94 protein-coding genes, 1 pseudogene and 2 riboswitches (1 of these 97 running past the window's edge) are annotated in these 115343 nt (G+C 50.9%); of the genes and pseudogenes, 71 read left to right on the top strand and 24 right to left on the bottom strand.

Translation table 11 applies throughout. From position 1 onward, the window contains the following. The 5 genes from HMPREF9469_RS22895 to HMPREF9469_RS22875 form a co-directional block, all read left to right on the top strand. On the top strand, positions 1-1461 hold the 3' portion of the coding sequence (locus tag HMPREF9469_RS22895; protein WP_007867495.1) for a histidine kinase N-terminal 7TM domain-containing protein. 222 nt of this gene lie to the left of the window's left edge; only the last 1461 of its 1683 coding nucleotides appear in the window; its start codon lies beyond the left edge, outside the window; its stop codon occupies positions 1459-1461. A gap of 26 nt (positions 1462-1487) precedes the next feature. After that, positions 1488-2120, top strand: coding sequence for a response regulator (locus HMPREF9469_RS22890; RefSeq protein ID WP_007867493.1), 633 nt, complete (start codon positions 1488-1490; stop codon positions 2118-2120). A 142-nt stretch (positions 2121-2262) separates the two neighbouring features. After that, positions 2263-3165, top strand: coding sequence for a DMT family transporter (locus HMPREF9469_RS22885; RefSeq protein WP_007867491.1), 903 nt, complete (start codon positions 2263-2265; stop codon positions 3163-3165). 120 nt (positions 3166-3285) lie between these two features. Next, positions 3286-4044, top strand: a complete 759-nt coding sequence (locus HMPREF9469_RS22880) for an SIR2 family NAD-dependent protein deacylase (protein WP_007867490.1) — start codon at positions 3286-3288, stop codon at positions 4042-4044. A gap of 90 nt (positions 4045-4134) precedes the next feature. After that, complete coding sequence (locus HMPREF9469_RS22875) at positions 4135-4713, top strand: L,D-transpeptidase family protein (RefSeq protein WP_007867487.1); 579 nt, start codon at positions 4135-4137, stop codon at positions 4711-4713. 61 nt (positions 4714-4774) lie between these two features. Here HMPREF9469_RS22875 and HMPREF9469_RS22870 read toward each other — a convergent pair whose 3' ends face one another. After that, complete coding sequence (locus HMPREF9469_RS22870; RefSeq protein ID WP_007867483.1) at positions 4775-7171, bottom strand: PAS domain-containing hybrid sensor histidine kinase/response regulator; 2397 nt, start codon at positions 7169-7171, stop codon at positions 4775-4777. Between the two features lie 141 nt (positions 7172-7312). Here HMPREF9469_RS22870 and HMPREF9469_RS22865 point away from each other — a divergent pair, with 141 nt between their 5' ends. Continuing rightward, a complete protein-coding gene (locus tag HMPREF9469_RS22865; protein WP_007867481.1) occupies positions 7313-8704 on the top strand; it encodes a GntR family transcriptional regulator in 1392 nt (463 codons plus the stop codon). A 156-nt stretch (positions 8705-8860) separates the two neighbouring features. On the opposite strand, the gene HMPREF9469_RS22860 is transcribed toward HMPREF9469_RS22865, so the two are convergent. Continuing rightward, the gene (locus HMPREF9469_RS22860) at positions 8861-10318 is read right to left on the bottom strand and encodes a sodium:solute symporter family protein (RefSeq protein WP_007867479.1); all 1458 of its coding nucleotides are present in this window, start codon (positions 10316-10318) and stop codon (positions 8861-8863) included. A gap of 377 nt (positions 10319-10695) precedes the next feature. Between HMPREF9469_RS22860 and HMPREF9469_RS22855 the strand changes: the two genes are divergently transcribed. From HMPREF9469_RS22855 to HMPREF9469_RS22820, 7 genes are all read left to right on the top strand, one after another. After that, on the top strand, positions 10696-11397 hold the full coding sequence (locus HMPREF9469_RS22855) for a LytR/AlgR family response regulator transcription factor (RefSeq protein WP_007867477.1): 702 nt from the start codon (positions 10696-10698) through the stop codon (positions 11395-11397). A 7-nt stretch (positions 11398-11404) separates the two neighbouring features. Continuing rightward, a complete protein-coding gene (locus HMPREF9469_RS22850; protein ID WP_007867475.1) occupies positions 11405-12712 on the top strand; it encodes an ATP-binding protein in 1308 nt (435 codons plus the stop codon). A gap of 70 nt (positions 12713-12782) precedes the next feature. Beyond that, a riboswitch (TPP riboswitch) is annotated at positions 12783-12891 on the top strand. A gap of 206 nt (positions 12892-13097) precedes the next feature. Beyond that, a complete protein-coding gene (gene thiD / locus HMPREF9469_RS22840) occupies positions 13098-13889 on the top strand; it encodes a bifunctional hydroxymethylpyrimidine kinase/phosphomethylpyrimidine kinase (RefSeq protein ID WP_007867473.1) in 792 nt (263 codons plus the stop codon). Continuing rightward, complete coding sequence (gene cytX, locus HMPREF9469_RS22835; RefSeq protein WP_082082566.1) at positions 13885-15102, top strand: putative hydroxymethylpyrimidine transporter CytX; 1218 nt, start codon at positions 13885-13887, stop codon at positions 15100-15102. The genes thiD and cytX overlap by 5 nt, the downstream gene beginning before the upstream one ends. A 174-nt stretch (positions 15103-15276) precedes the next feature. Next, the gene (locus HMPREF9469_RS22830) at positions 15277-16029 is read left to right on the top strand and encodes a peptidylprolyl isomerase (protein ID WP_007867467.1); all 753 of its coding nucleotides are present in this window, start codon (positions 15277-15279) and stop codon (positions 16027-16029) included. Between the two features lie 362 nt (positions 16030-16391). Then, positions 16392-17792, top strand: coding sequence for a L,D-transpeptidase family protein (locus HMPREF9469_RS22825; protein ID WP_007867464.1), 1401 nt, complete (start codon positions 16392-16394; stop codon positions 17790-17792). Between the two features lie 266 nt (positions 17793-18058). Then, positions 18059-19423 (top strand): MATE family efflux transporter, encoded by a 1365-nt coding sequence (locus tag HMPREF9469_RS22820; RefSeq protein WP_007867462.1) that lies wholly within the window; start codon positions 18059-18061, stop codon positions 19421-19423. 127 nt (positions 19424-19550) lie between these two features. Here HMPREF9469_RS22820 and HMPREF9469_RS22815 read toward each other — a convergent pair whose 3' ends face one another. Further along, positions 19551-20786: a BTAD domain-containing putative transcriptional regulator gene (locus HMPREF9469_RS22815; protein WP_007867459.1), complete on the bottom strand. Its 1236-nt coding sequence runs from the start codon at positions 20784-20786 to the stop codon at positions 19551-19553. Positions 20787-20978: 192 nt separating this feature from the next. Here HMPREF9469_RS22815 and HMPREF9469_RS22810 point away from each other — a divergent pair, with 192 nt between their 5' ends. The 5 genes from HMPREF9469_RS22810 (at position 20979) to HMPREF9469_RS22790 (ending at position 25636) form a co-directional block, all read left to right on the top strand. Continuing rightward, positions 20979-21845, top strand: coding sequence for a hypothetical protein (locus HMPREF9469_RS22810; RefSeq protein WP_007867456.1), 867 nt, complete (start codon positions 20979-20981; stop codon positions 21843-21845). 54 nt (positions 21846-21899) lie between these two features. Then, positions 21900-22775, top strand: coding sequence for a class B sortase (gene srtB / locus HMPREF9469_RS22805; RefSeq protein ID WP_007867454.1), 876 nt, complete (start codon positions 21900-21902; stop codon positions 22773-22775). A 314-nt stretch (positions 22776-23089) separates the two neighbouring features. After that, positions 23090-24013: a transporter substrate-binding domain-containing protein gene (locus HMPREF9469_RS22800; protein WP_007867452.1), complete on the top strand. Its 924-nt coding sequence runs from the start codon at positions 23090-23092 to the stop codon at positions 24011-24013. A gap of 79 nt (positions 24014-24092) precedes the next feature. Then, positions 24093-24893: an amino acid ABC transporter permease gene (locus HMPREF9469_RS22795; RefSeq protein WP_007867449.1), complete on the top strand. Its 801-nt coding sequence runs from the start codon at positions 24093-24095 to the stop codon at positions 24891-24893. After that, positions 24893-25636 (top strand): amino acid ABC transporter ATP-binding protein, encoded by a 744-nt coding sequence (locus tag HMPREF9469_RS22790; RefSeq protein WP_007867445.1) that lies wholly within the window; start codon positions 24893-24895, stop codon positions 25634-25636. Before HMPREF9469_RS22795 ends, HMPREF9469_RS22790 begins: the two co-directional genes overlap by 1 nt. Before the next feature lie 161 nt (positions 25637-25797). Here the strand turns inward: HMPREF9469_RS22790 and HMPREF9469_RS22785 are convergent, their stop codons facing one another. Next, on the bottom strand, positions 25798-25980 hold the full coding sequence (locus tag HMPREF9469_RS22785; protein WP_007867442.1) for a hypothetical protein: 183 nt from the start codon (positions 25978-25980) through the stop codon (positions 25798-25800). 151 nt (positions 25981-26131) lie between these two features. Continuing rightward, positions 26132-27049, bottom strand: a complete 918-nt coding sequence (locus HMPREF9469_RS22780) for a LysR family transcriptional regulator (RefSeq protein WP_007867433.1) — start codon at positions 27047-27049, stop codon at positions 26132-26134. 208 nt (positions 27050-27257) lie between these two features. Between HMPREF9469_RS22780 and HMPREF9469_RS22775 the strand changes: the two genes are divergently transcribed. The 5 genes from HMPREF9469_RS22775 (at position 27258) to HMPREF9469_RS22750 (ending at position 33270) form a co-directional block, all read left to right on the top strand. Next, positions 27258-28706 (top strand): NAD(P)/FAD-dependent oxidoreductase, encoded by a 1449-nt coding sequence (locus HMPREF9469_RS22775; protein ID WP_007867430.1) that lies wholly within the window; start codon positions 27258-27260, stop codon positions 28704-28706. Further along, positions 28703-29944 (top strand): NAD(P)/FAD-dependent oxidoreductase, encoded by a 1242-nt coding sequence (locus HMPREF9469_RS22770; RefSeq protein ID WP_007867429.1) that lies wholly within the window; start codon positions 28703-28705, stop codon positions 29942-29944. Before HMPREF9469_RS22775 ends, HMPREF9469_RS22770 begins: the two co-directional genes overlap by 4 nt. Continuing rightward, positions 29941-30303 (top strand): DUF1667 domain-containing protein, encoded by a 363-nt coding sequence (locus HMPREF9469_RS22765; RefSeq protein WP_007867428.1) that lies wholly within the window; start codon positions 29941-29943, stop codon positions 30301-30303. Before HMPREF9469_RS22770 ends, HMPREF9469_RS22765 begins: the two co-directional genes overlap by 4 nt. 283 nt (positions 30304-30586) lie before the next feature. Further along, positions 30587-31927: a GntP family permease gene (locus tag HMPREF9469_RS22755; protein ID WP_007867426.1), complete on the top strand. Its 1341-nt coding sequence runs from the start codon at positions 30587-30589 to the stop codon at positions 31925-31927. 20 nt (positions 31928-31947) lie between these two features. Next, positions 31948-33270 (top strand): nickel pincer cofactor-dependent isomerase, group 22, encoded by a 1323-nt coding sequence (locus tag HMPREF9469_RS22750; protein WP_007867417.1) that lies wholly within the window; start codon positions 31948-31950, stop codon positions 33268-33270. Between the two features lie 79 nt (positions 33271-33349). Here HMPREF9469_RS22750 and HMPREF9469_RS22745 read toward each other — a convergent pair whose 3' ends face one another. After that, the gene (locus HMPREF9469_RS22745) at positions 33350-34951 is read right to left on the bottom strand and encodes a CTP synthase (protein WP_007867415.1); all 1602 of its coding nucleotides are present in this window, start codon (positions 34949-34951) and stop codon (positions 33350-33352) included. A gap of 239 nt (positions 34952-35190) precedes the next feature. Here HMPREF9469_RS22745 and ftsH point away from each other — a divergent pair, with 239 nt between their 5' ends. The 7 genes from ftsH (at position 35191) to HMPREF9469_RS22710 (ending at position 45043) form a co-directional block, all read left to right on the top strand. Beyond that, on the top strand, positions 35191-37338 hold the full coding sequence (gene ftsH / locus HMPREF9469_RS22740; RefSeq protein ID WP_007867413.1) for an ATP-dependent zinc metalloprotease FtsH: 2148 nt from the start codon (positions 35191-35193) through the stop codon (positions 37336-37338). Positions 37339-37529: 191 nt separating this feature from the next. Further along, positions 37530-39323 (top strand): cache domain-containing sensor histidine kinase, encoded by a 1794-nt coding sequence (locus HMPREF9469_RS22735; protein WP_007867411.1) that lies wholly within the window; start codon positions 37530-37532, stop codon positions 39321-39323. Further along, the gene (locus tag HMPREF9469_RS22730; RefSeq protein WP_007867409.1) at positions 39320-40084 is read left to right on the top strand and encodes a response regulator transcription factor; all 765 of its coding nucleotides are present in this window, start codon (positions 39320-39322) and stop codon (positions 40082-40084) included. The genes HMPREF9469_RS22735 and HMPREF9469_RS22730 overlap by 4 nt, the downstream gene beginning before the upstream one ends. Positions 40085-40344: 260 nt before the next feature. Further along, positions 40345-41469, top strand: coding sequence for a BMP family protein (locus tag HMPREF9469_RS22725; RefSeq protein WP_007867405.1), 1125 nt, complete (start codon positions 40345-40347; stop codon positions 41467-41469). 61 nt (positions 41470-41530) lie between these two features. Next, positions 41531-43051, top strand: coding sequence for an ABC transporter ATP-binding protein (locus HMPREF9469_RS22720; protein WP_007867403.1), 1521 nt, complete (start codon positions 41531-41533; stop codon positions 43049-43051). A gap of 3 nt (positions 43052-43054) precedes the next feature. Then, the gene (locus HMPREF9469_RS22715) at positions 43055-44119 is read left to right on the top strand and encodes an ABC transporter permease (protein ID WP_007867395.1); all 1065 of its coding nucleotides are present in this window, start codon (positions 43055-43057) and stop codon (positions 44117-44119) included. A 6-nt stretch (positions 44120-44125) separates the two neighbouring features. Further along, the gene (locus HMPREF9469_RS22710) at positions 44126-45043 is read left to right on the top strand and encodes an ABC transporter permease (RefSeq protein ID WP_007867390.1); all 918 of its coding nucleotides are present in this window, start codon (positions 44126-44128) and stop codon (positions 45041-45043) included. 55 nt (positions 45044-45098) lie between these two features. Here HMPREF9469_RS22710 and HMPREF9469_RS22705 read toward each other — a convergent pair whose 3' ends face one another. Beyond that, a complete protein-coding gene (locus tag HMPREF9469_RS22705; protein WP_007867385.1) occupies positions 45099-47657 on the bottom strand; it encodes a hybrid sensor histidine kinase/response regulator in 2559 nt (852 codons plus the stop codon). Between the two features lie 174 nt (positions 47658-47831). Between HMPREF9469_RS22705 and HMPREF9469_RS22700 the strand changes: the two genes are divergently transcribed. The 7 genes from HMPREF9469_RS22700 to HMPREF9469_RS22670 all read left to right on the top strand — a co-directional run bounded on the left by HMPREF9469_RS22700 (position 47832) and on the right by HMPREF9469_RS22670 (position 56266). Next, positions 47832-49319: a GntR family transcriptional regulator gene (locus tag HMPREF9469_RS22700; protein WP_007867383.1), complete on the top strand. Its 1488-nt coding sequence runs from the start codon at positions 47832-47834 to the stop codon at positions 49317-49319. Positions 49320-49525: 206 nt separating this feature from the next. Next, positions 49526-50458 carry a sugar-binding transcriptional regulator gene (locus tag HMPREF9469_RS22695; RefSeq protein WP_007867381.1) on the top strand — a complete coding sequence of 311 codons (933 nt, stop codon included), beginning with the start codon at positions 49526-49528 and terminating at the stop codon, positions 50456-50458. A 14-nt stretch (positions 50459-50472) separates the two neighbouring features. Beyond that, positions 50473-51492, top strand: coding sequence for a sugar ABC transporter substrate-binding protein (locus tag HMPREF9469_RS22690; protein WP_007867375.1), 1020 nt, complete (start codon positions 50473-50475; stop codon positions 51490-51492). Positions 51493-51520: 28 nt separating this feature from the next. After that, positions 51521-52999 carry a sugar ABC transporter ATP-binding protein gene (locus tag HMPREF9469_RS22685; RefSeq protein ID WP_007867374.1) on the top strand — a complete coding sequence of 493 codons (1479 nt, stop codon included), beginning with the start codon at positions 51521-51523 and terminating at the stop codon, positions 52997-52999. Positions 53000-53014: 15 nt separating this feature from the next. Continuing rightward, positions 53015-53965: an ABC transporter permease gene (locus tag HMPREF9469_RS22680; protein ID WP_007867371.1), complete on the top strand. Its 951-nt coding sequence runs from the start codon at positions 53015-53017 to the stop codon at positions 53963-53965. After that, positions 53965-54741, top strand: coding sequence for a tryptophan synthase subunit alpha (locus HMPREF9469_RS22675; RefSeq protein WP_007867368.1), 777 nt, complete (start codon positions 53965-53967; stop codon positions 54739-54741). The genes HMPREF9469_RS22680 and HMPREF9469_RS22675 overlap by 1 nt, the downstream gene beginning before the upstream one ends. 28 nt (positions 54742-54769) lie before the next feature. Continuing rightward, entirely contained in the window at positions 54770-56266 is a 1497-nt protein-coding gene (locus HMPREF9469_RS22670; RefSeq protein WP_007867365.1) for a xylulokinase, read from the top strand. 82 nt (positions 56267-56348) lie between these two features. Here HMPREF9469_RS22670 and HMPREF9469_RS22665 read toward each other — a convergent pair whose 3' ends face one another. Both HMPREF9469_RS22665 and HMPREF9469_RS22660 read right to left on the bottom strand, forming a co-directional pair. Beyond that, positions 56349-57104 (bottom strand): GntR family transcriptional regulator, encoded by a 756-nt coding sequence (locus tag HMPREF9469_RS22665; RefSeq protein ID WP_007867362.1) that lies wholly within the window; start codon positions 57102-57104, stop codon positions 56349-56351. Positions 57105-57143: 39 nt separating this feature from the next. After that, positions 57144-58004, bottom strand: a complete 861-nt coding sequence (locus tag HMPREF9469_RS22660) for a sugar phosphate isomerase/epimerase family protein (RefSeq protein ID WP_007867358.1) — start codon at positions 58002-58004, stop codon at positions 57144-57146. 219 nt (positions 58005-58223) lie between these two features. Between HMPREF9469_RS22660 and dctP the strand changes: the two genes are divergently transcribed. The 16 genes from dctP to HMPREF9469_RS22575 all read left to right on the top strand — a co-directional run bounded on the left by dctP (position 58224) and on the right by HMPREF9469_RS22575 (position 77511). After that, complete coding sequence (gene dctP / locus HMPREF9469_RS22655) at positions 58224-59327, top strand: TRAP transporter substrate-binding protein DctP (protein ID WP_007867355.1); 1104 nt, start codon at positions 58224-58226, stop codon at positions 59325-59327. A gap of 39 nt (positions 59328-59366) precedes the next feature. Beyond that, positions 59367-59855: a TRAP transporter small permease gene (locus tag HMPREF9469_RS22650; protein ID WP_007867353.1), complete on the top strand. Its 489-nt coding sequence runs from the start codon at positions 59367-59369 to the stop codon at positions 59853-59855. Positions 59856-59868: 13 nt separating this feature from the next. Beyond that, entirely contained in the window at positions 59869-61146 is a 1278-nt protein-coding gene (locus tag HMPREF9469_RS22645; RefSeq protein ID WP_007867351.1) for a TRAP transporter large permease, read from the top strand. Positions 61147-61285: 139 nt separating this feature from the next. Continuing rightward, positions 61286-61528 (top strand): aldo/keto reductase, encoded by a 243-nt coding sequence (locus HMPREF9469_RS22640; RefSeq protein ID WP_007867346.1) that lies wholly within the window; start codon positions 61286-61288, stop codon positions 61526-61528. 324 nt (positions 61529-61852) lie between these two features. Beyond that, positions 61853-62491 carry an orotate phosphoribosyltransferase gene (locus HMPREF9469_RS22635; protein WP_007867344.1) on the top strand — a complete coding sequence of 213 codons (639 nt, stop codon included), beginning with the start codon at positions 61853-61855 and terminating at the stop codon, positions 62489-62491. A 350-nt stretch (positions 62492-62841) separates the two neighbouring features. After that, complete coding sequence (locus tag HMPREF9469_RS22625; protein WP_007867341.1) at positions 62842-63714, top strand: tyrosine-type recombinase/integrase; 873 nt, start codon at positions 62842-62844, stop codon at positions 63712-63714. A 278-nt stretch (positions 63715-63992) separates the two neighbouring features. Further along, positions 63993-64499, top strand: coding sequence for a hypothetical protein (locus HMPREF9469_RS22620; RefSeq protein WP_007867340.1), 507 nt, complete (start codon positions 63993-63995; stop codon positions 64497-64499). Between the two features lie 64 nt (positions 64500-64563). After that, positions 64564-65811, top strand: a complete 1248-nt coding sequence (locus HMPREF9469_RS22615; protein ID WP_007867337.1) for a bacterial transcriptional activator domain-containing protein — start codon at positions 64564-64566, stop codon at positions 65809-65811. A gap of 180 nt (positions 65812-65991) precedes the next feature. Next, positions 65992-71106: a Cna B-type domain-containing protein gene (locus HMPREF9469_RS22610; RefSeq protein ID WP_007867335.1), complete on the top strand. Its 5115-nt coding sequence runs from the start codon at positions 65992-65994 to the stop codon at positions 71104-71106. Continuing rightward, positions 71099-71758: a hypothetical protein gene (locus tag HMPREF9469_RS22605; protein WP_007867333.1), complete on the top strand. Its 660-nt coding sequence runs from the start codon at positions 71099-71101 to the stop codon at positions 71756-71758. The genes HMPREF9469_RS22610 and HMPREF9469_RS22605 overlap by 8 nt, the downstream gene beginning before the upstream one ends. 12 nt (positions 71759-71770) lie before the next feature. Next, positions 71771-72514 (top strand): BsaA family SipW-dependent biofilm matrix protein, encoded by a 744-nt coding sequence (locus HMPREF9469_RS22600; protein ID WP_007867328.1) that lies wholly within the window; start codon positions 71771-71773, stop codon positions 72512-72514. Positions 72515-72531: 17 nt separating this feature from the next. Beyond that, positions 72532-73497 carry a BsaA family SipW-dependent biofilm matrix protein gene (locus HMPREF9469_RS22595; protein WP_007867325.1) on the top strand — a complete coding sequence of 322 codons (966 nt, stop codon included), beginning with the start codon at positions 72532-72534 and terminating at the stop codon, positions 73495-73497. 116 nt (positions 73498-73613) lie between these two features. Next, a complete protein-coding gene (locus HMPREF9469_RS22590) occupies positions 73614-74549 on the top strand; it encodes a BsaA family SipW-dependent biofilm matrix protein (RefSeq protein ID WP_007867322.1) in 936 nt (311 codons plus the stop codon). Between the two features lie 15 nt (positions 74550-74564). Next, on the top strand, positions 74565-75062 hold the full coding sequence (locus HMPREF9469_RS22585) for a signal peptidase I (RefSeq protein WP_007867320.1): 498 nt from the start codon (positions 74565-74567) through the stop codon (positions 75060-75062). Between the two features lie 50 nt (positions 75063-75112). After that, positions 75113-76747 (top strand): BsaA family SipW-dependent biofilm matrix protein, encoded by a 1635-nt coding sequence (locus HMPREF9469_RS22580; RefSeq protein ID WP_007867317.1) that lies wholly within the window; start codon positions 75113-75115, stop codon positions 76745-76747. After that, on the top strand, positions 76747-77511 hold the full coding sequence (locus HMPREF9469_RS22575) for a class B sortase (protein WP_007867315.1): 765 nt from the start codon (positions 76747-76749) through the stop codon (positions 77509-77511). Before HMPREF9469_RS22580 ends, HMPREF9469_RS22575 begins: the two co-directional genes overlap by 1 nt. Before the next feature lie 44 nt (positions 77512-77555). Here HMPREF9469_RS22575 and HMPREF9469_RS22570 read toward each other — a convergent pair whose 3' ends face one another. From HMPREF9469_RS22570 to HMPREF9469_RS22545, 6 genes are all read right to left on the bottom strand, one after another. After that, positions 77556-78278, bottom strand: a complete 723-nt coding sequence (locus HMPREF9469_RS22570) for an ABC transporter ATP-binding protein (protein WP_007867312.1) — start codon at positions 78276-78278, stop codon at positions 77556-77558. Continuing rightward, positions 78265-79119: an ABC transporter ATP-binding protein gene (locus HMPREF9469_RS22565; RefSeq protein WP_007867309.1), complete on the bottom strand. Its 855-nt coding sequence runs from the start codon at positions 79117-79119 to the stop codon at positions 78265-78267. Before HMPREF9469_RS22565 ends, HMPREF9469_RS22570 begins: the two co-directional genes overlap by 14 nt. Beyond that, on the bottom strand, positions 79119-80234 hold the full coding sequence (locus HMPREF9469_RS22560) for a branched-chain amino acid ABC transporter permease (RefSeq protein ID WP_007867306.1): 1116 nt from the start codon (positions 80232-80234) through the stop codon (positions 79119-79121). Before HMPREF9469_RS22560 ends, HMPREF9469_RS22565 begins: the two co-directional genes overlap by 1 nt. Before the next feature lie 10 nt (positions 80235-80244). Then, positions 80245-81126, bottom strand: a complete 882-nt coding sequence (locus tag HMPREF9469_RS22555; protein ID WP_007867304.1) for a branched-chain amino acid ABC transporter permease — start codon at positions 81124-81126, stop codon at positions 80245-80247. 122 nt (positions 81127-81248) lie between these two features. Continuing rightward, a complete protein-coding gene (locus tag HMPREF9469_RS22550; RefSeq protein WP_007867301.1) occupies positions 81249-82409 on the bottom strand; it encodes an ABC transporter substrate-binding protein in 1161 nt (386 codons plus the stop codon). Between the two features lie 161 nt (positions 82410-82570). After that, positions 82571-83443, bottom strand: a complete 873-nt coding sequence (locus HMPREF9469_RS22545; RefSeq protein WP_007867298.1) for an AraC family transcriptional regulator — start codon at positions 83441-83443, stop codon at positions 82571-82573. A gap of 172 nt (positions 83444-83615) precedes the next feature. Here HMPREF9469_RS22545 and dapF (HMPREF9469_RS22540) point away from each other — a divergent pair, with 172 nt between their 5' ends. The 7 genes from dapF (HMPREF9469_RS22540) (at position 83616) to HMPREF9469_RS22510 (ending at position 90195) form a co-directional block, all read left to right on the top strand. Beyond that, a complete protein-coding gene (gene dapF / locus HMPREF9469_RS22540; RefSeq protein ID WP_007867296.1) occupies positions 83616-84476 on the top strand; it encodes a diaminopimelate epimerase in 861 nt (286 codons plus the stop codon). A gap of 149 nt (positions 84477-84625) precedes the next feature. Further along, positions 84626-85963 (top strand): type I glutamate--ammonia ligase, encoded by a 1338-nt coding sequence (glnA, locus tag HMPREF9469_RS22535; protein ID WP_007867293.1) that lies wholly within the window; start codon positions 84626-84628, stop codon positions 85961-85963. Positions 85964-86004: 41 nt separating this feature from the next. Then, positions 86005-86553: an ANTAR domain-containing response regulator gene (locus tag HMPREF9469_RS22530; protein ID WP_007867290.1), complete on the top strand. Its 549-nt coding sequence runs from the start codon at positions 86005-86007 to the stop codon at positions 86551-86553. 19 nt (positions 86554-86572) lie between these two features. Then, a complete protein-coding gene (gene dapF / locus HMPREF9469_RS22525) occupies positions 86573-87403 on the top strand; it encodes a diaminopimelate epimerase (protein ID WP_007867287.1) in 831 nt (276 codons plus the stop codon). Between the two features lie 247 nt (positions 87404-87650). Next, a complete protein-coding gene (locus tag HMPREF9469_RS22520) occupies positions 87651-88871 on the top strand; it encodes an LL-diaminopimelate aminotransferase (protein WP_007867284.1) in 1221 nt (406 codons plus the stop codon). Positions 88872-88897: 26 nt separating this feature from the next. Further along, complete coding sequence (locus HMPREF9469_RS22515; RefSeq protein WP_007867282.1) at positions 88898-89338, top strand: Lrp/AsnC family transcriptional regulator; 441 nt, start codon at positions 88898-88900, stop codon at positions 89336-89338. Positions 89339-89412: 74 nt separating this feature from the next. Then, a complete protein-coding gene (locus HMPREF9469_RS22510) occupies positions 89413-90195 on the top strand; it encodes an N-acetylmuramoyl-L-alanine amidase (RefSeq protein ID WP_007867280.1) in 783 nt (260 codons plus the stop codon). Between the two features lie 154 nt (positions 90196-90349). On the opposite strand, the gene malQ is transcribed toward HMPREF9469_RS22510, so the two are convergent. The 3 genes from malQ to HMPREF9469_RS22495 are packed head-to-tail and all read right to left on the bottom strand — an operon-like array spanning position 90350 to position 94960. Beyond that, positions 90350-91849, bottom strand: coding sequence for a 4-alpha-glucanotransferase (gene malQ, locus HMPREF9469_RS22505; protein WP_007867278.1), 1500 nt, complete (start codon positions 91847-91849; stop codon positions 90350-90352). A 59-nt stretch (positions 91850-91908) separates the two neighbouring features. Beyond that, positions 91909-92751 carry an endonuclease/exonuclease/phosphatase family protein gene (locus HMPREF9469_RS22500; protein ID WP_007867276.1) on the bottom strand — a complete coding sequence of 281 codons (843 nt, stop codon included), beginning with the start codon at positions 92749-92751 and terminating at the stop codon, positions 91909-91911. Between the two features lie 10 nt (positions 92752-92761). Next, positions 92762-94960, bottom strand: a complete 2199-nt coding sequence (locus tag HMPREF9469_RS22495; protein WP_007867274.1) for a PTS transporter subunit IIBC — start codon at positions 94958-94960, stop codon at positions 92762-92764. A 404-nt stretch (positions 94961-95364) separates the two neighbouring features. Here HMPREF9469_RS22495 and HMPREF9469_RS22490 point away from each other — a divergent pair, with 404 nt between their 5' ends. From HMPREF9469_RS22490 to HMPREF9469_RS22465, 6 genes and pseudogenes are all read left to right on the top strand, one after another. Beyond that, the gene (locus HMPREF9469_RS22490) at positions 95365-96393 is read left to right on the top strand and encodes a LacI family DNA-binding transcriptional regulator (RefSeq protein WP_007867269.1); all 1029 of its coding nucleotides are present in this window, start codon (positions 95365-95367) and stop codon (positions 96391-96393) included. A gap of 290 nt (positions 96394-96683) precedes the next feature. Beyond that, positions 96684-96923 carry a hypothetical protein gene (locus tag HMPREF9469_RS22485; protein ID WP_007867266.1) on the top strand — a complete coding sequence of 80 codons (240 nt, stop codon included), beginning with the start codon at positions 96684-96686 and terminating at the stop codon, positions 96921-96923. Positions 96924-97282: 359 nt separating this feature from the next. Next, the gene (gene nrdD, locus HMPREF9469_RS22480; RefSeq protein ID WP_007867263.1) at positions 97283-99442 is read left to right on the top strand and encodes an anaerobic ribonucleoside-triphosphate reductase; all 2160 of its coding nucleotides are present in this window, start codon (positions 97283-97285) and stop codon (positions 99440-99442) included. Position 99443: 1 nt separating this feature from the next. Next, positions 99444-99962 (top strand): anaerobic ribonucleoside-triphosphate reductase activating protein, encoded by a 519-nt coding sequence (gene nrdG, locus HMPREF9469_RS22475; protein WP_007867260.1) that lies wholly within the window; start codon positions 99444-99446, stop codon positions 99960-99962. 163 nt (positions 99963-100125) lie between these two features. Beyond that, positions 100126-103007, top strand: a pseudogene (locus HMPREF9469_RS22470) (response regulator). Between the two features lie 44 nt (positions 103008-103051). Beyond that, complete coding sequence (locus tag HMPREF9469_RS22465; protein WP_007867252.1) at positions 103052-103864, top strand: hypothetical protein; 813 nt, start codon at positions 103052-103054, stop codon at positions 103862-103864. 207 nt (positions 103865-104071) lie between these two features. On the opposite strand, the gene HMPREF9469_RS22460 is transcribed toward HMPREF9469_RS22465, so the two are convergent. Then, on the bottom strand, positions 104072-104977 hold the full coding sequence (locus HMPREF9469_RS22460) for an AraC family transcriptional regulator (protein ID WP_007867250.1): 906 nt from the start codon (positions 104975-104977) through the stop codon (positions 104072-104074). A 295-nt stretch (positions 104978-105272) separates the two neighbouring features. On the opposite strand from HMPREF9469_RS22460, the gene HMPREF9469_RS22455 reads away from it, so the two are divergent. The 3 genes from HMPREF9469_RS22455 to HMPREF9469_RS22445 are packed head-to-tail and all read left to right on the top strand — an operon-like array spanning position 105273 to position 108411. Then, the gene (locus HMPREF9469_RS22455) at positions 105273-106349 is read left to right on the top strand and encodes an NAD(P)-dependent oxidoreductase (RefSeq protein ID WP_007867248.1); all 1077 of its coding nucleotides are present in this window, start codon (positions 105273-105275) and stop codon (positions 106347-106349) included. Position 106350: 1 nt separating this feature from the next. After that, positions 106351-107691, top strand: coding sequence for a mandelate racemase/muconate lactonizing enzyme family protein (locus HMPREF9469_RS22450; protein ID WP_007867246.1), 1341 nt, complete (start codon positions 106351-106353; stop codon positions 107689-107691). A gap of 57 nt (positions 107692-107748) precedes the next feature. Beyond that, positions 107749-108411, top strand: coding sequence for an RraA family protein (locus HMPREF9469_RS22445; RefSeq protein WP_085952484.1), 663 nt, complete (start codon positions 107749-107751; stop codon positions 108409-108411). On the opposite strand, the gene HMPREF9469_RS22440 is transcribed toward HMPREF9469_RS22445, so the two are convergent. Beyond that, complete coding sequence (locus HMPREF9469_RS22440; RefSeq protein ID WP_007867239.1) at positions 108406-109128, bottom strand: phosphatase; 723 nt, start codon at positions 109126-109128, stop codon at positions 108406-108408. The two genes, HMPREF9469_RS22445 and HMPREF9469_RS22440, sit on opposite strands and share 6 nt — an antisense overlap. Positions 109129-109511: 383 nt before the next feature. On the opposite strand from HMPREF9469_RS22440, the gene HMPREF9469_RS22435 reads away from it, so the two are divergent. After that, positions 109512-110858, top strand: coding sequence for an MATE family efflux transporter (locus HMPREF9469_RS22435; RefSeq protein WP_007867237.1), 1347 nt, complete (start codon positions 109512-109514; stop codon positions 110856-110858). On the opposite strand, the gene ribH is transcribed toward HMPREF9469_RS22435, so the two are convergent. From ribH to ribD, 4 genes are all read right to left on the bottom strand, one after another. Then, positions 110830-111297, bottom strand: a complete 468-nt coding sequence (ribH, locus tag HMPREF9469_RS22430) for a 6,7-dimethyl-8-ribityllumazine synthase (RefSeq protein ID WP_007867216.1) — start codon at positions 111295-111297, stop codon at positions 110830-110832. The genes HMPREF9469_RS22435 and ribH overlap by 29 nt on opposite strands. Positions 111298-111375: 78 nt before the next feature. Beyond that, entirely contained in the window at positions 111376-112578 is a 1203-nt protein-coding gene (locus tag HMPREF9469_RS22425) for a bifunctional 3,4-dihydroxy-2-butanone-4-phosphate synthase/GTP cyclohydrolase II (protein WP_007867214.1), read from the bottom strand. Positions 112579-112599: 21 nt separating this feature from the next. Beyond that, entirely contained in the window at positions 112600-113328 is a 729-nt protein-coding gene (locus tag HMPREF9469_RS22420; protein WP_007867211.1) for a riboflavin synthase, read from the bottom strand. Then, on the bottom strand, positions 113313-114413 hold the full coding sequence (ribD, locus tag HMPREF9469_RS22415; RefSeq protein WP_040417150.1) for a bifunctional diaminohydroxyphosphoribosylaminopyrimidine deaminase/5-amino-6-(5-phosphoribosylamino)uracil reductase RibD: 1101 nt from the start codon (positions 114411-114413) through the stop codon (positions 113313-113315). Before ribD ends, HMPREF9469_RS22420 begins: the two co-directional genes overlap by 16 nt. Before the next feature lie 299 nt (positions 114414-114712). Then, positions 114713-114827, bottom strand: a riboswitch (FMN riboswitch). Between the two features lie 328 nt (positions 114828-115155). On the opposite strand from ribD, the gene HMPREF9469_RS32665 reads away from it, so the two are divergent. After that, positions 115156-115343 (top strand): hypothetical protein (locus HMPREF9469_RS32665; protein ID WP_207636601.1); only part of this gene is annotated, 188 nt, incomplete at its 3' end.

Genomic DNA, 115343 nt, shown 5'->3' with positions numbered 1-115343 from the left:
AGTTTTATTGGCCCTGCCTGGCTGGAATTTGCTTTTTTGTACAGTAAAAGGAAATTAAACCATTGGGCGGAGAGTCTTCTGTTTGGCATTTCCGCCGTGAATTATTCCATTCTTCTCACCAATGAATATCACCACCTGTTCTATATCATGTTTGAAGTGGAACAGGTGGTCTATGGCCCTGTGTTCTATATTCATATGGCATACACATACCTTTGCGTACTGGCTGGCATGGCGGTGGTACTAATGACGTTTAAAAAGAACCGGGTGGCATTGTCCCACATGGCAGTGATCCTTTTGTCGGCCGCAGTACCGCTTGGGTTTAACCTGCTCTACATGACTGGACTGGTCAGGAGCGGTTTTGACCTGACGCCCCCGGCATTTGCCCTGTCCAGCATCCTGATGCTGCTGGCCGTTTTCCGCTATGATTTTCTGGATGTGAATACCATGGCCTATGAACAGATCTTTGATACGATTTCAGAAGGGGTGGTGGTGTACAACCAAAGGGGGAAGATTACATACTGCAATGAAGCCGTGAAAACGTGGTTTGGATTGAGGAACGGCGATGAAGCAAAGGAGATGTGGAACATGCTAAAGGACAGGGGGATCCGGGTGGATGGAGAGCCGGGGACGGGCCTCCGTCACCCCGGCATATCGGACACCCAAGATCCCGTGGCAGGCAGCACGGTCCTTACCCTGGATGACGGGCATGAGAAACGGAAACTGGAAGTCAAACATTACAACTGCTGTGATAAAAAGGGGAAGATCGTGGCAGGAACTGTGATGTTCTCGGATGTGGGACGATATTATCAGCTTTTGGAGCAGGGAAGAGAGCTGGCAGTATCCAACCAGAAACTGGCTATTGAACAGGAACGCAACCGCATTGCACAGGAGGTACACGACACAGCCGGTCATACCCTGACCATGATCAATTCCCTGTTAAAGCTGATCCGTATCGATTACGAAAGCGGGGGCACGGGCGCTGGTACGGGAGAATATCTGTCTCAGGCCCAGGAATTGGCAGGAAGTGGTATCCGCCAGCTGCGCTGTTCCATTAACAATCTCAGGCAGGGAGAATCCTATGGACTGATCACACAGGGCGTCTACCAGCTGGCCGCAAGCGTAAAGGAGATCGAGGTGGAGGTGGAAATACAGGGCGAGGACAAACAGGAGTATTCTTATCTGTCGCCTGTTGTGTATGAAAGCCTCCGGGAAGCGATCACCAATTGTCTCAAGTATGCAGAAGCCACCCATATGGATGTGATCCTCAAATTCAGCAGCAGTCTTAACTTCTATATATTTGACAACGGCCAGGGATGCAGCAGCATAGAGGAGGGCAATGGATTGAGCGGTATCCGCCGGAGGGTGGAACGGGCTGGGGGCAAGGTTAGAACCATATCCGGAATAGGGGAAGGTTTTCAGATTTATATCAATCTGCCCCTGCGGGATAGGGAGTCCGCGTAGCGGCAGATAAAAGAGAGGGGGATTTTATGATAAAGGTAGTGATCGCTGATGATATCCAGATACTGAGACAAGGGCTTAAGGCAATCCTAGAGCAGGACAGTGACATTCAGGTGGCCGGATTGGCAGCGGACGGCAGGGAGGCATGGCAGCTATGCAGGAAGGTGAAGCCGGATGTGGTTCTGATGGATATGCGCATGCCCCAGTATGATGGAAGCTACGGAATTGCAAAGATCAAGGAGGAGTTTCCGGATATCAAGGTCCTGGTGCTCACCACTTTTGATGACAGGGAGACGGTGGACGCGGCTGTGTGCAGCGGGGCGGATGGGTACATCCTAAAGGAGATGGAGGACGATAAGGTTATCCAGTCCGTAAAAACAGTATGCGCCGGTATCCGGGTGTTTGGAGGAAGCGTATTTGAAGGCATGCGCCGACAGATGGCGCCCTCGGGTTTTAGGCCGGATCAGGCCATGGACCTTACGCCCAGGGAGCGGGATATCATGCGGCTTGTGGCCCAGGGCATGGACAACCGGGAGATCGCGGCAGAGCTTTTCCTGGCGGAGGGCACTGTGCGCAATAATATCTCCCGTCTCTTAGAAAAGCTGAAACTGAAGGACCGTACCCAGCTGGCTGTTTTTGCAGTGAAGAACAATCTGGATTAGACTGCGCTTCTATATACCATGAGCAGCGGTCAAAGCTATGGGCGGGATGATCCGTGATCTTAAAATCACTTTCATCTGGACTGTGTAAGGGGATTGTGGTAGAATAACGGCAATGACCAAGAATAAAGGCAGGGTACCCCAGATGAAATTTTTAGAAAAACATCCGTTGATAATGATCGTGATCGGAATAGCCGGTATCTCCTTATCGGCTATTTTTGTTAAATATTCCCAGGCGCCATCTGTTGTCACAGCCTTTTACAGGCTTGCGTGGACCGTTGTGCTTATGACTCCGGTGGTTTTGGGAAAAAAGGAATGCAGGCAGGAACTGATGGGGGCCAACAGAAGGACCGTACTGCTGTGCGCTGCCAGCGGTCTGTTCCTGGCCCTGCATTTCACCTCATGGTTTGAATCCCTGACCATGACCTCGGTGGCCAGCTCCACTGCAATTTCATGTACAGAGGTCATATGGGTGGCCATGGGATACGCACTCTTTTTAAAAGGAAAGGTTTCCCTGGCAGCGGTGGGAACGATTTTTGTGACCGTTGGCGGGAGCATGCTCGTTGCGTTTTCCGATTATTCATCAGGAGGAGACCACCTGTTTGGGGATATCCTGGCCCTGGCAGCTGCCATATTCTGTTCCGTGTATACCCTGATCGGGCGTCAGGTCAGAGGCTATATGTCCACCACGATTTACACCTATATTGTATATGTGTTCTGCGCCCTGGCCCTGGGACTTGCCACTGCTGCCAGCGGGTTGGCGTTTACAGGGTACGGTATGCGTTCCGTGATGGTGGGATTCCTTCTCAGCGTATGCTCCACCCTGTTAGGGCACAGCATTTTCAGCTGGTGCCTTAAATTCCTCTCCCCCTCCTTTGTATCTGCTTCCAAGCTGTGTGAGCCTGCCGTGGCCGCTTTGTTTGCCCTTTTCCTTTTTAACGAAGTGCCAAAACCGCTTCAAATCATGGGGGGAGCGGTTACAATCGGGGGTGTTCTTCTTTATTCGCGGGTTGAGAAGAAAGAAAATGTTAAAAAAAATTGTCAATAGTATGATAAATGCGCCGAAAACTGTGGTAATTATCTGGAAAAAATTATATAATAGTGATAATAAGATACAATGGTAATCTTCCCGGAAGATGATTTCGGGCAGCCGGAAGGAGGTATCACTATGAATGAGAAAAAAACTCATGAGAAAATATCTCATTTGAGGAGAATTCTGGATGACAGTACCTATACAGTGGCGCTCTGTGGCTCCGGTATGATGGAAGAGGGCGGTTTTATAGGCATTAAGAAGCAGGATAAAGCCTATGACATTGAGAACCGGTACGGTTATGGTGTGGAGGAGATGTATTCCAGCGCATTCTACAATACCCGTCCGGAACAGTTTTTTGAGTTTTACAAAAATGAAATGCTGCACAACGCACCCAGGGACACTCCCACCGGCCCGGCTTTGGCGGCCATGGAGCGGGACGGGAAACTTCAGTGCGTGATCGACAGCAACATTTACGACAGCCCCCGCAGGGGAGGCTGCCGCCAAGTGGTCAATCTCCACGGGAGCATTTATCAGAACCAGTGTCCCAGGTGTAAGAAAAAGTATCCTTTGTCCTATATCATGAACGCCAGGCGGGTCCCTATCTGTGAAACCTGTAATATCCCTGTAAGGCCCATGATATCCCTGGTGGGAGAGATGGTGGACAGCCAGAACATGACAAAGACCACGGAGGAGATCACTAAGGCAGATGTGTTGCTGCTCCTTGGAACAACCATGGCCTCCGAGGTATTCAGGCAGTATATCAAGTATTTTACAGGAAGCCATATCGTGATCATACATAAGCAGGAGCACTATCTGGATAAAGAGGCGTCCCTTGTGATCCTGGATTATCCTATGAATGTGCTTCCAAAACTTGGATATGGGGAAAAAGCTTAGGATTTCCTTTCAATTTTATTACGTCAATTCCATTTTCTGGTTCATGTGGTATAATTGCCCCAGGCATAAAACCGTATAAGGAGAGCGTATATGAGGAATATCCGTAAACGTCTGGGGCTGGGGATACTGTCCCTGGCATTGTGGGCAGCAGCCCCTGTAAGCGCCATGGCCGGACAGGCAGGGCCGGGGGCGGTTTATCAACCGTCTGTGAACGGTATCAATATCTATGTAAGCAAAAAAGAAAACACAGTGACCCTGAACCGTTACAGTGCTGTGATCGGTACATGGCCGGCTAAACTGGGCAGGGAATCGGCCACAGGGGACAAAGTGCAGCAGGGGGATGAGATCACCCCTTCAGGCAAGTTCTATGTGTGCACCATGAATGACAAAAGTCAGTATTATCTGGCATTGGGGTTGTCTTATCCAAATATTGAGGATGCTGAGAGAGGCCTTGCGGACGGTCTGATCAATCAGGAACAGTACCAGGCCATTGTGGACGCAAACAAGGCGGGAGAAAAGCCGCCCTGGGATACGCCTTTGGGCGGAGCCATTGAAATACATGGAGAACAGGGAGGCGGCACTGCGGGATGTATTGCCGTGACCAATGATGTTATGGATACGCTGTGGCAGTACTGTAACGTGGGAGTGCCGGTTACCATCGGTCCTTAATGGAGACAACAAACTAAAAGCTCCCGGATGTGACATGCCGGGGGCTTTTAATAGTATTGCGCTATAGGAAGCGGCTGATCGTTTGCTTTAGTTCCGCTATGTCCAGCGGCTTTGCGATATGGCTGTCCATTCCGGCTTCCCTGGCAGCCTGGATGTCCTCGGCAAAGGCATCGGCGGTCATGGCCAGGATCGGTACGGTGGCCGCGTCCTCCCGGGGAAGTTCCCGTATCAGCCGGGTTGCGGTATATCCGTCCATGACAGGCATCTGGATATCCATGAGGATGAGATCACAGGAATGAAGAGGAGAGTGGGAAAATGCTTCCACGCCCTGGGCGCCGTCACATGCCGCCTCTACCCTGGCGCCCACAGCGGTCAGCAGTTCCACTGCGATTTCACGGTTCAACTCGTTATCCTCCACCACCAGGATGGTGCTTCCCGTAAAATCATACCGGCGCTCCCTGTCTCTTTGGCCGGAAGCAGGATCACGCCCAAGGACATACCTGTTCAGTCCTCTCATGAGGGTGGAGGGAAACAGGGGCTTTGGCAGGAAGCCATTTACGCCTGCGGCAATTGCGGGCTCCTCAATTTCAGCCCAATCATAGGCGGAGACGATCAGGACCGGCACATCGCGGCTGACCTGTTCCCGGATCTTTTTCATGGTTTCCAGGCCATCCATTCCGGGCATTTTCCAATCCGCGATCACGGCGTCAAAGTCCCGGTTATGCCGGTGGGCCGTTATAGCCTGTTCCAGGGCTTCTTCACCGCTGGTGACACAGGTGGCATGGATTCCCAAGCCCTCCAGGAGATGAATCGTATATTCACACATAATGGTGTCATCATCTGCAACCAGGATCCTTAGCGGAGGAAATTCCCACTGCTCCATGGATTGGTCTTCAATGCGGAGAGGGAGGCTTACCGTGAACCTGGTTCCCTTTTCCCACTGGCTTTCAACAGTAATGGTTCCGCCCATTAATTCCACTATCTTTTGTGTGATGGCCATGCCAAGGCCGCTGCCTTCGGTTTTGTCCACCCGTCCGTCCCGTTCCCTTGTGAACGCGTCAAAAATATGATCCAGGAACTCCGGCTTCATACCGATTCCCGTGTCGGTGAAGGTAAATATCATCTGCGTTTCACCGCTGGTTTCCGAGGGGATCTCCTCTATATTTATTGTGATCCGTCCCTGGCTGGGAGTGAATTTGGAGGCATTGGACAGGATGTTAATGAGGATCTGCCGCAGACGGAGGGTGTCACAGGAAAATTGTTCGTGCACTATGTTCTTTAGCTGGATGGAAAAAAGCTGTTTGCGGGATTTTAGCATGGGCTGTACAATGGCGATCACATTTTCCATGACTTCGGGGAGATTCATGGAATCATACCGCAGGGCCATTTTTCCGCTTTCAATCTTGGACATGTCCAGAACATCGTTGATCAGGCCCAGCAGGTGCTGGCTGGACAGGGAGATCTTTTTCAAACAGCTGCCCACCTTTTCAGGGTCATTCAGGTGGGCAAAGGCGATCTCCGTCATCCCCACAATGGCGTTCATAGGAGTCCGTATGTCATGGGACATACTGGAAAGAAAGTCAGACTTGGCCCGGTTGGCCCGCTCGGCTTCCTTGAGGGCATTTTTTAACATCTCAGAGCGCTCTTCCAGCTGCTTTTGAAGTTCCTTCTGCTCGGTGATGTCTGTAATATCAATGTAGATGATAAGGTAAAACGGGCGGCCGTTCACCCAGTCGATACAGTCACCGTTGACCTGGAGCCACACACTGTTCCCCTCCTTATTACGGGCTTCCAGCGTAAAATGGACGGATCTGCCCGCTTGCATCAGGGGCAGGTTCTGTTCAAAGGTGAGTTTGTTTTTTTCCGTCATACAGTTGGACAGACCGCAGGAAAGGCTGTCACAGCCAAAAAATCCGCGGAATCGGTCATTGGCCTCCAGAAGCTGCAGGTCCCTGCCCTCCACCATGAATTTGGCCGCGAAGCCGGGAAGATTATTATAGGTAACCGACTGCTCCTTTTGAATACGCACCAGGTCGTCAATATTGGTAATACTGGTGTAGGCAACCTGACAGCCGTTTACATACTCATCCGCAAATGCTGTGGAAAATTTCACCCATATATACTGGCCGTCTTTCCGGCGAATACGTGATATCAGACTGTAGCCGCTTTGGTTGGTGTTCCTTGCCTCCACCACCGTGGCTGTCAGCCGCGCCCATTCTTCCGGATCTTCCCTGTAATAAAGGTCACACTGGTTATGGAAAATATCTTCATACTCGTCTTTTGACCAGCCGATCAGCTGATAATAAAAATCATTGGCCCAGATAACGGTGTAGTGTTCATCCAGCAGATGCTTGCTCACGCTGACACCTAACAGCCGCATCAGGGTGTTATATTCGTAATATGTGGATAAGGGTCCGCCGGGAGACCCTGCATAAGTGTCGTTTGCATGTTCATTCATAGTCTCATACTCCCACAACCTTGTTCATAAGTATACATTTGAAGTATTATATCAAAAATTCCATGAAATAACAAGAGACCGTGGCAGAATCAAAGAATAAATGCTATAATATCTCAAAATACGTTTGAAGGAGGGTCTGCATTGGATTACAGCCAATCCCGTTTAATATATGAATATTACGCATCACGTATCCGATTCGGATATTACAGAAAGGGGGATGTCCTGCCTTCTGCCGGTGAGCTGTGCGAGAAGTTCGGGATATCCAGGCAGACCATTCGCAGGGCGTTTGTGCAGCTGAACAAAGAGGGATATGTGGATGTCTCCCCGGGCAGGAAGAGCGCGGTGGCCTATGATGTCTCTGACCAGGAAATACAGCAGTCACTCAGGGAATACTTTCTTGCCAGAAAAGATATGATGCCCGGTGTCAACCAGTCCCTTCTGCTGGTGCTGAGGCCTTTGCTGGAGGAGGGATGCAGGCGTCTTAAGGCGGAAGAGATGGAGGCTTTGGGAAGGAGTATTTCCCAACCGGGTATGGAGGCTTCCGAAATCTCCCTCAGATGCTGTTACGTCATGATGAAGAGTCTGGATAATCCTTTGGCTATGAACCTGTATAATGAAGCGCTTCTGTATTACAGATTTCCGTGTTTTCAGAAAAATATGGGTGAATTTGCCTATGGTGGGGAACATGCCAAAGCCATTGGGGCACAGATGATATCCTCCTGCCGGAATCTGGATAAGACAGGATTCTTACATGGCTTTTTTCAGCTGCAGAAGGAGTTTTATAATGCCATTATGGAGTATTTGGCATCTGTGGAGGACCAGAAGGACGTGCCTGAACCGGCCCTGTTCCAATGGACGGTCTACCGGGACCGGCCCCAATGCTGTTATACTCTGGTATCCAACCTGATCCGCCACGTGCTGGAAGGAGGCTATGCTGAGGGGGATTATCTCCCCTCCTATGGAGCGATCGCGGAAGCATACAGTGTATCCTTCAGTACTGTCCGCAGGTCGGTTGAACTGCTGAGCGCCCTGGGGGTGGTCCATACTGTCAATGGAGTGGGGATCAGGGTCATGTTTTCTGCCCCGGATGTGGATAAGCTTTGTATGCCTGCGGTCAGCAAGAATTTTCAGATGTTTTTTAACAGTATCCAGATCGTATATTATACCTGCGACAGCGTGATCGGGGCAGTGTTTTCACTTCTGAAGCAGGAGGAAAAGCGAGCCCTGAAGTCCTGTATGGAAGAACAGACGCGGTTTGGCGGATTGTTTTATCTGGTCTTTGATTCCGTGATCCGTTTGCTGAGGATCCATTCCCTAATGGGATTCGGGGAGGTATGTGATAAATTGTATGAATTTTTATTGTGGGGATATCCTTTTATCCACTTGGCTGAATTGGACGAAACCGCTGGTGGCGCGTCCCGCATGCTGGCGGAAGGGCTGGAACGTGATGATGGGGGACTGTACAGCCGGGGGGTAAAGGCTTTGGTGGGAAAGATGTACAGGACCGTAATGAAAGCGCTGAATCAAGAGTGAGGACCGGAACGTTAAGCCGGAACGTTAAACCGGAGAGATAAATTTGTAAACCAGAAGGATACATCAGAAAAGGTGGAGCCGAAACACAAGTATGTGTCCGGCATCCACCTTTATTTTTTAAACAGCAGATCCTGATGAATCTGATCCCATCCGGTGTCAATCGTCCTCTTCCGGGGCCAGTTCCGTTGTCGCCACCTTTGGCGGCATGGCATAGGAAAAAATGATAAAGCAGATAAAGGCTGCCACAAGGCCCGGTATGATGGGCTGGCTGAATTTAATTCCGAAGAGCATGCCTTTGGATACGTGCTCCAGATACACGACCACAACGGTCCCTGCAATCAGGGAGGCGATGGTTCCGGCCGTGGAGGCTTTTTTCCAGTAGTGCCCCATCACATAGGGGAAGAAGGAACCGGCGGCCCTCAGGGTGAAGCAGAACATCAGGATGGATACAATGCTCTGGGTATTAAAGAGTGCGATAAGCATGGAGGCAACGCCTACCAGGCACATTACCACTTTTGTCACGGTCATAACAGACTGGCTGGAGGCATCCGGTTTTAGGACTGCCTTATAGATGTCGTTGGCAAATATAGAGCCGGCGCCCAGAAGGTCGGAGTCGGAACTGGACATGGTAGCGGAGATGATCCCGGCAAACAGCAGGCCGCAGATCAGGGCGGGCATGGTATTGATGGCCAGAACCGGCAGGGCGTAGCGGGCGCCAACGGATTCAAACTGGGTGGAACTGAACTTGCCCATGTTGATCAGGGCCAGGGTGATGATGCCCAGGATGGTGGGGATAAATGCATAGATAAAGTTCACCAGTGCAGCCAGCCATGCGCCTCTCTTGGCAGCCTTTTCATCCCTGGCGGCATAGAAACGTGATACTGCCTCCTGGCCTACGGAGAAGGTGGCCGTGTACATGATGACCAGGGAAATGATCCCAAACAGGTCATAGCCCTGGAACATGTTCAGGGTTCCCTCCGGAATATTGGCAGTGACCTGGCTCCATCCTCCCGCATAGTTCATGGCAAAGGGGACTGCAATGATCATGCCGATCACGATCAGGAATACCTGGACAAAGTCGGTGAGAGTGACACTCCAAAGGCCGCCCATGATGGAGTAAACGGTTACCACCACTGCCACAATGATTACCGCAACCTGGTAATCGATGTTCAGCATGGTGGAAAGGATAACGGCTGAGGCAATGAACTGTCCGGCGGTAAGACCCACCAGGGGAAGCAGCATGATGACGGCTGTGATGATGCCGCAGGATTTGCCGTAGCGTCTGCGGAAATACTCAGGAACCGTCTTAACGGTCGCGGCCCGGAATTTGGGGGCAATAAAGCTCAGGATGATAAAGGCGATTCCCATGGTGGTAATATACCAGGAAGCGCTGAGGCCGTATCCGGACATACCGTTTTGCACAACGCCCAGGGAACTGCCGCCGCCGATCTCCGTGGCTGCCAGGGTTCCGGCCATGAGAAGCGGGCCGAGACGGCGTCCGGCCACCATGAAGTCGGTGTTGGTGGATATTTTGGTGGAAGAATACCAGCCAATCCACAGCATAAAAAGCAGGTAGACGATTACGATGATTGTTACAATGATATTTGTACCCATAAAATCCCTCCTGTATAAAATTTTTGTAACTGTTCAGAACGGCTCATATTCTTGACCGGAAGAGCCGGTCAAGAAGCATCGGATGTCCATCCGATGTGAAAATGGGCGCCAAAACGGACTTATAAGCAAGCGTAACGCCCGCTTTTGCACCCGTTTTTCCGCCGTCCTGAACTGTTACATATTTTCATACAATAAGTGTATCATACCCCTGCTGTTGGAATAAATAACCACTTCTGCAGAATTGATACCGAATATGACATTTAAATCCCAAACTTGACTTATGGAAGGAATGCCCATAAAATAGAGAAAAACGCTGTAGAGAAAACTGCGGATCTTATGGATACAGACCAGGGAGTCTGCCGGAGGGGGATGAAAACGTGCTAAGGATTGCTGTCTGTGACGACACAAGGGAAGAGTGTGATTTCATAGTGGAATACGCGTCCGTATTTTTTGAAGGGCGTCAAATGGCAGTGCATATTGATACATATGAAAAAGGGAGCGAACTCATAGAAGCCGGACAGGAGTATGACCTGTATCTGCTGGATGTGCTGATGCCTGGGCTGACCGGCATTGAGACAGCGGCCAGGCTGGGAAAGGGGAATCACGCGGTGGTCTTCATCACCTCATCCCTGGAGGCCGCGGTGGATGGGTACAGCGTCAATGCGGCAGGATTTATCCTAAAGCCGGTGGAAAGGAATCATTTTGAGGCCACCATGGAACGTGTGGTAAACCAGTACCTGGGAGAGCGGGAAGCGTGTATATCCGTTATCCACAACCGTGTTCCCGTACACCTTAAGCTGGAGCGGATCGCCTGGTTTGAGAACCGCCTGCACCGGGTATTTGTGACCCTGACAAGCGGGGAGACGCTGGCAATCGGGCAGAAGCTGTCGGAACTCCAGGAGGAGCTGAAGGAGCATCCGCAGTTTTTGCGCTGCCACCAGAGCTACGTGGTGAATCTGGAACAGGTGGAGCGGTTGGAGGATTCCTGCTTTCACATGAGGGAGGGACAGCTGATCCCCATTTCCAGGAATTTTTACAAGCAGAGCAAGAATGCATATTACCATCACCGCCTGAAATGAGGTTTTCATGAACGATAACGCATGTACGATTTTTCTGAATCTGATTAACCTGGCAGTGCGTATGATGCCTATTTTCGTATGTTTGGAGCCAAAGCACAGGAACCGGGAGAATATAGCGGCAGTGTCAGCCTATCTGTGGGTCATCATGGTATCCATGCAGTCCTTGTTTCATATTCCCCAAGAGATCTTTTTTGTTTTCCAGGGCATCTTTTCATGCCTGTTTTTCCTTGTGCTCCTCATCTTTTTTCAGGGCAGTCTGCTGAAAAAGGCATTTCTTTATGTTTCAGCATGGCTGTTCGCCGTGCTTTCCACATCCCTGAACGAATTTGCAGCCTGGGTGCTGGGCAGCCGTGTTCCCTTGTCCTACGGCCAGATCTGTGTTCTGGTATCCCTTGTTTCCGCGGCCGGCTTCTGCCTGTTTGTGCGGTTCTGGCTGAGAGATGCGGTGGACCGCCTTTTTTCACAGCTTTCCACCCGTTCCTGTTCCCTGCTTCTCACCTATCCCTGCGTTTCCCTTGTGGTGCTTGCCATTGGGACAAACAGCATTTTCTCCCCTCGTTCCCTGGCATCCCGGGGGATCCAGGATATCCTGTTCTTTATGGCCCTCTGTGCCATGATCCTGATCCTCTATGTGATGATCCTGGGAAATACCCTGGAGATCACATGCCGAAGGAAAACGGAGGAGGAACTGCAGTTTGCAAGGCAGCTGATCGGAAAGCAGAGGGAGCACTATAACCAGACCCTTGATTATATTGAGCAGGTGCGTATCATTAAGCATGATTTCCGGCACCATATCCATGCCCTGCAGAACATGGAAAAGGAGGAGCAGGACAGGTACCTTAAAAACCTCAAGGAGGAACTGGACCGGACGGCCCAGATGGTATTCTGCCAGAATCAGGCAGTTAACGGACTGCTTCAGGAATATGCAGCCAGAGCACGCCAGGAGGATATCACCTTTGAGGCCAGGGCCGACCTGTCGGCGCACGTGCCCGTGGATGACCTGACGCTGTGCATTGTTATCGGAAACCTGCTGGAAAATGCCTTTGAAGCCTGCAGGCGCATCAGCGGAGCACGTTTTATACGGGTCCAGGCCCGGTGGATGGATGACCATCTGATGATGATGGTGGAAAATTCCTATAACGGACAGATCACACAGAGAGGGGGAAAGATCCTTTCCAGCAAAAAGGACGGAGGTCTGGGCATGCTCAGTATCCGGAGGATCCTGAACCATCCCGGGGATGAGTTTGATGTGGATTATGACGGCACAACCTTTACAGCCATGGTGAAGATCGTGGACCGGGCCATGGCGGAGTAAGGCGTGCCCAGGGGAAGAATGGAAAAATGGATTGCATTTTTCCCAAAAAGAGTTATAATGAGTATTGTTAATACAGACAACGGGGAGCTCACTTAAGTGGGCTGAGAGTAAGCTGTTCATGCTTAGACCCATTACCTGATTTGGATAATGCCAACGTAGGGACCATAGGAGATCATATGCCGGCGGTGCACCTGTTTTGGTGCACCGCCGTTTTTGTGCGGAATGGGCCAGGTGTGGAATGGGCCATACGCGGAACCGGCAATATGTGTCATCGGTGGATATTATCACTCGGTAAAAGGGAATCAGCCCAATGGGCACCCAGGCGGCAGGCTGGGGGCACCACCTTCTGTCGCCTAAGAAAATTAATGCGAAAAGGAGAATAACTATGTACACAGCATTAACAATCGCAGGAAGTGATTCCAGCGGAGGCGCCGGCATCCAGGCGGATTTAAAGACAATGACCGCTCATGGGGTATATGGAATGAGCGCGATCACTGCTCTGACTGCACAGAATACCACCGGCGTAACAGGGATTATGGAAGTGACACCTGAATTTTTGGGTGAGCAGCTGGATGATATCTTTACAGATATCTTTCCGGACGCAGTCAAGATCGGGATGGTTTCCTCATCGCGGCTGATCGAGGTGATCGCAGATAAGCTGTCCGCCTATCATGGGGTAAATATCGTGGTGGATCCGGTCATGGTGGCCACCAGCGGTTCCAGGCTTATAGATGAAGCAGCGGTCCAGGTACTGAAAGAACGGCTGATTCCCATGGCAGACCTTTTGACACCGAATGTCCCGGAGGCGGAAATCCTGTCAGGGATCAGGATCAATTCCCAGGAGGATATGGAAGAGGCGGCCCGGATCATTGGGGAGAACTGCGGATGTGCCGTGCTGTGCAAAGGCGGACACCAGCACAATGATGCCAATGACCTTTTATACAGAAACGGGGAGCTGCGCTGGTTTATGGGAAAACGGATCCAGAACCCTAATACCCACGGCACGGGCTGTACCCTTTCCAGCGCCATTGCCTCCAACCTGGCCAAGGGCATGGAGATGGATATGGCAGTGGAAAAGGCTAAGGCGTACCTCTCCGGGGCGCTTGGAGCCATGCTGGACCTTGGCAGGGGCAGCGGTCCCATGAACCATGCGTTTGCCATTAAAGGCGAATATTAGGGAGGGCGGGAATATGAGTGAAAAAAGAACTTCTGTGTTCAGCAACGGGCTGATCTGGTTTGGGGCAGGCGTGTCCATTGCAGAGATACTGACAGGCACTTACCTGGCTCCACTGGGATTTGAAAAAGGCATAGCCGCCATTCTTCTGGGTCATGTGATCGGCTGCGTGCTGCTGTTTTTGGCCGGACTCATTGGGGGTTATACCAGGAAAAGTTCCATGGAAACCGTTAAAATGAGTTTCGGTGAGCGGGGAAGCCTGCTGTTTTGCGCCCTGAATGTGCTGCAGCTGGTGGGCTGGACCTCCATTATGATCTATGATGGGGCGCTGGCAGCGGGAGGCATTTTCCCGGCAGGGAAGTGGATCTGGTGCCTGGTGATCGGAGGATTGATCCTGGTGTGGATCCTGATCGGCATCCAGAATCTGGGGAAGATCAATACCCTGGCTATGGGAGCCCTCTTTATCCTTACCCTGATCCTGTGCCGCGTGATCTTCACAGGCTACGGGGCAGCGGAAGCAGTTTCAGGGGAGGCCATGAGCTTTGGAGCAGCAGTGGAGCTGTCCGTGGCAATGCCTCTTTCCTGGTTCCCGCTGATCAGCGATTATACCAGGGAGGCAGAGCGTCCGTTTGCAGCAACAGCGGCAAGCGCAGCGGTGTACGGCGTTGTGAGCATTTTTATGTATGTCATAGGAATGGGGGCTGCCATTTATACAGGCGAGTACGACATTTCCATCATTATGGTAAAGGCCGGCCTGGGACTGACGGGCCTGCTCATCATTGTACTTTCCACGGTGACAACCACCTTCCTGGACGCGTATTCCGCGGGGGTATCCAGTGTGTCCATTTCCCAAAAGATCAAGGAAAAGTGGGCGGCTGTGGCTGTTACGGTCATAGGTACCGCGGCGGCCATGATGTTTCCCATGGATAATATCACCAATTTTCTGTATCTGATCGGTTCCGTGTTCGCTCCCATGATCGCCATCCAGATCATGGATTACTTTTTCATAAAACAGGATCACAAAAGGGAATCCTTTTGCATTTCCAATCTGGTCATATGGTTTGCGGGGTTTGTGATCTACCGAATCCTTATGCATGTGGATACGCCTGTGGGCAGCACGCTCCCCGACATGGCGGCTACCATGGGCCTGTGCCTGGTATATTACCGTGTGACGGCAGGCCATAAAACCAACACCCAAAATGTGATAAAAGTGTGATAATTTTATAAAATACTTTACTGGACTGTTCATGGATGTTACAATATGCTCTGGCAGTTTAAAACCAGGGCGTATGGGCTGCGGCACAGTGCATGCAGTTTACATATGCGCCCAATTAACCGGGGGCCCGGGAACAAAGGGCGGAAGATCCCGGATGAATGAGGAGTGTTTATTATGAAAAAATGGATATGTGCAGGTGCGGCAGCCCTGCTGGCAGTTTCCATGCTGTCCGGCTGCAGCGGCAGATCAGGCAGTTCATCTGCCCAGGCTCAGACCACCCAGGCCCAGACTGAAAGCCAGACAGAATCCGCAAAGGCGGAGGAGACAAGCGGCAATGCAGAAACAGGCAGCGCAGCAAATGGCAGTGAAGCAGGGGTAAAGGAAAGCGAAGCAACCGGCGGTCCGTCCGCTGAGGAATTGGAGGCAGCGGCCGGAACCCATCATGTGAAGATCACTGTAAAAGATTACGGCACCATTGACGTGGCGCTGGACGGGGACAATGCCCCCATAACGGTTGCCAATTTCCTGAAGCTGGCAAAGGATGGATTTTATGACGGGCTCACCTTTCACAGGATCATGAGCGGTTTCATGATCCAGGGCGGAGACCCCTTGGGCACAGGTATGGGCGGTTCCGATGAGGAGATCAAGGGCGAGTTTGCAAGCAATGGTGTGGAAAATCCGCTGTCCCACACAAGGGGAGCCATCTCCATGGCCCGTTCCCAGATCAAGGACAGCGCCAGCTCACAGTTTTTTATCGTGCATGAGGACAGCACATTCCTGGATGGGGAATATGCATGTTTCGGATATGTGACAGAGGGCATGGAGGTTGTGGACGCCATCTGCAAAGATATCCAGCCAGTGGACAACAACGGCACGGTCCCTAAAGAAAACCAGCCAGTGATCCAGAGCATCGAAGTAATAGATTAAGAAGTTTCGTAAACATTCAGCCAGCCGGAATAAAAACGCAGCCGCCGGGGACCCCATCGATTGAATCAATGGAGTTTCCCGGGGCCTGGGGCTTAATTTCGGCTGGCTTTTTATTCAAACCGCCGCCGTATCCGCCGCACCATTCCCATTCTTCTAATCAATGGATGCACCCCGCCCGCCCCTTCGCGTAATTCCCAATTTATGAAGAATTCTTACATTTTTATTTTAACGGTTGAAATTCTCCCAAAAGGTTGTTATGTTAAGTAGGCAGCCTGACCTTTTTATGGCAGGGCTGGAAAAGAAGTGAAGATTGGGGCTAATTATTTATGCGCATTGTAAAAAAAGGAAGAACAATTGGGAAAATGCTTTTGACGGTCATGACAGCCGCGGCTTTTACGGCCTCATTAGCAGTGACATCATTGGCTGACCAGAACGCGGATACCACCAGGTTCGTACCCGGCACAAAGGTAAACGGTGTGGGGATCGGCGGACTTACAACAGATGAGGCAAAAACCAGGATAGAAGGTTTTTATGACGGTGAATATACCCTGACCATAAAGGAACGGGGGGACAAAGAGGAACGTATTAAGGGAACGGACATAGGATATAAGGTGACGGTGCCGGAAGGTCTCCAGGCTATTCTGGATGCCCAGAACGCCTCGGGGCGCAACTCGGGACCGTCCACGGACAACTCCCATACCATGACCATGACCGCGGCCTACAGCGAGGAGGCTTTGACAGCCAAGATCAGATCCCTGGCCCTTATAAGCGGTTCTAATATCACAGTCACCGCGGATGCACGTGTGTCATCCTATGAAGAGGGACAGCCATTTACCATTATACCGGCAGTACAGGGGAATAATGTGGACGAGGCTAAAACAGAAGCCCTGATCAAAGAAGCGGTAAAGGCAGGGCGGACATCCGTGGATATAGACGGGGCCGGCTGTTATTACCAGGTGAATGTGCGGGAGGACAGCGAGGAACTGAAGGCCCTGTGTGATACCATGAACAGGTATAGGACAGCAACTGTCAATTATGTGTTCGGCGATGTTAAGGAACCCCTGACCGGGGAGATGATATGCAGCTGGATTACAGGCAGCCAGGGCACCACAGCGGTGCTGGACCAGGAAAAGGTGGTTGCGTTTGTGGCCGGACTGGCTGCAAAGTATGATACGGCCGGAACTGCCAGGACCTTCCACACTGCGGGGGGAAAGGATGTAGAGATCACCGGCCCCTATGGATGGAAGCTGGATGTGGCGGGGGAGAGCGCAGCCCTTACCCAGCTCATACAGGCAGGACTGGCCGAGGGAGAACAGGACCGGGAGCCGGTGTATGCAGCCACAGCTGCCAGCCGCACTGCGCCGGACTGGGGGAGTACCTATGTGGAGATTGACCTCACCGGACAGCATGTGTACATGTTCCAGGAGGGCAGCCTTGTATGGGAAGCTCCCTGTGTAACTGGAAATATCGCTAAGAACTACGACACGCCTGCGGGCATTTACAGTCTGACTTACAAAGAAAAGGACCGGATCCTGCGTGGAGCAAAAAAGGCGGATGGAAGCTACGAATATGAGAGCCATGTGGATTACTGGATGCCGTTTAACGGAGGGATCGGCCTGCACGATGCGACCTGGAGAAGCAAGTTCGGGGGATCCATCTATCAGACCAGCGGCAGCCACGGCTGCATCAACCTGCCGCCGGACAAGGCAGCGGTTCTCTATGATCTGGTTTACAAAGGGATGCCGGTGCTCTGCTATGAGTGAGCATAGGCCGCGCCGGTGACCAAAAAGTATGGGAGACTGGGAAATGGGTGAGATCATCCGTTTCCCAGCCTCCCTTTTTTGTCCTTTTTCCGTAATAAGGACAGTCTGCTCCCCGCGGCTGACTGGAAGTGAAATCCAATTGTCTAAAATGTATGTCCTGGAGTGAGAATTTTGGTTTATTTTCTACTTGCAAAATAGATGCAAACAGAGTAAATTTATTCAGATGATAATCAGATGATGATTTAGAAGCAGAGAGGATACATAGTATGGCCAAGAGTGCGACAAAGGATATGACAGAAGGCTCGCCCGTAAAACTGATACTGGGGTTTTTCATCCCTATGCTGTGCGGGCTTTTGTTCCAGCAGCTTTACAACATGGCTGACACCATTATCGTGGGAAAGTTTCTTGGGGTAAAGGCATTGGCGGCAGTGGGCTCCACAGGCTCCATCAATTTTATGATCATCGGCTTCTGCCTGGGGGTGTGCAGCGGATTTGCCATTCCTGTGGCCCAGAAGTTTGGTGAAAAGAATATGAAGGCCCTGCGGCGTTTTGTGGCAAACGGCGGCTGGCTGGCCGCGGCATTCGCAGTGGTAATGACAACAACGGTCTGTCTCTTCTGCCGGGATATCCTGGAACTGATGCAGACGCCTGAGGATATTATCGAAGGGGCCTACAGCTATATTTTTGTGATCTTTCTGGGAATACCGGCCACCTACCTGTACAACCTCCTGTCCTGTACCCTGCGTTCCCTGGGGGACAGCACCACGCCCCTCTTGTTCCTGGTGTTTTCTTCCGTGGTCAATGTGGCGCTGGATCTGTTCACCATTCTGGTGTTGGACATGGGAGTGGCGGGAGCAGGGTGGGCCACCATAACTGCCCAGGCTGTGTCAGGACTCCTCTGCCTGTTTTATATGAAGAAGAAATACACCATCCTGAAGATGAATGAGGATGAATGGAAGCCGGACCGCCACTACATGAAGATCCTGTGCAACATGGGGATACCTATGGGACTCCAGTATTCCATTACAGCCATTGGAAGCGTGGTTTTGCAGACCGCGGTGAATTCCCTTGGCTCCATGGCAGTGGCTGCGGTAACTGCGGGAAGTAAGATCAGTATGTTCTTCTGCTGCCCCTTTGATGCGCTGGGTTCCACTATGGCAACTTACGGAGGCCAGAATGTGGGGGCACGCAAACTGGACCGGATCGATCAGGGGTTAAAGGCAGGATCCATGATAGGCTGTGTTTATGCCGTGATCGCTTTTGGGGTTTTGTTTTTCTTCGGCGACTTGATCGCACTGATGTTTGTTGATCCGGGAGAGACGGAGATACTGAGAAATACCAAATGGTTTTTAATTGCCAACAGCGTATTTTACATACCTCTTCTGTATGTGAACACGGTCCGGTTTATGATACAGGGACTGGGATTTTCCAGACTGGCCATTCTGGCCGGGGTGTGCGAGATGGCGGCCAGGACTTTTGTGGGCTTCTGCCTTGTACCGGTATTTGGGTACATGGCCGTGTGCATCGCCAATCCCGTGGCATGGATCGCTGCCGACCTGTTTCTGCTCCCTGCGTACCGGTATGTGATGAGGAATCTGAAGCACCTGTTTTATGGGAATGGGGAAAGTTAAATATAGCAGTTCAGGAAGAAGAGCCGTCCTGAATTGTTTCATGAAAACAATAAAAAGCTGCGGTGCATCCGCAGCTTTTTGAATTGGCACATGATTGACATATTATTACTGCATTATTACCGCATCATCACCCCATCAAAGCTCCAACAGCGCGTTCCCAGGGAAGTACGGGCTGGAGTTTATATTCTATGGTCAGATCCTTGCGGTTATATTGCTTGTGGAAATTAGAGATGATCCGTTTTAATACCATCTCTCCTTTTTCAGCGGTTACGGTTGGGAGCAGGATAATGTACTGGCTGATGCTGTAGCGGGTGTACACATCACTGCACCGCAGGGAGTTGCGGACCGCATTATTAAGGTGTTCCATGGACTTGTTCAGGACAGCCAGCTTTGGCACATGCCCGTCCAGGTCGCTGACTGTCAGCAGGCACAGATAGATGGAGTCGCCTGTTCTCTCAATGGCCCTGCGCTCCAGCTGGAACAAGTCATGAAAGACAGGGTATTCACAGTAAAATGCACCGCCGGAAGCCTCCTCGCGGAGGGTTTCCTGAATGGAATCCAGGTTGGTGTTGATGCCCTGCTCCTTGCTGCGGATCGTCTTGTACAGATCCTTAAAATGGTCGGAAGGCGATATGGAGAATTCGTTATAGAACAGGTCCATGGTATGGTTGTATTCTTCGATTGCCTGGCTGGTGTGGCCGTCCCTGTACAGGGAGTATACCAGGTAGTAATGGAATTCTTCATCAAAGGGCTCGATCCCCACAGCTGTCTGGCAGATGGAGGTGATCAGTGAAAAGTTTTCCTTTTTCAAAAGCAGATCCACTGTCTTATAAACCAGCTTCTGGTAAAGGGAGTGGTAGTAGGTGCTGATGGGGATGACCCAGGATTCATATTCGGATTTGGGAAGAAAATCGCCTTTATAGATGGCAAGCCCTTCCAGGCACAGTTTAAGCGCTGCGTCCTCATCCTGAATGTGGTTGATCACCTGGGTGCAGATGGCCTCAAAACGGTCAATGTCCAGCTGGGTAGGGTACTCCTGAGTCCATGCATAGGAACCTCTCTGCTGGACTAAAAGTTTCTGTGGAGGCAGTTCCAGGGGTTCCAAAAGCTTTCTGGAACGGAACATCAGGGTCTTTAAGGCGCCTTGGGGATTCACTCCGGGGTCATCTGCCCATATGACATTGATCAGTTCGTTGGGGCTTATATCTTTTTTTTGAAACACAACAAGGTACTCTAAAAGGCACCAGGGCTTTTTAGACTGGTTGCTGTTGTCGGTTATCTCTTTATCACCAACCTTGATTGAGAAGCCGCCCAGTGTATTCACATAAATAGTAGGCTTTTCTTCGGAAGCTGATGTTTTCATGGTCTTTCTCCTTTGCAATACAGAGTTACTACATTTTAGTATACTAACGTATAGGGGAAATGTCCAGAATAAAACTTAAAAAAAATTTTAGCAAAGGGAAGTTTTGTAACCGGAATGTAACCGTGGGCTGTTATACTGATAACAGGATAAATGGGACATTTTACAACAATTCAAAGTAAAGCAGGTGAATATATGTCTGTTGCGAGAACAGGAGCACTGCCGGATTCATACAAATATTATACCATAACCATAGACAGCTTTGATAACAGGCTGTTAAGTGGACAGGTTTTTCACGACAGCCTGGATCAGGGGATGGCCTTTAAAAGTCTGTCAGAGATGACATTGCTATTGGAAGGCTTATTTGACAAGCTGCATTATCCCATGAAGAGTGTGGACCAGAGGAATTTTAATAAAAAGCCTGCGGATATCAGGATAGAGGAACCACAGCATGGAACCAGAGCTTCTGAGGGAATCAAAGGAAAACTTGGAGAGTTCAGGCTTCATGTTAAGTACCGGTTTCATGCGACCTGGCAGGGGGATATCAGAAATTTAAGGAATGGGGAGACACATTCCTTTTTAAGCTTTCTGGAATTGATGGAGTATTTCAGCAGGGAGCTGGGTCCAGGGCCGGAGGATAACCCTTATGGTCTGGGCAAGAAGATGTGCGAGGTGGTGGTCCGCAATTATGATAATTTTATCATGAAGGGCGATATTTCCCATCCTGCCGTGGAACAGAGGGAATTATTCTGTAATGAATTTGATATTAAGGAAGCCATTGAACACATGCTGAACCCCTTACCTGAGGGGACGGACCAGGGAAATATAATCATACCAAGGACCGTGACCGTGTGCGCGGGCAACTTCGGACCGGCCACATTTGTGGTAAGGGTGCTTTTCAGGAGAAATTCCACCTGGCAGGGAATTATATGCTGGAAAGAGAGGCGCCGCCAGATTAATTTCAGGAGCTTCATGGAGATGATTCTTCTGATGCAGGACGCTGTGCTTCGCAGTGACAGCTGGAAGGAAGAGGACAGCACGGAGGCGGCGAACCTGGCCTAAAGCCAGGTATTATCTTCACATACGTTTTCAGACAGAAAGGACAGACAGACATAGATGGAGCAGAGGAACGGCAAAAGCGGGATACGTAGGATCATCATCATTATACTGGCTGCAGTCATGCTTGTCAGCGGGGGGATGACCATTCATCGTTACATGGAGGACCAGAGGGCCAAGGCCGAGTATGACCGCCTGGCGGAACTTGCCAGGGAAACCACAGCGCCGCCTGAGACCGAGGCGCCCACAGAGGAACCTGAGACAGAGCCTGAGGCAGAACCCTATGTTTCACCCATTAATTTTGATGAACTAAAAGAAGAAAATCCGGATACCATCGGATGGATCAGGGTGCCGGATACCAATATCGATTACCCCATTGTCCAGGGAACGGACAATGATTTTTATCTGAACCATGACTTTTACGGAAAGGAAAGCATAGGCGGAGCCATTTACCTGGACTTTGAAAGCCAGGGGGATTTTGTGGGGCGCAACAATATTTTGTACGGCCACAACATGAAGAATGGAAGCATGTTCAAGGACGTGGTGCGCTATAAAGAGGAAGACTACTTTAAGGAGCACCAGTATTTCAGCATCTATACCCCGGACAGGGAGATCAGGCTGAAGGCAGTGGCATGTTATTATGGAGAGGCCCAGCCCATTGTGCGAAAGACCCGTTTTAAATCCCAGGAATCCTTTGACGCCTTTGTCCATGAGATGATAAAACCCTGCAGCTACGCGGTGGATGTTACTTATCCGGCCAAGACCCTGTATACCCTGGTAACCTGCAGCTATGAGATCAATGATGCCAGGACGTTCCTCTTTGCCGTGGAGGTGGATGAGGACGGCAGGGAGATCGGGCCTGATGAAGAGTTCCTGCAGAAGATGGATGACTTGATGAAAGCCAAACAGCAGGAGGCAGCCCAGGCAAAAGAGTAAGTGATGTATAAGGTATCAGCCACAAATTCCCAATTGGCAGATTTGTGGCTGATTTTACATTTATTTATACCTGTTTAATGCATAAAAAAACGTAAATAGGTATTGGAAATCAAGAAGAGATATGCTATACTTAGCACGTTAGGCACATTTTATTTAATAAAATAAAGAGTGCCGGAGGATAATAGGGCAAGGTTAAACTGTTTAGGGGATTGCCGGTCATCAGATGACAATGGAGTCATACCTGTGTGGATGGGTGTGGCTTTTTTCTTAGACAGTAAGACCGCATAGATTCCATTAAAAGAGGAGAGATTATTATGAAATTGAGTACAAAGAAAGTATTAGGCATGGTTCTGGCCGGTGTATTGGCCGCAGGTTCCCTGACAGCATGCGGCGGTTCCGGCACCGCATCTACAACAGCAGCGGATGCCGCCACAGCAGCTTCCGGCGACAGCCAGGCGGCAGCAGATACAACAGCGGCGGCAGGAGAGAAAAAGACGCTGAGAGTTGCCATGGAATGTGCATATGCGCCATATAACTGGACCCAGCCCGATGATTCCAACGGTGCGGTTCCCATTGCTGACAGCAATGAATTTGCATACGGATATGATGTAATGATGGCAAAGAAGATCTGTGACGAACTGGGATATGATCTGGAGATCGTGCGTCTGGACTGGGATTCCCTGATCCCGGCCGTAACCACCGGAAAGGTTGACTGTGTCATCGCCGGACAGTCCATTACATCCGAGCGCCTTCAGGCAGTGGATTTTACTGAGCCGTATTATTATGCGACTATCGTTACCCTGGTTAAGGAGGGAGGCAAGTATGCGGATGCAAAGAGCGTAGCCGACCTGGCAGGAGCAACCTGTACATCCCAGCAGAGCACCATCTGGTATAACACATGCTTGCCGCAGATCGAGGGAGCCAATGTACTGGCGGCTACCGCAAGCGCACCGGACATGCTGATGTCCCTGAATGCGGACAAGTGTGACCTGGTTGTGACAGACCAGCCAACGGGCAAGGGCGCACTGGTTGCTTACCCCAACTTTAAGATGATCGAGTTCGGCGGCGGGGAGAATGATTTCCAGGTAACGGATGAGGACATTAATATTGGTATTTCATTAAAGAAGGGAAATACCGAATTACAGGATGCCATCAACAGTGTTCTCACCAAGATGACAAAGGATGACTTCTCTAAGATGATGGATGAAGCCATCTCTGTACAGCCGCTGGCTAATTAATTGATACACCCTTCTGCGCAGTCACTGACCGTGGCTGCGGGGAGGAATAAAGTACGTTCAGACAGTAAGGAGAAAGGATATGCCTACAGACTTTTTCGGCCGCGTAATGGTCGTATTCAACCGATATGGTATGTCAATGCTGCAGGGTGCAGGCGTCAGTATGAGGATTGCACTGGTAGGTACATTGGTGGGCTGTATCATCGGCTTTGCCGTTGGTATTGTCCAGACCATACCAAGCGGAAAGGGAGATAACCCAGTAAAGAGAGCCGTGCTCTGGGTGGTAAAACTGATATTAAACGCCTATGTGGAGTTCTTCCGCGGAACCCCCATGATGGCCCAGGCCATGTTTATTTACTTTGGACTTCTGCCCCTTCTTGGCATTGATATGTCCATGTGGGGAGCTGCTAATTTTATTCTCTCCATCAATACGGGCGCCTACATGGCGGAGACGGTCAGGGGCGGAATCCTTTCGATTGACCCGGGTCAGACAGAGGGGGCTAAATCCATCGGTATGACCCATGTACAGACTATGGTCTATGTTATCCTGCCCCAGGCACTGCGCAATATCATGCCTCAGATCGGCAACAACCTGATCATCAATATCAAGGACAGCTGCGTGCTCTCCGTGATCGGTGTGACGGAGCTGCTGTACAAGACCAAGGCGGCCGCAGGAGCGCTTTATATGAATTTCGAGACATATACCATTACCATGATCATGTACTTCATCATGACATTCACATGCTCCAGGATCCTTCGCTGGTGGGAGAACCGGATGGATGGGGCCGATAACTTTGACCTGGCCACCACGGACACCTTGGCCCATACCAGCGGTATGTACCGTTTTCCGGATGATAAGGGCAAGAATAAGGAGGATGCGTGATGAAGGGAGATAATATTTTAGAGATCCGCCACCTGAGCAAAACCTTTGGCACCAATCTGGTTCTCAAGGACATTGACTTTTCAGTCAGCAGCGGGGATGTCACCTGTATCATCGGGGCATCGGGTTCCGGAAAATCCACGCTTTTGCGCTGCCTGAACCTGCTTGAGACACCTACCACAGGGGAGATCGTCTACCATGGCACCAACATAGCTGACAAGAAGGTAAATGCGCCTCAGTACCGCTCCAGGGTAGGAATGGTGTTCCAGAGTTTTAACCTGTTTAATAACATGACAGTGCTTGATAACTGTATCATCGGTCAGACCAAGGTCCTGAAAAAGAACAGGGCTGAGGCGCAGAAAAATGCCATGTACTATCTGGAAAAGGTGGGAATGGCACCATATATCAACGCAAAACCAAGGCAGCTGTCAGGCGGGCAGAAGCAGAGGGTAGCCATTGCAAGAGCTCTTGCAATGGAGCCGGAGGTACTGCTGTTTGATGAGCCCACTTCCGCCCTTGATCCCCAGATGGTGGGAGAGGTTTTGGAGGTTATGCGCAAGCTGGCCGGAGAGGGTCTTACCATGATTATTGTCACCCATGAGATGGCATTTGCCAGGGATGTATCCAGCCATGTGGTATTCATGGCCGGCGGCGTGATCGTGGAGGAGGGAGCTCCGGAGCAGATATTTGGGGCGCCCAAAGACAGGCAGACACAGGAATTCCTGAGCCGTTTCATGCATGGATGATATCAGGCTGTCATGGGGCTTATGAGGGATATGATTACGGAATGATTTACGGTAAAATAGGGCGGCACGATGGAATAAGGCTGCAGGGCTTAGATGATCTTGGCCCATGCAGATCCATTCCATTGTGCCGCCTTTTCCGTGGTTTTGCGGGGCGTCAGGATTTATCCTTTTGCGTCCTCATCCACCTTTTGGGCCTTTGTAATATAGGGATAAAGGTCCTCGTATGATTCACGTTCCGCATCGTCCTGAGGCAGAGAGGGAATCAGCCCGGTACAATCCATGGTGGAACAGGCCTGAATGTCGATGTCAAACGGGTCTTTTTCCGTGTCCTTGCTGGTATCCATTTGGAAATCACCTCCCCTTACATGTTTTTGTCTGTATGAAATGAATGATGTGTGTGAAGTATTACAGAGTTAGTTTGTATGGAAAAGCGGGAATTATACTGGCAATTGCAGCGGAAAAAGTCATTTTTTTTTCAAACATATAATTTAGCGGTCACTGGTCCTGGTAATAAGATTTCCAATAATCCTTTGAAAGTTCGATAAAGGTCTTCAGCGGCTGGCTTACATAGCTTTGCCTGGCATAACAGAAATCCAGATCCCAGTAGGGATGTGAGGGGAGGGAAAAAAGGGATATCCCATCCATGTTTTTTGTGTAACATTTGGGTATAATGGCGCAGCAGATCCCGGATGAGACAAAGGAGGGAATGCCGGCAGCGCTGGAGGTTTCAAATAAAATGTTGGGAGAAAACCCCGCTTCCTGGAAAATGGAATCTGTTACGGCGCGGCAGCTGGACTTCTGGTACATAAGCACAAAGGATTCGTCTTTCAGAAGCCGCAGATCCAGCTGAGGGTATTCCTTTTCCCTGCTTTTTATGGACCGCGCAATGGGGTGGGAGGAGGGCAGGGCGGCATAAAATTCCTCGGAACAGATATGGATGTAGTTGATATTGGTCTTTTCACGGGGACCGATGGTGATAAAGCCCAGGTTCAGGTTTCCGTTGGCGATCATGTTCTGCATGTCATAGCTTCCAATCTCCAGAGGGGAGATGGAGACATTGGGATGCATCTGCAGAAAGCGGGGATATATGGAAGTGAACATGGCAATACCCCGCCCGCCCGGCATTCCCAGGGAAAATGAGCGCTGGGACCGGTCCAGTACATCTGCGATTCTGTGATAAGTGTTTTTCTTGGTGAGCATGATCTCACGGGCGCCCTGTACATAGAGCTCCCCGATTTCTGTGAGTTCCCAGTTATGACGGGTCCGGTAAAACAGGGGCGCGCCCAGTTCCTTTTCCAGCTTCAAAAGCTGCTGGTTTAAGGCGGACTGGGAGATAAAAAGCTTCATGGCGGCCCGGCTGACATTTTTTTCTTCTGCAATCTTAAGGATATATTCTATCTGTTTTAAATCCATGGGTATCTGTCTCTCCTCTGCCAATTATATTGCGGGTAGTTCAAACATGTTTTAGGAAAATTATAGCAGGTATGCGGGATTTTATAAATGGATTTATTAAGACATATAGTGAAATTAAGAATTTTACTTATAGAAGGCCGGAGGATATAATCGTGTTATGGATCGGCTGTCTTAAAAAGGGGCGGCTGGAGATGACAAGGAGGAACCTATGGGAGCATATGATGTAATCATTATTGGAGCAGGGGTGGTGGGCAGCGCTGTTGCCAGGGAATTGTCCCGTTTCTGTCTCGACATTGCGGTTCTGGAAAAAGAACCGGATGTGGCCTGCGGCAATTCCGGCAGGAATACGGGAATGCTTCATGCCGGATTTACCTATACGCCGGGATCGCTGAAAGCAGAGTGCGCAGTGGAGGGAAACAGGGAATTTGACCAGGTGGCAGAGGAACTGGATGTCCCATTTCGCAGGACCGGCAAGCTGGTTGTGGGATTTGATGAGGAGGACAGGAGGAATATTCTTAAATTCAAGGAAATCGGGGAACGAAACGGTGTAAGAGGAATGGAAATGATCGACAAGGCCCGTCTCAATCAGCTGGACCCCAATGCGGGCGGGGAGTTTGCCATGTACGTCCCGTCCTCCGGCATCCTGGACCCCATGCAGTACACCATAGCCCTGGCGGAAAATGCATGTGCAAACGGCGTGCGTTTTCTGTTCGGCCGCAGGGTGGAAGGAATCCGGCGGGAAGAGGATGGATATCTGATACATACCTGCAAAGGGGATGTGAGGACAAAGTGGGTGATCAACTGCGCAGGCATGTATGCGTCCCAAATTTCCGCCATGCTGGGATATCCCGATTATCCGGTCAGGGGATTTAAGGGGGAGTATTATGTGCTGGATAAAAAGGCAGGGAAAAATATGGGGATACCCATCTACCCGGCGCCCAATGAAAAGGGAGGGTTCGCAACCCATGCAACCCCCACCATTGATGGAAACGTACTGGTGGGGCCCGACTCCTATATAACGGAGGGATACGAGGATTACAAGGTGACCAGAGAGCATATGGACGGACTTTACAGGGATGGCCGCAGGATGTTTAAGGAAATGAAGCCCGAGTATTTTATCAGGAATTTTGCGGGAATACGCTGGAAGATCTATGATCCGAAAACAGGGGAAAATAAGGACTTTGTGCTGGAATCAGACGATTCCCATCCCTGTACCGTAAACCTGGCGGGAATCGAGTCTCCGGGCGTCACCTGCGCCCTTCCCCTGGCCAGGAGAGCGGCAGCGATCCTAAGGGAGAAGGAAAATCCGCGGATCGATCCGTCATTTTCACCGTACCGTAAAGGGATCAGGCGTTTTTCGGATATGGATCAAAAGGAAAAGAAAGAAGCCATTGCCGGCAATCCTGATTATGGGGAGGTTATATGCCGCTGTGAGACGGTTACCAGGGCGGAAATCCTCCAGGCCATCCATAATCCCCTGGGAGTCCATACTGTAACCGGGATCAAGAACAGGACAAGGGCTACCATGGGACGATGTCAGGGAGGCTACTGTGAAACGCGTATCACAGCCATGATCCAGGAGGAACTTGGGATTGACGAGAGACAGGTGCGCTACTCCAAAGAAAATTCATATATGTTTACAGGAAAGGTAAGGTGACGGGGGTGAAACAGGTATCAGCAGCGATCATTGGCGGGGGGCCGGCTGGCCTGGCTGCAGCAGTACAGCTATACCGCAGAGGGATAACCGACATTGTGATCCTTGAGAGGGAGAAAAAGCCGGGAGGGATCCTGCGGCAGTGCATCCACGATGGATTTGGTCTCACGCGGTTTAAGGAGACACTAAGCGGTCCGGAATACGCGCAGCGTTTTATGGACATGGTGGATGATATGGGAATCCCGTATATTACGGATACCACAGTATTGGAGATTACACCTGATAAAAGGATTTACGCTTCCTCCAGGGAAGGGATGATCGAACTGCAGGCCAAGGCGGTCATTCTCACCATGGGCTGCAGGGAGAGAACCAGAGGCGCTGTGAGTATCCCCGGGGAACGGCCGGCAGGAGTCTACACTGCAGGCGTGGCCCAGGCATATATCAATCTCCAGAATAAGATGGTGGGAAGGGAAGCGGTGATTCTGGGTTCAGGGGATATAGGCATGATCATGGCCAGACGTCTGACACTGGAAGGAGCCCATGTACAGGCCGTGTTTGAAATACAGCCCTATTCCAGCGGACTTCCCAGAAATATAGAACAGTGTCTTCGGGATTACGATATACCCTTGCATCTAAGCCATACGGTGACCGATATTCTTGGAAAGGAGCGTCTGGAAGGCGTGGTGGTTTCCCAGGTGGATGATCACATGCAGCCTGTTCCGGGAAGTGAGAAGACATATGCGTGCGATACCCTGATCCTCTCGGTGGGACTGATACCTGAAAATGAACTGTCCCTTGGGGCGGGTGTCATACTGGATGGCAGGAGCAAAGGCGCTGTGGTGGATGAAAATTACCAGACAAGTGTAGACGGAATCTTTGCGGCAGGCAATGTGCTCCATGTCCATGACCTGGTGGATTTTGTGTCCAGGGAGGCGGAACGGCTGGGGGACGCCGCGGCGGAGTATGTGAGAAAAGGCGGCCTTCCATCATGCGGGCTGGACATAAGGACCGATGAACACATTACTCACACCATACCGCAGAAGATCAGCGGGAACAAGTCCTTCTGTCTGTCCCTCAGGGTAAAAAGGCCCATGAGTGACTGCAGGATCCAGGTGCTCCAAGGCGGTCGTGTGATCAAAGAGCAGACATTTAAAAAAGCGAATCCGGCAGAGATGATCCAGATTACCGTGGACGCGTCTGTCTTAAACTGCCGGGAAGATGTGGAGGTGAAGGTGGTATGAAAACAAGCTTTACCTGTATTGTGTGTCCTGTGGGCTGCAGCCTTCAGGTGGAGGAACAGGATGGGAAGGTGCTTAACATCAGTGGAAACCGATGTCCAAAAGGCCATGGTTATGCACTCCAGGAAATGACCGCTCCGGTGAGGAACATAGCCACTTCCATACGGATCAAGGGCGGTGAACTGCCCCTGGCCAGCGTCCGTCTGTCCGCTCCCATTCCCAAGAAGGATATTTTCAGGGCAATGGAGGAGATCAGGAAGGTGACCATACATGCTCCGGTCCATATCGGGGATGTGGCTGTCAGGCATCTGCTGGGCACGGAGGTGGATGTGGTGGTGACAAAGAACGTTTTGGAGGCCTGATATCCAGATGGACCATCGTTATAATGCTGTTAAAGGAATGCTTGAAAAGAGATGTATTTTTGTTGAATATGCTGTAAACACCAGCTTATCTTTTATGACAATGTTTAGAAAATTCTTTGTTACTAGTTGTTTTCTAACTAAGTATATTAGATTTATGTGTTTTACGGATAGGCAGCAGAATACTATAATCAGATTGTGCAAAATGTAAGCGGAGAGGAGGATACAAAAAATAAATTACACATAATGCACAATAAAACAGCTATTATAACAGGAGGGTATATCAATGGATATAGGTATGATGAGTCTTATAGGGATTTTACTGGCACTGGCTATTTTGGTGATCGGTTCCATGAGAGGTTACCCGATCATGATCATTGGCCCGATATGCGCGGCAATCGTGTTTCTGTTTTCAGGACAGCCGATCATCGAAAATATGAAGGGTGCATATGCGGATGATTTCGGGGGATTTGCAACATCTAATTTTCTGCTTTTTTTGCCGGCCTGTATCCTGGGCTCCATGCTGGCTGACTGCGGCGCTGCCCAGGATATCGCAGTTAAAGTCGGAAATCTTTCTCAGAAGATTGGAGGAAGAAATGCCCGTTTCTGGGTATTGATGGGTTTATCTGCCATTACTGCGATCCTGTCATTTGGAGGAGTCAGCGGATTTGTGGTAATCTTTACCATTGCTCCCATCTGCCGTTCTTTATTTAAGAAACTGGATATTCCGTGGCATTTTATCATTGCAGTAGCAGTATATGGGGGAAGCATGTGGACAGCCATTCTTCCCGGTTCCCCTGCCATTCAGAACCTGATTCCCATTGAGTATCTGGGCACCAACCCCAAATCAGCGCCGATGATCGGAATATTCAGCGCCCTATCCTGCATTATATTCGGCGCATGGTACATATGGTTTCAGCTGCGCAGGAATGAAAAAAGAGGGGAAGGGTATGATGTGACCGGAACTTTGATGGATAAGGAAGCCGGCACTCTGAACAATGCTATTCTGGATGCAGATTGTTCTAATGTACAGTTTATAAGAGCGCTGGCACCATCCGTTGTATTGCTGGTGTCCATGAATCTACTTAACATTGAACCTTTTGTGTCCCTGATCTTGGGCTGCATCACATGCTATATCTTGTATTATAACAAATTTGAAAATATTGGAAAAACATTTGGAAGCGGCTGTACATCAACAATGAAATCCATTATGAACGTGTCGGCAGTGGTTGGCTTTGGCGCTGCAGTGGAACTGGCTCCCGGTTTTGAGTATCTGGCAGCCAATCTGGACAAAATACCGGGGCCGCCATTGCTGCAGCTTTGTCTGGCCACTAATGTGGTTGCAGGTATCACAGGATCTGCTTCAGGGGGCGAGGCCATTGCGCTGAATGTATTTGCGGATAAATTCCTGGCCATGGGGATTTCACCGGATGTCCTTCACCGGCTGGTTAACATCTCTTGTTATGGGCTGGATTCCATGCCTTACAACGGATCCGCGATCAACCGCCTGAATTATACAAGGCTGACCCACAGGCAGGGGTATTACCACGAGTTTTTTTTGGGAGCGCTGTACCCTTTCCTGAATTCATTTCTGGCCGTTTTTTTGGCCAGTATAGGAATTGTGTAAAAGGAGGATAAATAAAAAGTATGAAGGTGACAGAGGGAGGAATGGTATCGGGATTGCTGCGGGATGTTAAAATCCCCAGGATGTTCCATGCAAGGCAGACATTTCCCAGGGAGGTAATTCCTCGGGAGGAGATTGCGGGGGTGGTGGATCAGCAGCTGAGTCAGGAGCGGTTCGCGTCCCTGATCAAGCCGGGGATGAGGATCGCCGTCACGGCAGGAAGCAGGGGCATACGAAACGTGGATATTATTACAAAGGCCATTGTGGATTTTGTCAAGGGCAGAGGGGCAGTACCTTTTATCGTCCCGGCCATGGGAAGCCATGGGGGCGCTACGGCAGAAGGACAGCTGGAGGTGCTGGCAAGCTATGATATTACCCCGGAAACCATGGGATGCCCGATCCGGTCCTCCATGGAGGTGGTGGAGCTTGGGGTTTCTGAGAGAGGCAGGCGGGTGTTTATTGACAGGAATGCATATGAAGCGGACGGCATTATCATATCCTGCAGGCTTAAGCCCCACAATGCGTTTCGCGGAGCTTATGAGAGCGGGCCATGCAAAATGATGACAGTGGGCCTTGGCAAGCAGGAAGGCGCCAGCATTGTGCACAGCGATGGAATGGATGTGATTGCTGAAAACATTCCCACCATGGCCAGGGTGGTGCTGGAAAAGGCAAAGATATTGCTTGCGATCCCATGCATGGAAAATGCATATGATGAGACTTGCAGGATTGAGGCGATCCTTGCACAGGATATCATGGAGCGGGAGCCGGAGCTTCTAAAATATGCCTTTTCCAACATGCCCAAGCTTATGGTGGGGGAGACAGACGTGCTGGTGGTGGATGAGATCGGCAAAAATTACAGCGGCACAGGAGTGGACCCCAATATTACCGGAACTTTTTCAACACCCTATGCAACCGGTGGGATCAGGGTGCAGAGAACCTGTTTCCTGAACCTGAGCCAGGCCAGCCACGGCAATGCGCTGGGCTGCGGACTGGCCTCTGCCATTACCAAAAAGATTTTTGATCAAATGGATATCGAAAAGATGTATCCCAACTGTATCACCAGCACGGTGCTGGCTTCGGCACGGATTCCATGTGTGGTGGCCACTGACAGGGAAGCCCTGCAGCTGTGTATTCGTACCTGCAATAAGATAGACAGGGGGCGGGTACGTGTGGTGCGCATTGCCAACAGTCTCCATATCGGGGAGATCATGCTGTCAGAGGCGTACTATGAGGATGTAAAAAAGGGGCTGTATCCGGGGGTAGAAGCACTGGATGAACCCAAGGCGCTGGAGTTTGATGAATCAGGGAATTTGACCACACCTGCGGAATACATGGCTGCGCCATAATTGCCAGATATAAATAAAAATGTACGGTTTCCGGAAGTGTTACCCTTGATCCTGGAAACCGTACATGTTTGTTACTTAATTACTCTGCGTTCAGGGCCGCCTCAATGAATCCCTTAAATAATGGATGGGGCCGGTTGGGCCGGGATTTAAGCTCCGGGTGGGCCTGGGTGGCAATGAACCAGGGGTGGCTGGGGATCTCCACCATTTCCACGATCCGGCCATCGGGGGAAATGCCGGAAAGCTTCATTCCGTTCTGGGTAAGCAGCTGACGGTAGTCATTGTTTACCTCGTAGCGGTGGCGGTGGCGTTCGTGTATGGTCTCCTGGCCGTATACCTGGTATGCCTTGGAGGACTTGTCCAGTACACAGGGATAGGAGCCCAGCCTTAAAGTGCCTCCAATGTCCTCCACCCCGTCCTGTTCAGGCATGAGATGAATGACAGGATGGGTGGTGGCAGGATTTAACTCCACACTGTGGGCATCCCTGCAGCCGATCACATTGCGGGCAAATTCCACTATGGACAGCTGCATTCCAAGACAGAGTCCAAGGAATGGAATGTTGTGTTCCCGGGCATACTGGATGGCGTATATCTTGCCATCAATCCCGCGGTCACCGAATCCGCCGGGCACCAGGATTCCCTTTACACCGCCAAACAGCTGTCCTGCATTTTCCTCAGTGACTGTTTCTGAATCCACCCACTTGATATTTACATGGGCATGGTTTGCAACTCCTCCGTGTTTTAAGGCCTCCACCACGGAAATATAGGCATCATGGAGCTGGATGTATTTTCCTACCAGGGCTACGGTTACTTCCTGCTTGGGATGTTTCCAGGCATCGATCATATTCTGCCAGTCCGTCAGATCAGGTTCGGGACAGGGAAGATTCAGGCATTCGCAGGCTGACTGGGCCAGGTGCTCCTGCTCCATGACAAGGGGTACTTCATATAGCACGTCCACATCCAGATTCTGGAGTACGTGGTGAGGGGGAACATTACAGAAAAGGGCAATTTTGTTTTTGATGCCTTCGTCCAGGGGCTGCTCAGAACGGCAGACAAGGATGTCAGGCTGGATTCCCATTCCCTGAAGGTCTTTGACGCTGGCCTGGGTGGGTTTGGTCTTGAGTTCGCCGGAAGCTTTCAGGTAGGGGATCAGGGTTACGTGGATCATGCAGGTGTTTCCGGGACCTGCCTCGTGCTGGAACTGGCGGATCGCCTCCAGGAACGGCTGGCTTTCAATATCGCCTACCGTACCGCCGACTTCGATAATGGCGATCTCGGTTTCGGTTTCAGAGTAGTTGCGGTGGAAGCGGCTTTTGATCTCATTGGTAATGTGGGGGATTACCTGTACCGTACCTCCGCCAAAGTCTCCGCGGCGCTCCTTGTGCAGCACGGTCCAGTAGACCTTGCCTGTGGTCACGTTGGAATTCCTGGTAAGGCTTTCGTCAATGAAGCGCTCATAATGTCCCAGGTCCAGGTCGGTTTCGGCGCCATCGTCTGTCACGAATACTTCTCCGTGCTGGACCGGGTTCATGGTGCCGGGGTCAATGTTGATGTAGGGGTCGAATTTCTGCATGGTTACTTTGTAACCTCTTGCTTTCAGCAGTCGGCCAAGGGATGCGGCTGTGATTCCTTTGCCAAGGCCGGAGACAACGCCGCCTGTAACAAATACGTACTTGACTGGCATAGTGGGGATACCTCCTTTTGATTGGTGTGACCTGCTTTTGTTAATGTGCTAATAGTATCAAAAAAATAACTGATACATTATACATCCACATGAAAAATAAATCTAGGACTTTTTGTAAAAAATTAAGAAATTTAATTGTTCTTTTCTTGATTTATGGGGAGACTGACACTATAATGGTAGAGAATGGGTTTTTGTTGGGAATTGATAGATGACCTATTCAGAGGGAGAATTAGTACGATATGGATAATAATAACAAACAAGATCCAAATACGAAGAGCAACTGGCAAACTATCACCATGCTCCTGATAGCTGCCCTGCTTACATTTGGCCTGGTGAGCTGGATGAACTCCTACTTAAACTCCAAGCGGCGGCAGGAACTGTCCTACAATGAGTTTGTGACAATGGTGGAGACAGGGGATGTGGAATCCATCAAGATCGGAAACTCGGAGATCACAGTTATTCCAAAGTCAGGCAATACCAAGTATTCCCAGGATCTGGATTACTATGTGGTAAAGGTGCCGGGGGACTATAAGTTTGTGGACCGGTTCCTGGAGTACAATGTGGATACCCACCAGGAGAAGAATGACACCAGCACCCTGCTGCTGGTCCTCCTGAATTATGCGGTGCCCTTCCTGTTCCTGCTGTTCCTCATGAACTTTACCATGAAGCGGATGGGCGGCGGCGGAATCATGGGGGTTGGCAAGAGCAATGCCAAGATGTATGTGCAGAAGGAGACCGGCATCACCTTTAAGGATGTGGCCGGGGAGGATGAGGCCAAGGAATCCCTGACCGAGATCGTGGACTTCCTTCACAATCCCGGTAAATACACCAAGATTGGCGCCAAGCTCCCCAAGGGCGCTCTGCTGGTAGGCCCTCCCGGAACAGGTAAGACCCTTCTTGCAAAAGCGGTGGCAGGTGAGGCCCATGTGCCATTCTATTCCCTGTCCGGTTCCGATTTTGTGGAAATGTTCGTGGGCGTGGGTGCATCCCGTGTCCGCGACCTGTTTAAGAACGCAACAGAAAATGCCCCCTGTATCATTTTCATTGATGAGATCGATGCCATTGGCCGCAGCCGTGACAGCCGTATGGGAGGCAATGACGAGCGTGAGCAGACCCTGAACCAGCTTCTTTCCGAGATGGACGGCTTCGATTCCACCAAGGGACTTCTGGTTCTGGCAGCCACCAACCGCCCGGAGATTCTGGACCCGGCTCTGCTCCGTCCGGGACGTTTTGACCGCCGTGTTATCGTGGATAAGCCTGACCTGAACGGGCGTATCAACATACTTAAGGTCCACTCCAAAGACGTGCTTCTGGATGAGAGCGTGGACTTTAAGGAGATTGCCCTGGCCACCTCCGGCGCAGTGGGCGCCGACCTGGCCAACATGATGAACGAAGCAGCCATCAACGCGGTTAAGCATGGCCGCAGCGCAGTATCCCAGAAGGATCTGTTTGAGGCAGTGGAAGTGGTTCTGGTGGGCAAGGAGAAGAAGGATCGGATCATGAGCAAGGAGGAGCGCCGCATCGTGTCCTACCACGAGGTGGGCCATGCGCTTGTAAGCGCCCTTCAAAAGCATTCCGAGCCGGTACAGAAGATCACCATTGTTCCAAGGACCATGGGCGCTCTGGGGTATGTTATGAATGTTCCGGAGGAAGAGAAGTACCTGAACACCAAGAAGGAGCTTGAGGCCAGACTGGTAGAGCTGATGGCGGGACGCGCGGCGGAGGAGATCGTATTTGAGACGGTTACCACCGGAGCGGCCAACGACATCCAGCAGGCCACCAACGTGGCGAGAGCCATGGTAACCCAGTACGGAATGTCGGATAAGTTTGGCCTTATGGGTCTGGAATCCCAGGAGAACCAGTATCTCACAGGCCGTAACGTATTAAATTGCGGTGATGCCACCGCTGCCGAGATCGACCAGGAAGTGATGAAGATACTGAAGGATTCCTATCAGGAGGCCATCCGCCTGCTCAGTGATAATAAGGATGCCATGGATCAGATCGCCGCTTTCCTGATCGAGAAGGAAACCATCACCGGCAAGGAGTTTATGCAGATCTTCCGCAGGGTAAAGGGAATACCGGAGCCGGAGGAAGAAAAGACGGATGAGGATGCCGGGCAGAAGACGGATGAGGATGCTGCACGGAAGGCAGAAACCCATACATCGGAGCAAAAGGACGGGGACCATGGGCCAGACCAAAGGGATGAGAACCATGGGCCGGATCAAAGGGATGAGCGACAGACGCCGGACAGCGGCGCAGCAAAACCCCAGTCCCAGGTTCAGCCTGACGGATCAGGTTCGGGCAGCCGCGGAGATGGCCAGAGGTTTGGTTCCGGTGAAAACCAGGAGACGATCTGGAACCACCCGGGAGATGAATATAACAAGTAATTAAATATGACCCATATGTGCAGCGGGGTACCAGTTGGTTGGTGCCCCGCTGTTTTTATGCCCGCTTTTGCCCCCATTTTCCCGCCGTCCTGAACTGTTACATATTTTTAATGCTTCCCCTCACGTTCTCTGATATAATATTGTGGACAGACTGTGTGCTGCCCTATAAAAACTATCCGGAGGAACGGGTTATGAAGCATATGTCATTCCGCCTGAAGCTTACGCTGGCATTTATTGTGACAGCCATGATCGAGGGCGCCCTGATCGGCGGTTTATCCTATTGCCACAGCAGGGATATTGTGGTTAAAAATAAAAAGCAGGAGATGTCGGATACCATCAACCGAATCGATATCAACATCAATGTCAAGGTGCGCTATATCATGGAAGTGCTGGACAATGCAGCGGACAGCGAACTGGTCCGCGGAGCCTGCTTGTCGGGGTGGGACAAGGGGGAGAGGAGTATCCGCAGGACCTATCTGGATGATTATTGCTCCAGCCTTATTAAATCCATTGGTGAACAGATGGAGATTTCCATCATCAACCGGTCAGAGATCTTATACACCACCGGTGATACGGAGATGGGAGATCCGCAGGATGTATCGGATGGTACTCTTGACGTCTATTACCAGGCAGTGGGGGAACGGTATAACAAAGCGGTGTGGGCCGGGATCATGCCCGCGCTTTTTGCCCGGCCCCGGGAGGAGCGCCAGGTGGTGACAGTTGCCAGGGCGATTATGGATGACCGGGGGGACAGGGTCCTGGGGATGATGCTTATTGAGCTGGACCCGGACATGTTCAGCAATCTTCTGTTGGGAAACCAGGGCCTGTTCCAGTACCAGTACCTTTTTATCGTGGATCAGAAGGGAGAGGTCATATGCAGCAATCCCAAGGTGAACAAGGGATGGCAGGAGGAGATCGATGATCGGTTTGAACGGGGGATCCGCCGTTTCGACCTGGAATGGAGGGGGAAGGAATACTATGTGTGCGGACAGTACAACGGAGTTACGGGATGGAAATCCTACTCCGCCATCCCATCAGAGGGCCTGTTCCCCCAGGCCAAGGATCTAAACAGCGCCATCTGGCTGGTGGTGATCATGTGTACCATTGGAATCGCAGCAGTGATCGCCGTACTGGTCTATGCCATGGCCAGGCCCATCAAGCGGCTTTCCAGGGCCATGAGCCAGGTGCAGGAGGGGGATTTTACCGTGCGTGTGCCGGAAGGGAGAAAGGATGAGATCGGTGAACTGATGGATTCCTTTAACTACATGGTGGATAAGATCAATACCCTGATCCGTCAGGTTTATCAGGAAAAGATAGCGCAGAAAAACGCGGAGGTACAGGCGCTGCAGGCCCAGATCAACCCTCACTTCCTGTACAATACCCTGGATTCAGTGAACTGGATGCTGATCGACCGGGAGGAGTACGACATCAGCGACATTATCATTTCCCTGGGCAGTCTGATGCGGTACTGCATCGAGGATGAGAACGCCTTTGTACCCCTGGACAGGGAAGTGGAATATGTGTTAAGCTATCTAAAGATACAGAAAAACCGTCTGGAGGACAGGCTGGAGTATCAGGTGGATGTGGACGAATCCGTGCGGGAGGAAAAGGTACCCAAGCTGATTCTCCAGCCCATGGTGGAGAATGCGATCACCCACGGCATTGAGCCCCGCAAGCAGAACGGTATCGTGAGTATCCTGATCATGGATGGGGGAGATGAGATCCGGATTTCGGTAAGGGATAACGGGATCGGAATGACGCAGGAACAGCTGGACCATCTGAAGGAGGAGGTTCCGGACCTGGGAAAAGAGGGACATACGGGAATCGGGATCAGGAACGTGGACAGGCGCATCCGGCTCCATTACGGTGAACAGTACCGCATCAGGATTGAGAGCGTGTATGGTATGGGAACATCCATTTATCTGAGGATACCAAAGGAAACTCCGGAGCCTGAGCCGGAAGAAGGGAGGGAGGATGAAAGGTGAAATTAATGATTGTGGATGATGAGCCGAAGATCAGAAAAGGTCTCCTGAAACTTCTGGGGGCCAGGGAGGGATGGCAGGTGAGCGGGGTCTTTGAGGATGCCCATTCGGCCCTGACCGCCCTCTACGACCAGGAGGCGGATGTGATCGTCACAGACATCAAGATGCCGGAAGTGTCGGGGCTGGAGCTGATCCGGCAGATCCGTGAACGGAACCAGGAGATCCGTATCGTGATCCTCAGCGGCCACAGCAATTTTGCCTATGCCCAGAAAGCCATTGAACTGGGGGTGACCAGGTATCTGTTAAAGCCCACCAATCCAAGGGAACTGATCGCAGTCCTGGAAGGAATTGAAAAGGAATTGGAACCCGCCCGGGAGGAGGGGGAACAGGAAGGACAGATCCAGGGGGACACAGCGGCGGACAACCTGGCGGATGGGGATAGTGTCGGGAATCTTTTGGTGCAGAAGGCGATCCGGTACGTGGAGGTCCACTACGGGGGAAGGATCACCCTTAAGGACATGTCTGAGGAGCTGCACCTGTCCCCCAACTATCTGTGTGAGCTTTTTAAGCGCCATACAGGGAAGAACCTGATGGAGTATGTGACCGAGTACAGGATGATAAAGGCCAGGACCTATCTGAACCATGTGGAGTATAAGGTGTCGGATGTGGCTGAGATGGTGGGGTACAAGGAGGCCAAGTACTTTAGCAGCGCATTTAAAAAAACCTATGGTATCACGCCCCTGGAGTACCGCAATAAAAAATAAAATATTGGAAAATGATGTAAAAGACTGGAAATATGACGAAAAATCATATCCAGTCTTTCTTTTATTAAGCAATACTTACAAAATCCGTAATATTTTGGAGTAAATAGTAATCTGACAGAATTGTGAGTCCAACGGGCTGCTGATATACTATTGGTACAAGAAATTGGTAACCGTCAGTCCATTGGGGAATTAAAGCTGAGATGTCAGATAGCAGATACAGGACCCTGAGGGCGGACACGCAAAAAAGGAGGATTAAAATTATGAAGAAACGATTAGGCGCATTACTGTTGGCAGCATCCATGGCAGTGAGTACAGTTGCCCTGGGAGGCTGCAGTTCCGGCAAAACGGCTGAGACCAAAGCAGCCACTGAGGCGGCGGCACCGGCTGCAGGGGACAGCAAGGAAGCGGATACAAAGACTGCGGATACAAAGGCAGCTGAGGCAGCAGCACCCGCCACAGAGGGAAAGAGCGCAGCTGATTATAAGATCGTACTGATCCTTCCCGGACCCATCAATGACCAGAGCTGGAACGCAACCAACTACGCGGGTCTGGTGGCCTGCAACGAGACATTGGGAACCAATATGGAGTATGTGGAGAATGTGCAGGCATCTGACTATGAGTCCACCTTCCGTGAATATGCAGAGAGAGGCTATGACCTGATCATGGCGGCCGGATCACAGTTTGATGAGGCGGTTGGGGCAGTTGCCCCCAATTATCCTGACACCACCTTCTGCGCTGTCAATGGTTCCAAATGTGACGGCGACAATGTGGCTCCTATTTTCCCAAAGGAATATGAGGCCAGCTATGTGGCATCCATTATCGCAGGTTATGTGACGGAGAACGGCAACTTTGCAACCATCGGCGGTTTCCCCAATGAGCCAATGGAGCACCTGATGGATGTATATGAGAAGAATGCGGTTGCCATTGCAAAGGAGAGAGGCATCTCAGAGGCAAAGGCAACAAGGGCATATGCCAACAGCTGGGATGATGTGGCGCTTGGCAAACAGATGGCAGAGCAGATGATCGACAATGGAGCGGATACATTATTTGTATACGCAAATGAGGTTGGATTGGGCTGCATTGAGGCGGCAAAGGCAAAGGGAGCCAAGTTCATCGGCTTTTCCAGCGACCAGACCACCATTGACCCCAATACCGTGGTTGCATCTGTAAACTTTGATTTTAAGAACTTCTATACATGGGCCATCAGCCAGTACATGGAGGGCAAGCTTTCCGGCAATATGGTCCACGAGGCTGGAATCAGCGAGGACATTTTCGTACCAGTATACACTGATAACATTACCGATGAGGTGAAGGCTGCGGTTGACCAGGGACTGAAGGATTTTAAGGACGGTAAAGTTGATCTGCAGGCAATGTTTGAAAAGTAACAGGAAATAACAGGGAGGGCCTTAACAGCCCTCCCGGATTGATTAAAGGAGGATGACGCTTGTGGATACGCTGTTTTTTGAGTTGAGGAATATATCAAAATATTTTGCCAGGGTAGTGGCCAACAAGGACATTTCCTTTTCCATCCAAAGAGGTGAGGTCCTGGCTCTGCTGGGTGAAAACGGGGCTGGTAAAAGTACGGTCATGAAGATCCTGTACGGACTTTATAAGGCGGACGAGGGACAGATATTCATGGATGGAAAGGAACAGAAGATCAGCTCTCCAAGGGACGCCATGGCCCTGGGTATTTCCATGATACAGCAGCATTTTTCCCTTGTAAACGCGCACACGGTGACGGAGAATATCGTACTTGGCAATGTCCACGGCGTGATCGATTATGACAAATGCAGGCGGGAAGTGGAGGACCTTTCAAAGCAGTATGGGTTCGATATTCCGGTGGATGCAAAAATTGCCGATCTGGCCGTGGGGGTACAGCAGAAAGTGGAGATATTGAAGGCATTGTACCTGAAGACCAGCCTGCTGATCATGGATGAGCCAACGGCTGTCCTCACCCCCCAGGAGTCAGAGACCCTGATGCAGTTTGTAAAGGATTATACGTCCAGGGGGAATTCAGTTATCTTTATTACCCATAAGATGAAGGAGGTAATGGAGGTGGCTGACAGGATCATTGTTATGAGGAACGGACGCCTGACCGGCGACCTGACAGCGGATGAGACCAGTGAGGTGGAGCTGGCAAGGCTTATGATGGGAAAGGAAATGGTGGTTGCAAAAAGGGAAGAGAATGAGGGGGACAGGGACAGGAAGGTGTGCCTTGAACTTCAGAATGTGACGGTCCGGCATAGGGGCGCCCTGCCCGTACTTAATGACCTTTCCTTCCAGATCATGGAGGGCGAGATCTTCGGTGTGGCCGGGGTCAGCGGCAACGGACAGGAGGAACTGTGCGAGGTCATCTGCGGCGCCCTTCCCGTATCATCCGGCCGTGTCTTCCTTAAGGGAAGGGATATCACTTCCACCTCTGTGAGGGAGCGCATCAGCCTTGGAATCGGCTATGTGCCCGTGGACCGGTACCGGGATGCCATGGTAGGGGAAATGACCCTGGCTGAGAATATGATGTTAAAGACCAGCTTTGACAGAAAATGGACGGATCACGGTTTTCTCAATAGGAAAAAGCTGTATGAATATACCCTAAAAGCCATTAAGGACTTTGAGATCAAGGCGCCGGGACCAGATGCCCAGATACGGGGGCTGTCCGGCGGCAATCAGCAGAAGGTGATACTGGCCAGGGAGGTCAACAATGCAGGTGAGATGCTGGTTATGGACCAGCCCACCAGAGGCTTGGACCTGGGTGCGATCAACAACATCCATACCAATATACTGGAAGAGCGCAGGAAGGGAAAGAGCATCCTTTTAGTGTCCACGGAACTGTCTGAGATATTTGAACTGTGCGATAGGATCGCTGTTATCTACAAGGGCGCATTTATGGGAATCTACCGCCATGACGAGCTGACCACAGAGCGGATCGGGCTTTTGATGGCAGGATATAAAGAAGAGAAGGGGGCATAAAGCATGAATGCAAAGATAAGGGATATGATCGTGACCAATGCGGTTGCGATCCTTGCGGGCCTGCTTCTCAGCGGTCTGATGCTTCTCCTGTTACATATTAACCCATGGGAGGTATTTACCTACTCTGTGACCACTATGCTCACGGATAAATATACCACAGGCGAGGTGTTCCTCAAGGCAACGCCCCTGATCTTTACCGCGCTGGCATTTGCATTTACCTTTAAGGCAAACCTGTTTAATATCGGCGCCCAGGGGCAGTTTTACATGGGAGCAGTGGCGGCCATTGCGCTGTCACTCCAATTGGACGGAAAGGTTCCCACCCTGGTCCTGCTGGTGGTCGTATGTCTGGCGACCGCGCTGGCAGGAGGGCTGATCGGAGCATTGATCGGTTTTTTGAAAGCCCATTATAAAGCCAATGAATTCCTGGTAAGCATGATGTCGACCTATGTGGCTTTAAACGTGATGAACTATCTGCTGCGCACCTTTTTAAAGGAATCCAAGGGGGAATATCCCCAGACAGATGCCATTACCAGAGCCGCATGGCTGCCGACCATTGTCAAGGGGACCAGGCTGCATGCCGGTTTTGTGGTGGCTGTTCTGGTGGCTGTGGGCATATGGATCCTTCTGTACAAGACACCTCTCGGCTACCGCATCCGGGCAGTGGGAAGCAACGATTCCGCGGCCAGGATGTCCGGCATCAATTCAAAAAAGATATTTGTGATTGCATTTTTTATCAGCGGAGCCCTGGCGGGTATGGCCGGATTTACGGAGGTAAACGGGGTGCAGCACATGCTGATCCAGGATTTTAACAGCGGCGTGGGTTCGGCCGGTCTGGGCATCGCCATTCTGGCAAATGCAAACCCCATCGGTATTATATTTGCGTCCATCCTGTTTGGTGCCCTGGGAGTGATGGGCAATCTGATGGGCCGCATGCCGGGGGTAAACGTGCCGTCCAGTATTGTGGATCTGATGCAGGGATTTGTCATGTTGTTTGTAATCATCTCCTATTTCTTCAGACATTACCTGGAGAACAGGAGAGAGAAGCTTAAACTGCAGAAAGGAGCGTAAAGCTGTATGATCGTAAGTTTATTAAAACGGGCATTGATGATGAGTACGCCCCTGCTTTTCGGCTCCATTGCAGAGGTGATCGCAGAGCGTTCCGGTATGATGGTAACCGCCATAGAGGGGATTTTCCTCATGGGCGCCTGGGGTGGATTTGTGGGAACTTATATAACGGGAAATGCATTCATCGGCATCCTGTGCGCCATCCTGGCAGGGGTGACCGCTGCGGCTGTGTACGGCGTGGTGTGTATCTATTTAAAGCAGCACCAGGTGGTTACGGGAACTGCCATCAACGTGCTGGCAGCCGGTATCTGCACCTACCTTCAGAGAGTGTTTTTCGGCGTACCTACAGCGCCTCTGAAAATAAGCCCATTGCCGGAGATCGCCGTTCCGGTTCTCAGCAGGATCCCGGTTCTTGGGCCGGTCCTGTTCCAGCAGAATATACTGACATATGTGGTGTATCTGATCATACCTGTGTCCTATTTTATGCTGTTTAAGACATCCATCGGACTGACCATCCGCTCCACGGGAGAGAATCCTGAGGCTGTGGATGTGGCTGGTATCAATGTGAATACGGTGCGTTTCCTGACCGTATTGCTGGCCGGCATGATGGGCGGAGTAGCAGGCGCATTTTACTCCGTAGGGTATCTTGGGATGTTTACCACCAACATGATCGGCGGCCGCGGATGGATTGCATTTGCCATCTGTTTCCTGGGGAACTGGAACCCCAAGGGAGCGGTGATCGGCACGGTTGTGTTCGGTCTGGCAGAGGCTTTGGCTATCTATATGCAGTCCATGGGCGGAGGCGGAAACTTCCCCAACGAGCTGTTTATCGCACTCCCCTATATACTGACAATTGTGCTGACCGTTTCCAGAAAAAGCTTTAATGTGCCGGCCAAGCTGGGGGTTACATACAGTAAGGAGAATTGATTTTCTGGTAAACATAAAAGCGCGTGCCATTTGACACGCGCTTTTATGGCTGGATTTATAGTAAATATCTTTTTAATAAGCGAGTTAATTCCTTCACATCAATGGGCTTTGCTATATGAGCATTCATACCGCACCCCAAGCAACGCTGTATGTCATCAGAAAAAGCATCTGCGCTCATAGCTATGATTGGAACAGTTAAGGCATCCGGATGATTCAGCTCCCGGATTGCTTGCGCAGCCTCATATCCCGTCATGTGCGGCATCCGTATATCCATAAGAATAACATTGTAATATCCCTCTGGTGATTTTTGGAATTTCTCCAAACATATCCGGCCGTCTTCTGCCCAATCCAATTCCACGCCCAGATCGGATAACAGTTCATTTGCAATCTCCCAGTTAAGCTCATTATCCTCAGCAAGCAGGATACGGCGCCCGGACAGATCAACATCCTGGTTCAATGTCCGGTTATTTGGTGTTCCAATCCCCATATATTGGCTCAGCGCATGGAATAGTGTGGATTTAAACAAAGGTTTGGAAATAAAACCGCTGATACCCGCCTCCCGGGCTTCGGCTTCAAATTCACTCCAGTCATATGCAGAAATCAGCAGTATCGGTACTTCATCCCCTAAATTGCGCCGTATCTCTTTTGCAACCTGGATCCCATTCATGCCAGGAAGTTTCCAATCTAACAGAATTATTTGATAATCCTCTCTCTTTTTGCGGTGTTGGTTAACCAGTTCTATGGCCATTTCCCCGCTTAATGTCCATTCAGCCTTTATTCCAATGGATTTTAGCGTGTCCATGGCCGTCCTGCATAATAATTCGTCATCATCCACCACTAGCATATTCCAAGAGGGGAGAACCATATTCGTTTCCAGTGTAACTGCTTTTTCAAAATCAAACATGAGAAGAAACTCCGTACCTTTATCAAGCTCACTTTGTATGTGGATGGTTCCTTCCATCGCGTCCACAATGTACTTTGTAATCGCCATCCCCAAACCGGCACCCTCAGTTTTATGTATTCTGGCTCCATCCGCACGGCTATAGGATTCATAGATTCTTTTCAGAAAATCTGGCGACATACCAATTCCGTTATCCTTGACCTTGATATGAATTCGGACGTAATTTTCTCCTTTGGGAGATGTTTCTTCAGAAAAGGATAACTGAATTGCCCCTCCCTCCGGTGTATACTTAGTTGCATTGGATAAGAGATTCAGCAAAACCTGATTCAAGCGTACGCCATCGCACCACACATTTTCTGTTATGATATTTTCAACATGAATGTCAAAGGTTTGCTTTTTTGCCTTAACCTGTGGCTGCATAATGTTGACAATTCCCTCAACAACTTCCTTTAGTGAAATCTGCTCTGTTGTTAAAGTTAATTTACCGCTTTCAATTTTAGACATATCCAAAACATCATTGATCAGCCCTAATAGATGTTTGCTCGATAATGTGATTTTTCTAAGGCAATTCTGTACCTGTTTCCGGTCATCTATGTGGGCTGTGGCAATCGCAGTCATGCCTACAATTGCATTCATGGGTGTACGGATGTCATGGCTCATATTTGCTAAAAATTCACTTTTGGCTTTGTTCGCTTCAAGAGCCTCCTGCCGGGCCTTCTCCAATTCATGCAGCTGAGAGCGTGTTATGGAGAAGTACCGAAGAAAAATCAATGTTAGAATGATTAAAACGGAAGCACAAGACACCAATGTCATGAACATACGCTGGCTGCTTAGGTTGTTTATGGTATCGTCCAATATACTGTAAGGCATTACCGATACTAAATACCACTCAGAATAAGGTAATGATATACCATAGATCTGCCGTTTTTCGCCGTTTACTTCAAATATTCCAGCATATTCTTTATGATCCTTTAGCGCAGCGCCAAATTTTTGAAGTGAATGTTCTTCAGATGAATCATTTGCCGTGGAATCAAGTTGCTTTTGCAGTTGTTCAAAGAGATACCATAATTCAGTGTTGGGGTTTTGTATTACAAAACTTCCGTCCGGCCTGATTATATGATAATACATCAGCTGCCCTTCATCCTTTAAGGATAGGAATTCGGTAATATATTCCAAAGGAACGGCCGCTATCAGGCCGGCGCTTCCATCCCCATTGCGCATGGGATAAGCGGCGTCAACGCCAAACAATACCACTTCATTTCCAGCAGAATCAATGCCGACAGCAACGCGTTGTTCCCCTTGCAGGAGTGCTTCCACAAAAGGCTTTGGGTTAAGAGGCTGTATTGACTGCCCATAAAGAGGCTGAAAGTCTCCCTGGGCAGAACACAGTGCTAAATAGTCAAATTCCCTGATCTGTGCCCTGTAAATGAGCTCATCATATAGCCTTTCTGTATCGGTATTATCTGTTGGGACAACGGAAACAATGCCTTTGACCTGATTAAAACGCAATTTAATGACAGTTTCAAAGTGTCTGGACATTTGTTCATTCATTCCAGACATATAAATTTTTCCGATTTCGTAAACGGCTTTTTCACTCTTTTGGCTCATATAAAATCCCAGCAGGCTAAAAATGATAATACTAAAAATTAATAGCCCAATGAAACTGCATATTAGAAAACGTGTTGTAGGATTCTTCTTTATATTTTTTTCCACTGTTCTTATTTCTCCTTGGAATGCTTAAGAAAATAATTTTACGGTTTTATTATAAATGTTATCCTCACATACTGGCAATATCATTATTGGTAAGGTGTGCAAATAGGTTTGCCCGATCTTATCCTGACAAAGATGGTTTGCCATGATATAATTCAGACAGATAGGAGGCAGGTTATGAAACCACAAGAAACAAAATTTACGTTTGTATATAACGAAATCAAGCAGTGTATTTTGGAGGGCCAGATACTTCCCGGAAACGCCTTGCCATCTTCAAGGATATTTTGCGACCAATACCATGTAAGCAGATATACGATTAACCGTGTCCTTGATGCGTTGCGGGAGGAAGGTCTGGTTGATATTCAGCCTCGTCTTGCACCAATCGTTGCCTTAAGAAAAGATACGCCTGATTTGTCCAATACTGTTTTCAACATTTTAAAACAAAGAGAAGGTATTTTACAGGTATATAAGACCTTTGCCCTAATACTGCCTTCACTTCTGGTTTTTGCTTTGCAGGGGTGTGATGTGGAGATAATGCCTCATTATAAAAAGGCTATAAAAGTATTGCGTTTGGGAAATTCCTCTGATGGATGGCGTACGACTTGTAAATTAGGATCTGATATATTAAGAATAGGTGGCAATTCCCTGTTCAGCGAGCTCTATTCTTCATTCTGCCTTTCCAATAAGCTTACTTTTTTTACAGAAGAGTGTCCCTATTTCGCTGAACATTTTTTGCAGGGGTCTGTATCTGTAAGCGGCGTTATTATAGATGTCTTAAAGGGCCGTGATCCCTTCATAAAGTACAGCCAGTTATCAAATATGTATCAAAATCTCACGGACTCTATTGAATGCACATTAAAATACTTGTCAGATACGATGCCTAAATATCCGGCTCAAACCGGCATGGCGTTTTCGTGGAATCCCATGCGCGGCCAAGATTACTGCTACTCAAAAATTGTGGATGACCTGAATCTCAAAATCGGCCTTGGGGAATATTCTGTTGGAATGTATCTTCCATATGAAAAGCAACTGGCCAGCCGGTATGATGTCTCTTTATCCACAGTCAGAAAGGCATTGTCAGAACTGGAACAAAGAGGCTTTGTAAAGACATTAAATGGAAAAGGTACCATAGTTATAAAACCGGATGATACGAAACTTCATCGGCTGGCTCTTAATTCCGGATATGTAGAAAAGGCATTACGTTACCTTCATGCCCTGCAGCTGATGGTACTAGTGATTCGCCCAGCGGCCTTAGCCGCGGCCTCGAAGTTTACTAGAGCGGAATTGGATGAGTTAGCAGACAGGTTCACTTCGCCTGGCGGCATTTATTTAGCAGATATGTTTGAATCCATTTTAAAACATACCACGTTAGAACCTTTATATGTTATATTATCTGAAACCAATCGTCTTCTTGAATGGGGACATCATTTTGCTTATTATCCGTCCAAGAGACATACGCTTACACATCTCAACAGGCAAGTCATTTTAGCGCTTCGGCAATTAAGTGAAGGCAATGAGAGCTCCTTTGCAGATGACATAGAAGAGTGTTACCGTTATCTTTTAGTTTGTATGAAGAAGCATATGGTAGAAAAATATAAGTTTCATAATGTTGCGGGTATTCGGGTTCCGCCGCGTTCTGCGGATGCTCATAGACCAAATACATGAGGCTGTCGCATCAATGATCAGGAAATCATTGATGCGGCAGTCTCGTTTTGCCCTTTTTATACAGATAAAAATTGTGTGATATGCCCCATAATTCGAGTGAAATTAATTTCAATTTATGAAATATTGACAATTGGATGTTATTAACTATAATAAGGAGTGTAAGCAATATTGCAAGTATTGAAATTAATTTCAAATGAGGTATCACCATGGGGACAATGAATAATAAACGTTTAATGATCAAGGTATGCGAATTATATTATATCCAAAACAAAAGCCAGAAGGAGATATCAGCCATTCTCGGCATATCCCGGCCCCAGATCTGCCGTTTGATCACAGCGGCTAAGGAGACGGGGATTGTGAACATTTCCATCTCCAATCCTTATGTCAGGGAGACGGAACTGGAGAACCGGCTGATCAAGTGCTTTGGCATCAGGGATGCTCTGGTTGTTGACAGCACCTGCGGAGAAGGGGAAAACAGGATGCAGTCCTTTGCAAAGGAGGCGTCCAGATTAGTGGAGGATTACATTCCCCAGGATGCCAGGGTGGGGGTCATGAGCGGGTATACCTGCAAGGCCATGATCGATGCCATGGAACAGTCGCCCAAGAAGCTGAAGCTGGTGGTCCCCCTTGCCGGTGGGATATCCACCACCAATATGAGTATCCACGCGGATACCCTGGCTCAGAAGCTGGCGGACCTGCATGGAACAAGTGCGTTGAATCTTAACGCACCGGCTGTGGTATCGGATCTTAACCTGGCTGTGTCCTTAAGAAAGGAGGAGTCCATAGCCAAGGTACTGGAGGCCGGGAAAAAGGTTGACATAGCCCTGGTGGGGATCGGTAACCTGAGCGAGGGAGCCACCAATATCCAGCTGGGCAGTCTCAGAAAACAGGATGTGGATGAGCTTAGAAGACAGGGGGCGGTTGCTTCTGTGTGCAGTTCCTACCTAGACAAAGACGGATGCGAGGTGGGGCAGGAGATCCTGGAGCGCTCCATTGGGCAGTCCCTTAAGGATTTAAAGAAAAGCAGGATCATAGCTGCAGCCATTGGAGATTCCAAAGTTGAGGCCATTAAGGCTGCACTGAAAAGCGGTAAGATAGATATTCTGGTAACGGACCTGGAAACAGCAAAGCAGATATGATGGGAGGAAGAATCATGAAAATCAAGAAAATGTTAGCCATACTGGCGGCAGCAATGATGGCAGGGGCAGTGGCAGGGTGCAGCGCTTCCACACAGAGGGGCAGTGATACCGGCAAGGAAGCCGGAAAGGAAACAGAGAAGGAAACAGAGAAGGAGAAGGCCGGTGATGCAGCCGGATTGCAGGGAAAGAGTATATCCCTGATGACCCCTTATCTTGGTTCGGTGACCACCAACCAGATGGTTGAGTACATAGAACAAAAGCTGACAGATGCAGGGGCGGAGGTGTCTGTGATCAACACAAACAACGATTTCTCCCAGCTGGCCAGCAGACTGGAAGATGTGGTCTCAGCGGGGACGGACGGGATCGTGCTGGTAAGCGCGGACCCGGGGCAGCTTTCAAACCAGCTTCAGGACGTATTTGAGTCGGAGATCCCTGTGTTTGGATGTGACAGCGGATTTATTGAGGGAATGCAGGTGAATGCGACCAGTGATAATTACCAGATGGGAGAGCTGATCGTGAAATATCTGTTTGATGACCTGATGGGAGGAAAGGGAACCGTGATCGCCCTCACACACAGGCCTCATCCGGGAGTTGTAAAGCGCTGTGAGGCATTTGATGATCTGATCAAGGAGTACCCGGACATTACACTTATCACAGAGCAGCATGTACCGGCCGAACAGCCGATCAATGACGCCCAGGATATTGTGGAAAACCTTCTGCTTGCCAACCCTGACCCGGATTCCATAACCGCCATATGGGCTGCGTGGGATGAGCCGGCCATCGGAGCCACACAGGCGCTGCAGGAAGCAGGCCGGAGCCAGGTTCTGGTTACGGGTGTGGACGGGAATGAGCAGGCAATTTCCCTGGTAAAAGAGGGAACCAACCTGAAGGCCACGGTAAAGCAGAATTTTGAGGGAATGGCCCAGATTGTATATGAGCAGATGGACCGGTATTTTAAGGGTGAGGAGATTGAAAAAGGGGAAATGTATGCTCCGGCCACACTGATCACCCAGGAAAACGCAGACGCACAGTGACGCCAGCACATTGGCAGGGAGTAAGATCATGCTTTTAAGGACAGAAAATATAAGTAAGCAGTTTAATGGGATCTATGCGTTAAAGGGAATAGACATGGATATCCAGGAGGGAGAGATACATGGACTGGTTGGGGAAAATGGGGCAGGCAAATCCACCCTGATCAAGATCCTTACAGGTGTGTATTCACTGGATGAAGGCACGGTTTACTGGAACGACCAGCCTGTTGCCATCCATACCCCCACTGACAGCCGGAAGATAGGGATCAATGTCATACATCAGGACCACGTGCTGATTCCGGCGTTTAATGCGGTGGAAAACGTGTATCTTGGAATGGAATATCCGAGCAGAGGGGGAACCATTGACTGGAAGCAGATGAAGGAGCGGGTGCAGCACAAGGCGCAGGAACTGGGGATCGAGATTGATCTTACAAAGGCGGCCTCACAGCTTAGCCCGCCCCAAAAGACATGCCTGGAGATCATCCGGGCCATGATGACGGATTGCAGGCTGCTGATCCTGGATGAGCCGACCGCATCATTGACAGATAAGGAATCGGAGATCCTGTTTGGCATCATTGACCGCCTGAAACAAAGAGGCACATCCATCCTTTATGTTACACACAGGATGGATGAGATCTTCCGGCTCACGGACAGGATCACCATCTTCAAAAACGGCATAAAATCAGGTGTTGTGGGCACAAAGGACGTGGATAAAGAGGGACTGATCTCCCTGATGAGCGAACAGTGGAAGGCAGAGACCGTTGATAAAACCGGGGGACTGGGGCCGGTGCAGCTGGAGGTAAGGGAGATGGCATCCAAAGACGGGATCGTCAAACGTGCCAGCCTTCAGGCGCACAGCGGTGAAATCCTTGGAATATTCGGACTGGGCGGTAGTGGAAGGACAGAACTTTTGGAGTGTATTTATGGATACAGGACCGCCAAATGCGGCACCGTGTCCATAGACGGAAAGAAGATGGAGAGACTGTCACCTGGGTGTTCCATTCGCGAAGGAATGGTATTGATCTGTGAGGACAGACGGGGAAAGGCAATGATCGGCAGCATGAGCATAAAGGAAAATGTGACCCTGTCCTGTATTGATGAATATTCCAGCCATGGGGTGCTCAGCGCAAAGAAGGAGGAGCAGGCCGTATCAGAGCGGGTTGGAAGCCTTCAGATCAAGATGGCGGGGATGGACCAGAGGGCCATTGAACTGTCAGGAGGAAATCAGCAAAAGGTAGTGTTTGCAAAGGCGCTTATGACAAACCCCAAGGTATTCCTGTGTGACGAGCCGACCCAGGCAGTGGATGTAAAGACCCGCAACGAAATCCATAAACTTTTGAGGGAACGGGCCGCGGCGGGAAGCGCGGTGGTTTATGTGTCATCTGACTTAAAAGAGATTCTTGAAGTGGCAGATAATATCCTGATCATGTCACGGGGATGCACAAAGGAACTGCTGAAGAATGAAAACCTGACATCAAATGAAGTGCTTTCCTATTGTTATGATAAATAAAGAAAGGTGAAGAGGATGAAAAAGACAGATTTTAAACAGATGGCCCAGGCCTATGGAACCATAATCGCACTTCTTGTGATCATCATGATATTCGGCGTTCTGAAGCCTGCCGCTTTTCTCACCCTAAAGAATTTTATTAATATCAGCCGGCAGATGGCGGCTCTTACCATTATCTCCATTGGAGCCACCATGGTAATGGTGGTGAATGAATTTGATTTATCCGTGGGCAGTATGGCCAGCCTGGGAGGCGTTATGGCGGCCCTGATGGCAGTGGCGGGCATACCGGTAGGAGCCAGCTTCCTGCTAACAGTCCTGGTCTGTATGGTGATCGGATGGGTCAACGGATACATTGTGGCAAAATTCAAGGTACTCTCCTTTATCACCACACTGGGTATCAGTACAGTGCTGGACGGCCTGATCTACAGGCTGACAGGCGGGGCGACTGTTTTTGAAAACATACCAAAGAGCTTTACCTGGCTGGGAACTTCTAAGATAGGGGGAATCCCCTTCCTTTCAGTGCTTATGATCCTGTTTGTCCTGGCCTTTGCATTTTTTATGAAGCATACGCCTTCGGGCAGGAAAATGTATGCCATCGGCGGAGGGGAAGAGGCGTCCAAGATCGCGGGCATCAATGTGAAGACATATAAGATCCTGGCATTTATGCTGTGCGGGGCCCTGGCAGGAGGAACGGGAATCGCCGTTGCGTCAAGGGTGGGCTCGGCCAACACCTCGGCGGGAGCCGGATATTTCCTCCAGTCCTATGCCGCTGCCTATATCGGCTGCACGGTATCCAGGCAGGGAATCCCCAATGTGGCGGGGACATTTGTGGGTGCTGCCATCTTGTCAATCCTGGCAAACGGGCTGACGATCCTGCAGATGCCCTCTTATATGCAGAATATTATTACGGGTATTATTATAGTGGTTGCTGTAATTGCCCAGAAGTTGGGACGAGGTGACGCTAAGTAATGGATCAGATAAAAGTTCACAGCAGACGTATGCAAAAAAGTATAGACGACAACAGGAATCTGTTTGTGGGGTACATAACCGCCGGATATCCGGATGAGGAGCATTTTTTTCATATTATCCATGAGTGCTGCCGCAGGGGGCTGCCGGTACTGGAAATAGGATTTCCTTCCAAGGATCCCTACGAGGATGGGGAGGTAATTAAAAAAGCCCATGAAACCGTGGGGACAGGGCTTTGCCATGCCATGGATTTTTGGAGGCGTCTTAGGGCTGAGGTTTCAGTTCCCATATGGCTTATGGGATACAGGGAGGACCTGATCCATACGGAAATTTACAGGAATCTGGCGGAGGAAGGATTATTTGATGCCCTGGTGATCCCCAATATGGGGGTTGAGGACAGGATCCGGTTAAAGGCTGAGATCAGCGGATATGGTCTGGACGTGGTTGGTTTTATCTCCAGTGACGACAGCTTTAATGAGATAACAAAGACAATCCAGGAATTTCCAATGATCTATCAGCGTTTATACAGCGGTCCTACAGGCATGCAAACCAGTGGAAACGACTATGAAAAACTGCTGGATTACGGTAAAATGTTCCATAGCAATACAATCTTTGCGGGTTTTGGGATCAGCTCAGGCGAACGGGTCAGGGAACTGATACAAAACGGATTCTATGGGGCCATTATTGGAACCGAGATTATGAGAAAACTGAACAAATCCCAGGAAGAGCTTTACGATTTTATAGATGAGCTGGCCGGTATTATGGAGCAGGCACGCTAAGTGCTTGCAGCAAGGAGGGATCCGTCAAATGACAATTGCCACATATGACATAGGCACAACGGCAGTCAAAGGCGTGCTGATCAATGAAAAGGGGGAGGTGCTTTCCTCCGTGTCAAAAACAATCAGTACGATCTTTGATAATGAAAAAAAGGAGCAGAGGCCACAGGATTGGTTTGATGCCTTTTGCGGGATCTCGAAGGGATTCGCGGCAATGGACAAGGGGACGCCTGTGGAGGCAGTCATCATGAGCGGTCAGATGCAGGATGTAATTCCTGTGGACCGTGAAGGATGTCCGGTGGGAAATGCTGTCTTGTATTCAGACGGCCGGGCTGCTGACCAGGCCCGGGAACTCATTGAGCGCATGGGAACGGACTATCTGGAGTCTGTCACAGGAAACCATTATGACGGTTCCCTCCCATTGCCCAAGTTGATGTGGATCAAGGAAAACCAGCCTGATCTGTACGGGAAGATCCATAAGGTCCTTATAAGCGCAAAAGATTATATTATTCTCCGGCTTACTGGCAGGGCTGTGGGTGATATGACGGCCTGCTCCACGGCTGGAGCCATGAATATGGCTTTGGGCGCCTGGGATAGCAGGATCCTGTCAGCTGCCGGAATCGATCCCAGTCTCATGCCTGAACTGTATTATCCCCATCAGGCAGTGGGGACCCTGAGCAAAAAAGGGGCAGAAGCCACGGGATTTGCCGAAGGGGTCAGGATATACGCAGGCGTGGGGGATGCTGGTGCAGCCACCCTTGCCAGCGGGATCCGGCGCCCTGGGGAATATAACATAAACCTGGGGACTTCAGGCTGGGTTTCCACCATATCCAGGGAGGTTTCCAGGGGATCGGAGGGCATATTCAATCTGGCGGCAATGGAGCAGGGGGCCTATATCAACGTGGTTCCCTTTCTCAATGCAGGGAATGTGCATAAATGGATCAGCAGCCTGTTTACAGCACGGGATTCCCGGAAGAACATCGATTACCCATATGTGGAGGAACGGCTGAGGGAGAGCAGACCGGGAAGCGGAGGCGTGGTATTCCTCCCCTATCTCAACGGGGAAAGGTTTCCGGTGATGGATTCCCTGGTAAAGGGAAGCTTTCTGGGAATCACGGCTGCCACGGGGCAGGGAGATATGATAAGGAGTTGTCTGGAAGGAGTGGCCTTTTCCATCAGGCAGGGGATAGAATGCATTGGGGTTCCGCCCAAAAACATATCCGTCATAGGCGGCGGAGGGCGTGTCGGCGTCTGGAATCAGATACTGGCCGATATCCTGAACCAGACCGTGTATGTATACAAAGATGGGGAAATGCTCCCGGCCCTGGCCCTGGGGGCGGCGGTGCTGCTGGCAGAAGGCAGGATACAGGGGTATTCGGAGTTTACAGATTCCCTCCAGAGCAGGGAACGCTCAGTTGCCTATAAGCCGGATCCGGAACGGGCAGCTTTCTATGACGTGCTGTATCAACGTTACCTGGATATTTATCCGGCAGTAAAGCGGTATTACCATGGCGAAAGAATGAAATAAATCACTGAAAAACTCCTTCCTGGGATGGAAACAGGAAGGAGTTTTTTTGCATTGGCTGCAAGAGATTATGGATCAGGTTTGATCAGGGCCCGGTTCCGCCCTCGGTCCCATTGGACGTCCCTTCCTCCGGCTCCTCCTTGGGGGTGCGTGTAAAATACCGGAGCAGACATAGGGAATTGGAGGAAAGCCCGTTGCCGAAGAGGTTGATATAATCCTCCTTGGATGAGCGCACATGGTCAATGACGGCCTGGCGTCCTTTCTCATAGTCCTGGTCCCGGATGGCATCCAGTATGGCCTGGTGCTTGACACAGGCTTTGCTCTGCAGGGAATTTTCAAGAAAGGAGAGAAAACGCATTCTGGTCAGCTGAAGCAGGATCTCGTCATGGGCTTTGACCAACCGCTTGTTATTGGAAAGGGCAACCAGCTCGTTATGAAACTGCTGATCATAGAAAAAATGCTCCTTGGCCTGGCCTGCTTCATTGGTGGATTTCATATTATTGGTTATATCCTGAAGGGCTTTCAGCTGGTCAGGTGTGATCCCTCTCCTCCATGCAAGCATGAATGCCGTGGTTTCGATCCCCTCTCGAAAATCAAAGAGATCCTGTATATCCTCTGTTGTTATGGTTGAAATGCGGTAATTCTTCTTGCCGCTCTGTTCTTCCAGCAGCCCCTCATTCTCCAGCCGCATTAATGCCTGCCTGATGGGAGTACGGCTCATGTTCAGTTCCTTGCTGAGAAGATAATCGGATACGATTTGACCGGGGAACAGATCAAAATCAAAAATCTGCTGCCGTATTGTCTCATAGGCCTTTACAGCCAGACTGCTTTCTTTTTCCATCATATCCTCCTGTAACAGCTTCCAAATGATAGAACCATTTTAATCCATTTTCAGTGAAATGTCAAAGTGATTAGGGGAGGGCAAGGATAAATTGCGGCATGTGTTATGAAGGTAAGCGGCAGAGGCTTCTATGTCAAACAGAAGACTGTTCTGGATGTTTCCTTCCACTGCCAGTGTGCCCTTGTAATCCATTTCTATCAGCTTTTCATAGATAGCGGTAAAGTCCATGCTTCCCAGCCCGGGGAATGCACGGTTGTTATCGGAAATATGAAGGTGAGGATAGTAGGACTGATACGCTTTCAGGGAATCCAGCACAGAGGTTTCCTCTATGTTCATATGATATGTATCAGCCAGAAGGCGTATCAGGGGGCTGTCCAGACAGTCAATGATCCTGGCCCCGTCCTTCAGGGTTTTGATAATGGATGATTCCTTGTGGTTGGTGGCCTCCAGGAGGACCAGGACCTGCTTTTCTTCTATATACGGCTTCAGCTCCATCATGGATGTAAGGAAATGCTGTTCCCCGTCCCTGCTGCCGCTCTCAGGGCCTCCTTTAAAAAATCCCAATATGATCCCGCACCCCATAGCGGCAGCGTAATCAATATTCTGACGGCACCCTTCAACGGCCTTTTGCCGTTCACTGGGAATGGCGCTGCTGAGGGAGAGATGATGTGTTTTGGCATAGGCGCCGGTTGCAAGCATATCCATCTTAAGGCCGTACTCTTTTAATAAACCATGCAGTTCCTCCGGTTTGATCAATCCTAAATCAGGTAAATTTAATTCCACACCATAAAATCCTTCTCTGCGCAAAAGCCGGAACAGCATCCTGATTTCAGAAAACTGTTCTTTTGTCTCCAAGACACATTGAAAACTGGTCTTAAAGGGAAACGATACTTGTTTCATACCCGGTTGTATCCTCCATATAAATTTAATTGTAGTTTACGTTCAGCTTGAATATAGTTTAAAACAGAATACAAAATTTGTATACAAAAATTGTATACGAAAAATGGATTCAAAATTTGTGCACAATTACCATTGCGAAAAATATGGTCATTTATTACAATACCACCATAGAGATGGCTCTAAAAACTAACAAAACGTATAATCAGGGAGGTTCTTCAAATGAGAAAGATGATGAAACGTATGGCAGCAGTGACAATGGGAATGGCAATCGCAATGACGGCAACCGCCTGCTCTTCCAATTCAGGAAGTGCAGCTCCTGCATCCACTCAAAAGGAAGGCACAGACGCTGCCCAGTCCAAAGAGGAGAAAGAAGAAAAAGGAACAGAGGCGGCCGGTGAGAGCTACACATTGATGTTCGGACATGCCCAGACCGAGACCCATCCATACCAGGCATGTTTCCAGGAATGGGCGGATGCGGTTGCAAAAAAGACGAATGGTGGACTTGTCATTGACCTGTACCCCAGCAACACACTTGGCTCAGAGGAGGATATCATTAACTCATTTAAGGATTCAGACACAAACTGGGGCTACAACACGGATTTTGCCCGTCTGGGAACCTATGTACCGGAGCTGGCAATGTTCAATCTTCCATATTTTGTGGAAACCATGGATGATATCAATGCGGTCAAAGAGCTGGATATGGTAAAAGAGTGGATCCAGGAACTGGAGGCTGAGAACGATATTAAGGTAGTGTCCCTGAATCTTGTGCAGGGTTACAGGAACGTGGTGGCAGGCAAGGCGGTGACCAAACCCGAGGACCTGAAGGGACTTACCCTCCGCTGCCCCAATACGGAGATCTGGAGAGCGGCTGTGAGTTCACTTGGATGCAGCGTTCAGGGAATGGGACGCGGGGACATTTATAATAATCTTGTAAACAAGGTGATTGATGGTTACGAAGATGTGTATCCCTGTATTGTTTCCGAAAGCTATTATGAGATCAAGAACGTGAATACGATTTCCGAGACACATAATATTCTGCTGTTAAATCCCGTGGTAGTTGACGCCGGATGGTTCAACAGCCTTCCCGAGGAGTACCAGACCATTCTGATGGAAACCTGCGATGAGGCAAGCAGCGCCTGCTCGGAAAAGATGCTTGGTGAGTTTACGGAAGAAGCAAAACAGAAGTGTATTGACGAGGGTATGACTGTGATTGACCATTCAGAGATAGATGTTGATGCGTTCCGGGAAGCTGCAAAGACATCTTATGAGCAGCTTGGGCTTACAGATACATATAACCAGGTGATGGAAGCACTTGGAAGATAGGGATGAGTGATTCCGGTATAAAGAGAGGTAAAACTGAGGATGAAAAAGTTTTTTGAGATTCTGAACAAGGCAGAGCTTGCAATTACAATGACCTGTGTAGTGGGTTTTACATCCGTATTAATGCTGGGGGCCGCGGTGCGCCTGACAGGCCATCCCTTAAACTGGTGTAACGATGTGGCCCTTTTGATGCTGGCCTGGACTACATTCCTGGGCGGGGATGTGGCGTTCAGGGCAGGAAGAATGGTGAATGTGGATATATTAATAGGTAAGCTTCCGGTTGCACTTCAAAAAGCAGTGGCTCTGATCGTATACGCCGTTTTGCTGGTCATGATGTTTGTGATGGTAAGGCAGGGGCTTCAGCTATGCGCCAATGTGGGCAAACGGACCCTGGAGGGGATTCCCTTTCTAAGCTATGTATGGGTTGCCGCCTCCATACCGGTTGGTTTTTCCCTGATGTTCATAACAGCTGTTAAGCGTCTGTATGACCTTATGAAAACAACAGACAGCACAGTCATATCAAAGATGTAAGGAGAAAAACATTATGATTACTGTCTTTATCGTATTTTTGATCCTTTTGATCATAGGTGTGCCGGTTGCATTTGCAATCGGTGCATCGGGAATGGTGTTCTTTTTGCAGAATACTCATTTTCCTCTTACCCATGTTGCACAGCTTCCCCTTACCCAGGTCCAGAGCATATCCATGCTTGCCATTCCTCTGTTTATCCTGGCCGGAAACCTGATGAATAACGGAGGGGTCACAAAACGCCTTGTAAGTCTTGCAACACTGCTCACCGGACATATGAGAGGCGGCCTTGCCCAGACCAGCGTGGTGCTCAGCACCCTGATGGGAGGCGTGTCCGGCTCAGCTACCGCGGATGCAGCCATGGAGGCGCGTCTTTTGGGCCCGGATATGATCAAGAGCGGTTATTCCAAAGGATTTTCCGCCAATGTGCTGACCTTCACTTCATTGATCACAGCCACGATCCCTCCGGGAGTAGGGCTGATCATCTACGGTACAACAGGAAGCGTTTCCATTGGCAAGCTGTTCTCAGCCGGTATCTTTGTGGGGCTTTATATGATGATCGTCCTGATGGTGTCTGTGGCAGTTATTGCCAGAATGAGGGGATACAAGCCCATACGCCGGGAACGAGCCACTTTAAGGGAGATCGGCATTAACCTGAAGGAGACCATATGGGCGGTTATGTTTCCTGTGATTCTGCTGGTGGGCATCAGGATGGGATTTTTCTCACCTTCCGAGGTGGGAGCATTTGCCTGCTTTTATTCTGTGTTTGTGGGCGCATTTATCTATAAGGAACTGACCGTTCAGTCCTTCCTCAAGGCATTGAAGGACAGCATTGGGGATATCGGCTCCATTATGATGATCGTATCCCTGACCGCGCTGTTTGGTTATGGGATTCCCATTGACAAGATACCTCAGAAGATGACTGCATTTATTACAGGGATCACAACCAATCCGGCGCTGGTGCTTGTACTCATCATAATACTTCTTGTATTTGTGGGAATGTTCATGGAGGGCTCGGTTGTAATTTTGCTTCTGACCCCCATCCTCCTCCCCATGTGCCAGTCCGTGGGGATTGACCCGGTCCATCTGGGGCTTCTCATGTGTGTGATAGTTACCATGGGCGTTAATACGCCGCCGGTTGGAATGAGTATGTACACGGTCAATACCATACTGGACTGTTCGCTGCAGGAATACACAAAGTCCATGATCCCATTTTTAGCCGCGATCCTTCTGGCCATTGGACTCCTGGCGTTTTTCCCGGATGCGGTTTTATTCCTGCCGCGATTGCTTTATTAACTGAAGAATAGGATGAAAGGATCATTCAGATGAATCATTTAAGCGACTGCTTTGTTTTAAAGAATGGGGTAAAGATCCCCTGTCTGGGATATGGCACATGGAGGACACCGGAGGGGAATGAGGCGGTGCAGGCAGCACCGTGTTAGACAACCAGGTGCTCTGTGAGATTGGCAGCAAGTACCATAAATCATCTGCCCAGATTGCCCTGCGGTGGGAACTGCAGCAGGATATTATTCCGATCACCAAGTCCATGAACCCGGGGCGGATGGCTCAAAATGCAGATATATTTGACTTCTGTCTTACAGCCCAGGAGTGTGTCCGCATCACCGGATTGGGTGAGGATGGAAGGACGGGGCCGGATCCGGATCATATCGGCTTTTGATCCGACCGCTGCCAGAATCAGGCTCATCAAGGCGAATTTGAAGGCCTGGCCGAGGGCCCGGCCGAACCGGGAGATGCGTGCTGGAAGGCGCCTGTTTCAGGGACGTGGCCGATCAGGTTTCCGGAAACGCTGTACAGTTCAATGATCTTTAGTTCCAGTTCACTTTCATGGAGGGGATTTTCCATTGGGCACTGTTGCCAATGACCTGGCTGCATGTTCTGGATTCATGCCCTGGATTCACTCAACCCTTGTATCAGACGTGATTCTTTAGTATAATAATAGATAGATACCGATGTTGTGAACCACTGAAAAGGGGGCGTTTTTATGGATAACAAGTATGTGAAGATACATACAACCGGCTGTGAGGCACCGCTTAAGGTTACACCCGGACACTTTGCCACCAATCATGCCCATATCAATTATTACATTGATATGACTACTCTGAAGACAAGGCTCAGTGAGGCGCAGGAGATTGCCAAAAGCCTGATGGGAATGTTCCTCTATGACACGGTTGTGGACACCATTGTGTGCCTGGAGGGAACCCAGGTGATCGGAAGTTTTCTGGCTCAGGAGCTGACCGGAGCCGGAGTTCTCTCCATGAATGCCCACAAAACCATCTACATTGTGACGCCGGAGTACAACAGCAACAGCCAGATGGTATTTAAGGAAAATATCCTGCCCATGATACGGGGCAAGAATGTGATCCTGCTGACCGCATCGGTCACAACCGGGCTTGCCCTGAATAAGGGGATCGAGTCTGTCCTGTATTATGGAGGGGTTCTGAGAGGGATCACGGCCATATTCAGTGCTCTGGATGAGATAAACGGGCATAAGATCACTTCTATATTTAATAAAAGAGATGTTCCGGAATATGCGTTCTATGATTACAGGGACTGCCCGTTCTGCAAACAGGGCAGGAAGCTGGAGGCGCTGGTGAATTCCTACGGGTATACCAGCCTGTAAGGATAAAGCATTATAATATGGAATCATACCCTTGTCCACTGAGGGTATCAATTGTGCCGGACATCTGTCCGGCATGTTCCTTCTGCTGCATTTCCTTTGCAAAGGGGATCCGCTGCTTGATTTTTTTTACAATAAAATGTTATATTTATTTTTGTACGGGAAAAACAGAAATGGGAGTATGATTTGCGAAATAAAAAACCAAGCTAAAAGGAGGCCTTATACGGGCTTCCTTTTCTATATTTACCCGGCAAAATAAGAAACATAAAGTGTACTCTCGGAATCTCAGCCGCAAAGATGGGTGCCGGGGAGACTCCGAGAGTACACTAAACAATCTAGTAGGAGGAACGGACATGTTGAAACGAACAATTGCAGGCGGAACGATCGAAGAATACTGTCTCTGGCTGCAGCATAATGAGATGAGCCAGGGAACCATTTATAAATACAGATATTATCTGAACCAGTTTGAACAGTTTATGGATGGGTCAGCAGTTACCAAAGAAAGGGTTATGGCCTGGAAGGAAACACTTAGGGGAAATCTGTCGCCGGTGACCGTTAACGGCGCCCTGGCTGCTGTCAATGGATTTTTCCGGTACTTGGAATGGAATGACTGTCTGGTTAAGTTTATAAAAGTGAAGCAGCAGGTCTTCTGTTCCGGACAAAAGGAACTGAAACGTGAGGAATACCTGCGGCTGGTGGAGGCTGCGCGTGTAAATGGAAATGAGCGGCTATGCCTTTTGCTTCAGACCCTGTGCTCCACAGGCATACGAATATCGGAACTTTCCTATATTACGGTGGATGCGGTGGAAAATCAGATTGCACAGGTGGACTGCAAAGGAAAGGTCAGGACCATCTTTCTCACACAGCAGCTGTGCAGGCTTCTTAAGGAGTATGCGGGGAAAAGGAAGATACAGTCCGGCGCCATTTTTGTGACACGAAGCGGAAAGCCCATGGACCGCAGCAATATATGGCGTGAGATGAAAAAAATCGGAATAAAGGCAGGGATCGATCCGAAAAAGATATTTCCCCATAATCTGCGCCACCTCTTTGCAAGGGTGTACTACAGCCAGGAAAAGGATCTGCTGCGGCTGTCAGACATACTGGGGCACAGCAGTGTCAACACGACACGTATCTATACAATGGAAAGCGGGGAAAAACATGTCAGACAGTTGGAACGAATGGGGCTGCTCATAGAACATTACAACAGAATTCCTCTTTTGTTGTAAACAAAAGGATATCGTTTGGAGTTATTATACTACATATTTTTTATGTTTGCCATAGAAATGTGATTGCCTCATACATTTTTTTGAATTATCGGCACAATAAATAAGCTGGTCTAAATCAAATTTTTTCCAGCCTGTTTATTGTGCTTATTTTATTGTTCCCTCAGATGATCCGGGGGATTGAATGGATGAGGAGACAGTTACAAAGGAGAAATTTACAACAAAAGAGGAATTCTGTTGTAAATAGAAGCCAAGGTACTTTAAGTAAAGGGGACGAAGAGATGGGCAGTGAGATCATACAGGACGAAGAAGCCATGAAACGCATTGAGGAGCTGGTGGTATCGGACCGGTCCAGCACCATGCTGGTCTGTATTCAGGGAACTGAGGAGGGGGAAGTGTGCGGGGAAATTTACAGCTGCTACCTTAAGGAACCCATATGGTTCAGCGGAGTGGGAGACATGGTGCTGAAGCTGGATGAGATGTGCAACTGGGTTGGTATGCCTCATGCAACAACGGATCCGCGCTTCCTGAATATGGAGACGGAAAGGCGTTACAGGGAAGCCGGTTCCCATCATCCACAGGCGGACAGGAGCAACCTGACGTACACCATGGACCAGATTCCCTTTAAGCAGGCGTTAAAGGCCAGGGAAGTGCTGATCGTCTATGTGAAATACAGACAGTTCTCCAGTTTGCAGGGAAGCATCAGAGGAAAGATCACCAAGGGCAAGGTGGTAAATTTCAGAAGCGCCCTGGAACTGATGCGCATGATCAGCATGATACAGCTGTAAACCAGGAGCAGGGAGCTTTTCAGGGCAATGGCTCCGGCACATGATGATAAAGGAGGCGGACCGTATGGGCGGTAAGATTCTGCGTGTACAGATGCTGGGTAAATTTACAATGCGTTATGGGGAGGACCACATACTGTTCCATAAAACAGGCAACGCTAAATCCGTGCGTCTTTTCCAGATGCTGCTGCTATCAGGAGAGCAGGGGATTGCAAAAAGTGAGATCATGGATTTCCTCTATGGGTGGAGCGAGGGGACTGACGCGGGCAACCGCAATAAAAACCTGAACAATCTGTGCTACCGGCTCAAGGGACAGCTGGCGGCCTCCGGCCTTCCGGAGGAGGAATATGTAGTTATACAGGATGGGATATGCAGGTGGAAGAGCAGCTTTAAGGTTGAATTAGATGCGGCCTATTTTGAAACACTGGTACATAAGGCAGAGGGGAGCCGGGGAGGTGAACGGACCGCGCTGTTCCTTCAGGCCAATCAAAACTATTACGGAGAGCTGCTGCCCATGAACCAGTCCGACATGTGGTTCTATGAGAAGAGTGAATCTTTTAAACGCCTATATGTGCAGACGATCCGGGAGTTGGAGCAGGCGTTTAAATCCAATAATGACTACCAGAACCTGCTGAAGCTTTACACCAGGGCATCTGCCGTCTATCCCTTTGAGAATTGGCAGACAGAGCAGATACGGTGCTGCCTGGAAATGTACCGGTATGAGGAGGCCATTGATATTTATAACAGAACCATGGAACTCTACGCAAGGGAGATGGGGAGTCCGCCGGCGGAGGAGATGCAGAAGTGTTTTGAAGACCTGGAACTGTTTGAACGGAAACATAAACGGAGCATTCAGGCATGGCACATAACGGACCGGTATTTTATGGGCAGGGAAGGAGATATCACCAGGGCCATATTTGAGGAAGGCGTTATCACGGGAGCGTATTACTGTACATATCCAAGCTTTATTGACTACTGCCGCCTGCTGCTTCGGGCCAGGGAGCGCCATGACCTGAACCCGGTGCTGATGTTCCTCACCCTGGGGCAGCAGGAAAAAAGAAGAGGGCAGGACAACCGCATATACCAGATGGAGCTGCTGAAGGACGTGATCGGCAGTTCCCTGAGAAAAGGGGATGCGTATACACGGTACGGAAACCGCCACTATATCCTCCTTCTCACAAGGATCAACAAGGAATCCTGCAGTATCATATTTCAGCGGATCGAATCCGCCTACAATAAGATGCCGGGCAGCCGGGGAGAATTGTGGTACCATGTGACCATGACCCAGGAACTGGAAAAGTCCATGCTGGAATAAAACTTTTATCGCCATTGCAATGCGGGATGGCGATATTTTTGCGCCGCACATAGAAAATTGGGAAAATGCATTGGATGTGGCAGGATGCAGGATACCCCCCTTTGATAAAATTAGCATTAAGGAACAGTGCCCTAGATTAAGAAAAATATAAGAGTTTGCAGAACATACAGGAGGTAAATGATGAATCGGAGATTGGAAGCGGGCTGGAAGAGGATAACGTCTGGTTTTTTGGCGTTTACCATTGTAAGCATACTGATACTGGGCAATTCCGGGATTGCATTTGCCGAAGAATATGGCGACAGGTTCTACCGGGAGGAGACGGATCTGTCGGAGCTTGGCGAATTTTCCAAGGCCATGGTCAGCAATGCCAGTTTCAAAAATTCAAAAAAGGATGATGTGGTAATCAGCATTTTTTCGGAGGAGGGGGACTTCCGCCCAGGGGGGCTGGTCAGCTTGGATGTTCATCTTAAGAATGAGACGGGAACTGTGGTCACAGATGGCACACTGACATATAGCGCAAAGGGGATTCAGGCGGACTCGGCGGAGTTTTTTCTTTTGGAGGAGTCAGAAGAAGATGCATTTGATACCGGCATACCGGATGATAGTATAGCGGATGATGGCACACTGGAAACAGGTATTCCGGAAAATGAGGATGGCACAAAAGGGCTGGAGCGGATCGATGGGATCGAACTGGTTCCCGGGCAGATTTATTCAGTACGTTTTACATTTTCCATTGATGAAGATATCGAGGGGGTACGGAACCAGCAGGTAAAATTCCAGTTTAATGGAAAAGGTGAAGAAAAGAGAATACGCGTCCGTGAGAATTTTTTATATACGGTCAATTATCTGAATATGGATTCCGTTGAGTTCCAAGATGGAAACCGAATAGGAACAGGTGAGATGGTCACTATGGGAATCCGTGCATCCATGTTTGATTTTGACGCAATCCTGGAAGATTCCTTTAAGGATGAGGCAGATATTGCTCCTGCTACACCGTCAGAGGCTGTTCCGGTCGTTCCACCGGCTACGCCATCAGAAGCACTTCCTGCCACGCCGTCACAGGCCCGGCCGGATATACCCACAAAGCCGGTACAAGAGATGACGGAAGAAGGCCCGGGCATACCCCGGGAAACTGAGGCCCAGGCACCCTCTGATTCGGGAGAAAACCAGACAGAGGAAACCACAGAGGCATTGCCGACAGTGTCAGGGGAAAACGAGACACAGGCACCCACGGAGACTGAGGGAACCACTCCTCTGCCCTCCGCTGGGGAAGCGGCCGCCGAGCAAGGGGGAACCGAGACACAGGAATCCACAGAATCTTCACCCACTGATTCAGGGGAAAACCAGACACAGGCATCCATGGAGGCAGGATCAACAGATCCAGAGGAAACCACAGCCCAGGCGTCAGACGAGTCAGGACTAACAGAAGCAGCAGACACAGAAGCGGCAGACACAGAAGCAGCACCAACCATGTCATCAGAACACGCTCAAGGGGATTTGACAGAGACAGGGGTGACAGAGCAGGACCAAAGTGAAAAAATGGGGTCTGAATCCGTGGTTGTAATTGAATCAAAATCGGAAGATCCTTCAAATGAACATAAAGATACCGCTGCAAAAGATGCCGGGGAAACCCGGAAAAATGCAGATGAGGAGGAAAGCGAAGATTATACGGTAGACCTTGGGAAAGTAAATTACAGGATTGAAATGTACAACGCCAAGTTAAACGGCTTTAAGGTGAGAAAGGCAATGGTGGATGATGTAAGGGAGAATATGCTGATCTGTTCGTACCGCGTGTCCGGGAATGTGAGCCCCGGGATCTATTTTGGAAAGATTACCCAGGAGAGCAAGATAAAAGGAAAAACCTGCAAATCCACCCAGGGATTCTCACTGATTGTAACAGGTGACGGGGAGATCTCCCTGGAAGGCCGGATTGGGAATGCTGCCGTTACGGTAAGCGGACCAGTGGATTCCTTTCCTGAGGCGGACCAGATGGCTGTGAGAGTCTCCGAAGTAGGGCAGGAGCATATGGCCCAGGTGGACGAGGCGTTGGAGAAAAAGTCTCAGGAGGAGGGGATCTCTATTCAATCCTACAAAGCCCTGGATATAAAGCTCTACGCGGACGGGGTTGAGGTTGAACCGGTAGGCCCTATCAATGTAGCCTTTAAAAATCTGGAGCTGGAAAAGCGTGATCCTGCGGCTGCATCCAACACGCTGGCGGATGTACCGGGTGCAATCCAGGTGTTGTCCCGGCAGGAGGAACCGGCAGACCCCAGTGAACGGATCCAATCCGGAGGAGATGAGATCAAAGTCTACCATCTGGATGAAACGCAGGTTGTAGCAAATGAGATGAACAGCACGGTGGCATCTGACGGAACTGTAGTGATGGAAACAGATCATTTTTCCATATACATTGTGGTCAACGTGCCGGAGGCAAAAGAAGTGCCTGTGACAGTGGAACACTGGGCACAGCTGGATAAGATGACATTTGACAATAGCGGTAAAATAAAGGAATCTGTCTCCGGGAACAGACTGTATCCGGGAGCCCAAAGCGGAAGCACGTATGCAAAGCAGGAGGTAAAAATATACAGCGATGATAACCTGACCCTGCCCAATGGATCAGGCACAGGGGTGGATTACTCTATTGCAGTCTCCAACTGGAGTAAGGTTGCCCTGGGCGGTAATTATACGGTAAAAAGCGTGACCATAACCAATGCGAATTACCCCAATGGACAGACCTTTACGGAAAATGCCACAGACCAGAAGATCTATCTCACTGCGGCCAACAATAAGATAAAAATCAACTATGTGCCTACCTCGGGCACCATTAAGGGATATACGGGATTCCACGATTATAATGTTACGGTGGAAGGAAAGACCACGGATGGGAACCATGGAACCCTTAACACCAGCAAGGTGGGAATGAACAATACCTCCCTGGGAAACAGCTCCACCCGCATCGGCGTTGGGATCGGAGGAAACGGCCAGGCACAGATACGCCATGGTTATACAGGGGTGCCAAACAATGCAGGTTCCGTGGTGACGGGGATTCCCAAAGAAACCCTGGCCGCAGACAATACGATTAAGTTTAATTATCAGGATCCGGGCCTTTTTGCAACCCAGGATATCACCACCAGTGAAACATATAAGGACGGTAAAAAGGTGACCTATTATGCCAAGAAATACCTGCCGAACTATCAGCTGGGTTTTGAACGCCAGGGGGACACCTATACACTGGAATCCGTATATGACAGTTCGGGAAAAACACTTTTGAAAAACCTGGATCAGATCGTCTATACATGTGACAGCTGGAACGGATCCAAAAAACTTTATTCCAACCTGTTCTGGCCTATGGACAGTGTCAGTTACAACAACGCGGTTAACGGAAAAAACAGGGATCCTCTGTTTGGCTATAACCATTACGGATTCCCTCAAAATGATGAGGACGTGAACAAAAAGGGGATCACCCACAACTGGTTTTTTGGAATGCGCTATGACTTTGAGTTTGTCCTGGGAGATTACACCGGGCCCATGGACTATTACTTCAGGGGAGATGATGATTTCTGGCTGTATGTGGACGGCAATTTGGTAAGTGACGTTGATCTGGGAGGAATCCATTCCGCGGAAGGCGCTTATGTGGACCTGAAGTCATGGATGCAGAACAAGGGCCTTCTAAGCGATAAGAACCAGAAACATACCATGTCGGTCTTCTTTATAGAGAGAGGAGGAACCGGTTCCTGCTGTTACATGAAATTCACACTCCCAAGCGTCACATCAATCCCAACCCCGGAATCCGAGACGGTTTCCCGCACGGTCCGGAAGCTGTGGCTGGATGGAAATAATGAGGATAAGAAACGGCCTGAATATATCTATGTCCAGCTGAAACAAGATGGCGCTTCCTACGGTAGTGCGGTCAGGCTGGAGGCCTCCAATGGCTGGGAGTATACGTGGGATAACCTGCCCAAATATAAGGAAGTAAATTCAAATGAGGAGCATGTTTATACCGTAGAGGAAATAGGAACAATTGTTGGTTATACATCAAGCATCAATGGGATGACCATCACTAATACCCGGCTCACGGATATCAATGTGAGGAAACAGTGGGTCGGTGGTGCCGGAGAGGGTTCTGTTCAGGTGGGATTGTTTAAGGATGGAAGTACAAGGACGGGTGACATTATCACACTGGACAGCTCTAATAACTGGTACGGCACATGGCAGAATCTGCCGGGGTATGATTCTGGAGGGACAAAGATCAACTATGTTCCCTATGAGGTTGACTCTTCCGGTAATAAGGTGGAAGCCGGAAGCACGGTACAGATTGGTGAGGGACAATATATTGTCACTTACAGCAGTGATCACTCTGTGATAACCAATACTTATAATCAGAAAGACCTGGCAGTGAAAAAAGTATGGGTGGATTATGAAAATGCCTACCATACGCGGCCTGAGATATTGGAGGTCCAGCTGTATCAGAATGGGGCGGCCTTTGGCGAACCTGTAAAACTCAGCGATGCCAACAAATGGACAGCAGGTTGGAAAGACCTGCCTGTAAAAGCCGATGGAAGCTCCCCGCCGTATGTTTACACGGTGAGAGAACTGGACCAGGCTGGCCAGCCCATAGAGGATGGCAGTACGGCGGTATTATCCTCCGGATACTCTTATTCAGCATCCTACGATTCCAGCGGTACGGGGACATCCGCCAATCCGTTTCAAATAACCAATACCCTTTTGGCGGCAAAACTGAGGATCAAAAAGACAGTGGAACAGAACGGCCTTGAAAATGAACCCATTGATTCTTCCTACAAGTTTGTGATACAGGTCATGGACAGTAAGGGAGCTGTCTATACACAGACTGCTCTTGGAAATGGAGAGGAAAGCGGGGCAATCCTTGTGATTCCTCCCAAGGAAGGGCAGATCTTTTCCATTGCGGAGATCGTACCAATGGAATACACCATGTCACGTATGGAAAGCGAACCGGCAGACGCGCTCTCAGGAGCTGAGAACGGGGACAAAGTTACAGTGAAACCAGGTGACGATATCCTGGTGATTCTTACAAACACCCCTGACCATGAGAGCTATTTCCATCACACCGCATCAGTCACCAATGTAAAGGGATTTACAAATGGGGAGGGAACGGATTTCAGGCCGGAGAACCCGTTTACAGAATATCATGGAAGTGACAATCCTCAGTATATGGCATCGGCCTTTACCTCGGACTGCATCATGGTGTTTGTTGAAGACAGAGGTGTAGCGCGCGGCCAGAGAAAACTGGAGAAAGGAGATGATCTTTATGGATAAAAGAAAGGTCTTATCCAAGCTGCTGCCAATGATCGTGCTGGTATCCCTATCCATTGCAGCCGGAGTAACAGGCGCCGCGGTCATCCACTCCATGCAACTGGAAAATCCCATAAAGACGCCTGTTGTAGAAGGGGGTATAACAGAAAACCTGGACCAGGGGGCAAAGGAGGTTTCTTTTACAAATAATGGGGAGGCAGATGTGTTTTTAAGAGTTGCATTTGCGCAGTCATGGATTGCACAGGATGGCACGGTTCTCCCTAATCATATAGTGGATGCATCCGGCCAGTCTCTGCCTTTGGCTGTCCCCAGCCTTTCATTGGACGGCAATTGGGAAAGCGGGGAGGATGGATGGTATTACTACAAAAAGGTGCTTCCCGGTTCCGTATCAGGCATCCAGGACCGCAGTACGGAAAAGCTGGTCCGGGGCGTGGATTTTATAGATTTGTCAGGGATAGAGGACCAGAGGTATCAAAATGCGGAGTATAAATTCCATTTCACAATGGAGATCGTGCAGTCCAGCGATGACTGGAATGTCAGCTTGAAGGCAGTGCAGCGGCTTTTTGACAGGGACATTTCAGTGACGCCGGATAACTGGGACAACAATAAATATGGATGCAGTATTAACTGGAATGTTGATTCCGGAAAAAATTAGGAGGTGGTTGTTTTGAAACGATTAGAGATCCATACACGGCTGAAAAACAAAAAGACAGCCGGTCTCCTGATACTGGTTATATTGCTCCTGTCATTTGCAGTCACATTGGCATATTACAGTGATGTGATGACCCTGGCCAATCCCCTGGGAACTTCCCACAGCGGGGCGGCCATGGTGGAAATTTTCGACCCGGAGAGCTCGTTCCTGCCCGGAGAGACAGTGATTAAAAAAGTTTCGTTCCAAAACACAGGTGAAATGGACCTGTTCCTGCGTGTTGAAGTACCGCCACAGGAGAGCTGGTGCCAAAAGGGACAGGGGAGCAGCCCGCCTGTTATCCTTGAAAAGGAGGCTGGCTACGACACGGATCATGTGATCAAACATTGGAATCCGGGAGTCTGGACCGATTCCGGCCAAGCAGAGGGAAATGTAGATTATATGAACATGGAGACTGAGTTCTGGTCAAAGTCATATACGGATGAGAACGGAAAGAGCTACCGGTATTATAAACAGGTCCTCCCGGCAGGGAAAACCACGGACTGTATCCTTGAGAGCATCAGTTTAAGCGATGAAGTGTCAAATGACCGGCATGACGTGGATTACAGTGATAAGATTTATAAACTGACCTTCCATGCAGAGGCGGTTCCTGTTGAGGAACATGATTCGGCACTGGGGGTACAGTCACAGTGGAATATGGTGGTTCAGGAAGACAGCAGCGGCGTACTGACATGGAGTCAGGGCAGCCGGGCCGGTGAATGATACAGGAGGACAGGAGAATGAGAATAAATGGAAAAGTGATAGCAGTGGCCGCAATGCTGGCAGTGGCCGGGATCGGCGGGACATTTGCTTACTTTAACCAGACTTTGACAGCCGCCAACATATTTGATACAGGGAAATATGATACGGAACTGGTTGAAGAGTTTAAGCCTTCGGAGGGTGAGAACTGGGGGCCTGGAACCAGTGTGAATAAAGATGTGACAATCCGTAACACAGGTACCCTACCCGTGGTAGTGCGGGTGAAATTCCAGGAAAAGTGGGTCAGAGGACAAGAGGAATTTTATTTTACAGACACCTCCCAGGAAAAGGAGCGGCCGGTCGCCATTGGAAGCCCATCCAATGCCAACAATGCATTTGAGAATGTTTACCAGGGTGACCCGGAAGACGGAATTGCCGATCCTGACGCGGATGACTCAGTGGTATTTAAAAGCATGATGCCGGACGGCGGCTGGGTTTATAATCCGGCGGATGGATATTATTACTATATGTATGTCCTTCCCGGCGCAGTAGAGAAAGAGGATGGCAGCCATGAAATTGCGGAGACAACCAAGCTCCTTGACGGAGTGACCCTGGCGGAAAATGTGGATATGGGTTCCTACAAGGAGATCCGGTATTATGCCACCACGGGTCAAAGACCTGAAAATGGAAGCAACGACTGGGTGGAATTCGCCACGGCCAGCAATGCGTCCAGCCCTCTTGGATATGATTACATTTCCACCAGGGAAATGAATGAGCGCCTGAAAGCGGATGGAAGCCAGATAACCTTTATGAAATCAGTTACTGATCTCACAGATGCCAGGCTGGCCGGGTACAGTGACGCTGATTATACCCTGGTGGTGGCAGCCCAGACCGTACAGGCAACGGACCAGGCCGTCAACACGGTTTTTGGAGGAGGCGGTGTCTTTGATTTTAAGCAGCTTGGATGTGAGTGGAAGCTGATCAGCGAATCAGAGGTCCAGAAGTAAGTTCAGCTGTCCATAAAAGAATGATCAAACAGGTTATTGCCGCCTATGTTTTTTGATGGACGGACCAATATAACAAAATGAAAGCATAATAATATGAAAAAGCAGGAGGAAAAGACATGAAGAAGTTAAATAAGAAAGCAGCAGCAGGAATCGGGCTTGGAGCATTAGCCCTGGTGGGAGGAACATTTGCGTACTATTCACAGACGGCGTCCCTGGATAACCCGTTGAGCACGGGCAAATATACCACCCAGCTGGTGGAGGATTACACGCCGCCAACGGAAGATTTAAAGCCGGGCGCTAAGTGGGATAAGAATGTAGGGGCGGAGAATACCGGAGATTATCCCGTCCTTGTCAGGGTAAGCATGAAAGAAAACTGGTCCTACAAGGGAGAAACGGATCCCTACAAAACCATATTGAGCGAATCGGAATTGTTTGACAACGGGACCTATGCCGGCGGAATCTTTGACGCAGACCAGGTTAATGACACCGATGGCCTGGCACCCGCAGAAGACGGCACCGTGGTACATAAGAACATCCTGACCAATGACGGCTGGATCGATGGAGGGGACGGATACTGGTACTGGAACGGCGTTCTGGAGAAAAAGGGATCAGATAAGTCCAGCACCACCCACCTGTTGGAAGGGCTGACCATGGCCACGGATATCGACCTTGGCCACTATGAGACAAAAGAGTACTATGCCGTTGCGGCAACACAGCCGGATCTGGATAATACCAGTGCCTGGACATTGATCGACTGGACCCAGGTTAGTGATGAGAATAATGACGGCCTTAAAGATATACGCGACCTGGCAGCTGTCACGTCTATTCCTGAGGGAGAGAGCCTGTTCCGCAAATCCGAATCCAATTTGGACAGCAATAAGAAGGGCTACGGGGATTCCAACTACACACTGACCGTTACCTCTGAGTTTGTCCAGGCCACCGCTGATGCAGTAAACGATTCCTGGAAAGATTTCGATATCACTGCATTGACCAATGTACAGGTTAATGCAGAGGACGGCGTGAATCTTGAGAATAAAACCGTTACACCATAATACAGAGGCTGATGAATGAACGTTCTGAAACAATTGTTTAATATCCTTTCATGGCCCGTGTATCTGTGCATTGTGGGGTACCTTCTGATCGCAGCGCCCATGCTGGCCGGTTACCGGCCGGTGGTGGTGCTCAGCGGAAGTATGGAGCCCGCCTTTCCTGTTGGGAGTGTGATCTACTATAAAGGGGCCGCCTTTGAGCAGATTCAGGAGGGAGACCCCATCACCTTCCATGCAGGTGAGGATGGCTCGCTGGTCACCCACAGGGTGGTGGAAAAACAGGAGCTGAGCCGTGATTTTATCACTAAGGGAGATGCCAATGAGACTGCGGACCCCAACCCGGTTTCATATGACCGAGTGGCAGGCAGGGCGGCTGATGTGAAGATCCCCTATGCCGGATACTTTGTCACCTGCGGCAGGACACCCCAGGCAATTGGGGTCATGGGAGGGATCCTGGTGATTGGGATATTACTTGATTTTATCTGCCCGGGAAAGAAGCGGGAGGAAAAGGCATAAACGCCTGTTGGAAGCAGAGCTGTAATCCGTTTGGACAGGAGATTGATGTTATGAAAAAAGGCAAGATCATGTTATTGGGCCTGGCAGTTCTGGCGGCTGCATCGGTGGGAACTACCTGGGCGGCGTGGTCCCAGGTAATACGGACCGGCAATGAATACAGGGTTCCCAGGTACAAAACCAGCCTTGAGGAGCATTTCCGCCAGCCGGATGACTGGCAGCCAGGTATAACCACACAAAAGCAGGTATGGGTATCCAACAACCTGAAAGCAGAGGACGGCAGCCTGGAGAGCGGTGTGCCCGCCATTGCCAGGGTGGAGATCCACCAGAGCTGGATCAGGCGGGAAAATGTTTACGTCCTGGATCAGAATGGCAATGAGACAGCGGTCCCTCCCCTTGAGGGGGAAGCGCTGCCCCCTGACTTTGTAACAGACCAGGGAGAGCGCCAGTATGCGGCAATTCCTGCATTTAATAAAGAAGCCGTTATGGTGCTCCGGTCCGGAATGGCTCAGGATGCCGGCATACGCCTGAATTTGCCCTATGCAGACAAGGTGGAGGATGCCAGGGGAAAGTGGCTCCTGGTGGATGAGGAGCCGTCTGAGACAGGAAATTATATATTGTATTACATAGGGGTGATACAGCCGGGGGAAGACTCGCCGGTGTTTTTGGAAAGCGTGACCATGAACCCCCTTCTGGAGAACACCATAACGGGAAAAGACACCTATTATGAGAAGACAGAGGATGGTTACAAGCAGATTACCGTGACCCGCACCAATGCCAAATACGGGTATGACAGCAGCAGATATACCATGGATATAAAGGCCACCACGGTGCAGGCCACCAAGGCGGCGGTGGAGCATACGTTCACCGGCGGGTTTAACCAGGAAGTGATCCGCTACCTGGCCGATCAGGTGGCGGATCCCGGCGTCTATGACGCCTCAGGCCTGGAAAAGAAGCTGACCCTGGTCTACAACCGGGGAAGCCAGAGGCTTGAGTATGTACCTTACCGCTCAGGGACCGGGGAGGAGGAAGGGAACTGGTTTATGAGTTTTACGGACATGGTTCCGGGAGGTATTTACAAAGACCGCCTGAAGGTGGAGAATACCACATCCAACCAGACTGCCAGAGTCTATATGCGGATCGATCCAAGAGAGCAGGAGCAGATAAAAGACGAGCTCCTGGAAAAGATCACCATGAAAGTCATATTCCAGGGCAGTGTCCTCTATGAAGGAAAGGTGACCGGCGCCAGATACGGGGAAGGTGAGAATCTCCAGGAACTGATCCCCCTGTGTTATCTGAAAAGTGGTACATCCGAGGAAATCCAGGTGGAGCTGCAGCTGGATCCATCCATTACCTGTGACCCGGTAACGGGAGCGTGCGTCTATGCCGACCAGCTGGCCAAGATCGACTGGGAATTTATGATCCAGACATTCTCAGATAATGGCGGAGGAGGTGGTGGTGGCGGCGGAGGCGGCGGAGGCCGAAGAAGCGTAACCACCATTGATGACACAGAGGTTCCCCAGGCTGTCATGATCCCTGATCCTGAGATCCCGTTGGCAGCACTTCCAAAAACAGGGGACACCACCCCGCTGCTTATGCTGGGAGCCATGACCGCGGTCAGTTTCCTTCTGCTGTCAGCCCTGGGGGTTCTGTGGTTCAGGACTCGCAGGAAAGAGGATCAGGTGTGATGGTCAAAAAGCAGGGGATCAGGCGTACCGTCCTGACATTGTCCATCCTTTCAGTCCTGGCAATCTTTCTGGTGTCCGCGGGACTGCTGTGCCGTTCCCTGTATGAATACAGGAAAGGGGAAAAGGAGTACGGGGAGCTTCGGCAGTATACAGCCAAGGCTTCCGGACAGGAACCTGCTCCCCAGTCTCCGGGCAGCCTGCCCGCCGGGGAGCAGGAGCCCATGCTGGCCGTTGATTTTGAGGCCCTTAAAAAGCTGAATCCCCATATCATTGCATGGATCCACATTCCCGGGACGCCGGTAAGCTATCCTGTGACCCGGGGTGAGGACAATTCCTATTACCTGACCAGGACATTTTCCGGTGCATATAACGGGGCCGGATGCATTTTCATGGATTACAGAAGCAGTCTGCCCTCAGAGGGCGGGAACACGGTCCTCTATGGACATAACATGAAAAACGGTTCCATGTTCGGTTCCCTGAAGCGTTACTGGGATAATGAATATTATAGGGAACACGCCTCCTTTTACCTGTACACGGCAGAGGGGGATAATTTCCTGTGCCATATTACGGACCGCCGCAGGATCCCTGCGCAGACCGACTTTTTTTCCAACATGCGGGATAAAGAGGAGGAAACAGGTGAAAGTGGCAAAGCAGACGAAAGTGGCAAAGCGGACCGAGATGCCGGGGTCACACTGGTGACCTGTGTGGCCGGGAAAAATGAGGAACGGCTGGCAATAGAGGCGGATGCAAAGCGGATAGAATGACAGATAAAAGGGAGAGGCCCAGTCCATGGAGCCTCCCCCTTTTATTAACCCATATTTGAATTGCTTTTCTTTTTTCCCAGATACGCGGCCTTTACCGACTCGTCCGCCAGCAGCTCCCTGCCGGTACCGGTCAGTGAGATCCGCCCTGTCTCCAGCACGTATCCCTGGTCTGCGATGCGCAGTGCCATGTTGGCGTTCTGCTCAATGAGGAGGATGGTCACTCCCTGTTTATTGATCTCCTTGATAATATTAAATATATCCTGGACGATCAGGGGGGCCAGGCCAAGGGACGGCTCATCCATCATCATCAGCTTAGGATGGCTCATCAGAGCTCTTGCAACGGCCAGCATCTGCTGTTCACCGCCGGAAAGAGTGCCGGCCAGCTGCCAGCTTCGCTCCTTTAGGCGGGGAAACAGGTCGTAGACCCAGTTGATGTCGTCTTCCAGGGAATCGCTTCTCAGATAAGCGCCGATCTTAATATTTTCAATCACCGTCATGTCGGGGAAGACCCGCCGCCCCTCAGGCACCAGGGTGATGCCCTTGGCCACGATATCAGGTGTATCCATGCCAAGGAGTTCTGCATTGTCAAACTGGATGGAACCGCCGGAGGCTTTTACCAGGCCGGTGATGGAGCGCAGGGTGGTGCTCTTGCCCGCTCCGTTGGCACCGATCAGGGTGACAATGGATTTTTCAGGAACCTCAAAGCTGATTCCCTTCACCGCCTCGATCCCGCCGTAATTTACTCTCAGGTCTTTAATCTTTAACATCGTCACTCACCCCCAGGTATGCTTCAATTACTTTTGGATTGTTCTGGACCTCATCCGGTGTGCCCTGGGCAATGAGCTTGCCAAAATCCAGCACATAGATACGGTCTGATATCTGCATGACAAGATCCATGTGGTGTTCGATCATGAAAATGGTCAGGTGGTAATCGTCACGGATCTGTTTGATAAAATCAGTGAGGTCCTGGGTTTCCTGGGGATTCATGCCCGCAGCAGGCTCATCAAGGAGCAGCAGGCTGGGGCTGGTTGCCAGTGCCCTGGCGATCTCCAGGCGGCGCTGGAGGCCGTAAGGCAGGGAGGAGGCAGTCTCATCCTTCAGATGCACCAGGCCCTGCATTTCCAAAAGGCTGAGGGATTCATCCCTCATCCGTTTTTCCTCCGCGTGGTTTAGGCGCAGGGCGGCGGAAAATACATTTTGTTTTGCCCGCATGTGCTTGGCAATGAGTACATTTTCAAACACGGTCAGGTTGCCGAACAGACGGATGTTCTGGAAGGTCCTGGCAATCCCCAGCCTGGTAATCTGGTCCGGCGTCTTGCGCACCGGTGTCAGGGCAGTGGGCTCCACATCACCTGCATAGAGACGGCGCATCTTGCCCTGGGGCGTATCCGCCAGTATGACCTGGCTGTTAAAGGATACAGAGCCATAGGTGGGCTGGTAGATACCGGTGACACAGTTGAAGGCGGTTGTCTTTCCAGCGCCGTTGGGACCGATGAGGGCCACGATCTCGTGTTCATTTACATCCAGCGACAGTCCGTTCACAGCAACCACGCCGCCAAACTGCATGGTCACATGATCCATATGAAGTACATTCTTAATGGTGTCCATTACTGTGCGCCCCCCTTCTTTGAGGCTGAGGCCTTTTTCTTTTTCCCCTTTAGCTTATGGGGGATGCCCCTGATCAGGCGGAACAGCCCTTCCCAGGAAAACTCCTTGTTTCCCATGATGCCGCGGCTGTAAAAGAGCACCACTGCCATCAGCAGGATGGAGAAGATGACCATACGGAAGCCGGAACGGAACAATGGGATGTGAATACCGGCAATGGTCAGCGGATCGTCAAAGAAACGCAGTGCCTCGCGGCCGGCAGTGACCACAAAGGATCCCAGCACGCTGCCTGTCACGCTTCCGATGCCGCCCAGGACCACGATCAGCAGGATGTCGTATGTAAGGGCCACCTGAAAGGTCTTGGAATCAATGGAGCGCATGAACATGGCCAGCATTCCTCCGCCCACGCCTGTGAAAAAGGAGGAGATGACAAAGGAAAGCTCCTTGTAGTGGAACAGGTTGATGCCCATGGACTGGGCGGCGATCTCATCCTCACGGATGGATTTAAAGGCCCGGCCATAGGAGGAATTGATCAGCAGCATCATAAGGCCGATGCACAGGGCTGCCAGTCCGAATACCGCAAAGATATTGGGAAATCCCGGAATGCTCTTTAAGCCGTAGGAGCCGTTGGTAATGGTGTCAAACATGGGGGCTGCGATAAAGGCCCGGATGATCTCTGAAAATCCCAGGGTCGCAATGGCCAGATAGTCGCTCTTAAGGCGCAGCACAGGGATTCCGATCAAGGCTGCCAGCCCTGCTGCGGCCAGTCCGCCAAGGAGAAGGGCCACGGGAATGGGAAGCTGTACATTGGCGATCACAGGGGAAATGCCGCTTACATAATACACGCTGGCCCGGGAGCCCACCGGGATGGTGAAAATGGCCACAACATAGGCGCCAATGGCCATAAAACCCGCCTGGCCCAGGGAAAACAGTCCGGTAAAGCCGGTTAAAAGGTTCATGGAAACAGCCACCACCGCATAGATGGCGCTTCGTTCCAGAATGGATATCTGGTAGCTGTACTCCGCTTTGTCAGACTGAAGAAAGGCCAGGATGCCGATCAGCACAGCCAGGGCAATAATGGTATAAACTTTGTTTTTGTTCTTTGTCATATTTTTCATGTTGGCCACCTCACACTTTATCGGTTGTCTTCTCACCAAAGAGGCCGGTAGGACGGATGAGAAGCATAACGATCAACAGGATAAATGTAAATGCATCGCTGAAGGTGGACTGGCCCATGGCAACCAGGGCTGTCTCTCCAAGCCCCAGGATAAAGCCTCCGATCACAGCGCCGGGGATGCTTCCGATCCCGCCGAATACAGCTGCCACAAAGCACTTGAGCCCGGGCAGGGCGCCGGAGAACGGGAATACGGTCATACGGTCCGTGAAATAAAGGATGGAGCCGATGCCGGCCAGCAGGGAGCCGATGGCAAAGGTAAAGGAGATGGTTTTATTGATCTTGATACCCATCAGGGATGCTGTCTCATAATCCTTGGATACGGCCCTCATTGCCATTCCGATCTTGGTGTGGTTGATCAGGGCGATCAGCAGGTACACCAGGATCAGGGTCAGGACAGGGGTCAGAAAGGTCACGAAGGAAGCGGACAGTCCGCCGATCTGATAGATCCTTTTCAGGAAAGGGATCTCCGGATAGCCTTTTGGAAGGGCTGTGAACAGATAGGTGGCAAGGTTCTGCAGCAGGTAGGAAACGCCGATGGCAGAAATCATAACGGACATCCTTGGGGCGGAGCGCAGGGGGCGGTAAGCCACGCGCTCAATGGACACACCCAGTACAACGGTGACAAGCAGCGTCACCGGGATCGCGATGAACCATGGAAGACTTGCCATTGCGAAGATCATAAAATAACCTGCCATCATGAAAATGTCGCCGTGGGCGAAGTTGATCAGACGGAGGATGCCGTAGACCAGCGTATATCCAATGGCAATCAGCGCATAGGCGCCTCCAAGGGAAATACCGGTCAGGCACTGCTGAAGAAATGTTGTTAAACTCATAAGAGTCTGCCTCCTGTTTTTTAATAGTAGTATCCTGAATGGGCATAAATCGGTAAAGCTGGAGAAAGGCCGCAGGGCATTGGCTGCCGCCTGCGGCCTCTGTGTCATATGTAACTATGGTCTTACTCTACCGTTGTGGTTGTAAGGAACTGGAACTTGCCGTCCTTGATCGTCTTGATGAAAGCGATATCCTTGTTGGCATCACCTGTCTCGTTAAAGGTAATGCTTCCTGTGACGCCATCGATCTGGACACCCTGTAACGCGTCACGGATCGCGGATGTGTCAGTGGAGCCTGCTGTCTCAATTGCCTTGATGGCCGCCAGGTAGGAATCATAGCCCAGGGCGGATACGGCCGGAATGATATCCTCCTGCTTATTCTCTACCAGATACTCCTTAAAGCCCTTGATGAAAGAGGAAGCCTCGTCATTGGCCGGCTCGGCCTCGTCAAAGAAGGTGGAGAGCACAACGCCCTCGGAATCCTTGCCTGCATTCTCAATGATGGTTGAGTTCTCCCATGTATCACCGGCAGCAATGGTTGCGGTGATCCCCAGTTCCCTTGCCTGCTTGATAATAAGGGGGGCAGTGGTGATGGAGGAAGGAGCAAAGATGATATCAGGGTTAGCCGCCTTAATATTGGTCAGGATTGCCTTAAAATCAGTCTGGTTGGTCTGGAACTGCTCTTCACTCACGATATCGCCGCCTAATTTGGCAAATGCGTCCTTAAAGAAAGAGCCCAGTCCTGAGGAGTAGTCATCGCCCAGCTGTGTGATCACGGCCGCGCTCTTTGCACCGTTTTGGAATGCGTAGTTGGCCATTACAGTGCCCTGGAAAGGATCGATAAAGCATACACGGAAGTAGTAGTCATTGCCCTCGGTTACCTGTGGGTTGGTGCAGGAACAACCGATGGCCGGAATCTTTGCATCTGCGAAAATCTGTCCCGCGGCAATGGACACACCGGAGCCATAGCTTCCCAGAACAACGCTTACCTTCTCGCTTACCAGCTTCTGGGCAGCATTGACAGCCTCGGTCTTGTCGGACTTGTTGTCAACCTCCACCAGCTCTACCTTGTAGTCTTCGCCGTTTATCTTTACAGTGGGATGGATCTTATTGGCATAGCGGATGCCCAGTACTTCCTGGAAGCCGCCGCCTCCGTTCTCTCCTGTGGTTGGCTCAAATACGCCGATCTTGATGACTTTGTCCTCCGCCTTTTTGCCGCATCCTGCAAGGGCGCCAACAGCCAGACATGCAGCCATGGTAATAGCCATGATTTTCCTGATTCTCATAATACATTCCTCCTGTTTTGCTTGATAGTTCATTGATCACAGCGGATTTGCCAGCGCGTGTTCATGCAGCAAAGACAACTGTCCTCAATGGGAAAACAATGAATATATTATAACAGATATTATAAAAATTTCAATGAATTTTAAAAAATACTTTATTATTTTTAGGTTTTTTTAGCACACATGGAGCGTTTGGGCAGCTCTCCAAAGTGCTGCTTGTAGGCTCTGAGAAAGGTGGAGTAATTGTTAAAGCCCGACAGATAGCAGGCCTGGGTTGCCCCCGTGCCTTCGGCCAGCAGGTTGCGGGCCTTTAAAAGGCGCTTTTCCGTGATATAGTTTCCGATGGTGTATCCTGTTTCCTCCTTAAATATGCGCATCATGTGGTAAGGGCTGACGCAGTTTAAGGCGGAAAGGCTGCGGATGCTCAGGTCCTCGCAGAGGTGTTCATTAATATAGGAGATGAGGCCTGACACACGGTAATTCAGGGCGCCGTTCGGAAGATACTGGGCATTATCGTCCAGAGACACACGGTTTAATTCCACCAGAAACTGAAGGCACAGCAGGCGGCAGTACAGGGGGCCTGCAAACTCCTCCTCCTGCCAGTTCTGGGCGTGTTCCAGTTTCTTTAGCAGGGAGATGGTAAGATGGCGGGCTTCATCCTTTAGCCGCAGCACATTGGAGTGGCGGTAGGCGGCGGTGGAAAAGCAGCTGTCCAGGGAGGAGGCGCCTTCCCGGTACCGGTCCAGAAAATCAGGAGACAGATACAGGATCAGCCGCTCATAGGGGGAGGAGGCATCCACCTGGGGGCAGTGGATCTGTCCGCGGTCCACCAGCACGATGTCGCCGGGACGGAGGGAATAGGATCGTCCCTCTATGATATAGGTCACATTTCCCTCCAAAAGTACCACGATCTTGAGAAAATCGTGGTAGTGGGGCTCATAGGCGCGCTGTACTTTATCTTTTATGTGGAACAGGCGGAATTCTCCCTGAAGGAATCCCTGCTTTGGGGTGGCGGACGGATCGCTGTTTATATACATGTAATTACCTCCTTTTTTATAGTATAAAATAAATACAGCAGGATTTGCAATATAAAATAGCAATATATCTATATAATTGTAAAAAAATGCCTGTTAAAATATAAACAGAATATGCTGATTGGTGACCCGGGAACGGGGCGACTGGTGCAGAAAAAATATGGAGGGCAAGCAATTGAGGATAACAGTTGAAAAATATCATGGACTTGGAAACGACTATCTGATCTATGATCCCAATAAAAATAAAATGGAGCTGAATCCGTCTAATGTACAACTGATGTGCAACCGGAATTTTGGCGTGGGCGCCGATGGGGTGCTGGAGGGGCCGGTGCTTGACAATGACAGGATCTCCATGGTGGTGTGGAATCCGGACGGAAGCGTTGCCGAAAAGAGCGGCAACGGGGTGAGGATCTTTGCCAAGTACTTAAAAGACGCGGGCTATGTGCAGAAAAAGGATTTTACCATCTATTCCCAGGGCGGTGAGGCGGCCATCCACTATCTCAACGAGGAGGGGACCAGGCTTAAGGCTTCCATGGGCAAGGTCTCTTTCTGGAGTGATGACGTGCCTGTGGAGGGACCCCGCAGGGAGATCATCAATGAGACCATGGTCTTTGGAAGGATCCCCTACCCTGTCACCTGCCTGTCCATCGGCAACCCCCACTGCGTCATTCTCATGGATGAGATATCAAAGGACCTGGTGTGCAGGATCGGGAAATATTCCGAGAGCGCAAAGCAGTTTCCGGAAAAGATCAATACCCAGATCATGAAGGTGCTGGACCGTACCCACATACAGACCGAGGTCTATGAGAGAGGGGCGGGCTATACCCTGGCATCGGGAAGCGGGTGCTGCGCAGCGGCGGCCGCAGCCTACCGCCTGGGCCTGACAGATCCCAAGATGGTGGTCCAGATGCCGGGCGGCACACTGGAACTGGAGATCGATGAGCGGGGCATTGTGCACATGACCGGTGATGTGGGGTATGTGGGCACCATTAAATTAGGTAATCATTTTACCGAACAACTTCGCGCATTAAAGTGATATTGGTGAAAACCACGAAATCATTAAATCGCATTGACAAATAAAATATCTGCTGATATATTTTTGTTAGTATTGAGGCGGGAGCGCCACAAAGCGCCCTGCCTTTTGTATTTTATGGTTTCACAGTCTGCAAGAGAGGGAGAGGAAAGATGAGCAAATACAGTAAGGAAGACATTGTCCGCATGGTGGAAGAGGAGGATGTGGAATTTATCCGTCTTCAGTTCACGGATATTTTCGGCATGCTTAAGAACGTGGCCATTACCTCAAGCCAGCTGAACAAGGCACTGGAGAACCGCTGCATGTTTGACGGGTCCGCCATTGAAGGATTTGTCAGGATCGATGAGTCCGACATGTACCTGTATCCGGATCTGGATACCTTTGAGATATTTCCATGGAGGCCCCAGCAGGGCAAGGTGGCAAGGCTGATCTGCGACGTGTATAACCCCGATGGCACGGCCTTTACCGGGGATCCCAGGAATGTGCTGAAACGGGCGGTGGAAAAGGCCAGGGATATGGGGTTTGTGTTTAACGTTGGGCCGGAGTGCGAGTTTTTCCTGTTCCATACGGACGAGGAGGGAAGGCCCACCACCAACACCCATGAGACTGCGGGATATTTTGACGTGTCCCCCATTGACCTTGCGGAAAATGTACGCAGGGATATTGTGCTCAACCTGGAGGAGATGGGCTTTGAGGTGGAGGCCAGCCACCACGAGATTGCTCCGGCGCAGCATGAGATCGATTTCCAGTACACCGATGCCCTTTGCGCGGCAGATAATATCATGACATTTAAGATGGCGGCCAAGACCATTGCAAAGCGCCACGGCCTTCATGCCACCTTCATGCCCAAGCCCAAGGAAGGCGTCAACGGCTCCGGCATGCATATCAACATGTCCCTGTCGGATATGCTGGGAAAGAACCTGTTTGTGGATGACACCGATGCCCTGGGCCTGAGCGCCACTGCATATTACTTTATGGCGGGCATCCTCCACCATATGAAACCCATGACCATCCTCACAAATCCCCTTGTCAATTCCTACAAGCGCCTCATACCGGGATATGATGCGCCCATCTATATTGCGTGGTCGCCCACCTCCAACCGCAGTTCCCTGATCCGCATCCCCTCCCCAAGGGGAGGAAACACGAGGATCGAGCTGCGCTGCCCGGATTCCGCCATGAACCCGTATCTGGCCCTGGCCGCCTGCCTGCGTGCCGGCCTGGATGGGATTGAGAAAAAGATGGCGCTTCCCGCCTGTGTGGAGGGCAATATGTTCACCATGGAGCCAGAGGAGATGAGGTCCAGGAATGTGGAGCGCATCCCGGAGACCCTGGGAGACGCCATTGAGGCATATGAGGGGGATTCATTTATAAAGGGAGTGCTGGGGGAACATATTTACACCAAATACCTGGAGGCAAAGGAAAAGGAATGGCGTGACTTCAGGGCCCAGGTGACGGACTGGGAAGTAAGCGAATATCTGTATAAATACTGATTGCTTACTCTCAGCGGACAAGGGACTTGGAGGTGAGACATGTGACTAATATTATCGTGGCATTCTCCAAACCGGAGGATGGAAAGAATATAAAGGGGATCCTGGTGCGAAACGGTTTTCAGGTGGTTGCTGTCTGCACCTCGGGCGCACAGACCCTCTCGGCGGCGGAAGGCTTAAGCAGCGGTATTGTGGTAAGCGGTTACCGGTTCGAGGATATGCTGTATGACGAGCTGCGCCAATACCTGCCGGGGACATTTGACATGCTCCTTATCTCTTCGCCCAGCAGATGGAGCGGCCAGGCCCCCGGCAATGTCATCTGCCTGCCCATGCCTTTGAAGGTCCATGATCTGCTAAATACATTGGAAATGATGGTCCAGGCCCAGATGCGCTTTCGCAGAAAGATGCGCGGCAAGCCAAAGGAGCGCAGCGAGGAGGAGCAGAACCTGATCGCCCGGGCAAAGCAGCTGTTGATGGAGCGGAACAACATGACAGAGTCGGAGGCTCACAGATATATCCAGAAATGCAGTATGGACAGCGGAACCAATCTGGTGGAGACAGCCCAGATGGTGATCAGTCTGATCCATGTGTGAGTTTTGACGGGAGGGAACGATGAATTTTACAAAGATGCAGGGAATTGGAAATGATTATGTATATGTGGACTGTTTTAAGGAAAAAGTAGAGGAGCCGGGCAAGACTGCAAGGTTTGTCAGCGACCGGCATTTTGGGATCGGTTCAGATGGCCTGATCCTCATCTGCCCCTCGGATGTGGCGGACTGCAGAATGGAGATGTACAATGCGGACGGCTCCCAGGGCATCATGTGCGGGAACGGAGTGCGCTGCGTGGGCAAGTATGCCTACGACCACGGCCTTGTGCCAGCGGACCGCAGACAGATCACCGTGGAGACGCTGGGAGGGATCAAGAACCTGGATCTGGACATACTGGATGGCAGGGCGGTGTCCATTACGGTGGACATGGGTGAGGCTTTCCTCACTTCTGAGCTTCCCGAGGACATCACGGTGGATGGGACGGACTACCGGTTTGTGGGTATTGATGTGGGGAATCCCCATGCCGTCTATTATATGGAAGAAATTGACAGTCTTGATCTGGAGAAGATAGGACCGGCCTTTGAACTGCATGAGAGGTTCCAGCCCCACCGGGTGAACACGGAGTTTATCCAGGTGGTGGACAGGGGACATCTGAGGATGCGCGTATGGGAAAGGGGCAGCGGTGAGACGTGGGCCTGCGGTACCGGAGCCACGGCCAGTGTGATGGCATCTATCCTCATGGGGTATGTGGATGACCAGGTGCAGGTCAGCCTGCGGGGCGGAAGCCTGCAGATCCGGCTGGACAGGGGAACGGGACATCTGTTTATGACAGGTCCTGCGGTGGAAGTATTCAGCGGAAGTATTGACATACCACGGGAAATATATTATGATTGACAAAATGACTTTAGTCATTTAACACTTTAAACTACATGTAATCAAATACACACTCTCAGGGACCAAGGGCACGAAGATGTGCGGTTATGTCTCTGTACAGGTCCTGTGATGGTGAACATTTGCTGTCTTAGCGCCCTGTATGGAGCCAGGCGGGTTTCCTGGGAGCGTTTATGTTTAAGAGCGCATCTGCTCAGTGTTCTCCCGGGGATACTCCGAGAGTACACTTCATAACAAGGAGGAGCAAATTATGTTTAAGATCAATGAAAACTATCTGAAACTGCCTGGCAGCTATCTTTTTTCCACCATTGCCAAAAAGGTGGCGGCATATCAGCAGGCCAATCCGGACAAGACCATCATCCGCCTGGGGATCGGTGATGTGACCCTTCCCATTGTCCCGGCCGTGGTGGAGGCCATCCATAAAGCAGCTGACGAGATGGGACATGCCGAGACATTTCACGGCTATGCGCCGGATCTGGGATATGATTTTTTAAGGGAAGCCATTGTGCAAAAGGATTATATGGCATGGGGATGCCGGATATCCCCGGATGAGATCTTTATTTCCGATGGGGCCAAGAGCGACTGCGGCAATATACAGGAGATATTCAGCCCGGACAGCAGGATCGCGGTGTGTGACCCGGTGTATCCGGTGTATGTGGATTCCAATGTCATGGCCGGCCGCACGGGTGAATATGATGAAGCAAAGGGAATGTGGAGCAATGTGATCTATATGCCCTGCCGGTCAGAGAACCACTTTGTGCCAGAGCTGCCAAAGGAGACTCCGGATCTGATCTATCTGTGTAATCCCAATAACCCCACAGGCACCACGCTCACAAGGGAGCAGCTAAAGGTGTGGGTGGACTATGCCAACCGGATCGGGGCCGTGATCCTTTATGACGCCGCCTATGAGGCATATATAGCCGAGCCTGAGGTACCTCACAGCATTTTTGAGATCCAGGGGGCCAGGACCTGTGCCATCGAGTTCCGCTCATTTTCCAAGAAAGCGGGATTTACCGGCGTCAGGCTGGGATTTACCGTGGTGCCCAAGGACCTGATGTGCGGTGATGTGATGCTTCATTCCCTGTGGGCCCGCAGGCACGGCACCAAGTTTAACGGAGCTCCCTATATTGAGCAGAGGGCGGGGCTGGCCGTGTATTCAGAGGAGGGAAACAGGCAGGTCATGGAACAGGTGGCCTACTATATGAGGAACGCCAGGGTCATTTACAATGGCCTTAAGGAAGCGGGATATATGGTTTACGGAGGCGTAAACTCCCCTTATATCTGGCTTAAGACAGAGCAGGGGATGACCAGCTGGGAATTTTTTGATCATCTGCTGGAACAGGCCAATGTGGTGGGAACTCCGGGAAGCGGTTTCGGCCCCAGCGGGGAAGGATATTTCCGGCTTACCGCATTTGGAACCTATGAAAATACAGTGGAAGCAGTGGAGAGGATAAAAGCCCTCAGAAAATAGAACTGCCAAGGGAGGAACAAGAGAGTATGGATGATATTGACCGCAAGATCCTGAAGCTGTTACAGGCCAATGCAAGAATGTCCCTGAAGACCGTTGCAGAGAACACATTTCTGTCTTCGCCCGCCGTATCCGCCAGGATCGAGAGACTGGAAAAGGAGGGGATCATAACAGGATATCACGCCATGGTGGATCCCATGAAGCTGGGCTACCACATTCTGGCGTTTATCAACCTGGATGTGGTTCCGGAGGACAAGCCGAAATTCTATGCCTACGCAAAGGAAGTGCCCAATGTGCTGGAGTGCAGCTGCGTTACGGGAGAGTATTCCATGCTGATGAAGGTGGCCTTTCAGAGCACCATGGAGCTGGATATGTTCATAGGGCAGCTGCAGAAGTTTGGAAAGACAAGCACGCAGATCGTATTTTCCACGCAGGTAGGTCCCAGAGGGGTGGATGTGGACGAAATTTAATTAAGGTTTTGTCAACATTTGTCTCACCTTCACATATGGTATAATGTAGAGTCATATGTGAAGGAGAGTCTGATATGGCAGACCTTAAGAGAGTGATTATAGATGCCGGACACGGCGGTGTGGAGCCTGGAGCCATGTTTAACGGACGGCGGGAAAAGGATGATACCCTTAGGCTGGCTCTTGCAGTAGGACAGATACTGGAAAATAATGGAGTGGACGTGGTTTATACAAGGACCACCGACACCTTTGATACGCCACTGGAAAAAGCGCAGATTGCCAACCGGTCGGGGGCTGATTATTTTGTCTCCATTCACCGCAACGCCATGCCGGTGCCCGGCACTGGAAGCGGTGTGACTACATTGGTGTATCAGGACGAGGGCGTGCCGGCCATGCTGGCGGAGAATATCCAGCGCAACCTGGTGGAAACCGGATTTAACGACCTGGGGATCCAGGAACGGCCGGGACTCATTGTGCTGCGCCGCACCCAGATGCCGGCCGTGCTGGTGGAGGCAGGATTTATTGACAATCCACAGGATAATCAGTTTTTTGACGAGAATTTTGAAGCCATTGCCCAGGCCATTGCGGACGGCGTGCTCCAGACCATACGGGAACAGGAGCAGCAGCGCCCGGAGTATTACCAGGTGCAGATCGGGGCATTCCGAACAAGGATGCCTGCGCAGAGACTGGTGGATGAACTGCAGTCCAGGGGATTTCCTGCCTTTATGGTCTATGACGATGGCCTGTACAAGGTCAGGGTGGGAGCATTCCTTAACATGGATCATGCGGTCCAGATGGAACGGAATCTGCGCAATATGGGATATCCCACAATGCTTGTCAGGGAGCGGGCCATCTATTGACAGGGCAGCGCGCGTATGCGGTCACGGTGCCGGGTATATGATATTAAATGATATGGAACGATATGGAAAATGCTGCCGCAAAACGGTTGATCAACTGTTTTGCGGCAGCATTTTCATGTGTTTGTTTTTACTGTTAAATGCTGTCCCTGGCGGTTTACCAGTTCCAGCGTCCGTACCGAAGCGTGACAGCCCCTATGGTTTCTAAGAGCGCTTCCGTTACCTGGCCTGGCAGCAGGCGCCATTTCCAGTTTTCTCCAACTGTGGAGGGGGTGTTGATGCGGCATTTATTGTCCAGCCCCATATAGTCCTGAAGGGGGATGATACACAGCCTGGCCTGGCTGCGCATGATCAGGCTGATAAAGGACAGATACAATCTGTTTTCCGGAGTGTAAAAGTCGCACAGATAGTCACGGGCCAGCTTTCTCTCCTCAGGGGTGATGGAGCCGTACCAGCCTGTGATGGTCTCATTGTCATGGGTGCCTGTGTAGGCCACACAGTTTTCCGGGTAATTGTGGGGCAGATAATCGCTGGCACAGCCCGAATCCCTGGAATCAAAGGCAAATTCCAGGACCTTCATGCCCGGGAATCCGCTGTCATATACCAACCGGCGGACGGAATCCGTCACATATCCCAGGTCCTCGGCTATGATCTCCTTTTCGCCCAGTGCCTGTTTGACTGCCTGGAAAAATTCAATCCCCGGCCCCTGCTCCCAATGGCCGTCCACAGCCGTATCAGAGCCGGACGGGATGGAGTAGTATTCATCAAATCCACGGAAGTGGTCGATCCTTACCACGTCATACAGTCTGTAGCAGTAGGACAGGCGGCTGATCCACCATTGGTATCCGGTCTGCCTGTGATATTCCCAGCGGTAAAGGGGATTGCCCCAGAGCTGGCCTGTGGCGGAGAAGCCGTCCGGAGGGCAGCCCGCCACAGCGGTGGGCACATTGTCCTGGTCCAGCTGGAACAGTTCGGGATGAGCCCAGGCGTCCGCGCTGTCCATGGCCACATAGATGGGGATGTCGCCCACAATGCGTATTCCCTTTTTGTTGGCGTAGGATTTTAGTTGGTTCCACTGTTTGGAGAACAGATACTGAAGGTACTGGTGGAACTCGATCTCGTAGTACAGCTCCCTGCGGTAGTAATCCAGCGCATTCTGCCAGCGAAGCCGGATATCCTCAGCCCATTGGGTCCATGCCCTGCCTCCAAACCTGGATTTAACTGCCACGAAAAGGGCATAGTCCTCAAGCCACCATCTGTTTTCTTCCAGGAAGTTTTGAAACTCCGTGTTCCGGCTGATGTTGCTGCGTTCATAGGCCTTTTGCAGCAGGGGAAAACGCGCCTCATATATTTTAGCATAGTCCACGGCGTCCGGTGTTTCCCCAAAGTCCGCTTCCTCACACTCCTGCCGGGTAAGGACTCCTTCTTCTATCAGGTCCTCCAGGCTGATAAAGTATGGGTTTCCTGCAAAGGTGGAAAAGGACTGGTAAGGGGAGTCACCGTAACTGGTGGGTCCCAGGGGGAGTATCTGCCAGTAGGACTGGCCAGCTTCCTTTAGCTGGTCCACGAACTCATAGGCCTCCTTTGAAAAACAGCCGATCCCGAACCTGGAAGGCAGGCTGGCAATGGACAGTAAGATTCCGCTTTCTCGTTTCATTTATTCCGCACTCCTTTTTGTGGGCAATGCCCTGGTTGATTTTATGGGCAATGCCCAGGTCAATATTCGATCATGGTCCCAAAATGGTCAGACACAACAGGATAAAAGGTTCCGTTAAAGATGGTCCGGCTGGTCCTGACACGGAGAGGCCGGTCAGTCCAGATATAGTCGATGCGCATTCCCGGAATATCACCCCGTTCCTTCCAGCCGTCAATGGCATGGCTGACCGTGATCCCGCTGTCTTTGTCATCCGCCATATCATAGCTGTCATGCCAGCCTGACCGTAACAGAAGATCCCGCCCTTCTCCTTTTATATGGGAAGGGGAGTTAAAGTCGCCCATGAGCCAGGTCCTTGAGCCGGCAGAGCGGGGGAGGTTTTGGCTGATCCTTGCCCACTGATCCTGGAATGGCTCTTCACCGTCATCCCACCATCCCATGTGTACACTGTAGAAATATTCCCTGCCCCAGGGAAGGTCAAGAGAGATCCCCAGGATCTTTCTTGTCTTCCAGTTGGAATAGTCATGGATACCCGTAATGTAAAACTGATGTGTGTCTGAGACAGGAAAGCGGCTGAAAACAGCCAGGCCTTCGTCATATTTGCCGTAACCTGTTTTTGCCCCGCACCAGGTCCACTGGTAAGGGATGCCGCGGCTGGCGAACATGCAGGCCAGTCGGAATCCATGGTTATCCTGCCTTATACCGTTTTCACAAGGCATACAGGGAACATATCCGCACTGTTTCAGGGTCTGCAGGTCAACCGGGGAGGAGGTCTGGGTCTGATTGACTTCCTGAAGGGCGATTATATCAGGCTGTTCTTTCCATATACCCCCGGCAAATGCCAGGAGTTTGGATTCATAGTCTGTCTCTTCCAGACTGTGTGTGTTTAGAGTCAGGAGTTTCATATGGAATACCTCACAGTATATCGTTGATGTCGGATTTCAGCACATCTGCCTTGGGGCCGTATACGGCCTGGATGCCTTCGTCCTTTTTGATCAGTCCCATGGCTCCCTCAGCTTTCCAGGCGGGCAGTTCGGCTACCTTACCCACATCTTTGACAGTGACCCGAAGGCGGGTCATGCATGCATCCACCAGCACAATATTATCCCTTCCGCCCAACAGGGAAATGATGCGTTCTGCCTGGCTGTTTCCGGAAACCGCGGCGCCTGCAGATGGACTGCCTGTTTCATCCGCGGCGCTGTCGTCCGTATAATTACCCAGGCGCCCGGGGGTGGCGAAGCGGAATTTTCCGATCATAAAATAGGCAATGGCATATCCCGCGGCAAAGAAGACAGCAATGCAGATGACAAAATGGATGACATCGCCTCCCAGCCCGGCCCGGATGGACATGGGAATACGGGTGAGAAATTCCAGGTTTCCAAAGGAGTGGAGCCTCAGGTGGATGATGCCTGCCATGGCAAATGCACATCCCTGAAGCACTGCGTATACCAGATACAGGGGAAGCGCACAGAACATGAACATAAATTCCAGGGGCTCGGTAACACCTGTGAGGAATACTGCCAGCACGGTGGACAGGAACATGGACCTGTAATTTTTGCGCTTATCCGGGTCCACATGGCGGTACATGGCCAGGGCAATACCCAGCAGAAGGCCGGTGGCGCCGATCATCTGTCCCACTTTGAAACGTGCCGGTGTCACGGTGGCCAGCAGGTTCTGATACCCGGCGGCGTCTCCTGCATTCTGGAGGTTGATCAGGTCGGTGGCCCATGCCAGCCACAGAGGATCCTGGCCAAACACCTGTGAACCTGCGTTGACGCCTGTGAGGATGGTATAGGTGCCGCCAAAGGAGGTATAGTTCATGGGTATGGTCAGCATGTGGTGCAGGCCAAAGGGAAGCAGGAGGCGCTCCAGGGTTCCGTAGATAAAGGGGGCCAGCACCGGGGAGGTGGAGGAGGAATTGGCTATCCATACTCCAAAGGAGTTGATGCCTGTCTGTACCACCGGCCATACAAGAGCCAGTACCAGGGAAATGATCACGGACCATGCAATGACGACCATGGGAACAAAGCGTTTGCCGTTAAAGAAGGCCAGGGCATCGGGAAGTTTTCTGTAGTTGTAATACTTGTTGTAGATGACACCCCCTGTAAAACCTGCGATGATGCCCACGAACACGCCCATGTTCAGGGCGGGGGCTCCCAGGACAGAGGTAAAGTAACCGTTTACCAGGATCTCCTGTCCAAGGAGGGTACGGGTGACGGCCGCCGGATCATTCAGGTCCGCGCTGCTGACCCCGAACAGGGCGCCGGTGATCACATTGATAAGGATAAATGCAATGACTGCCGCGAATGCGCCTCCGGCCCGCTCCTTTGCCCAGGAGCCGCCGATGGCAACTGCAAAAAGGATGTGCAGGTTGTTGATAATGGCCCAGCCTATGGTTTCCATGGTGCTTCCCAGTGTGATGACCAGGTTCATATCCCCGCCAGCCATCTGGATCAGCTTTCCCACGCTGATCATGAGACCTGCGGCAGGCATGACAGCGATCACGGTCATCAATACTTTTCCTAGTTTCTGGAGAAAGTCAAAATTGATCAGGGATTTTGACTTCTTTTTAGCAGGTTTTGATACAGGGCTGTCATCGGGGGCTGTTTGGGAAGATTCCGCCTCAGGCGGGCACTGGTCCAGCAGGGTGATGACCGCATCCTTTCCCGCTGTTACGGGGCCAAGGGCAGCGTTCATGGAGCGGCCCTCCATGCCTCCGCAGATGAGTACCGGTGTGATGGTGTTGACCTGTTTCTCCTCCAGGCCCTTGAGATCTGCTTCGGCCAGCAGGTCCCCTGCCTTTACTTTGTCACCCGGTTTGACATGGCAGGTAAAAAACTCTCCTTTTAATGAAACGGTCTCAAGTCCGAAATGGACCATGACTTCAATGCCCTCATCCGAGCGCAGGCCATAGGCGTGAAGGGTGTCGGCCACTGAGACGACTTCTCCGTCAACAGGGCTTACCAGCCTGCCGTCCCGGGGCAGGACCGCGATCCCATCCCCGATGATCTTCTGGGAAAATACCGGATCCGGGACATCTTCCAGGGGAACCGCAGTTCCGGTTAAGGGGGAGAGGATCTGGATACCAATACAGCCATCGGTGTTCTTGTTCATTATGTAACCTCCTGAAATGATTTGTTGCATGTTTGCCGTGTTAAATAGGTTGCCGTGTTAAACAGGTTGCCGTTTTAGATGGATTGCTATGTTGAAAAATATGTTGCATTGATTACGCAACCGCTTGCGTTAAATATAATCTGTTTGCGTGAAGAAAGCAATACTTATTTTAAAAATGAAGTGTTTTCTACCATTTGCACAAAGAAAACAGCCTGTATTTGTGCAAATTCCCCTCTTGTATTGAGGGGGGAATCATGGGGAACAGTGCAAATGATGAAACTAAATCGCGCAAACAGCGCAAAAAAGTTTGACAAACGTTGCATTAAACCTTACAATATAGAATAAGGATCTATTTTACAACGAATGTCCTGAACCGTTACAAATTATCAATAAGGAGGCGTCCTATGCCTGTTACAATTAAAGATGTTGCCGCCCTTGCGGGGGTGTCCCCCTCAACCGTAAGCCGCACCTGCAAAGATCATCCGTCCATCAGCCGCCAGACCAAGGAGAAGGTGCGCCAGGCCATGGCAAAGCTGGGATATGAGCCGAATTTCCAGGCCAGCAGCCTGGCCACCCAGAATTCCCGGACCATCGGCATCATTTTGCCCCCCTCGGAGTGGGAGGCGTACCAGAACGCATTTTATCTGGAGGTCATCCGCGGAATCAGCCAGTACTGCAATCAGAGACAGTACATTAATACGGTGATCACCGGGCAGAACGAGGAGGAGATTCTTCAGGTGATCAAGAACATGGTCAGGACAGGTCTGGCGGAAGGGTTTATCGTCCTGTATTCCAGGGAACAGGATCCGGTGCTGGATTATCTGTACGAGGAGGGGATCCTCTATGTCCTGGTGGGAAAGGCGTACAGGAATGTGAACCAGACCATTTATGTGGATAACGACAATGTGCTTGCGGGCAAGGAGACTGCTGAGTATCTCCTGGAACTGGGGCATGAGAGGATCGCCTATCTGTCCGGTGACCATTCCCTGCTGTTTAACAACGACAGAAGGATGGGGTATATGCTGGCATTGACAGAACGGGGGATCGGTTTCTTGCCGGAACTGTGTGTGGAGGTACCCTCCGTACCTGAGAAGCAGAATGAGGTGCTCCATGCACTGCTGACCCGCACGGACAGACCCACGGCAGTTCTGGTCAGCGATGATATCCTGGCGGTGGCCCTGGAAAAGGGGTGTATGGAACTGGGGCTTTCCATACCCGGAGATGTGTCCATTATCTCCTTTAACAATTCCCTTCTTGCCAGACTGACCGTTCCCTCCCTCACATCGGTGGATGTAAATTCCTGCCAGCTGGGAACCCAGGCAGCTGCCCAGATGATCGAACACGTGGAAAATCCCGAACTGGTTGCCACTAAGATTATTGTACCACATCATCTGGTAGAACGGGACAGCTGTGCTGTTTACAAAAGGCCGTAGGCTGGCTTAGATCCGGTTTTGGGACTGTTTCGGATAAAATTCTGCTTACGAAAATTCTTAAAATCTGCTATAATAAAGCAAAGAGAACGCTTGTTAAGTTCTGACTGCAGATCGTAATTTTCAGGCACGCTCCAGTAATTTCCCGGGTAAACAAAAGGATTTGTTTCGCTCAAATTCGCTGAGTGAGACAGGTCCTTTTTTTGTATCATAGGAAATTCAGACGGAATTCCTATGATACAAAAAACGCTCCGGTAGATTAATATGAAAATAAAAAAGGAAGGTATTTAAGTATGAAACGAATCAAAGCGGCATGTATCAAACAAACCCTGCATTTTTTGCTGAAGGAGGATATCAACCACGACCTGGCAGTAAAGCTGGTGCGGGAGGAAGTGGACAAATATAAGATGCAGCTGGACCGGAACAGGACCCAGTACAAGATCCTTGCAGAGTCAGTGGAGCCGGATGGGTCTGTAATGGTTGAGATTTTAAAGCAGTATAACACTTCGCCGGTGGGAACGTATCTGGATTGAAAACCGGTCGGCGGGGCATCGGGGACCGGATCCTTTTGCCCCGCTTTTTCTGTACATCTAAAGCCGAGCCGCCGCACGTCTGTCTGAAGATCAGGGGTTCTAAAACATTTGTCTTAAAAGACCCCTCTCCCGGCATTTTGTCAGTGCCAATTCCCGGAAGTCCCACAGTTTCTGGCATTTTTCTGAAATACATCCTATCGTATATCTTCCGCTTGAAAAACACAACATTTAGTGTTAAAATCATATACTGTTGCACAAGCAACAGAATTTTCCAGTATTTTATGATAGGATACCCATATACTTCCGCTGAAGGGAAAGCGGGGGGTATGTAAGCATGTGGATAAAGGAGTGTAGTAAAGATGAAGATTATTAAGAGGAATGGCGCGGAAGAAGATTTTGACATAAACAAGATCGTGGTAGCTGTGTCAAAAGCTAATACGGCGGCCGGAAAGAACAAGCTGAGCCTGGAGCAGATCAAGGATATTGCCGATTATGTGGAATATAAATGCGACAAACTGAACAGGGCAGTGTCTGTGGAGGAGATCCAGGACATGGTGGAGAACCAGATCATGTCCACCGGCGCGTTTGAACTGGCTAAGGATTATGTGAGATACCGCTATCAGCGCTCCCTTATCCGTAAGGCCAATACCACGGACAACCGTATCCTGTCTTTGATCGAATGTAATAATGAGGATGTGAAACAGGAAAACTCCAATAAGAACCCCACGGTCAACAGCGTGCAGAGGGATTATATGGCCGGTGAGGTGAGTAAGGACCTGACCAAGCGTATGCTTCTTCCCCAGGATATCGTGGAGGCGGACCAGGAGGGGATCATCCATTTCCATGATTCGGATTACTTTGCCCAGCACATGCACAACTGTGACCTGGTAAACCTGGAGGATATGCTGCAGAACGGAACCGTGATCAGCGAGACCAGGATTGAAAAGCCCCACAGCTTTTCCACTGCCTGCAATATTGCCACCCAGATCATTGCCCAGGTGGCCAGCAACCAGTACGGCGGGCAGAGCATCAGCCTGGCTCATCTGGCTCCCTTTGTGGACGTGTCCAGAAAGAAGATTTATGCAGAGGTACTGGAAGAGGTTAAGACATTCGGCTGCGCGCCTTCTGACGAAGCCATCCATGAGGTGGTGGAGAACAGGCTGCGCAAAGAGGTGATCAAGGGCGTGCAGACCATACAGTACCAGGTCATCACACTGATGACCACCAATGGGCAGGCCCCATTCCTGACCGTGTTCATGTACCTGAACGAGGCAGGGAATGAGCGGGAGAAGAAAGACCTGGCCATGATCATTGAGGAAACCCTAAAGCAGCGTTACCAGGGCGTAAAGAATGAGTCCGGCGTATGGATCACCCCCGCATTCCCCAAGCTGATCTATGTGCTGGAGGAGGATAATATAGAGGAAGGGACCGAGTATTATTACCTCACTGAGATGGCTGCCAAATGTACGGCAAAACGTCTGGTCCCCGATTATATTTCCGAGAAAAAGATGAAAGAGCTGAAGGAAGGCAACTGCTTCCCGGTGATGGGATGCCGCAGTGCGCTGAGCCCGTGGAAGGATGAGAATGGGAACTACCAGTTTTACGGCCGTTTTAACCAGGGAGTGGTGACCATCAATCTGGTGGATGTGGCCCTGTCCTCAGGCGGGGATATGGACGCTTTCTGGAAGCTGTTTGATGAAAGGCTGGATCTGTGTTACCGGGGCCTTATGTGCCGGCACAACCGCCTGAAAGGAACCCTGTCAGACGCGGCGCCCATCCTCTGGCAGAACGGCGCGCTGGCAAGGCTGAAAAAGGGAGAAACCATTGACCGTCTGCTGTACGGCGGATACTCCACCATTTCCCTTGGATATGCGGGACTTTATGAGTGCGTGAAGTATATGACAGGGCTGTCACACACAGACCCCGGAGCAACTCCCTTTGCCCTGGAAGTGATGGAGTATATGAATAAGGCGTGTAACCGCTGGAAGGAGGAGACCAATATTGGTTTCAGCATCTACGGTTCCCCCATTGAAAGCACTACCTACAAGTTTGCGAAATGCCTTCAGAAGCGTTTTGGGATCATTGAGGGGATCACGGACAGAAGCTATATTACCAACAGCTATCATGTGAATGTGTCGGAGGAGATCGATGCGTTTTCCAAGCTGAAATTCGAGTCCCAGTTCCAGGCGCTTTCCACAGGCGGCGCCATCAGCTATGTGGAGGTCCCCAACATGCAGCACAACATTCCCGCCGTGCTCCAGCTGATCCGTTATATCTATGACAACATTATGTACGCGGAGCTGAATACAAAGAGCGATTATTGCCAGGAATGCGGGTTTGACGGCGAGATAAAGATCGTCACAGACGAGAGCGGAAAACTTGTGTGGGAATGCCCCAAGTGCGGAAACCGGGATGAGAATAAGCTGAACGTGGCCAGAAGGACCTGCGGTTATATCGGAACCCAGTTTTGGAACCAGGGAAGGACCCAGGAGATAAAGGAAAGGGTGCTGCATTTATAATATGAACTACGGTGCGATCAAAAAATATGACATTGCCAACGGAGAGGGTGTCAGGGTATCCCTGTTTGTGTCAGGCTGTTCCCATCACTGCACAAACTGCTTTAACCAGGAGGCCTGGGATTTCGCCTTCGGCCGTCCTTTTACCGGGGAAACGCAGCAGGAGATCCTGGCGGCCCTTTCCCCGGAATATATAAACGGCCTTACCCTTTTGGGCGGAGAACCCTTTGAGCCGGAAAACCAGCGTGTGCTGGCGGGGCTTTTAAGACAGGTAAAAGAGAAATATCCTCAAAAGGATATCTGGTGTTATACGGGATATCTGCTGGACCGGGAGCTTTTACAGGAAAGCAGGGCCAGGTGTGAGGTCACGGATGAGATGTTGGGCATGATCGATGTGCTGGTGGACGGAAGGTTTGTGGAGGAGTTAAAGGATATCAGCCTGGCCTTTAAGGGATCCTCTAACCAGAGGATTATAGATGTAAGGCGGTCACTGTGCAGCGGACATGTTGTGATTAAAATGTAACAGCCTTTAAAATGATGTCTGAACTGTTAGAAAATGATAAGAATATAAGAATATCTGCCTCCCGGCGCGTTGCGTTTGCTTTGGGTTAATGTTATAATTATTTAGTTGTGACTTAGCTCAGCTGCAAGTTAAGCTGTAATGTTTGCCGTAGGAGGCTTTTATTATGATAAAAAGGTCAAAGGAAGAGATACAGGAGTTTGCCGGTGAGATCCTGAACCGATATTTTTGTGATTGTGATGTGGACTTCCTGATATCCACCTTTGCAGATGATATTGTCTGGCTTGGGGCAGGGGAACTGCAGAAGGCGGAGGGAAAAGAGGCGGTGGCCGCCTGTTTCCTGGCCGGCCGGGAGGACCTGTCACCCTGCGATATGTATGATGAAGTGTATGAGGTCCGATGCCTGGGCGGCGGCTGTTACCTGTGCGAGGGAACCAGCCGGCTCCAGTCCAAGGAAGGCACTGGCGTGTATGTCAAGGTGCAGCAGAGGGTCACCTTTGTGTTTCAGGAGCAGGACGGGGAACTGAAGGTCGTCCATATCCATAACTCGGTGCCCTTCCAGGACATCCAGGAGGGAGAGCTGTTTCCGGCGGAAGCCGGAAGGGAGGAATATCTGAGACTGGAGGGAGTGCTAAAGCGCAGGGAACAGGAATATAAGCAGCAGGCGGATTTCCTGAGCCAGCTCTATAATTCCGTGCCCTGCGGCATTATCCAGTTTTCCACGGATCCCTGCCACAGGGTGGTCAACATAAACAGGATGGTGTGGGAATTCTATGGATACGGGTCCGAGGAGGAGTACCGCGCCGAGGTGAAAAGTCCGGTGCAGCTGGTAAGGGATGAGGACCGGGCGTGGATCGTGGGGCTGATCGACAGCCTTTCCCTGGACGGGGAGAATGCTTCCTACATCCGCCAGGGATCCCGCAGGAACGGACAGCCGGTATGGCTCAGCGTGGTCATGGGCCGGATCGTCAATGCGGACGGGCTGGAGGTGATTCAGGCCGTGTTCACGGATATCACTGATGTAAAGCGCATGGAACAGGAGCAGGAGCGCCAGCAGCTCATCGAGAACCGCTCTCTGAGGGTGCGATCTGTACAGCCTATCCCCTGATCGTGAGCGTAAACCTGACAAAGGATACATATAACTGCTTTATTGAAGAACAGAATGCATACCCGGTGGAGCGCCAGGGCCGGTATTCGGACATGGTCAGCCATTCGGTCCCACTGATCTATCCCAGCTATCGGGAGGATTTTGCAGCTGCGTTTGACCGGGACAGTGTGCTGGCCCGGTTTGCCTCAGGGGAACGTGAGCTGTATATGGAGCTTCAGCAGATCGGTATGGATGGGGTATACCACTGGATATCCGTACAGCTGATCTATGTGGAAAATCCTTTTAATGGAGATGTGCTGGCCATTGACCTGGTGAAAGTCCTGGATTCTCAGCGCTCAGAGCAGGCCCGCCAGGAGCAGCTTTTGCGGGATGCCCTGGCATCTGCCAAGGCCGCCAACCGGGCTAAGTCTGATTTCCTTTCCAGGATGAGCCATGATATCCGCACGCCCATGAATGCCATTATCGGCATGAGCACCATCGGACAGCTGAAGCTGGAGGATCAAAAAAGCGTTCATGATTGTTTTAGGAAGATCGATGCATCTTCCAGATATTTACTTTCATTGATCAACGATATACTGGACATGTCCAAAATCGAGACCGGGAAAATGGATCTGACCAGCGAGTATTTTGATTTCACGGAGCTGATCGGGGAGATCGATCAGATCATCTATCCCCAGGCCAGGGAAAAGCGGATCCGGTATGAGATATACCATCAGGAACCGTTGGAGCAGTACTATATCGGGGATGCCCTCAGGGTGAAGCAGGTGCTCATGAACCTGCTGTCCAATGCCCTTAAGTTTACCATGGAGGGCGGCAGCATACAGATCTGCATTCAGGAACAAAAGCGCACCAATGGTTTTTCCTATATCCAGTTCTGTGTCAAGGACACGGGGATAGGAATGTCAAAGGAGTTCCGCACCCGTATCTTCCAGCCCTTTGAACAGGAATCCCCGGAGGTTGCCCGCAATAATGTGGGAAGCGGCCTGGGCCTCTCCATTGTGTACAATCTGGTGCAGCTCATGGGAGGCACCATAGAGGTGGAGAGTGAAAAGAACAAGGGGACGGCATTTACGGCAACCATCCCTCTCAAATTGGTGGAGGATGACCGGCAGAAGGAGCAGCAGAGAAAGCAGAAGGAGCTGATGAAAGGTCTGGATGTGCTGGTGGTGGATGACGATCCCGTGGTGGGATGCCAGTGTACGGAGATCCTCAGGGATGCGGGAGCTGTTTGCGTGTGGGTGGACTCGGGATCCAGGGCGGTGGAGGAAGTGAAACATTACCTGAAGAACGGGAAGTATTACCATATCGCCATGATCGACTGGCAGATGCCGGACATGGACGGGGTGGAGACTGCACGGCGGATCCGCGGCCTGGTGGGGCCGGATACCACCATTATCATGATATCGGCGTATGACTGGACTGTGATTGAGCAGGAGGCCAGAGGCGCGGGCGTGGATTATTTTATTTCCAAACCTCTGTTTAGGAGTTCCATCTATGATGCGTTTGCAGGTGCCGTTGACCGGACCCTTCCGGCGGCGGAAAAGGTGGAGAAGACGGATCTGCGCCATTGCAGGGTCCTGCTGGCAGAGGACAATGAACTGAACAGGGAGATTGCCAAAACGCTGCTGGAGATGCACGGCATGGAGGTGGAAACAGCCCATGACGGGCAGGAGGCCCTGGACCTGTTTGAAAAGAACGAGGCAGGGTATTATGATGCCGTGCTCATGGATATTCGGATGCCGGTGATGGATGGACTGGAAGCTACCAGGTCCATTCGTGCACTGGCGCGCCCGGATGGAGGGAAAGTGCCCATACTGGCCATGACGGCCAATGCATTTGAGGAGGATAAGGTGACGGCTTACAAGGCAGGGATGACAGGGTATCTGGTAAAACCCCTGGATATCGACCTGGTATTGGATGAACTAAAGAAGTTTGTGTGACGCGGCAAAAGGCAGGAAGCATACCGGAAGGCAGGAAGCATACCATGAAGAGACGGCAGGGCAGTTTGGGAAGGGAATCCGTTGATACGGCTCCCACGGCCGCTGACTTTCCAAGGCGGATGTGGGATAAGAAGGATATCGGTCCCGATTACAGGAAATACCTGAATATGTGGCTTAGGGCCGGCGTGGACTTAGGATGTGTGATCCTGGTCCCGGCCGCGCGTTATCAGCCGGACATACGGGAATATATGCTCTCATATTTTGGAGATGAAATAATGGTCCTGGAGCGCGGAGAGGATGGGGCTGTCACTAAGACCGTGATAAAAAGAAAGGACATATTCTGCTTTTGCAGTACGGAAGACCTGCTGAGGGGATGTATTTCCATTTACTGGGGAACCCGCTATGAGATCCATCGGACGGCTCTTCCCTACAACCGGGTGCGCCGGGAGCTGTTCCTTCCGGTGGTCAACTGGCTGGCGGACTGCCCGGCGGATTTTTACAGCCCCAAAGCACCGGGCGCAGATGCGGTGCCGCGGCGGCTTAAGGAGGAACAGCCCTCCCTCTATCATTATGGGAAGGATGTTTACCGGTTCGGAAACCGTGGACGCAGATGGGAATGGTGGGGACTGGGCGCCCCCGGGGCTTTCGGGAAAAAGAGGCAGATGAGATCAGCCTGCCTTTCCTGTGAACTGGAAAAAGGACAGGTGTTTATCCTTCAGACAGGCAGCCAGGTGGATATCTGGTACCTGAAGCGGGGGGATGCCCAGGCCTCCGTGGAAGAGCAGGGACGGGAGAAAAAGATCGTGGTCACCGTGAAGTCGGAGCCGGTTATGACCCGGTCCTTTCGGGTACGCTGATCCAATGCTGTTGATAAACGGATACCTTCCGTGGACAAGGGGGGCGTGTGCGCCCTTGTCCACTGAGGGTATGGAATGCAGATAATATTACATGTTAAACGGGTATGGATAAGCGGGGATCCATACCCGTTTGTATATATATCTTAGTTTGTACATATATCTTAGTTTGTATATATCCTGGATTCCCGGTCTGCCCGGAGTTCCGCCTCACAGCGTGTTCCTGTACTGCCGCGGTGTCATTCCGGTCAGCTGTTTAAATTTCTTGGAGAAATAAAAACCGTCCTGAAAGCCGGTCCTGGCAGCGATTTCCGCAATGGATAAAGGGCTTTCCAACAGCATTTCCTTGGCGGCTTCCACCCGTATACGGCTGACATAGGCCATGGGGGATAGGGATAAGTGCCGGTTAAACAGCTTTATGACATAGCTGGGGCTCAGGGATACGGTGCTGCACAGCGTCTTTAGGGTGATGTCCTCCATGTAGTGCTGCCTGATGTATGCGGTGATCCGGCGGAGCCTGCGGGTGTTCATGTCCTCCCGGTCCGGGGACTGGTTCTGGAGGGCCACACCGCACAGGAACTGCTGGAGTATGTTCTTTTCCTCCCAGTAATTGATGGGATCTGAATCTGTCCGCATCTTATGGATTCGGGACATCAGCTCCCGCAGTTTGGCATAGTTGTCCATGGAGCATGCGGCCGGAAGGTCAAAGGGCTCCTGGCTGCGCTTAAAGGACCACTCCTCATTTTCAGGATAAGGTACGGACTGATAGTGATAGCGGGCGCTTTCATCGTACAGCCAGACCTCGTTTTTATGTGCGGCAACGGCGCAGGATATGTTGATGGAGTAATAGTCCACCAGGTTCTTGCCCGGGTTCAGATTATATGGGATTCCTTTGATGGAGGGAATGTAGACCAGATCCCCCTCGCATACCTGGCAGATTTCCTCCCCCACAGTGAAAACGCCCTGTCCCCTGGTGATCAGATAGAACTCATGGCGGTCCTCCTTGCCTGTCTTGCCGCGATACCATCCGGAGAAATTCCTGCGCCGGCTGCTGTTGCCAAGATAGGGGATCAGAAACAGGTTTTTTGAATCAATGAATGTCTGCAGATCTAACATTTGCTTCCCCCCTGATGATTGTGGTGTACTCTCGGAGCCCCCTGGTGCTCAGGTTTGTGTGCGGCCGGCGGAAAATCAGCCGGAAATCTGAATACCGGGGGACGCGGAGAGTATGGATCCAATGATAATGCCATTATATCTCCTTTGTCATGAGATAGAAACGGAAAATGATAAATTTTAGTACGATTTTTTACATGTATTGCAATAAAATCCATGTTCATGAGGGGATATCTGTGTTATTTTTTCCATATAAGCCATATGAGCCAAAGGAAGGCCGCAGGAGGGGCAAAGAGAGATGACAAATGTATTATGTACCAGATGGATACCCGGAGAGTGTGAAGCGGAGTATGGGGATGTATTTCAGTTCATCTGTCCGGAAAAGGAGGGGGGAAGCTTTGCCCGGGAGGAATTGCTGGAACTGATGCCCCGGGCTGACATATTGTTTTCCATTGCAGGTACTCCTGTTACAAGGGATATGATTGACCGGGGAAGCAGTCCTGAGCATGGAAGGGGCGTTGGGCAGGGGAGCAGTCCTGAACAGGGGAGCGGCATTGGGCAGGGCCGCGGCCTGAAGATCATAGCCAGCCTGGGGGTGGGATATGACCATGTGGATGTGGAATATGCCGCTGAGAAGAGGATTCCCGTGGTAAACAGTCCCACCCAGGTGACTGAGCCCACTGCGGAGCATACCATTGCCCTGGTTATGGGGATTTTCCACAACCTGTACCGGTATACGGCCCAGGTCAGGGCGGGGATTTGGAATACATCGGCCTTTGGGACGACCCAGACCTCCGTATCGGGCCATGTGCTGGGGATCGTGGGAATGGGCCGGATCGGGCAGTGTGTGGGGAAAAAGGCCGCCACCCTGGGAATGAAGGTGCTTTACCATGATCCCCTTCGCCTGGCGGAGGAAATGGAGAGGGAGAATGGGTTTGAGTACGGTTCCCTGGCGGAGGTGCTGGAGAAAAGTGACTGCGTTACCCTGCATGTGCCCTACACGGGAGAGAATCGCCATATGTTTGGCAGGGAGGCGTTTGCCCGAATGAAGCAGGGCGCCTATTTTGTCAATGCATCCAGAGGCGGCCTGGTGGATACCGCGGCTTTGGCAGATGCCCTGAGGTCAGGACGGTTAAAGGGAGCGGCCCTGGATGTGTTTGAAAAGGAACCGTATACCACAGGGGAGCTTGCGGGTCTGGATCAGGTGATCCTGACACCCCATGTGGCCAGTGAGACGTGGGATGCCAGGATGAATATGGCAAGGGAGTGCCTGGACGGAGCCAGGGAGCTGCTCCTGGGAAACAGGCCCGCCAATGTGGTGAATCCCCAGGTATTGGAATACGTTGATAAGGGCAGGGAGACTGGGGAGGAATAATATGGAAAAAATAAATGAGATGAACATAAAGACAGCCTCCTGCCCCTCTCAGCTGAAGATCACTGACATGAGGTTTACCGATATTGTGGGAGCGCCCATGGACTGCACCATTCTCAGGATCGATACGAATCAGGGGATCAGCGGATACGGGGAGATCCGGGATTTCTCCAACCGGTTCTACGCCCTGGAACTGAAGCGCCTGATCCTGGGAGAGAATCCGTGCGGCATCAACCGTATATTCCGAAAGATCCGGCAGTTTGGGGGACATGCCAGGCAGGGCGGAGGCGTCAGTGGGATAGAGGCTGCTCTGTGGGACCTGGCAGGTAAGGCATATGGGATTCCCGTTTACCAGATGCTGGGAGGAAAATGCCGTGACAGCATAAGGATCTACTGTGATACGGACGTTGGCGGAAAGCACACAGGATCGGATATGGGGCGTGCCCTGCGATCCAGGATGGACAGCGGATATACCATGCTGAAAATGGACTTGGGCGTGGACCTCCTGGTCAATGTGGAAGGCGCCCTCAACGCCCCTCTGGGATATGTGGAACGGATGCGCCGGTTTGACCAGGAGGAATTGTCCTTTGGAATAACGGATAAAAGATTTGCTGATTTTATGAGCGTCCCTCATCCGTTTACCGGCCTTTCCATCACGGAGACGGGCCTGGACTATCTGGAGGATTATGTAAAACAGGCCAGGGACATGGTGGGGTACGAGATACCGCTGGCCATTGACCACATTGGACATGTGAATTATCAGACCTGTCTTAAGCTGGCCAGGCGGCTGGAAAAGTTTAATATTTTCTGGATGGAGGACTGTGTGCCCTGGTTTTACACAGAACAGTGGAAAGCGCTCAGCGACCACACCTGCATACCCATGTGTACGGGTGAGGATATATTCGGCCGCGAGGCCTTCCGCCCTCTGATCGACAACCGCGCCGTATCTGTAATACATCCGGACGTGCTCACAGCGGGAGGGATCGGGGAGACTCTGCACATTATCACAATGGCGGAGGAAAAGGGAATTGCGGCCGCGGTACATATGGCGGAGACGCCGGTGGGATGCATGGCTGCCGCCCATGTATGCGCGGCGGCGGGGGATAACCTCCTGGCCATGGAATATCACGCCCATGATGTGGACTGGTGGGACAGCATGGTGAAGGGAAGTACACAGCCTATTGTGGACAGGGGATGGCTGAAACTTAAGGACAGGCCGGGGCTTGGGATCGAGGAACTGGATGATGAGGTACTTGTAAGCCACATCAATCCCCAACGGCCGGGATTGTGGAAGAGCACGGACGAATGGGACCATGAATGGTCTCATGACAGGATTTGGAGCTGACCATAAAAGGTGTACTCTCGGAGACTCCGAGAGTACATAAAATTAATGAGGAGGATCATACCAATGTGGAAAAATGAAGACGAAATGTTTGCTTTAATGAAAGAGAAACTGTACACGCCTGTGGTGGGGGATATCCTGGATGTTATGGGTTATTCCCACCAGTTCCTGCCGGCTGCCATCCAGCCCCTGAGGGATGGCATGAAGGTGGCGGGCAAGGCATGTACCATTCTGGAGTGCAATGTATACCAGGCTCAGAAAAAGCCCTTTGGACTGTTGACAGAGGCATTGGACCAGCTGGAGAAGAATGAGGTTTACATTGCCACAGGCGCGCACAACAGCGCCATGTGGGGAGAGATACTGACAGCCACTGCCCGGATGCGCGGAGCCGTGGGCGCGGTTCTTGACGGATATACCAGGGATACGCCCCAGGTTCTGGAGCAGGACTTCCCGGTATTTGCAACCGGGCGCTGGGCCCAGGATTCCAGCATACGCACCAATGTTATTGATTTCAGGTGCACCATTGAAATCGGAGGCGTGATCATACATGACGGCGACCTGGTATTCGGTGACATGGACGGCGTTCTTATCATCCCCAAGGAAGCGGCCATCCGGTGTATTGAGGATGCTTTAAAAAAGGCGGCCGGTGAAAAGCAGGTGAGGAAGGCCATTGAAAACGGTATGTCCGCCACAGAGGCCTTCCATAAATTCGGCATCTTATAAAGTCCTGTTGTGGGCAATAAACTCCCGGAACTGCTCCAGGCTGTGATTGATCACCAGGCGTTCCGGGAAATCCGCTTCCTCCAAAAGAGGCTGGACGTGATCTAGGTTGGCGATGTCCGAGGTAAAATGGGCATCGCTGCTTGCTATGACAGGAACCTGCTGCTTGCGGCACAGGTCCAGCATCACGAGGGTATTTTCCCGGGCGTGTTTGCGGGTGGGGGTGCGCAGGGAGTTGTTGTTGATCTCCAGCAGGGTGTGATGCCTCTTGGCTGCTGCCACCACCTCCTCATAGATCAGGGGACAGCTTCCGTCATCCGGGTGGCTGATGATATCCACATAGGGATTGGCGATGGCTCCCAGGATGGCGTCTGTGTTTTCCCTGGGGGAGCCTGGTTTATAACACATCTTGTGTATTCCGGCGATCCTCAGGTCCAGGTGCTTCATGTAGCGCTCCCCCAGATCCAGGGTGCCCTTATGATCAATGATATTGATCTCAGCTCCCAGCATCAGCTGGATGCCGAACATCTGACGCGGGACCACCTTCAGGTTCAGAAAGTAGATGTCCTTACAGGATCCGGCAATACCTTTGGTGTGCTCAGTGATGCCTAACAGCTTCAGTCCTTGCCGGGAGGCGGCGGATGCCATCTCGGTTATGGTGGCGTAAGCGTGTCCGCTGGCAATGGTGTGGGTGTGGACGTCAAGCTCAATTGGTGTCATGTTCCATTCCTCATTTCTTAAACGCAGATTTACCCTTAAGCGGACAAGGGGCGTGTGTCCGCTTGTCCGCTGGGGGTAGTGTAGATCAATGGTATATAGTCTACCACAAATCCTTGATAAAATCACAGATTTGTGGTAGACTTTCATAAAACGCAGCTGTCTGCCACCGGGTAGGCGGCCTGAAGCAGGGTTATGGTGTCCATGGCCCGCTTCTGTGCCTGAACACATTCCGTTAGGTCTTGGCGTGTGTTTGAACATTCCTTTCCTCCATCCGTGCCCCTGTTTTGGATCGCGTCTGCCGGAAAGGAATGTTCAAATACACTCTGGAAGGAATGGGTCCGGGCATTTTTTTGTCCTATCTTATATTGAACGGAGGAGAGAACATGAGTGAAAATAACCATATAGGAAGGGAATTTATAAAATACACCGGCCTGAATGTCCTTGGCATGATAGGTCTTTCCTGTTACATACTGGCGGATACGTTTTTTGTGTCAAAGGCCATGGGCACCAATGGGCTGGCTGCCCTGAACCTGGCGATCTCCGTGTACAGCCTGATCAGCGCCACGGGTCTGATGCTGGGGATCGGGGGAGCGACACGCTTTTCTATTTTCCATATCCAGGGAAATCAGGAGGAGGGGAGGAGGGGATTTACACGGACGGTTCTGCTGGGACTTATGGCAGGAGCCGTATTTTTTGCGGCAGGTGTTTTGGCAGCGCCTCTGATCGCAGGGATACTGGGAGCCAACGGGGATATATTGGGGGACACGGCCGTCTATCTCAGGGTCATACTCTGTTTTGCACCCTGTTTTATCATGAACAACATTCTGCTGGCGTTTGTGCGCAATGACGGAAACCCAAGGATATCCATGGCCGCCATGCTGACGGGAAGCATGGCCAATATTATTCTGGATTATGTATTCATGTTCCCCTTTTCCATGGGGATGTTTGGGGCCGCGTTTGCCACAGGGCTGGCGCCGGTCATAAGCATGGGGGTGCTTGCGCTGCATCTGTCCAGCAAAAAGAGCAGCCTGCATCTGCGCTCATCCAAGTGGAGATGGAAGGAGGCGCTTTCCATACTGTCACCGGGCGTTTCCTCCTTTGTCACGGAAATGTCATCAGGGGTCGTGCTCATTGTATTCAATCTGGTGATCCTGAGGCTGGCAGGCAATACAGGGGTGGCTGCCTATGGGATCGTTGCGAACCTGGCCCTGGTGGTGACCGCCGTGTTCACAGGGATCGCCCAGGGAATCCAGCCCCTTGTAAGCCGCGGATACGGGGCAGGGGACGGTAAAATGCTGAACATGATCCTTCGATCCGCCATGGTCTTGTCCCTGTCCCTGGCCGTGGGCATCTATATCAGCGCCAATCTGTGCTCAGGGACCGTGATCGCGGTTTTCAACAGCGAGGGCAGCCGGGATCTGGCAATGATTGCGGAAAGAGGGATCCGGCTGTATTTTGCGGGATTCCTCTTTGCGGGGCTGAACATTGTGAGCGCCGCCTTTTTAAGTGCGGTGATGGAGACGGGAAAGGCGTTTGGCGTCTCTGTGATCAGGGGATGTGCGGCGATCATTCCCCTGGCAGTCCTCCTTCCCATGGTATTTGGAATGGATGGTGTGTGGATGGCCTTTGTGCTGGCTGAGATGGCTGCCTGCGGGGTATCCGCCCGGGGGATTCTGGGCTTTGGCCGTTCATTTTCCCGTGTCACACCTTCATCTCACGAAACAGATTGACCATCTCAATGGCGCCCAGGGCGCATTCGTATCCTTTGTTGCCCGCTTTGGTTCCGGCCCGTTCAATGGCCTGTTCGATGGTATCCGTGGTCAGCACCCCGAACATCACAGGCAGGCCGTTTGAAAGGGAGGCCTGGGCAATGCCCTTGGACACCTCGCTGCAGACATAGTCATAATGGCTGGTGCTTCCGCGGATGACGGCGCCCAGGCAGATGACGGCATCGTATTTTCTGCTGGCAGCCATCTTGGCAGCCGCCAGCGGGATCTCAAAAGCGCCCGGAACCCAGGCCACATCGATCTCCTCCTCCCGCACATTGAGTCGTTTCAGGCCGTCCAGCGCTCCTCCCAAAAGTTTAGAGGTGATAAATTCATTAAAGCGGGCCGCTACGATCCCCACCCTTATCTGCTCTGATACAAGTTTTCCTTCATATATTGTCATGATCATTTCTCCTTTTTGGTTTTGTGTACCCTCGGAGTCTCCGAGAGTACACTTTTATGTTCAAAAGTGTATGTTTCCTTACCTGTAGTTCAGGATATGTCCCATGCGTTTCTGCTTTGTTTTCAGGTAAAAGATGTCATGGTCCGTTGCCTCGATCTGGATGGGGACCCGTTCCGTGATCTCCATGCCGAAACCGGACAGCTGGTAGACCTTATCCGGATTATTGGTGAGCAGCCGCAGGGTCTTTACCCCGAGATCCCTTAAAATCTGCGCTCCGATATAATACTCCCTCATGTCACCGTCAAATCCAAGGGCCAGATTGGCATCCAGGGTATCCATGCCTTGGTCCTGGAGCTGGTAGGCCCTCAGTTTATTGATCAGGCCGATGCCCCGCCCCTCCTGGCGCATGTACAGCAGGATGCCCCGCCCCTCTTTTTCGATCCGCTCCATGGCAGCGGCAAACTGCTGGCCGCAGTCGCACCGCATGGAGCCAAATGCATCGCCGGTCAGGCATTCGGAATGGACCCTGCAGAGCAGGCCGCGCCCGTCCCCGATCTCCCCCTTTACCAGAGCCACATGGTGTTCTCCGTTTAACCGGTTCACATAGCCATATGCTTTAAAATCTCCGTACCGGGTGGGCATACTGGTCACCGCCATGCATTCCACCAGGCATTCGTGCTGCTTGCGGTAATCCTTGATGGCTTGGATGGTGATAAAGGAAAGCCCCCACTTGCGGGCCAGGTCCATAAGCTCCGGAGTCCGCATCATGGTCCCGTCCTCTTTCATGATCTCACAGCACAGGCCGCACTCCTTTAAACCTGCCAGACGCATCAGGTCCACGGTGGCTTCCGTGTGGCCTTCCCGCTCCAGGACCCCGTTTCTTCTTGCCATCAGGGGGAACATATGGCCGGGCCTGCGAAAGTCCCCGGGCCGTGCATGGTCATCCGTGCAGAAGCGGGCGGTGGCCCCCCGTTCGGCCGCGGAAATGCCGGTGGTGGTGCTTACATGGTCCACGGATACTGTAAAGGCGGTTTCGTGGTTGTCGCCATTGTCCGCCACCATTTGGGGAAATTCCAGTTTACGGCAGAGCTCCATACTCATGGGCATGCAGATCAGCCCCTTGCCGTGTACTGCCATAAAGTTGACATTTTCCGTTGTGGCGTACTGGGCGGCGCAGATAAAATCCCCCTCATTTTCCCTGTCCTCATGGTCGGTTACCAGGATGATCCTGCCCTTTTGCAGGTCTTTAAGGGCATCTTCCACTGTGTTGAACTGAAACATATACTTTACCTCCTTTAAGAATTAAAATCCATATTTTGTTAAGAAATCTCTGGTGATCGTTCCGGCGCAATGACTTTGGGAAATGCCGGCCCGGGAGATGTTGGGCTGGGGGCCGCCGGGTCCGGTGAAGCCGGCCCGGGAAACCTTGGCCTGGGAAAAAGATGAGGCGCCAAGAAGTTTCCCAATGTATTTTCCCACACAGTCATTCTCCAGGTTTACCCTGTCGCCGGCCCGTTTTGCACCAAGGGTGGTGTGGCGGATGGTATGGGGGATCACGGATACGCTGAAATCATGGTCCGTGACCCGGGCAACGGTCAGGCTGATGCCGTCCATGGCAATGGAGCCCTTTTCCACGATATAGAGCAGAATGCCCGGCGGCGCCTCCACGGTATACCAAACCGCGTTCCCGTCCTGCCGGATCATGGAAATGGTTCCGGTGCCGTCAATGTGTCCCGACACAATATGGCCTCCAAACCGTCCGTCCGCAGCCATGGCCCTCTCCAGGTTCACCAGACTTCCTGTTTTCAGATCCCCCAGGCATGACCGCGCCATTGTCTCATGCATGACATCGGCCTTGAAGCTGTCCTGTGACAGGGATGTGACCGTAAGGCATACGCCGTTTACCGCAATGCTGTCCCCCTGCCGGCTGCCGGAAGGGATGAGAGCTGCGCCGATTTGAAGAACGCAGGAGGCGGGGGTTTTGATCATGGATCTCAGGGCGCCGGTTTCTTCAATTATGCCTGTAAACATGCGGATACCTCGCTTTCCAGTAAAATATCATCTCCCAGCACCGTGATACGGGGCTGTTTTAAGAAGAAAGCCTGTCCGGGAGCTCCCACGCCTTTTCCGTCCACAGGGGATGGAGCGTCCTTTCCTCCGAACAGCTTGGGCGCCACATAGGCCTGGACTTTATGTACCAGACCCTGATCCAGTGCGGACCAGTTAAGTGCGGCCCCTCCTTCCAGCAGGATGCTGTCAATGTTCATTTCCCCCAACCGCTTCATCAGGGCGGCCAGGTCCACATGCCCATCCGCCTGAGGCAGGGTGAGGATCTCGCAGCCCGCTTCCTCATAGGGACGGATTATATCCTCCTCTGTACGGCAGGTGGCCAGAATGGTCCTGACCGACCTGGCGGTGGATACGATCCTGGAAGTGGCAGGTGTGCGAAGGCGTGTGTCGCAGATGATCCGCACAGGGTTCCTGCCGTCCGGCAGACGGCAGGTGAGAAGGGGATCGTCCTTAAGGATGGTTCCCACACCTGCCATAATGGCGCTGTAGCGGTTCCTGTCCCTGTGGACCCGCATCCTTGCCTCATCTCCGGTGATCCACCTGGACCGTCCCGTACAGGTGGCTGTCTTTCCATCCATGGTCATGGCGTACTTCATCACAACGTAAGGCTGTTTTGTGCGGATGAAATGAAAGAAAACCTGATTCTGGGAAATGCACTCTGCTTCAAGCACGCCCTGAACCACCTGGATCCCGTGGCTGTTAAGGAGGGAGATCCCTTTTCCCGCCACCAGGGGATTGGGATCCGCGGTCCCTATGACAACGCGGCTTATGCCGCTTTCCATAATGGCATCCGTACAGGGGGGAGTCTTTCCGCAGTGGCAGCATGGTTCCAGCGTGACGTAGAGGGTGGCGCCCCGGGCCGTCCGGGTCAGGGAAGCCAGGGCCTCCCGTTCCGCGTGGGGACCGCCGTACTCACGGTGGTATCCCCGGCCTATGATCATCCCGTCCTTGACAATAACCGCTCCCACCAGTGGATTGGGATTCACCCGGCCTTCCCCTTTTTGGGCCAGCTTCAGGGCAAGGCCCATGTATTCTTCATCTGTCATTTTTACATCTGTCATTAAAACACCTCCAAATCTGTGGTTGGGTTGTATGGGGGATCTGTTTTATGGAAAACAAAAAACGCCTTGAACAAAGGTTCAGGGCGTGTAGAACAGGAACTGGGAATGTTTGGAAATCAAATAGCTGGCAGATGGCGGGTTCCGTTCATATATGACATTAAAGAACGGACATGATGCCGCCCGGACGGATCCGCAATCCAAAAAGCCCTGAAATGATAAAATCATTCCAGGGCAGTTAAACATTCTAACAGGTATGGATCCATTGAATAAAACAGATCCAACCATCCTATCTTCTTTCATCCAGACTTTACTGTCGGCTTCGGAGTTTCACCGAATCATGCCTCGCGGCTCGTGGGCTGTACCACCGGTAGGGAATTGCACCCTGCCCTGAAGATATTGATTCAATTGAATGTAATTATAGACAGGTAAACCGGATCTGTCAAGATATTTTTCTTGGGAGATTTCTATAAAGATTTTTTATAAAGATTTTTCACTCCGTATCCCATGATCAATTGTGATACATATTTTGGGTTCAGTGGTATAATAGAACCAGGGAAGGAGTCCGTATCAGTACAGGAGAAAGGTTCCCTGCAAAAAAAGGTAGTGTCAAGTAATCTATGAAAAAACGGAGTCTAAAAAATAGGCTCAACCGAACCTTGAAAATTGCAGATATTAATGGTTTTAAGATCTTGGGGCCTTGCCCCAACCCCCACAAGGGACTCGTCCCTTGACCCGATTTCGGGCTTTGCCCGAACCCATCCTCGCCGGAAGGCAGGAAAAGGGTGCAGTTGCCCCTTTTCTGCTGGACAGGATAATCCGTGGGCTTATGTCAATAGACTTTCGCGGCATATCCTCACAGGCGGCCGTGCCGCCTGCTTCGGTATTCCACGGTTCTATTGACAACAGCCCCGCTCC

The sequence above is a fragment of the [Clostridium] citroniae WAL-17108 genome (assembly GCF_000233455.1).
GTDB classification, from domain to species: domain Bacteria; phylum Bacillota; class Clostridia; order Lachnospirales; family Lachnospiraceae; genus Enterocloster; species Enterocloster citroniae.
The sequence above is the reverse complement of the archived record's forward strand: the minus strand, read 5'-3'. Positions and strand labels throughout refer to the sequence as shown.

What these genes read in the sequence shown, in the direction of transcription:
- HMPREF9469_RS22890 (WP_007867493.1), top strand. Translation starts at nt 1,488, where the DNA reads ATGATAAAGGTAGTGATCGCTGATGATATCCAGATACTGAGACAAGGG.
- HMPREF9469_RS22885 (WP_007867491.1), top strand. Translation starts at nt 2,263, where the DNA reads ATGAAATTTTTAGAAAAACATCCGTTGATAATGATCGTGATCGGAATA.
- HMPREF9469_RS22880 (WP_007867490.1), top strand. Translation starts at nt 3,286, where the DNA reads ATGAATGAGAAAAAAACTCATGAGAAAATATCTCATTTGAGGAGAATT.
- HMPREF9469_RS22875 (WP_007867487.1), top strand. Translation starts at nt 4,135, where the DNA reads ATGAGGAATATCCGTAAACGTCTGGGGCTGGGGATACTGTCCCTGGCA.
- HMPREF9469_RS22870 (WP_007867483.1), bottom strand. Translation starts at nt 7,171, where the DNA reads ATGAATGAACATGCAAACGACACTTATGCAGGGTCTCCCGGCGGACCC.
- HMPREF9469_RS22860 (WP_007867479.1), bottom strand. Translation starts at nt 10,318, where the DNA reads ATGGGTACAAATATCATTGTAACAATCATCGTAATCGTCTACCTGCTT.
- HMPREF9469_RS22850 (WP_007867475.1), top strand. Translation starts at nt 11,405, where the DNA reads ATGAACGATAACGCATGTACGATTTTTCTGAATCTGATTAACCTGGCA.
- thiD (WP_007867473.1), top strand. Translation starts at nt 13,098, where the DNA reads ATGTACACAGCATTAACAATCGCAGGAAGTGATTCCAGCGGAGGCGCC.
- HMPREF9469_RS22830 (WP_007867467.1), top strand. Translation starts at nt 15,277, where the DNA reads ATGAAAAAATGGATATGTGCAGGTGCGGCAGCCCTGCTGGCAGTTTCC.
- HMPREF9469_RS22825 (WP_007867464.1), top strand. Translation starts at nt 16,392, where the DNA reads ATGCTTTTGACGGTCATGACAGCCGCGGCTTTTACGGCCTCATTAGCA.
- HMPREF9469_RS22820 (WP_007867462.1), top strand. Translation starts at nt 18,059, where the DNA reads ATGGCCAAGAGTGCGACAAAGGATATGACAGAAGGCTCGCCCGTAAAA.
- HMPREF9469_RS22815 (WP_007867459.1), bottom strand. Translation starts at nt 20,786, where the DNA reads ATGAAAACATCAGCTTCCGAAGAAAAGCCTACTATTTATGTGAATACA.
- HMPREF9469_RS22810 (WP_007867456.1), top strand. Translation starts at nt 20,979, where the DNA reads ATGTCTGTTGCGAGAACAGGAGCACTGCCGGATTCATACAAATATTAT.
- srtB (WP_007867454.1), top strand. Translation starts at nt 21,900, where the DNA reads ATGGAGCAGAGGAACGGCAAAAGCGGGATACGTAGGATCATCATCATT.
- HMPREF9469_RS22800 (WP_007867452.1), top strand. Translation starts at nt 23,090, where the DNA reads ATGAAATTGAGTACAAAGAAAGTATTAGGCATGGTTCTGGCCGGTGTA.
- HMPREF9469_RS22795 (WP_007867449.1), top strand. Translation starts at nt 24,093, where the DNA reads ATGCCTACAGACTTTTTCGGCCGCGTAATGGTCGTATTCAACCGATAT.
- HMPREF9469_RS22790 (WP_007867445.1), top strand. Translation starts at nt 24,893, where the DNA reads ATGAAGGGAGATAATATTTTAGAGATCCGCCACCTGAGCAAAACCTTT.
- HMPREF9469_RS22785 (WP_007867442.1), bottom strand. Translation starts at nt 25,980, where the DNA reads ATGGATACCAGCAAGGACACGGAAAAAGACCCGTTTGACATCGACATT.
- HMPREF9469_RS22780 (WP_007867433.1), bottom strand. Translation starts at nt 27,049, where the DNA reads ATGGATTTAAAACAGATAGAATATATCCTTAAGATTGCAGAAGAAAAA.
- HMPREF9469_RS22775 (WP_007867430.1), top strand. Translation starts at nt 27,258, where the DNA reads ATGGGAGCATATGATGTAATCATTATTGGAGCAGGGGTGGTGGGCAGC.
- HMPREF9469_RS22765 (WP_007867428.1), top strand. Translation starts at nt 29,941, where the DNA reads ATGAAAACAAGCTTTACCTGTATTGTGTGTCCTGTGGGCTGCAGCCTT.
- HMPREF9469_RS22755 (WP_007867426.1), top strand. Translation starts at nt 30,587, where the DNA reads ATGGATATAGGTATGATGAGTCTTATAGGGATTTTACTGGCACTGGCT.
- HMPREF9469_RS22750 (WP_007867417.1), top strand. Translation starts at nt 31,948, where the DNA reads ATGAAGGTGACAGAGGGAGGAATGGTATCGGGATTGCTGCGGGATGTT.
- HMPREF9469_RS22745 (WP_007867415.1), bottom strand. Translation starts at nt 34,951, where the DNA reads ATGCCAGTCAAGTACGTATTTGTTACAGGCGGCGTTGTCTCCGGCCTT.
- ftsH (WP_007867413.1), top strand. Translation starts at nt 35,191, where the DNA reads ATGGATAATAATAACAAACAAGATCCAAATACGAAGAGCAACTGGCAA.
- HMPREF9469_RS22735 (WP_007867411.1), top strand. Translation starts at nt 37,530, where the DNA reads ATGAAGCATATGTCATTCCGCCTGAAGCTTACGCTGGCATTTATTGTG.
- HMPREF9469_RS22725 (WP_007867405.1), top strand. Translation starts at nt 40,345, where the DNA reads ATGAAGAAACGATTAGGCGCATTACTGTTGGCAGCATCCATGGCAGTG.
- HMPREF9469_RS22715 (WP_007867395.1), top strand. Translation starts at nt 43,055, where the DNA reads ATGAATGCAAAGATAAGGGATATGATCGTGACCAATGCGGTTGCGATC.
- HMPREF9469_RS22710 (WP_007867390.1), top strand. Translation starts at nt 44,126, where the DNA reads ATGATCGTAAGTTTATTAAAACGGGCATTGATGATGAGTACGCCCCTG.
- HMPREF9469_RS22700 (WP_007867383.1), top strand. Translation starts at nt 47,832, where the DNA reads ATGAAACCACAAGAAACAAAATTTACGTTTGTATATAACGAAATCAAG.
- HMPREF9469_RS22695 (WP_007867381.1), top strand. Translation starts at nt 49,526, where the DNA reads ATGGGGACAATGAATAATAAACGTTTAATGATCAAGGTATGCGAATTA.
- HMPREF9469_RS22690 (WP_007867375.1), top strand. Translation starts at nt 50,473, where the DNA reads ATGAAAATCAAGAAAATGTTAGCCATACTGGCGGCAGCAATGATGGCA.
- HMPREF9469_RS22685 (WP_007867374.1), top strand. Translation starts at nt 51,521, where the DNA reads ATGCTTTTAAGGACAGAAAATATAAGTAAGCAGTTTAATGGGATCTAT.
- HMPREF9469_RS22680 (WP_007867371.1), top strand. Translation starts at nt 53,015, where the DNA reads ATGAAAAAGACAGATTTTAAACAGATGGCCCAGGCCTATGGAACCATA.
- HMPREF9469_RS22675 (WP_007867368.1), top strand. Translation starts at nt 53,965, where the DNA reads ATGGATCAGATAAAAGTTCACAGCAGACGTATGCAAAAAAGTATAGAC.
- HMPREF9469_RS22670 (WP_007867365.1), top strand. Translation starts at nt 54,770, where the DNA reads ATGACAATTGCCACATATGACATAGGCACAACGGCAGTCAAAGGCGTG.
- HMPREF9469_RS22665 (WP_007867362.1), bottom strand. Translation starts at nt 57,104, where the DNA reads ATGGAAAAAGAAAGCAGTCTGGCTGTAAAGGCCTATGAGACAATACGG.
- HMPREF9469_RS22660 (WP_007867358.1), bottom strand. Translation starts at nt 58,004, where the DNA reads ATGAAACAAGTATCGTTTCCCTTTAAGACCAGTTTTCAATGTGTCTTG.
- dctP (WP_007867355.1), top strand. Translation starts at nt 58,224, where the DNA reads ATGAGAAAGATGATGAAACGTATGGCAGCAGTGACAATGGGAATGGCA.
- HMPREF9469_RS22650 (WP_007867353.1), top strand. Translation starts at nt 59,367, where the DNA reads ATGAAAAAGTTTTTTGAGATTCTGAACAAGGCAGAGCTTGCAATTACA.
- HMPREF9469_RS22645 (WP_007867351.1), top strand. Translation starts at nt 59,869, where the DNA reads ATGATTACTGTCTTTATCGTATTTTTGATCCTTTTGATCATAGGTGTG.
- HMPREF9469_RS22635 (WP_007867344.1), top strand. Translation starts at nt 61,853, where the DNA reads ATGGATAACAAGTATGTGAAGATACATACAACCGGCTGTGAGGCACCG.
- HMPREF9469_RS22625 (WP_007867341.1), top strand. Translation starts at nt 62,842, where the DNA reads ATGTTGAAACGAACAATTGCAGGCGGAACGATCGAAGAATACTGTCTC.
- HMPREF9469_RS22620 (WP_007867340.1), top strand. Translation starts at nt 63,993, where the DNA reads ATGGGCAGTGAGATCATACAGGACGAAGAAGCCATGAAACGCATTGAG.
- HMPREF9469_RS22615 (WP_007867337.1), top strand. Translation starts at nt 64,564, where the DNA reads ATGGGCGGTAAGATTCTGCGTGTACAGATGCTGGGTAAATTTACAATG.
- HMPREF9469_RS22610 (WP_007867335.1), top strand. Translation starts at nt 65,992, where the DNA reads ATGAATCGGAGATTGGAAGCGGGCTGGAAGAGGATAACGTCTGGTTTT.
- HMPREF9469_RS22605 (WP_007867333.1), top strand. Translation starts at nt 71,099, where the DNA reads ATGGATAAAAGAAAGGTCTTATCCAAGCTGCTGCCAATGATCGTGCTG.
- HMPREF9469_RS22595 (WP_007867325.1), top strand. Translation starts at nt 72,532, where the DNA reads ATGAGAATAAATGGAAAAGTGATAGCAGTGGCCGCAATGCTGGCAGTG.
- HMPREF9469_RS22590 (WP_007867322.1), top strand. Translation starts at nt 73,614, where the DNA reads ATGAAGAAGTTAAATAAGAAAGCAGCAGCAGGAATCGGGCTTGGAGCA.
- HMPREF9469_RS22585 (WP_007867320.1), top strand. Translation starts at nt 74,565, where the DNA reads ATGAACGTTCTGAAACAATTGTTTAATATCCTTTCATGGCCCGTGTAT.
- HMPREF9469_RS22580 (WP_007867317.1), top strand. Translation starts at nt 75,113, where the DNA reads ATGAAAAAAGGCAAGATCATGTTATTGGGCCTGGCAGTTCTGGCGGCT.
- HMPREF9469_RS22575 (WP_007867315.1), top strand. Translation starts at nt 76,747, where the DNA reads ATGGTCAAAAAGCAGGGGATCAGGCGTACCGTCCTGACATTGTCCATC.
- HMPREF9469_RS22570 (WP_007867312.1), bottom strand. Translation starts at nt 78,278, where the DNA reads ATGTTAAAGATTAAAGACCTGAGAGTAAATTACGGCGGGATCGAGGCG.
- HMPREF9469_RS22565 (WP_007867309.1), bottom strand. Translation starts at nt 79,119, where the DNA reads ATGGACACCATTAAGAATGTACTTCATATGGATCATGTGACCATGCAG.
- HMPREF9469_RS22560 (WP_007867306.1), bottom strand. Translation starts at nt 80,234, where the DNA reads ATGAAAAATATGACAAAGAACAAAAACAAAGTTTATACCATTATTGCC.
- HMPREF9469_RS22555 (WP_007867304.1), bottom strand. Translation starts at nt 81,126, where the DNA reads ATGAGTTTAACAACATTTCTTCAGCAGTGCCTGACCGGTATTTCCCTT.
- HMPREF9469_RS22550 (WP_007867301.1), bottom strand. Translation starts at nt 82,409, where the DNA reads ATGAGAATCAGGAAAATCATGGCTATTACCATGGCTGCATGTCTGGCT.
- HMPREF9469_RS22545 (WP_007867298.1), bottom strand. Translation starts at nt 83,443, where the DNA reads ATGTATATAAACAGCGATCCGTCCGCCACCCCAAAGCAGGGATTCCTT.
- glnA (WP_007867293.1), top strand. Translation starts at nt 84,626, where the DNA reads ATGAGCAAATACAGTAAGGAAGACATTGTCCGCATGGTGGAAGAGGAG.
- dapF (WP_007867287.1), top strand. Translation starts at nt 86,573, where the DNA reads ATGAATTTTACAAAGATGCAGGGAATTGGAAATGATTATGTATATGTG.
- HMPREF9469_RS22520 (WP_007867284.1), top strand. Translation starts at nt 87,651, where the DNA reads ATGTTTAAGATCAATGAAAACTATCTGAAACTGCCTGGCAGCTATCTT.
- HMPREF9469_RS22515 (WP_007867282.1), top strand. Translation starts at nt 88,898, where the DNA reads ATGGATGATATTGACCGCAAGATCCTGAAGCTGTTACAGGCCAATGCA.
- HMPREF9469_RS22510 (WP_007867280.1), top strand. Translation starts at nt 89,413, where the DNA reads ATGGCAGACCTTAAGAGAGTGATTATAGATGCCGGACACGGCGGTGTG.
- malQ (WP_007867278.1), bottom strand. Translation starts at nt 91,849, where the DNA reads ATGAAACGAGAAAGCGGAATCTTACTGTCCATTGCCAGCCTGCCTTCC.
- HMPREF9469_RS22500 (WP_007867276.1), bottom strand. Translation starts at nt 92,751, where the DNA reads ATGAAACTCCTGACTCTAAACACACACAGTCTGGAAGAGACAGACTAT.
- HMPREF9469_RS22495 (WP_007867274.1), bottom strand. Translation starts at nt 94,960, where the DNA reads ATGAACAAGAACACCGATGGCTGTATTGGTATCCAGATCCTCTCCCCC.
- HMPREF9469_RS22490 (WP_007867269.1), top strand. Translation starts at nt 95,365, where the DNA reads ATGCCTGTTACAATTAAAGATGTTGCCGCCCTTGCGGGGGTGTCCCCC.
- HMPREF9469_RS22485 (WP_007867266.1), top strand. Translation starts at nt 96,684, where the DNA reads ATGAAACGAATCAAAGCGGCATGTATCAAACAAACCCTGCATTTTTTG.
- nrdD (WP_007867263.1), top strand. Translation starts at nt 97,283, where the DNA reads ATGAAGATTATTAAGAGGAATGGCGCGGAAGAAGATTTTGACATAAAC.
- nrdG (WP_007867260.1), top strand. Translation starts at nt 99,444, where the DNA reads ATGAACTACGGTGCGATCAAAAAATATGACATTGCCAACGGAGAGGGT.
- HMPREF9469_RS22465 (WP_007867252.1), top strand. Translation starts at nt 103,052, where the DNA reads ATGAAGAGACGGCAGGGCAGTTTGGGAAGGGAATCCGTTGATACGGCT.
- HMPREF9469_RS22460 (WP_007867250.1), bottom strand. Translation starts at nt 104,977, where the DNA reads ATGTTAGATCTGCAGACATTCATTGATTCAAAAAACCTGTTTCTGATC.
- HMPREF9469_RS22455 (WP_007867248.1), top strand. Translation starts at nt 105,273, where the DNA reads ATGACAAATGTATTATGTACCAGATGGATACCCGGAGAGTGTGAAGCG.
- HMPREF9469_RS22450 (WP_007867246.1), top strand. Translation starts at nt 106,351, where the DNA reads ATGGAAAAAATAAATGAGATGAACATAAAGACAGCCTCCTGCCCCTCT.
- HMPREF9469_RS22440 (WP_007867239.1), bottom strand. Translation starts at nt 109,128, where the DNA reads ATGACACCAATTGAGCTTGACGTCCACACCCACACCATTGCCAGCGGA.
- HMPREF9469_RS22435 (WP_007867237.1), top strand. Translation starts at nt 109,512, where the DNA reads ATGAGTGAAAATAACCATATAGGAAGGGAATTTATAAAATACACCGGC.
- ribH (WP_007867216.1), bottom strand. Translation starts at nt 111,297, where the DNA reads ATGACAATATATGAAGGAAAACTTGTATCAGAGCAGATAAGGGTGGGG.
- HMPREF9469_RS22425 (WP_007867214.1), bottom strand. Translation starts at nt 112,578, where the DNA reads ATGTTTCAGTTCAACACAGTGGAAGATGCCCTTAAAGACCTGCAAAAG.
- HMPREF9469_RS22420 (WP_007867211.1), bottom strand. Translation starts at nt 113,328, where the DNA reads ATGTTTACAGGCATAATTGAAGAAACCGGCGCCCTGAGATCCATGATC.
- ribD (WP_040417150.1), bottom strand. Translation starts at nt 114,413, where the DNA reads ATGACAGATGAAGAATACATGGGCCTTGCCCTGAAGCTGGCCCAAAAA.